This window comes from Undibacterium umbellatum, from assembly GCF_014284125.1.
Lineage (GTDB): Bacteria > Pseudomonadota > Gammaproteobacteria > Burkholderiales > Burkholderiaceae_D > Undibacterium > Undibacterium umbellatum.
In genome coordinates, this window is the sequence record NZ_JACOFX010000003.1 from 228,976 (window position 1) to 342,855 (window position 113,880).

The window sequence follows — 113,880 nt, forward strand, 5'->3', positions numbered from 1 at the left end:
GCACATAAGCCATGTTCTTTTCGAGAAAACCTCTCCTGGCTATGAGCTCTGTAAATTCCTTGAAATTATGAAACACTTGCTTGTTTGTTGAATTCGCATAAGCAGGTAGGTTAATCTCCTTGATCACACTCGCGTCAGACTTGAGCCAGATCTCAGCAGGGAAAATGATTCTGGGTGTTCCAGGCAATTCAAAATCGAACTGCAATATATAGGCGGGGACATTGCTCTCGTCATTTTTGGAATGTGCGTCTAACAACTGAGCACCGGAAAATTTCAAATGAGCGTATTGTGTTTCTCCAAGGCGTTTTTTAAGATGTACGTCAAGTCGTGCTACTACGGCTTGTGGGATATCTGCCAGGGATTTTGTTTGTTTCGTCTGGTAGCCACCGAACGAAACCAGGCCATGCCCAACTGACTCTGGAACAATTTCTGCAAATGCAGGGCAAGTTGGCGGAGTCAAAGCAGCGAGGAAAAGTAACCGTGCTATGTGAATATGTATCATCGTGAAGAGTTTTTAGTGTCTTTAATGTAGCAGATGATTGGTCAGATGGTAGCTACTTTGCTCTTCCAAAAGCATTATTCCAAAGTGAATCTCAGGTCCCGATTATCTTTCGCCACATTCCCCGCAAAGTCCGCCGCATGGATACGCAAGACATAGTTGCCAGGTGCTAACCTACTGACGTCCCAGCTACCTTTTTTAGCAATCCCATCCTTGACCGAATTGCTGGCCAAGTACAAAAAGCGGGTTTTCTTCGCTCCGTGTACCGTGATGCCGCTTTCTTCTGCATACAATAATTTGACCATTTCGCGGTCAGGTGGCAGGGCATTGAATTCCATGGTCATGCGCGGGTTTTCATAGCCCGGCACTGGGCTGCCATCGGTGTACAAGAGCTGATAACCCAATTGGTACAAGCCCAGACGGCGGCGTTTGGCATTACCGTCCACCTGGTCATAGGCATCAACGACAAGGCCGTAATCCTTGACCTGGCTGGACAATAGCAGGCGGCCTTGCTGTTTGTCCTTGATCTCTTTGCCGCTGCCATCGATGATCGTGATGTCTTCTATCTCAGGTGCGACGGTATCTACCAGGCCGGGGAAGTTCAGTTGCAGCGGATTGATTTTGAGGCCCGCGTGATTATGTTCCAGATGCACATGGAACATGCGGTTGATACTGCCCAGTGCTTCGCCTGTCTTGAAGCGGGTGCCGCGCCTGACACGCACTGCATAGGGTTTGCCATCTGCCAGCGTCTGCAGCTGGAATTTATCGTCATCGATCAGCGCATCTTTAGCTGTGCGCCCCACCTTCATGTGGATGTAAGCCATGCTGTCGAGCTTGATGCCTTCGCTGAGGCCACCGTAGCCCCAGCTACCGCTGGTGCCGCGCACTTTTTCACTGGCGATGGCGTACACAGTCGTGCCCATATTTGCCTGCACATCCAGACCGCCATGGAAATGATCGCGACTTTCGCCCTCATAATTGCCGCGCACTTCACCCATGGTGCCGACGACTTCATGTGGTGACTGTTGTGGCTTGATGGGCCAGGGGTAGGATTTGATTTCATCGTCCAGGCGGGTGTTCTTGATTTTGTGCACGGGTGCTGGTGCTGGAGGTTTCGTGTCAGTTGCGGTATCAGCAGCGCCGCGGGCGCGTATCCTCAGCAATTGCAGGCGTACTGAGTCGCTGACAAACAAAGCGCCGTTGTTGTTCAGCGCTATGCCTGTAGGGTGCTGGAAGCGTGGGGTTGTCTCATCTCCAGGTTCAAAATTAATACCGACACCTGTTACGCCACGCATTTCACCTGTGGGCGAAATTTGTATGATGCGGCCCTTGCCAGCCTCGCCTATATAAAGGTGATCGTCATGGGTGGCGACTATACTCAGAGGACGGCGCATCAGGGGTTTTTCTTCGTCATCCAGGGCACGCGCCACGGTTGTGACTTGCCCATCCATGCCCAGTCTGCGTACGGCGTCATTCTTGCTGTCGGCGATGAGTAGCTCCCCCTTGCTATTGATTGCCACACCTGTAGGTGTATCAAATAGGGCAGTCGCTGCCGGGCCATCCTGATAACCCGACCCATTGCCACCAGCAAGTGTGCTGACCTGGCCATCAGTGCTGATCTTGCGTATGCGGTCGTTGTAGGTATCCGCTACATAGACATTGCCCGCTACATCAACTGCAATTCCTATCGGGCCATTGAATTGTGTTTGCGTACCGATGCCATCGTGGTAACCGGGTTTGCCATTGCCTGCCAGGGTAGTCACCATGCCTTCAGGGCTGATACTGCGTATGGCATGATTGCCAGTATCTGCTACCAACAAATTGCCCTTGCCATCCAGCGCAATGCCAGACGGCGTATTGAACGCTGCCTGATCTGTCATGCCATCAGCAAAACCTTCGACAGAACCGGCATAGGGTGTAACCGCCCCATCATTGCCGATCTTTTTGATCTGGTTATGTTCGCCCGCATCGCTGACAAAAATATTGCCCTGCTTGTCTATCGCTACTGCATAGGGGTCAGAAAAATAACTGGCATCGACATCCGGCAGGCCAGCATACACATCCAGTTCGGCTTGCCATTCAAACGAAGTTCCGGATGGCTTTTTAATCACGCCGACTTTAGCCAGCATGTTTTCAGGCATGGTGGCTGGCATATCCTTGGGCAGATAGCGCAATAGCCCCAGTATGATGGCGAGCATGGCAATGACAAACAGCAGGCGGATGACGAGGGTTCGGTGCATGAGAAAAATTGGACCAAGCAAAATACAAGTCGTGCAGCTTAGCCCAAATAACAGAGACTTGCCATCGTGCGCAGAAATTTCCTAAATAGATTAGCATCACCATTTTATGCCCAAGGGCAAGTACACATTAGGAAGGAAACACCATGTCCAGCACCGTATTAAGCAATTTTTCCATCAATAAAAAATGGCCAGCACAACATCCTGAACGCCTGCAACTGTATTCACTGCCCACTCCAAATGGCGTGAAAGTTTCCATCATGCTCGAAGAAATTGGCCTGCCGTATGAACCACATCTGGTCAATTTTGAGACCAATGACCAGACCTCGCCAGAATTCTTGTCACTGAACCCAAACAATAAAATCCCCGCCATCATCGATCCGCAAGGCCCAGGTGATAAACCGCTGGCCTTGTTTGAATCCGGTGCCATCCTGCTGTATCTGGCAGACAAGACCGGGAAATGTATCCCCACCGATGCGGCAGAGCGTTATGAATGCATACAATGGCTGATGTTCCAGATGGGTGGCATAGGCCCCATGTTTGGCCAGCTTGGCTTCTTCAATAAGTTCGCTGGCAAAACCTATGAAGACAAACGCCCGCGTGACCGTTATGTGGCAGAATCCAAACGCCTGCTGGGCGTAGTCAACCAGCGCCTGGCAGACCGGAAATGGATCATGGGCGATACCTATACCATTGCCGATATCGCGATTTTTCCATGGATACGCAACCTGATCGGTTTTTACGAAGCCGGTGACCTGGTAGGTATCAATGACTTTCCGCATGTACAACGCGCCCTGGCCGAGTTTGTGGGGCGTCCGGCAGTGCAAAGGGGCTTGTTGATACCAGGGCGTTAATGTTGAACTAATAAGCGAAATCACTTATGTAAATGATCATTTTTATTCGACAGGAGTATGAATTCAATTTTCTGAGTTTGGTTCGTACCTCCTGAAAACTAAATGTTAAATGCTTGCTCTTTCAAATTAAGTATTCAGATCAGAATTGGAATGTGAGGATCCCTATAAATGCAGATATAGTATTAACAAACAAGAAAGCGCGATAGAGGTTAAAAGGCAGCGGCGTCGATGGCATCTGGTGCGGGACATTTGCTCTTCCTGCCAAGTTTGCGCCTGTACTATCTGGCGTATCGGAGTATTCCTGTAGACAGACAAGATAATCATCAAATTTAAACATGTAGGTAGTTGCATGAGACTTTTAAAAATCATACTGTTCTTTGCAAATCTTATTTTTGTGGCGTCAGTCAATGCCGAAAGTTCAAAAAGAGCTGCTGAAATCGATAAGATCTATCAGTCAGACCAAAAGACTCGTTCGCTTTTTAAACGAGGTGATGTTTATGACAGGGCGGCTGAGTTGAAGTCGGATGCTGCCCACCGGATGCGCCTGTTTGAGATGATGGTGGATGATTTGCCTTGGACAGCCAGGGAGTTAGCTTTGGTGTCGGTTATTTTGCAACATACCAATACTGGTTCTGAATCTGAAGAAAATGAGAGTTGGCGTTCTCAGGAAAATCATCTGCTAGGTTTCTTTTTTGCACGCAAGGCTGCCAGGTTAGGCTTATTTGAGCAGGCCGGAAGCATGGTTAGCCGGGTTGAACGCTATCTTAAGGCCAGCGGCATACCCAGGGATTATGGGCTGGAACTGGTGTCAAGAATGCCTCTTAAGGTTTGCCCCATCAACCCTCAGATTACAGACGAACAAAGGCTTGATGCCGGGCTTCCGTTGAGACTGACTGAAATCATGAAAGAATTTTGTCATCCTCTGATGTCAGAATAGTTTTCGCAATGCGCGCAAGCTATGAAATTAATTCGTACATGATCACGAATGACTTTTACTAGAAATGAGTGCAATATTATCAATGCCAATTTATTGCAAATATATTTCAAGATTTCACTGGGAAAAGATAATTTTAATGGCGACAAACGCCGCACCTGCGTCGATATTTTCAATATTTAAAATTTTTGCGGTACGTGACTTCGCATTTTATTTTGCACCATGCTTTTTTATTTTTAGCACTTTGTCGATTTGTCTGTATCCCAAACGTCATTGTCATGACGGCGCATCTTGCCCGTTACAATTGAAAAGGAGAAAATCATGCAATACATGTTATTGATTGCCGCAAATGAAGCCGAAGAGCAACAAATTCCGGATGCAGAGATGATGCAAGTTATAGCTGCCTACGGTGCCTATTCCGAAGCGTTAATGCAGGCTGGTGTGTTGGTATCTGGCGAGCGTTTGCGTGAGTCGACCAGCGCAACCACGGTGCGCGTGCGCGAAGGTAAGACGATGGTGCTGGATGGCCCTTATGCCGAAGCCAAGGAGCAACTCGGTGGTTTCTACATTATCGATGTGGCCGACCTGGATGCCGCCATGCACTGGGCAGCACGTTGCCCCGGTGCAGCCTATGGCTCTATCGAAGTCAGACCTGTCTGGCCTTCAGAAAATATGCCTGGTGACGAATGCACGGCAGCAGCCTAGTTGCAAGTTCCGAAGCAGCGAGGGTAGCAGAGGCCGCCGTCCGTAACAGCTATGGGCGGCTGCTTGCCATTTTGTCGGCACGTTCGCATGACGTGGCCTGGGCAGAAGATGCTTTGTCCACGGCTTTTGAAAGTGCCTTGCAGCACTGGCCGCAAACTGGCATACCGGCAAAGCCTGAAGCCTGGTTATTGACCGTGGCCAGGCGCACCATGATCGATGTCGTGCGCCAGCGGCAAACCCAGGCAGCAGCCCTGCCTGATTTGCTCTTGCTCAGCGATGAATTGATGGAGGAGGTAGACAGCGCTGCAATCCCGGACCAGCGTCTGGCACTGATGTTTGCCTGCGCCCATCCTGCCATAGATGCCAGCATGCGGGCACCGTTGATTTTACAAACTATCCTTGGCCTGGATGCGGCGGCAATAGCCTCCGCCTTTCTGGTTTCTCCAGCCACCATGGCGCAAAGGCTGGTACGGGCCAAGGCCAAGATACGTGATTCCGGCATTCCTTTGTTAGTGCCGGACCAGAGCGTCATCGGTGAAAGGCTGGATGCCATCACCGACGCCATCTATGCCATTTATACCGCAGGCTGGGCTGATGTTACTGGTGCAGAAGGGCAAGCTAATCTGACTGATGAAGCCATCTGGCTGGCAGATTTGTTGGCTGCCTTGAAACCTGATGAAGCAGAGTCGCTGGGTTTGCTGGCACTCATGCTGTACACAGAATCGCGCCGGCCAGCGCGCCGAGATGTTAGCGGTGAGTATGTGCCGCTGGCACAGCAAGACACCAGTTTGTGGGATGGTCGGCTTATCCATGCTGCTGAAAAAATCCTCAGACGCGCTAGTGCATTGCAACAAACCGGGCGCTATCAACTGGAAGCGGCCATACAATCTGCCCATGTAGCAAGGCGCATCAGCGGCCAGACTGACTGGCCAGCCATAGTGCAACTGTATGCGCAGTTGATGCACATTACCGATTCCCCCGTAGTCGCCATCAACCATGCTATTGCAGTGGCAGAAACCGCAGGCCCACAAGTGGCTTTGCATATGCTGCCTACTGTACAGGCACAGCCGCGCCTGCAAAATTACCAGGCTTACTGGGCAGCGCGGGCGCACTTATTGAGAAGTGCCGGTGAGTTGGTACTAGCACGCCAGGCTTATGATGTTGCCATAGGGCTGGAGCCGGATAAAACCGTGCGGCGTTTCTTGCAAAAGCAGCGCGTCAGTCTGGATTAATAATTTTTGAGTAACAAGATTTCCAGCTTGTTTGCCAGGACAGCATGTTTTTTATGCACATAGTGGTAGAGTTGAGTGGTGCTGATTGCAGGTTTCAACATATGCACGGTGCCTTCCAGTCCCATTTCTCTCACCAGTTGCAAGCCAGCCTGTTCATCAATGATGATCAGTTCTACGCGCCGGTGCAGCATTTGCCGGAAGGCTGCCTTGATATTTTGTTCGGCATGGCCGGTACTGAAACCCAGGGTATTTTGTTCTATGAGCTTGGTGCCCATTTCATATGAAAAAGTGTGCTTGCGCAAACTGTCCCAGCCTTTATCAACATCTATGTTTTTATCCAGGGCAAAAGCTACGGTATTGGTGCTTGCCAGAGGCACTGAAATTTGCAGGAGATTAGGATATTCCATACTCAGGCCTGCCTTACGCATGAGTTCACCGTCAAGGCGACCGCTATTGGATTCTTGCAAGGCGCGATTACCAGGCAGGTTGACAAACTCAATCTGCACGCCCAGATTTTTATAATGCTCAGTCAGATAGGCAGCAGCATTTTTTTCCATGGGACCACCCTGGCCGAACGTGGCAATGCGCAAGTTTTCTTGCTGCGCCTGGGCGGGCCCAGTGTTGCTGAGGAAAAAAAAGCCGAATGCATAAAGCCAAGTCGCTATTGTCTTGCCATGCTTGCCTGAGATCATGTCTGAACTCCATCTCCATCACTGGATGCGTGTTTTCCTCAAGAATTGCCAAGGCAGATACGCCTGGCAATTTTTTTGCCCATGTCAAATAGATCATGTCAGATGGACCATGGTAGATTAGCATGCCAGGATATATTATGCAGCCAAACGCCAATGCGGTTAGAATCTCGCCTGTCTAAAATAAATGGGCGAGAGCATGAACGCAACAAGCAACACTGGATTGACTCCACAGCAATTATTTGAAAACAACCGCAATTGGGCTGCTGCGATCACGGCAAAAGATGCTGATTTTTTTAAGAAGCTGGCAGCACAACAAAGCCCTGAATACTTATGGATAGGCTGCTCTGATAGCCGCGTTCCAGCGAATGAATTGCTGGGTCTTTTGCCTGGCGAATTATTCGTCCACCGCAATATTGCCAACGTCGTCGTCCATTCTGATTTGAATTGCCTGTCGGTACTGCAATTCGCGATTGACGTGCTTGGCGTCAAGCACATCATCATCTGCGGTCACTATGGTTGCTCAGGTGTGCATGCTGCATTGACCAAACGCCGTGTTGGCCTGGCAGACAACTGGTTGCGCCATGTGCAGGACGTGCATCAAAAGCATGAAAAATACCTGGGTGAGGCACTGTCTTTGCAGCAACAAAGCGAACGCCTGTGCGAATTGAATGTCATCGAACAAGTCGTCAACCTGTGCCAGACCACTATCGTGCAAGATGCATGGGACCGTGGCCAGCCATTAACCGTGCATGGTTGGGTGTACGGCTTGCGTGATGGCTTGCTCAGTGAGTTGGGGATGACCGTCAGCTCAGCCGATGAACTGGCCCCGCACCTCGAAGCCAGTTTGGCGCGTTATGATGAAGTGGCGAAATAAGTGGCTAAATCAGTGACAATTAAGTTGTAGACTGGATAGATGGCTGCATTAAGCAGCCATCGCTACATTTGCAACGACTATGCATCTTCGCAATGGAGTTATCCAAATGAAAATGCGAAAAAAATCAGATTTGCCCAGCAAACTTTGCCAGACTTGCGGTTTGCCATTTAACTGGCGCAAGAAATGGGAAAAAAACTGGGACGAAGTCAAATATTGTTCCCAGCGCTGTCGCAACAACAATCACGGCAATAGCAGTGGCAAGTCACAGGCTTGAGAGCCGTTATCAAATCGGAAAGCGCCATGCAAACTGCTGCACCCGCAACCACATTGCGCCTTATTCTGGGTGACCAGCTCAATCCTGTGCATAGCTGGTTTAGCCAAACTTCCGACGATGTCGTTTATGTCATGATGGAAATCCGGCAAGAAACGGATTACGTCCTGCACCACGCCCAAAAAATCATCGCCATCTTTGCTGCCATGCGCGATCTGGCTACGCAACTGCAAGCTGCCGGACATCGCCTGCACTATCTGACTATCGATGATGCAGACAATACACAATCACTGACAGCCAATCTTGACTGGCTGCAGGCGCATTATCAGTGCAGCCAGTTTGAATACCAGGAGCCTGATGAATTCAAGCTCGATGCGCAACTTGCTGCCTACAGCGACGCCAGCGAGATCAATTGCCGCATGTGCAGTAGCGAACATTTTTTTACCCGCCGTGATGAAGCCGCCATCCTGTTTGAAGGTCGCAAGAAATGGCTGATGGAAAATTTCTATCGCCACATGCGCGTCAAGCACCAGGTCTTGCTGGAAGAGGCGAACAAGCCAGTAGGCGGTCAGTGGAATTATGATCACGACAATCGCAAAGTCTGGCCAGGCATACCCTGGGAGCCGGCAGATTTCCGGCCACGGCATGATCATTCAGCTTTATGGGCAACCATACAGCAGGCAGGGATCAATAGCTTTGGCGACGCAAACGCAAGCAACTTCGCATGGCCACTGAACCGCGCAGAAGCACTGGCGCAACTCGACGCTTTTATCCAGCATGCCCTGCCGCATTTTGGTGAGTTTCAGGATGCCATGAGCAGCAAGTCATGGCGATTGTTCCATTCGCTGATTTCCTTTGCCCTGAATGTCAACATGCTGCATCCACAAGAAGTGGTCAGCAAGGTCGAAGCTGCTTTGTGGTCAGGTCATGCCGCCTTGCCTGCGGTAGAGGGGTATATACGACAGATACTGGGCTGGCGCGAATATGTGCGTGGTATCTACTGGGCGCAAATGCCCGGCTATGATGAGCATAATTTCTTTGCCCATGAAGCAGAATTACCATCATGGTTCTGGACTGGAAAAACAAAAATGCGTTGTCTCTCCAGCGCCATCAGCCAGTCGCTGGAACATGCCCACGCCCACCATATACAAAGACTGATGGTCATTGGTAATTTTGCCTTGCTGGCGGGCTTGCAGCCACAGCAGGTACATCGCTGGTATCTCGGTATTTATATTGATGCGTTTGAGTGGGTAGAGTTGCCCAATACTCTGGGCATGAGCCAGTTTGCTGATGGTGGTATGCTTGCTACCAAACCCTATGTGTCAGCCGCAGCCTATATTGACAAAATGAGTGATTATTGCAAGGGCTGTCATTATGATAAAAAGCAACGCACTGGTGAAAGTGCCTGCCCCTACAATGCCCTCTACTGGGATTTTTTTGCGCGTAACGAAGACAAGTTATCCAGCAACCCGCGCATAGGCATGGTGTACCCGCAACTCAGGAAAATGGATAAAGAAGTCTTGCAGGGGCTACGCGACAGGGCAACAGATATACGCGCCAGCCTCGACGATCTTTAAGTACATTGTTTGCAGCACCTCGCATTTGAAAGCCAGAAAATGAATCCCATACAGCCAAACAAGCTCATGCTCTCCAAATGGACTGCGGTAGAAGTCGTTGCCAAACAAAAGCACTTTCTGGTCAGTAAAGTCTATTTGCCTGAGCAACAAGAAGGGCAGCTTGTCATGAATACCCAGGTAGAATTTGTTGAGCTTGAAGCTGTCTATACCAAGGCCAAGCGTAAGATCGCCTGGCGGGAACTGACTGACACGACCATGTGGAAACAAGGATGGGTATGATGGCGGATAGTTTACTAAGCTCCTTCCCGCAGGGCTTCAGGGCGCTTGTGATTGGCGCTTCTGGTGGCATAGGTGCGGCATTTGTAGAATTATTGCGTGCGCAAGAACATTGCGGCCAGGTTGTAAGCCTGCATCGCCAAAGCCAGCCGCCACTGGACTTCGCCCTTGAAGAGAGCATCGCGCAAGCCGCTACTGTGATGAAAGAACACGGCCCTTTTCATCTCATCATCAATGCGACTGGCGTATTGCATACCGCTGACTTCATGCCTGAGAAAAAACTGGCCGATTTGCAGTATGCACAAATGCAGGCGACCTTCCTCGTCAATACCTTTGGCCCGGCCATGCTCCTGCGTCACTTCGCACCTCTGCTCGACAAGCAAAGAGGCGTCATGGCGATGCTCTCTGCCAAGGTTGGCAGCATAGAAGATAACCGGCTTGGCGGCTGGTATAGCTATCGCGCCTCCAAGGCCGCATTGAACATGATGATCAAGACCGCAGCCATAGAACTTAAACGCACCCAGCCAAACGCAGTTTTATTTGCCTTGCACCCCGGCACGGTCAACACTGCATTGTCACAACCCTTTCGCGGTGCCAGCATAGGCCGCCCTGTCACACAGGCAGCCAGTGAAATGCTGGCTTTGATCGACAGCATGCAGCCTGCACAATCGGGCGAGTTTTATACCTATGCTGGAGAGACGCTGCCCTGGTAAATTCTCAAAGCAGTTGCATAACTTCATGCAACTGCTTGCGTGGTTTTTGCGGCCAGTTGCCTGCCGCCGCATAACCCACAGTGATCAGCATGACCGGGATTTCTGTTTCATGCAAATCAAACTCACGCGTCACCGCATCTGTATCAAAGCCACTCAGGGCGCAAGATGCCAGCCCCTTGCCTTGTGCTGCCAGCATCAGCGTCATGGCCGCCAGTGAAGCTGAGCGCAAGGCCTCATCCCTTTGCAACATCGCATTATCAGTATGGCTTTGTGTTGCCATGCCCACCCATGTCGTCAACATCTGGTCGTCAATGATCCCCACATCAACAGCCGGGCGTAAGGCGGGTTCAAGCTGAGTGTGCGCATTCAGCGTGCCGCAGATGATGAAAGTCACTGCAGCATCGCTGACCTTTTGCTGATTAAAAGCTGCTGCCTGCAAACGCTGCTTGGCCACGTCGCTGACAACGGCCAGGAATTTCCAGTTCTGAAAATTATAGGCAGACGGCGCCAGGGTCGCCAGTCTTACCAGTTCGCTGATTTCGGCATGGCTGAGTTTGCGATTGCTGTCGTAGTTATTCGCAGAGACACGGGACTCGATAATTTCTTGTATGGATGCGTGCATTTTGTTTTCCTTGATGAAGGTGAAGATGAAAGTGACGGCGATAAAAATTTCAGGCCTGGTTGCGCATGCTTTTTTGCACGACGATGACACTGGTAAGAACGATCAATAAACCTGCCAGCGACATCCCCCGCATGCTTTGATCCAGCACGACCCAGCCCAGGATGACGGCGGTGATGGGGCTTAACAAACCGAGTGAAGACACGGCAACTGGTGACAAGCGCGCTATGCCGCGAAACCACAGGCTATACGCCAGTAGTGCACCCACAATGGACAGATAGGCATAACCCAATATCTGCGTCAGGTTCAGTGCAGGCAGTGGGGCATCCACTAGCAGGCTTAAAGGCAGCAGGATCAAGCCACCCAGTAACAGCTGCCAGCCAGTGAAAGCCAACACCGGCAAACTGCTTTGCCAGCGTCGCGACAAATATGTGCCACCCGCCATGCAAATCGCCCCTGTCGCAGCGGCAGCCAGGCCCACGGCATCCATCACTGCAGTCGCCGACAGCAATAAAGCTGCCATGCCCAGCACCGCAAAGATGCTGGCCGTGATTGCCACCACCGCTGGCCTGCGCTTGTCCAGCAACCAGGCCATCGCCATGATCAGTAAGGGTTGTATGGAGCCAATCACGGCTGCCATACCACCAGGCAGGCGATAAGCCGCAATGAACAGCAAAGCCTGGAAGAAACCTATGTTCAGCGCCGCCAGCACCAGCAAACGTCCCCATTCACGCGACAAAGGCAGGCGCTTGCAAAACAGCACCAGCAAAATCCCGCTGGGCAGACAGCGTAGCAAGGCAGCAGTAAATGGCCGGTCTGGTGGCAAGAATTGTGTCGTGACGATATAAGTCGAACCCCAGATGGCAGGTGCCAGCGCAGTCAACAAGGTATCGAGCCAGAAGTTAAGTCGGGAAGGCATATTTGCAGTTTTCATGATAATGTCTTGAGTTCAAGATAAATCATGGTAGCACAAACTATCTTGATATCAAGATAAAATCCCCGTGCTGCGTGTGGTCTTTCAAGGCATGGGCAAGGAGGCGCAGCAACCAGCGCATATAATGGACGCCTGCAAAGAATAAATAATCAGGGAGTAAGCAAGATGGGGGAAAAGACAATGGATGCAGTCGACAAGATACTGGAGCAGTGGCGCATTGCCAGACCAGACCTTGATTGCAGCCCCATGGAAAACATAGGCCGCCTGCGCCGTTGCAGTGACCTGCTGGGGCGCGAACTGGAAGCCACCTTCAGCAGCTTCGGCATGAGCGCCTGGGAGTTTGATATGCTGGCCACACTGCGACGCTCCAGCGCCACTTTCTGCATGAGCCCGACCGATCTGTTCTCGAAACTCATGGTCACCTCCGGCACCATGACCCACAGACTGCAAAAACTCGAAGCCAGCGGCTGGATACTACGCCTGCAAAACCCCGACGACGCCCGCAGCATGCTGGTGCAATTGACAGATACCGGCAAAGACCTGGTAGACCGCGCAGTGGCTGCTCATGTGGAAAATGAAAGGCGCATCATGTCTGGTTTGAGTGCTGCGGATTTGAAACGTTTGAATGAAGGGCTGAGGGCGATGCTGGCGGTGCTGGAGAAGGTGGAAGGGTGATGGCAAAAAATTTTTTGTGTGATGATCAGAACGTAGTCGCATGAATAAAAATTGCAACTGGATAATCGTAGGGCGCAATATATTGCGCCGTATGTGCGCATCGCACACGACATACATATTTATCCCGGAACCTTGACGCACCATGCGGCGCATTGCATTACGCCCTACGCCATTGAAAACGATCATTGAAGCAAAGTTGAGTCAGGCTGCACAAAAGAAAAACGATTTTATTTTATCGGAGGATATGTGGGAGATTGCAAGCGATGACAGTGCAACGACCTGAAGGATTTATTTGCAGGCATAAGGACGTCAAACTCGAAGGCTATTTTTTGGGTTTCGTCACGACAGGAAATCCAGTTATCCAGGGTGGATATTGTGTATATGAATTTTCAACCTTGCCAAAACCTGTAAAGATAGTATCTTCAGCACTTTGGCGTGGTTACGTATCGCATTATCTGCTGGATGAGCACGGTCATTTATATCTGCAGGGATTCGAATATCCTGGCCAGCGCGTTGAATTTTGCGATATCGCTCATGAGAAATTGACGGGGGATTTTTACCTTGCTTTTTCCAAAGGAATTTACATCGACAGGACCTATGTACCTTTTAAAGATGGCGTGGTGGTCACAGATGAATCATTGTGGATAAAGGAAAATACCGGCCGCACCAGAAACTCATGGATGCTGGAGGCAGAAGCAAAATTCCTTGAAGAAAATAATTGCTTTGTCAGCATAGATTTTGGTGTGAATGCACTGGCAATTCAGGAGCAATATACGGTTTACATTGATGGCAATATTGCCTCCACCCACAAGAAAGATATTGCACCAAAAAATTCTATTTTGATGCGTGTCAAGCAAGGTGATCATAGAATTGTTGTGCGCGAACTTGATTACAAGAAAAAAGACAGGAAGGAATCTGAGACGCTTTATTTTTCAGTTACTCCGGAACATGAGGTGCATTTTCGTTTTCGCGTCGTCAATGATGAGTTGCAGTTGAGTGTAGATTAATCCAGGATTTGGGAGGTGCTGGCCAGCGCGTAGATAAGATTTTTCACAACGTAATCGTACGCATAGTGTGCATCAAAATAAGTATCTCAGATCTTCGCGTTAAAGCTGTCAGAGAAATGCTTTTTTTAGTTTAATGTTTGGTACGTTCTTTTAACTGAGTTGTTAGCGGCGACTTGCATGCGTCCGCTTACGCAAGCTAATCGGACCTACCTGACATACCTGTGCTTATGCTCCGCAGTCCCAAAAAAGTTTTATCAATTCATTTATTCAGCCTTGGCCTATCGCCTCAATAAGTCCTGGTACCGGCAGCTTTAGCACGTTGCCCGCTGAATTGTCCTTTTCCAAAACCTGTCAAATTCCAGTGCCCGGATACTGCACCTGTCGCCAGATTGATCTTGCCATCGAAGCTGGCTGAACCGGCAAGGCCTTTTCCTGTCATTTGTACGACACCGTCGGTCGATACCTTGCCAGTAATGGTAAAGCTGCTGCGGGCGGTGTGCGAGTCGGCAGAACCGAGGATATTGCCTTTATGGTCAACGTGGATATAAAACGTACCTGTGTCGGCGCCTTGATAGCTACCGTAATATTCGCCAAGTATGCCTTGGTTGCCAGACTCACTGGCACCACTCTGTGCTGATTCTCTGGCCAGCAATCTTGCCTGTGAGCGCAGTTGCGCAATATTGATTGAATTTTTGGCAGACGAATTTGCTTCGACACCTGCTTCGATACCTGCTGTGATATCACTCCTTGATTTTTCTGTCGCCTGAGGTACGGGCAATTTATCGACTGCTGCAGGGCTTGTAGCTGCTGATTTCTTTGCTGGAAGCGGGGTTTCTTTTTGAGAAGTAAGCGGTGGCTTTTGTTGCGCGGGTTTTTCTTGTTCGGGTTTTGGTATCAATGGCGAGCTTTGCTTCGCCACAGAGGTCAGGAAAGTTACGTCTGTTCCTTGTGCCGTATTATCAGTCTGGCGAGTATTGTGTTGAGACAGTACCAGGAGCAGCAGTATGTGCATCGCCAGGATGGCAATCAGCGGCCATATACGGATAGCTGTGCCGCCATGCAATGATTGCTGTATTGATGTCATCCACATATCCCCTGACTTGACGTGGTTCCTGCATTGAGGGCACCAGGGGCATGATATGACAAATCAGTTTGATATGTTTCTGTCATTTTTGAGGCATGTGATGCGTCCGATTAAGTAGCGACTAATCTGGAGCTACGAGCTGACATGCGTACGATTACGCTGCGCTAATCGTACCTACAAGGCTTGCATGCGTCACACCGTAATACCCCAAAAACATTCCCGCCGTCAGTTCGATCAAGACCTTTTGCTGAGATTCTTCCAGCATGGGCTGTCCCATTGCCACCTGCGGCCAGAAGGCCAGGGACTTGAGCTGGCCTTGCAGCATGTCGCCCATGAAGTAGGGGTCGCCAGCTTTCAGCTTGCCATCGGCCTGCGCTGCCCTGATCCAGGCGACGATGCCTTCTTCGCGTTTGCTCATGCGCTCTACCATGTCGCGGGCGCGGTCCGGGGTGTGGATGGTGGCGGCGACCGCGACGCGTACCAGGTCGATGAAATTGGTGTCGCTCATCAGGCGCATCTTGTTACCAAGGAAAGTTTCCAGCTGTTCGCGCAGGTTTTTATCGGCCTGATAGCGAAAATCATCCTGAGAAACAGCGCTTTGCCACAATTTTAACAATATTGCGGCGAACAAATCGTCTTTACTAGGGAAGTGGTTGTACACCGTGCGTTTTGAGACGACAGCCGTGGCAGCGATCTTGTCCATGCTGGTTGCATCGAAACCATTGAGGCGAAATTCATGGATGGCTGCCTGCAGGATGGCTTCGCGTTTGCGGTCGGTCTGGCGTACGGGTTCGGACATGTTGTATTTAAGTAATCTTGACTGGTTTACAGCGAGAGGCTGCGGATAAAAAGAATTTTACACTAAGTAGTTTACTTTTCTAAATTTAGAAACTACACTGTGTAGTGTAATAATTCGATGCAGTAATTAATTTGTGAGCCAGTTTTTCATTTTATGCCCAAATTTTCGCGATTTGTATTCAGTCTCTTTATGACAGGAGTGTTGATCACCATGGCCTATGTTTCTTCTCCCAGTAATGCCCAGCAGTTACCCACTGTGCCACCGCAGCCTGCCAGTGCAGGTTTTGTCAACCAGGCACCTACCCGTGAACCCAGTTTGTTGGGCAACATGAAAATTATGTGGAAATTTTTCTTCGACAAACCCAAGGATACGGTGCCAGGTGGCAGTATCCCTGTGTTTGAATTGACGAAAGAACAGTTATTGGCTGCACCAGACTATAGTTTGTACCGTCTAGGTCATTCGACCATGCTGATGAAATTGCAGGGTGAATTCTGGCTGACTGACCCGGTGTTTTCTGAGCGGGCCTCACCTTTCCAGTGGATGGGGCCAAAGCGTTTTCACCAGCCACCGATCAGTATTGCTGACATGCCACCCATCAAGGGCATCATCTTGTCGCATGATCATTATGATCACCTGGATTATGCCGCTATCCTGCAACTGGCGAAAAAAACTGAGCACATCCTGACACCGACTGGTGTGGGTGATCGCCTCATCAAATGGGGTATAGATGCAAGCAAAGTGCAGCAACTGGGCTGGTGGCAAAGCACCTGGATCAATGGCACGCAGTTTGTCGCGACACCTGCCCAGCACTTTTCTGGCCGTGGCTTGCATGACCGTGACCAGACCCTGTGGTCATCCTGGAGCATACTCACGCCTGAGCTGAAAATTTTCTTTAGCGGTGACACTGGTTACTTCAAAGGCTTTAAAGAGATAGGCGACAAATACGGCCCCTTCGATCTGACCCTGATAGAAACCGGTGCCTATAACAAGATGTGGCCTGACGTGCACATGCAGCCAGAGCAATCGCTGCAAGCGCATATTGATTTGCGTGGCAAAACCATGCTGCCTATTCATAATGGTACTTTTGATTTATCCATGCATAGCTGGTTCGAACCTTTTGAGCGCATTGTCGCGCTGGCCAAGCAGCAGGGTGCAAGGATAAGCACACCGCAAATGGGGGAGGAAGTCGATATCGCCGAACCGCAAACCGGTAAGCGCTGGTGGCTGTTCCCGCTGGCGCAAGCTGGCAAGCCTGTATCTTTACAATCCGCTTTGGCGGAATAAAATCAGATAATGATGAGGACAGGAATTTCTTTGCTTGGCTTCTTGCGGGATGGCAGCCTGGGTGCTTTCATTCCGCGTAAACATTGTAGCCCGGTTGATGTGTTTGCCTGCCTGGGATCAGCGGATGAAGTATATATGCCAGATGACCTGGACTTGCCTTACCAGCCGGGTAGTGCGGCCTGCTTTCCCCTCGTAGTCGCCTATGGTGATCTGGAGTTTCATTTTGCTGGCGAAAAAGAATTGGCTACAGTGTTCGTCGATACATTTTCTGGTGTAGCGCAACAAGCTGATGGCGGGCCTCTGCTTTTGCAAGACCGGAAATTTTTGCGCCAAGGTTTGCCTTTGTCAGAATTTTTAAAAATGGCAAGGCAAGCCGGGTTGGAAATTACCGATGTGCGCGAGCACGCACCGCCGTATGCCATGATTGCCACTACTGCGGCGGGCATAGAAGTTGGATTCGAACATGATGATCCTGAATTACCAGATTCGCAGGCGACATTGCGCTGGTTTTGCTGGATGCATGCTTAGAAATTTTGGGCTGGGAAAGATCAGGTCAAATGCATTGATCAGCGAGAAGCTCGCCGACTGAGCAAGGCCCTGTCGACGAGCTTGCCAACTTTAGAAACTATGTTCCAGCGCCGGGAAAGACTTGTCTTTTACTGCTGCCACATAAGCCAAAACCGCAGCATCGATGCTGGTCTGGCCTTCCATGAAATTTTTCACGAAGCGGGCTTTGCGGCCAGGGAAGACGCCCAGCAAATCGTGCATGACCAATACCTGACCTGAGCAATCAACACCTGCACCTATGCCTATGGTGGGGATGTGCAAAGAGTCTGTGACTTCCTTTCCCAGGCTGGCGGGGATGGCTTCGAGTACCAACAGGGTGGCACCGGCTTCCTGTACTGCCAGGGCTTCGGTTTTGAGCAGGTTGGCGGAGACATCTGTCTTGCCTTGTACCTTGTAGCCGCCCAGTTGATGCACGGATTGGGGTGTCAGGCCCAGGTGGGCGCAGACGGGGATGGCGCGTTCAGTCAGGAACTTGATGGTGGGCAGCAGCCAGGTGCCACCTTCGAGTTTGACCATTTGCGCACCAGCTTGCACCAGTTGCACCGCATTGTTGAAAGCCGCTTCTGGTGTGGCATAGCTGCCAAAAGGCATGTCGGCAATAACCAGGGCTTTTTGATTTCCACGGGCGACAGCAGCTGTGTGGTAAGCCACGTCTTGCAGTGTTACTGGCAGGGTGGAATCATGTCCCTGGCATACCATGCCGAGGGAATCACCGATGAGCAAAATTTCTACGCCGCAACGGTCCATCAGGGATGCAAAGCTGGAATCATAGCAGGTGAGCATGGTGATTTTTTCACCTTTTTCACGCAGTGCGATCAAGCCAGGAATGCTTACTGCTTTACGGTCTTGCAAATATTCAGCCATTCTTTTTCTCCAAAGGTGATGCTGTCATTGGTTTTTGTTTGACAGCGATTTTGTCTCCACCAGCAGCCTCTTAAGATTCAAGGTATTAATCACTTGCCAATGAACAGGAACGCCACTGCCGCCATGATGCACGCAAATGCCGCGCCGTGTCGCCAGTGTAAAGGTTCACCTAGGACAATGACCATGAATACGCCAAATACAATCAGGGCAATGGCTTCTTGTGCGACCTTCAATTGTCCTGGGGACCAGCCACTGGCGAAACCAATCCGGTTGGCTGGAACAGCCAGGCAGTATTCCACAAATGCAATCGCCCAACTGAGCAAGATCACGCCAAACAAAGGCTTGTTCATCCCACCTTTGAGGTGCCAGTACCAGGCGATCGTCATGAAGATGTTGGAGAGCGAAAGCAGCAGGATAATTTTCATGTTGATTTTTTTTGCCATGCTTGTGTAGCATTTTACGCATATGTAAATACCACGGCGACATCATACATCAGCAAGTCGGAAACGTTCAGTGGGTGTTGTAGGAGCGGCTCTAGCTGCGAACTTGTGCTAGGCCCCTGTGTCATCTGCCTCGCCAATACATGCTGCAAATGCATGGACGCTTGACGCCACGATTGTATCTTCCTGGGTGCCGTGATCCCAGTATCTAACCGAGCCGTCGCAGTGGCGTAGAAAAAAATTACCGTGTTCTTCTACACCAATAATGCAAACCTGCTTCCCCCTCCACCATGGAGTATCGAGCGGCCTCCAGTCCTCCTCGCGCAGCAACACAACAATTGCCAGTTTCCGCCCGTTCGGGAGGATAATGCTCCGCCGCCAAAAAAATTTGGTTCGGACTTTCTCAAAGTGATCATCTTGATTCATTAATCAGCTGTCTGTAGTGATTTGTTGACGATTTATTCACCGATTTGATTTGAATTGGTAGCGTCAGTTATGGTCCGATTGGGTGATTCTGATAGAGAACGACCAACGGGAAAATACGCCGATACAATACTATAATGGTTTTCAAATTTTCAGCGGCACCTTGGTCCTGGATGTGATGTTGCTCAAATCATTGGTTTCGCGTTGTAGGAGCCTCTTTAGCCGGAAACATTTGAATTGTGATGATATTAATCATTCGCGGCCGAAGCCACTCCTATGGCGATAATTTCTGTAGTCGTTGTTCGGCCACAGCCGCGACATAATCTTGCGCAAGGCCTTTGCCAGGGATGCTGACATCTGCCGCCAGTTGCAGCAAGGGTAGCAAGACAAAGGCGCGTTCTGTCATGCGTGGATGTGGGACTTGCAGGTCAATGGTATTGATTTCTTCCATACCGTACATGAGCAAATCCAGGTCCAGGGTACGTGGGGCATTGCGGTAGGGGCGTTCGCGGCCATGCGCCAGTTCTATGGCTTGCAGGTGTTGCAGAATGTCGGTGGCGCTCAGGCTGCTTGCCAGTTCAGCCACTGCATTGACATAATCATCACCAGTCGAATCTATGGGCGCGCTGCCAAACATGGCGGACTGCGCCACGAGGGTAGTGTCCGGCAATTGCGCCAGCGCGTCTATGGCTTTGCCTACAGTGACTTTAGCGTCACCGAGGTTGGCACCTATGCCTACAAAAATTCGCATGCTCATTCTGCTGCAGCGGCTGCCTTGCGTGGGGCGCGGCGGCGGGGTTTGCGTTTTTTGGGGCCGGCTTCGGTTGCCTTGGGTTTGGTGTTGATGAGGCGGTCACGCTCTACACTGTCGCCTTCCATGAAGTCAGTCCACCATTCGCCGATTTCTTCATCGATTTCACCGGAGGCGCAACGCAGCAGCAAGAAGTCATAACCGGCACGCAGGCGTGGGTGCTCCAATACTTTGTACGGGGTTTTGCCTACGCGTTTTTCAAAGCGTGGCTGCATGGCCCAGATGTCGCGCATGTCCGAGCCGATCTTGCGCTGGATTGCCAGGGCGTCGGTTTGGGTATTTAAGACATCATCTGCTGCCAGGTGCAGGGCAGGGATGGGGAATTCGCCAGCGGCTTTATAGGCTTCCCATTTTTCCACAACCTGGTGCCACAGCAGAGATGCAAACAAAAAGCCTGGTGAGACTGGCTTGCCTTGCTGCACGCGTTCGTCGGTATTGGCCAGGGCCAGGGTCACGAATTTTTCGCCCAGGGGTTGCTCCAGCACCACGTCCAGCAGAGGCATCAGGCCATGGTGCAGGCCTTCTTTACGCAGTTGTTGCAGACAGGCCATGGCGTGGCCGCTGGTCAGCAGTTTCAGGGTTTCATCAAAGACGCGGGCGGCAGGCACATTGTTGATTAGCGGTGCCATCACGGCGATGGGGGCGCGGGTGGCGGCATCTATCGTGAAGTTCAGTTTTGCGGCAAAGCGTACCACGCGCAACATTCGCACAGGGTCTTCCCGGTAGCGGGCTTCTGGCACGCCGATGATGCGCAGGGTTTTCTTTTTGATGTCTTTCATGCCGCCGTGATAGTCGAGCACGATCTGGGATGCCGGGTCGTAGTACATGGCATTGACGGTGAAGTCGCGGCGGGCGGCATCTTCATATTGTTCGCCAAAGGTGTTGTCACGCAGCACGCGGCCATGCTCATCCTTGGGCGCGCCATCAGTGGCAGCGCCACGGAAGGTGGTGACTTCCAGCAAGTCCTGCCCAAACATGACGTGCACGATCTGGAAGCGGCGGCCTATGATAAAGGCGCGACGGAACAAACGCTTGACCTGTTCAGGCGTGGCATTGGTGGCAATGTCAAAGTCCTTGGGTTTGACACCAGTCAACAAGTCGCGCACAGCACCACCCACGACGAAGGCCTTGAAGCCATTTTCTTGCAGGGTCTGGGTGATGCGTATGGCATTCGCGGACACCAGTTGCGGGTCTATGCCGTGGTCTTTATGACTCAGCACAGTGGGCTTTTGGTTGGCGCTGGCGGCATCGCTCTTGTTTTTTACGCCCAGTATTTTGCGAATAAATTTCTTGATCATTGCTTGTCAAACAGGTGAAGTTGAGGCCAACCTTTTGCCAGTGCATGGGCACTTAATTTGGCATTGGGATTGGTTGCGACAGGATGGCTGACGCGTTCCAGCAGCGGTATATCGTTTTGCGAATCGCTATAAAAATAACTATGGGTAAAGTCGCTGAGTTGCAGGTCCTTCTTTACCAGCCAGTCTTGCAGATGCACGACCTTGCCAGCGCCAGAACTGGGCACGCCCAGCAGCTTGCCAGTGATATTGCCATTGGCATCGAGCTCAGGTTCTGCCGCCATCAAGTGTTCTACGCCCAGCGCGATGGCGATGGGGGCAGTCACAAAACGGTTAGTGGCGGTGATGATGGCGATCAGGTCGCCCTGGTCCTGATGCTTCCTGATTAAATCATAGGCAGCAGGCAACAGAGCAGGATTGATGACTTCCTGCATGAATTGTTGATGCAAGTCATCCAGTTTGCTACGCGGGAATTGCGCCAGTGTGCCGAGGGCAAATTCCAGGTACTCGACCGGGTCCAGTGTGCCAGCCTGGTATTGGGCAAAAAACTCGGCATTGCGGCGGGCAAATTCATCAGCATCGACAGCACCGACGCGGCACAGGAACTGGCCCCATTCAAAATCAGAATCGATGGGGATCAGGGTGTGGTCAAGATCAAAGAGGGCGATATTGCGCATGCTAGGTCTGCTAATCGTTCGTAGTGTCCAGGCCAGGCTGTTGCTGCAACATCAGTTCGCGCAGCAATGGCAGGGTGATGGGACGTTTGGTTTCCAGTGAATAATGGTCGAGCTGGTCCAGAACATCGGTCAGCGAACTCATGTCACGGCGGTAATGGGTTATCAGATAGGGTAACACGCCGGGTGACAGTTGTATGCCCCGCGCATGGGCGGCACGCTCTAAGGCATCGATCTTCTCTTCATCGGTCAGGCCATGTACCTGATAAATCAGGCCCCAGCCAAAACGGGTGCGCAAGTCGTCACGCACATTTAGAATCATGGGCGGGCGATTACCCGCACCGATCAAGAAACCGCCACGAGCGCGTGCCTCGTTAAACAGATTAAAGGCAGCGATCTGGTTCAACGGCGGCAACTGGTCGCAATCGTCCAGCAGGTAGAGGCTGACACCTTCGGTAAAGTCAAAGGCGCTTTCCGGCGCATCTGCCGGGATATAGCGGGCCGTAGCATCAGCCGCCAGGGCATGCAGCAAATGGGTCTTGCCAGCACCTGGCTCACCCCAGATATAGACCGAGCGTTCGCCATACTGGCTAGTGATACGCTGGTCAAACATGCCCAGCAATTGTGCCAGCTCAGCATTTTGCCCCACCACAAAGGTGGCAAGGGACGGCAGTTTTTGCGCGTCCAGGTCGAGTAATAATTGCCTCATGTCTGGCTATAAAATGGACTATTCAGGTAAGACACACGCAAATGCTTGACGGCAACCGAGATCACGGCAGAGGCTGGCAAGGCAATCAGAATGCCGATAAAGCCAAACAATTGTCCGAATGCCATCAAGGCAAAAATCACGGTCAAAGGATGCAGGCCTATGCGCTCACCCACCAGGCGTGGTGTCAGGTAAAACGATTCTACGACCTGGCCTATGCCATAGATGGCAGCTACCCACACCAGGCCACTAAAGCCATCAAATTGCAGGATAGCACCAATCACCGCCAATACCAGCCCCAGGCCATAGCCCAAGTAGGGAATGAACACCAGGAAGCCAGTGATAATGCCCACCGGCAAAGCCAGGTCAAAACGGGCAATGCTGAGCGCCACCGAGTAATACACCGCCAGCACGATCATGACAAGAATTTGCCCACGCAGGTATTGCGCCAGAATATCATCCACTTCCAGCACAGCGTTCGCGGTGACGCTGACATAGCGGCGCGGGATGAAATGACTCAGACGCCTGATCAGGGAATGCCAGTCCATCAACAGATAGAACAGCACGATAGGGATCAGCAGCAAGTTAGCCACCATGCCCAGCACAGCAGTGCCGCCAACCCGGATCGAATTCAGGACGGCCTTACCGATGACATCACCACTATTTGCCATTTGCTCAGTCAGTAAAGCCTTAATGCCAGTACTATCCAGACGCACCTTGATACCAAATTCAGACAGCATGGGTGCCAGCATTTCATCGAGCTTGTCAAAGAAGCGCGGGATCTGATCTTGCAATTGTGGTATTTCTTTTTGCAGAATGGGGATCATGACCAGCACCATGGCCAGCACTGCAGCAATCAAAATCACGATGACCAGGGTAGCCGCCACAGAGCGTGGCAAACCTATCTTGCGCACGCGCAGGGCGCACAGCTTGTCTACCCATGGCGTCAGTACGTAGGACAATATGCTGGCGACGATGAAGGGCATCAGCACTGGACCCAGCAAAGACAGCAGTAGCAACAAGGCAAATGCCAGGGCCAGCCACAGCATGGATTGTTTTTGCTCCGACGTAAAAGAAAATGGCATTTTTAGAGTTGGTTAGTAGTCATTTGTCATCAAAATTACCGTCTGTCCCAAAAATACGGGGTTTTCGCGGTCAATTTGTTAAAATAGCGCTTTTGCCGGACTTTTCTGGCAATTTCTCTATTTTACCGCCTCCTGCCCCTATTGCCGAATATCATGAGCACTTCTACCCCTGTTTCTCTCTCTTACGCCGACGCTGGTGTCGATATGGTTGCCGGCGACGCGCTGGTTGATGCCATCAAACCCTTTGCAAAACGCACCATGCGCGAAGGTGTCATGGCTGGCATAGGCGGTTTTGGCGCCATGTTTGAAGTCAGCAAAAAATACAAGGAACCTGTCCTGGTCTCCGGTACTGACGGCGTGGGCACCAAGCTGAAACTGGCTTTCCACCTCAACAAGCATGACACCGTTGGTATCGACCTGGTGGCCATGAGTGTCAATGACATCCTGGTACAAGGCGCCGAGCCACTGTTCTTCCTCGACTATTTTGCCTGCGGCAAGCTCGATGTGGCAACTGCCACCGACGTCATCAAGGGCGTGGCCTTTGGTTGCGAACAAGCCGGTTGCGCCCTGATCGGTGGTGAAACAGCTGAAATGCCATCCATGTACCCAAATGGCGAATACGATCTGGCTGGCTTTGCAGTTGGCGCTGTCGAAAAATCCAAGATCATCGATGGCAGCAAGATACAACCAGGCGACGTCATTCTGGGCCTGGCATCTTCCGGCATCCATTCAAACGGTTTCTCACTGGTGCGCAAGATCATTGAAGTCGCCAAGCCAGATCTGAATGCCGATTTCCATGGCCGCAGCCTCGGTGACGCCTTGATGGCACCAACCCGCATCTACGTCAAACCTTTGCTGGCATTGATGGAATCCCTGGAAGTCAAAGGCATGGCCCACATCACCGGTGGTGGCTTGGTAGAAAACGTCCCGCGCGTACTGGGCGACAAACTGACGGCTGTTCTGCATAAAGACGCTTGGACACTGCCACCCCTGTTCACCTGGCTGCAACAACACGGCGGTGTGGCTGACGCAGAAATGCACCGCGTCTTCAATTGCGGCATAGGCATGGTCGTTATTGTTGCTGCTGAACTGGCTGATGCAGCCCTGTCACAACTGACTGCGGCTGGTGAATCCGTCTACAAGATCGGCGAAATCCGCGCACGCGAAGATGATGAGCATCAGACGATTGTGGTGTGATGGCTTGATTGCCAGCTGGTATTAATTACGGGGCCGTTAAGGTCCCGTTTTTTTTGTCATCTTATAAAAGCGAAACCCGGAAAAGCTGACAATCCTGCCCTATAATGTAAATACAAATGTCCATACAAATATCAAGGCAAAGTAAGTGCAGTTTATATGTATAGGTGAACAATGCGCTTTGAATGGGATGAAAACAAAAATCAAACCAATATCCGCAAGCACGGCATAGATTTTAGTGATGCGGCCGATATTTTCAGGCATCCCATGCTAACGCTTTTGGATGATCGTGAAGATTATCGCGAAGATCGCTGGATTGGCCTGGGATGGATTCGGAGCGTAATAGGCGTTGTGGTCTATGTGGAAAGGGAGGGAGATGTTATCCGCATTATCTCTGCCCGTAAGGCAACAAAAAATGAGGTGAAACGTTATGAGCAACGTATCTAAAACAGATTGGAATCGCCTGGAAGCGATGAAGGATAAAGACATCGACACCAGCGATATTGTCGAGTTGGGTGACGATTTTTTCCAGCGCGCAGAAGTGCGCGCACCCGCCAAGCAGACCGTGACCATCCGCCTTGATAGTGATGTGCTGGAGTGGTTCAAGGAACAAGGCCAGGGTTATCAGACACGCATCAATCAGTTATTGCGTGTGTATATGGAAACCAAGCAGCAGAAGTCTCGTTGAGATTTTCTGTTGGGTGTGGACCGGCAAGTTGTGCGCTCAAATAGAAAAATTCTGAACGAGGTGGGTTCAAACTTACCGAATATGAATAGCTGAATCATATCTACACTTGAAACTGTCAGAAATAAAAATGAAGCAGACTGAATTTGAACTCTATGTAAAGTCAAACCTGGATGTCCTTCAGGGCGTGCATCCAGAGTTGGTTTCGGATCTTGATCAATACGAAAGTGATCTTGGATTCTCTCTACCCACTTCATTGAGATGGCTGCTGTCGGTTTATGGCTATTCTATGGCCTGTGGAATTGAAAATCTGGAAGGTTCGGTCAAGCAAACATTGGATTGCCGCAAAAGCATATCGTTACCACAAAATATCCTGCTTATTAATGATTGGGGTGATGGCGGGGTTGTTTTCGCCATTGCTGACAACAAACCAGATAATGAGTATGAGATTGTATGGGCAGACTCCTCGGATTTGTATCGGCTTATAGATGGCCAACAATTGCCGGAAGATATTTCTCGATTCGACAACTTCAGTGCATGGGTTGCTGACCGGGTTGAATTCGCAAGGGAGAATGCGTATTAAAAAAGATCTTCAATGAGCCAGCGAGTCAAAGTAATCGATGTAATGCACGGTCCAGTATCGTAGGTTGGGCCGGGCCTCGCTAGGCAACGCTTTATCTGCCCAACACTTAGCGTTAGAATTTTGAAGGGACAGCCATAGACAAATCATTCATATCCTTGCTAACTAAAACAGCTTCGCCCACGATTTTTTGGCTGTTAGAATTTACAGGCAGCCCAGGCGTGTTTCAGCGTTGCGTTAGCGGCGAATAAATGAGCTTTTCTGTCCGGGCTTGCACCTATTTCTTTTGCTTTTTCTTGTGCATAGCTTTAGCGTGCTTCAGGCAATATTGCACCTGGCAGCCATTTTTTATAAATGCGTTCAAAGCTGCCGTCGGCCTTCATATCGTCCAGGATTTTTTGCCAGCGGACGGCAACGCTGTCCGGTGTGTCACGTGAAAAGGCGATATATTGAACCGCCTGGGTAATTGTGGAGCCAGTCTCTATGTCATTGGCATTGAGGCCAACTGCCGATAGCGTATCAGCCAGCGTCACGTCGTCGAGAGCCATCAGGGGCGCACGTCCTGCCACCAGCATGCGCACGGCATCGGCTGGCGTTGGCACAGAATTGATATTGTTAAAGCCCATGCCGCGCAGCATTTGCTGTAAATACCATTCTCGCGGAATCAGGATGCGTTCGGCCCGTCTGGCCTGTTCCAGGTTATCAAGCCGCTGGCTGCCACGGCGGGTATAGAAATGCGCTGTGGTTGCCGACACCGGGCCTACCCATTTGAAGAGTTTTTCACGCTCAGGCGTACGCGTGGTGACAAATAATCCTGTATTGGGTGTGGTCGTTGCATAGGCATAGGCTCTGGCCCAGGGCACGACTTCAATAGGGGCCTTGATGCCAAGGCGATTCATGATCTCTTCCACCACTTCCGTACCAAGGCCGGTAGCTTTGCTTTTTTGCGAAAAGGTGATAGGGGGATATTCTTCAGTATAGAACTTGAGTTGCGTTTCTTCCGCCATCGTCTCCAGGCTTGCCAGCATACAGAACAGCAATGCGATCAGGCGACGAACTGGCTGAAAAGACATGATCTTCCCCTCTTTGCATATGTGGTTTCAATATATGCAGGCGACAAACAGAAGTCAATTTTGTGAACAGGGGTGTGCAAATTCGCAAAAGCAGGATCAGCACTGCAATGCTGAAAATGTGCCTATAGCAGCTACTGTCCAAATTGTCCAAATTGTCCAGATTGTCCAGATTGTCCGATCCCGGACATACATGCCAAGTCGTGCAAGGATAGTGGCATATAATAATCATTTATCTTTATTGCTACATAATAATCCTGTATATTTGCCTGCAAATCTCCTGTACGACCCGCCTCCAGAAAGGATACTTGTATGCATCATGCATTGCGTAGTTCTTTGATTCTGCTCGCTCTGATCGGTGGTAATGCTGCTGCGACGAGTCATTCACTGGGTATAGAGCGCAAGCAGTATGGCGAATCGATAGCCTATGACATGAATGCTGCGGGGCAGGTAGCAGCAGTCATTAAGGAAAAGGACGGTACGCCACATGCCGTGTTTGTTCAGAATGGCAAGCTGATCAAACTGGAAATGCCTGGCGAAACTGAAAGTGAAGCCAAGCGCATCAATGACAAGGGTGACATCGTCGGGTCTTCCAAAAAAGGCGATATCTGGAGGGCATTCATCCGCAATCGCGATCGTGAAGTAAAAGATCTCGGCACCCTGGGTGGCCCGCATAGCTATGGCGCTGCCATCAACAATGCTGGCATGGTCGCAGGGTTTTCTGACACACCTGATCGTGACTGGCATGCCTTTCTGTATCAGCCTGGCGAAGCACTGCAAGATCTGGGCACACTGGGCGGCAGGGTCAGTTATGCCAGCGGCATTAATAATGCTGGCGAGGTAACGGGTACCTCCATGATTACCGATGGTTCACGCCATGCTTTTTTATATAAAAAAGACACGGGCATGGTCGATCTTGGCACGCTGGGTGGCCGCTATAGCGCAGGCACGGCCATCAATGACCAGGGCGCTGTGGTTGGCACTTCGGAGATGAAGGACCGTCGCTTGCATGCCTTTGTCCATGATGGCAAACAGATGGTAGACCTCGGTGCCAAGATAGGTTTTGGCGATAGCTTCGCGACGGGCATCAATAACGACGGCCACGTCGTCGGCGTTGTTGATACCCAGGACCTGCGTTTATCCTTCGTCTGGCGCGACAATAAAATGACCTTGCATCCGGCTGGCAAAAGTTTGTACCTGACCAATGCCATCAATAACGTAGGCCAGGTCATAGGCGCAAGCTACGACCGCGGCCTGAACGCCGCCACCATGCCTTCCAATGCCATCCCCTTTGTTGATGTAGGGGGCCACAAGATACTTGGTTTTAATGTGCTCACTGTATTGGTTGCTGCAGCCATTGCCATCTTCCGTAAACGTATTAAGGGCTTGTTTTTCGAGAGCAGGCTGTTTTTCAGGACTTGATGCACTTTAATTGCTGAACCCAGGCAAGATATGCAATACAGTTATTGCAAGTATTTGTATTACCGCCTGGGCGATGCATAGCGGCAAAGAAATCGTAGCAAAGAAGTGTAAAAAGCCCGGCAAATTTTACGAACATCCTATCTATCCATAAACCATGCAAGCCAGATACAAACTCATCTTTATCTTGACCGCAGCTCTGAGCACAACCCTTTCATTACCCGCATATGGCAGGGCTGAACCAGCGCGCAGTGCCGAATATAACAAGTGCATGGACAAATCAGAGGGGGTTGACCCGGTCATGCTTGATTGCATTTCAGCTGAATACACCCGTGTCGACAAACGCCTGAATAATGCCTATAAAAAACTGATGGCTAAACTCAATGCAGAGCGGAAAAAGGAATTGCAGGAAGCGCAGCGTCTATGGCTGAAATTTACAGATGCCAATTGTCAATTTTATTATGATCCCGACGGCGGCACATCTGCCAGATTGAACGCGAATGAATGCAGCGTAACAGTCAGAATATTGAGAGCAGAAGAGCTTGAGTCTCTCACTCCACACCATTGAATTCAGTGAATTATTACATCCTGCCAGTGACGGACTAGCACAGACTGCAGAGTAAGCACAACAGACCGCCTGCTCTGATCATTATGGCGCGGATAGCATGTCAGATGACAGGCTTATCCCGCACCATGTCGATGTTTTTATTTGTCGATTGCCGGTTTAAAGGCTGCAACCTGTTTAAGCAGGCTTTCCAGCCCGCCATAGACACTGATCTTATCGATCTTCTCAGTCATTTTTTCCAGTGTCTCCAGTTCCTTGAGACGCAAGGCAACCGGATTATCTTCCATCACTCTTGAGGTATTCATGAGTGATCTGGTGGCTGCGGTTTCTTCGCGACGCCGTATCACATTCGCTTGCGCGGCTTTTTCTGCTTCTACTACCTTGCCCAGCATGGTTTTTATCTCACCCGGCAAGATCAGATCCTTGATACCCAGGCTGACTATTTCTATGCCCTGGACTTGCGCTTTTTGAGCAACATAGTGCAATATCTGTTCATCAGTTTCATTCTTGTTTTCCAGCAGACCATCGAGGGTCTTGCCACCTACTGCAGCCCTTAGTGCAAACTGGATTTCCTTGTAGATGAAGTCTTTGTAATCATTCAGGCTGGCCAGCATCAGGGGTGCGTCTGTGATTTTATATCCTGCCGTGACATTGACGCGTAAAGGCACCTTGTCTTGTGTCAGCATTTCCTGGCCGGTAATTTCCAGCGTTGTGAGACGCGTATCAATGACTGTCAGGCTCAAACGGTTTCCACCGTGCCAGTAGGCATAAAAACCTGGTTTTAAGCTGGCATGGAAAACGCCGTCAATGTACAACATGCCCACATGTTCTGAAGGCACTTCGTAACTTGTGATGTGTGGTGCCAGCAACTTCGCATTATTGGCGTTGCTGCGCATAGCCAGAACGATGTGGCTTTCAATTGCGCGTGGTGCCTGTGCCAGTGAAATCAATTCCAGCTTCAGGTCGCTACTGGCAAGCGCGGGTGTTGCCTGGCCAGTGACATGCACCAATTCATTCTTGTCCCACCAGACCGCCAGTTGCTGGTCACTGGTTTCTATCTTGTTCAGTTGTGCTGACAAAACTGGATGTTCGCTGGCGACGATGGCATGCACGACATCTTTGGCATCTATCACTTGAGATTGCCGGCAAATCGTCAACTTTGTCTTGGGCAAAACATCGAAATAAGCATGTCTGCCAGGCAGTAGAAAATCACTGAAGCTTTCTTCTGCAAACAACAAACCATACGCTCCTGCCGGTATGGTAGCCTGCTTGACGCAGCCAACTGACACGCCGATGGGAATTTGCTTTAGCCACTCCACAGGTACCTTCAAGTCAGGCGTTATATTTGCCCTGAATACTTTGATGCCCAGACCCTGCTTCCAGAAAGCGCGCAGGGAATTTGGTGTCACGCACAGAAATTGCTGGCCACTGCAAACGAGCGCCACTTCATCATGGCCCGTGCGGACAATTTCCAGATCTGTTGCCAGTGCAGCCCCATGATGTGAGCTGATCCACTCAAGGTCAGCAATGTTTGCCGGGAAATCAGTCAGATTGCCAAGCTCTACTCGCTTGGACCTGGGCAAAAAATAACTGCCCTTGACAAGAATTTTTTCAAAACCGCTACGGCCATATAAAAGACCAATCTGGTGGTCTTGAATTATTTTTCTGAGGAACATAGACATTCTCAATGAAGATAAATATTTCGTCGGACGAACTCAAGAAGCCGGGGCAAGAAAAAACTATGTAAGTCAGTCAGGCGAAAACACACTGACACACATCAGCTTTGAGCAGAACAGCCTCAAGAGAACTATCCCCGCAGCATGGCGGATGACCGTGCATGTAAGGTGCCGCAATCTTGCTTCTCGTACGCTCGCCAGAGAAACGGCAGCAAAAGCACTGCTTCCATTTTCCTGGCCTTGATAGTTTGAATTAAGAACCGGGACACATACATGGTAACAATCATGCGAAGCGATGCTGCGTTGTCCAGGCGCATACAAACTGAATACTTGAGTTTGCATGTTCAAGAACAGGAAAGCAGTTCCCTTGAGGATTACTACTGATGTATTACACATTTTTACTTCAATCAGATTATGAGTCTGAGGCTCATCTTTGAGCATGGTTGCGTAGTATAGGAATCGAACCTAATAACAGTTGTCTGGTGCGGTACACAAACGCATAAAATACGCTGTGCCAGCCTGAACCCATGAGTCAGAACCTCTGCAATCAGACAACTTAGTTCCCACCGAGGAAACGCAAAGTGAGTATAGCCTGAGTTGATTGTGTTGAGATTTGGAAAATCAAAAAAAATTTTGCCTGATGCACACCAAGGTTTTATATATTTGTTTCCCCGCCATTTTTGACCAGGCCCTTGTGATGGTTTATGCTGGATAATCGATCCGGCACACTTTAACGATAAAAACCATGACTACGCTTAACGAAGCCTGGGACGAACGACTGGCTGCCTTATGGGCAGCGCTCGATACTATGCCGGTACAGGATTTCATTGCAGGCATCGATGCAATGGCTGCCGAGCTACCGCAAGGTGCTGCCATTGGCCTGTTTGAGCGTGGTGCTGCGCGAGACTCTTGCGGTTTTCCTCAGCTTGCCATTCCTCTGTATCAGGCAGCACTGGACGCTGAACTGACGGGTTTGCGGCGTCGCCGGGCAAATATACAGATGGCCAGCTCCTTGCGTTATCTGGGTGATCCGCAAATTGCGGCGGATTTGCTGTTTGCAGAAATGCAGATGGGCAGTGATGAACTCGATGCTGCGGTACGCGGCTTTCTGGCCCTGGCGCTGGCTGACCTTGGGCGCGAACGCGAGGCGCTGGCGATCAGCCTGACAGCCTTGTCGACTTATCTGCCACGCTACAACCGTTCGCTGGCGAGGTACGCGCAAGGTTTGGTAGAAAAATCGACTGACTGAGGATGCGCACAATATTCTTAGGTAGGTGCGATTAGCTTTGCGTAATCGCACGTTTGTGATGACTGAAAAATTTCTGCAAATCCCCTTATACGCGAGAGGATTTTCCCCTGGAGTGTGTCCGATGAAGCGGTCACGCTTTTCATTGCGAGCTTTACTCGTTAATCACATACGTGCGATTACGCTGGGCTAATCGCACCTACAACTGGGGTAATTTACTCGCGCGGCTTCACAGCGGAAACATCTGTTTCGCAACCCGTTCCCAAGTGTCACGCTGCCCGATGGCAGGCACTTGCTGCATGCAAAACATGACATCAGAATCCGGCCTGATCAGCATATAAGCGGTCAACTGGCGTTGCAAATCTGTTGCGTTGATATCTCCAATCTCACCGTAAGCCTGTAACAGGGACTTGAGCAGCAAATGGTTACCTTGCGCCATGAATATCATGGGCGTCAAGATTTCCAGTCTGTCGCTATTGCCGACGATGGCATCACCAAAGTCGAGCAAGCCGCTTAACTTCCAAACGTCTTGTTCCTGCTTCGCCATTAAATTCCAGGGGTGTATGTCCATGTGGATAAAGCGCGGATCACCTGCGCTGGCAAAGTCTCCGGCAGCTTCTAGATACGGCATGACTTGTGCAAGCAAGCCTTCAGGCATTTTCCTGCGCTGGTGTCTGGCCATACAAGCTGCGATTAGCTCTTGTATATACGCTGGCCAGTCCACCCGGATGGCGATGTCTGCATCAAACTGTACGTGACGCAATTCACGCAAGAGCTGGCCGGTCTGGACCATGATGGATTGTTTCTGTTCCAGATCCAGTGACGGCCATATGTCGGCCAGCAAAGTACCTTGCAAACGGCTGAAGATCACGAATACCCAATGATCAATTTCACCGCTGGCGATCAGGCTGGGCGTCTGCACTGAGAGTTTGCCGTCAAGCAGTGGCGCAACCAGGATTTCCTTATCCCCCTGGCGACGCCAGTTGGGGGGCACGAGTTTGACGATCACTCCATCACCCAGCCCGAACAAGGCATTCGCACCCAGCGGTATCTTCTCCCAGGTGCCAGGCGGCAGGCCGAATGTCTGTTGAAGATGCTCCAGTACCTGCATCCAGTCTGCCAAAGGCGTATTTGCTATGAAGTCATTGCAGGCAGGATTATTGAGATTTTGCGGGAGGCAATTGAGGATTATTGTCATTGAAATTTGTGTACAGAAATAGTTTCTTGTCAAAGCCAAAACTAACTTAAAAGTAGCGGGGCCACCAAGGTCCCGCACCCATTCAAAATAGAAGCCAGCAAGCCCATCAAGGCAAACGCGCATTGTCCTGCTTGATTTTGAACACCTCTGTCCCTATCGCATAGCCGACAAAACCCTTGCCTGTTGGTAGCAGGCGTATCTTGTTGACGGCGCGGCCCATGGGAATGTGTTTCCAGCTCAGGCCGCCATCAGTGGTTTGATAGCCGCCGTCCATGGCACCTACCCAGCCAGTGTTGGCATCGATGAAGCCAACACCAAATTCTCTTACCTTGATGTCATTGACCAGGGGGATTTCTTTCCAGCTCAGGCCACCGTCTTCTGTCTTGGCAACATAGCGCTGGCTGGTGGCCGGGTCCGGGTTGTAGCTTTGTATCGTCACATAGCCGGTATCGCGGGTCGGGAAGCTGGCTTTCCAGGTTAGCTCATACGGGCGGCTGGATTCATAGACGGTCTTCCAGCTTGCACCACCATCTTTGGTCATGATGATGCGGGCACGGGATTTTTCCGTGTCGCTGCTGGATGCGCCAAACACAAAACCTGTCATCGCATCAAAGAATTTGACGTCGAGTATCATGCCTGTGTAAGGCGTCATGTCTATGCTTTTCCAACTGGAGCCGCCATCAAGCGAGCGCAGCAAAGTCGCCGGGCCACCGACGCGGCCACCAGCATGGATGATGGTGCGCTTATCGAGTACGCCAGAATTGATGAATTTATTGTGCAGTATGTCAATGGCGCACAGACCCTTGATCTGTATGCCTTCCTGCCCTTTGGCAACTTGCCAGCTGACACCGCCATCACGGGTTTCATACAGCGCCGTGGTATCGGTAACACCAGGAAAATAATCCGTACCGATGTTGCCAGCATAGCCGTGCATGGCATCGACAAAACCTACCGTGCGAAAAAATGTGCCGGGTCTGGATAATTGTTCCAGCCAGTTCTGGCCACCATCCGTGGTTTTGTAAATCTTGCCTGCACCATTCACATACCAGCCCAAGTCAGGCTGGACAAAGAAAATATCATCCTGCTTGCCCTTATAGGCAACAGTATTGAGTTTGCTCCAGGCCGCATCAGCGCTCAGTTGATAACGCGGTGTGGTGGCCTGTGGTGCCGTGCTGCATGCCGCCAGGCCCATGCACAACAAGCCAATGAGTATTGTCGCCGTCCAGATCTTTTGTGGTTTGGTTTTCATTTTTATTCTTGATGGAAGTGATGGAAACGCTTGGACATGTCGGGATGGCGGAAGTTTCTTGAACTGTTTAGTGCCTGGGGAAATGTTTGATGGGGTATTGCGTATGTGACGATGCAGCTTAAACAGCCTTTTGTCAGAGATGCGTCAATCAAAAATATAGTCTTGGGCTGTGCCTAACCTTACGAGGCATTGCCCAATTTTGATCTATCAGTTGTACCTTAGCTCAACCGCCTGTGCCTGACCAACACCTGCTCCTGCGCCTTGAAATGCGCAGCGAGTTTTTCCACCATGTAGACAGAGCGGTGCTGGCCGCCAGTGCAGCCTATCGCGACAGTGAGGTAGCTGCGGTTGTCGCGTTTGAAGGCGGGTAGCCATTTGCTGATGAACTGGCTGATGTCGCTATACATCTCGTCCACCATGGCTTGTTCCTTGAGGTACTGGATGACGGGCTCATCGCGGCCGGTCAGCGGGCGCAGCACGGGGTCGTAATGCGGGTTGGGCAGCATGCGGACGTCGAATACAAAGTCGGCATCCAGCGGCACACCTATCTTGAAAGCGAAGGATTCAAACATCAGGGTCAGTGGGGTATAGCCTACCTGTATGACATCCTTAACCCAGGCGCGCAGCTTGTTGGCGGACAGGTCGCTGGTGTCGATGACATGGGCCACGACTTGTATGCCTGAGAGTATCTCGCGTTCTTCCTGTATGCATTCAGTCAGGCTGAGCCTGTCGCCGGGTTCTTTGTCGAGGCCAAGGCGGTGCGACAGCGGGTGGCTGCGGCGGGTTTCTGAAAAGCGGGCGACCAGGGATTCTGTGCTGGCTGTCAGGAACAGGACTTTGACATGATGGCCTTCAGCGCGCAGGGTGTTGATGGAGTCAGGCAAGCCCGTCAGTAAGTTTGCGCTACGGGTATCAATGGCGATGGCGGCAGCGGGTATGCCTTCGCGCGTCAGGGTATTAATCAGCTCAGCCAGCAGGCTGGGTGGCAGATTGTCGACGCAATAATAACCAGCATCTTCAACTACATTCAGGGCTACCGATTTACCGGAGCCGGAGATACCGGAGATAAGCAGGATGTCCATATCAGGTGACGTAGATAATTAGAGGCTGTTGTAAAATTAAGATGGCTAGGCGTCGCCGACTCAGGCAGTACTCTAGTACCAGGTTTAAAATTGAGGAGGCGCAACAACGCCAGGTTAATTTTACAACAGCCTCTTAGTCGCCGTTTTCCATGGCGCGTCGTTGCCGCTCCATGAAATCTTCCAGAGTATTAATACCACGTAATTGTAATATGGTATTGCGCACCGCTGCTTCCAGCAAGACCGCGATATTGCGGCCAGCAGCCACCGGGATGACGACTTTTCTGATTTGCAGGCCCAGCACCTCTTCGGTTTGCGAATCTATCGGCAGACGTTCGTAATTTTCTTCGAGGGTACTGCGGCGTACCAAATGCACGATAAGTTTCAGGCGCATCTTACGGCGTACTGCGGTTTCACCAAAGATGGTCTTGATATCTAGCAGGCCCAGGCCGCGCACTTCCAGCAGGTTTTGTAGCAACTCGTGGCAGCGGCCTTCTATCATATTGGGGGCAATGCGTGAAAATTCGACGGCATCATCGGCCACCAGGCCATGGCTACGTGATATCAGTTCCAGCCCCAGTTCACTCTTGCCTAAACCGGATTCGCCGGTGATCAACACACCGACACCGAGCACGTCCATGAAGACACCATGCATGGTGATTTTTTGTGCGAGTTTTTTCGACAGATACACGCGCAGATAATCGATGACTTGCGCCGATGGATAGGGTGTGGAGAACAGCGGGATATTGTTGTCGTCGCAAGTCGTCAAAAATGCCGGTGGTGATTCCAGACCCTGTGCCACGATGAGGGCAGGTGGCGCACCAGCGACCAGTTCACGCATGAGGTTATTGCGCGAAGCATTCGACAGGCGGTTGTAATACGAGAGTTCCTGATGCCCCAGCACTTGTATGCGGCCAGGGTGGATCAGGTTCAAATGGCCGACCTGGTCGGCAGAAGAAGCTGCGTCGCCTGTGATTTGTTTGTCTGCACCAGCAAAACCGGCAAACCAGCCCAGTTGCATGGTGTCGCGGTTATCGTCGTAGATTTTTTGTACCGTGAGTTCTGTCAATGATGGCATGGCTAGTTGGGCTGAATCTGACGATATGCTACAGGGTGGCTGGAAGGAACTGCTGGTTGTGTCCAGGAGCCATGCTTTGACATGGCTGCACCGGACCGGTCATCAGGCATGACCCGGCAAATTGGGACGCCATGCCATGATTTTTTCATAAATCGCAGCGGCACTGGCTTCAGTGTTGAGGCTGTCGCGGAAAGTTTCATTCGACAGCATCTCGGCCACTTCAGACAGGATTTCCAGATGCTGTTGCGTGACATTGTCAGGCATGAGCAAGAAAATCAGCAGGCTGACAGGCTGGCTGTCTGGCGATTCAAAAGGGATAGCCTCTTTTAACCGGACCAGGGCAGCAATCGGAGCCTTCAAACCCTTGATGCGGCCATGCGGGATGGCGACGCCATGGCCAAGGCCAGTAGAGCCAAGGCGCTCACGGGCAAACAGGTTATCGGAGACAACTGAGCGCGCTATGCTGCAATTATTTTCGAATAACAGCCCGGCCTGTTCAAATGCTCTTTTTTTGCTGGAGACTTCCAGATCCAGAAGTACGTTGTTAAGAGGCAGGATTTTTGCAATATTCGTCATGGTGCAAGATCGTTTTACAGCGAAATGGTGCAATGCACAAAATTGGGTTTTGACAAATTATAGGCTTCTTTTGGCTGATATGCGCAAAACTTGACAACACTTTTAGCGAACGTTGTCTCTCAGTAATTTTTCAAATTTTTCTACAGGTAGTGGCTGGCTGAAATAAAAGCCCTGCATCTCCTGACAACCAGAGTCGGCCAGGAAGAACATTTGGTCGGCTTTTTCTACACCTTCGGCTGTGACGCTCATGCCCAGCGCCTTTGCCATGGCAATAATGGCGTGCGTCAGTACCACGGAATCCGGGTTGCCCGGGATGTCGCGGATGAAAGAGCGGTCTATCTTTAGATTGTCGATAGGAAAACGTTGCAAATACGATAAAGATGAGAAGCCTGTGCCGAAATCGTCCAGTGAAATACTGATGCCCAATTTCTTGATGGCATCAAAAACCGGTAACAGCAAGTCGGCGTCGCCCATCAACAAGCCTTCGGTAATCTCCAGTTGCAGGGCAGATGCCGGTAATCCGACTTCATGCAAGACTTGTTCTATGTACTTGGGCAAGCCGGGGTCCTGGAATTGCTTGGGCGAGATATTCACGCTGATGACCAGGTCGGGCGAATACTGTTCACGCCATAAATGGGTTTGCAGGCAAGCCTGGCGCAAAATCCAGCGGCCCAATGGCAGGATGAGGCCGATTTCTTCCGAGATAGGGATGAATTCATTGGGGGGCACCAGGCCCACATCCGGCATTTGCCAGCGTATCAGGGCTTCGGCACCGACGATACGTGAGGTGCTGAGGCAAATCTTGGGCTGGTAATACACCAGGAATTCATTGTCGGTCAGGGCGCGGCGCAGATTGGTTTCCAGCGCATAACGGTGCTGGGCGCGGACATTGAGTTCAGTCGTAAAGAACTGGTAATTATTGCGGCCAGATTCCTTGGCATGGTACATGGCAGAATCGGCACAGCGCATGAGCGTGGGGCCATCTTCACCGTCATGCGGGTAGACGCTGATACCAATGGACGTGCCGAGGTGATATTCATTGCCATCAATCACGAAAGGATCGCGCATACGTGCCAGCACGCGTTCAGCCAGGTCCTTGAGTTGCATGGCGTCTTCAAAGGCTTCGGCCACGATGACGAACTCATCACCTCCCAGGCGTGCCAGCATGTCGGTAGTACGTATGCAAGAGCTCAGGCGCGAAGACACATCCCGCAAGAGCGTATCACCAGCCGCATGGCCAGCCGTATCATTGACGTTCTTGAACCTGTCCAGGTCAAGGAACAGCAAGGCCAGGCGGTGCTGGGTGCGCTTGGCACCCGCCAGGGCTTTGGTCAGGCGCTGATTGAGCTGGTGGCGGTTAGGCAAGCCAGTCAGGGCATCATAAGATGCCATGAAATGCAATTGCCTTTGCGTTTCGCGTACTTCCGTCGTATCCGTAAATGAAATCAACACGGCAGATACAGAGGCGCTGCTTTTCTTGTTGATGGGCAGTACATTCACCAGCAACCAGACGATGGAGCCATCACGTAATTCCACACCCATGGATAAATTCAAAATGGGCGTCTTGCTGCGGAACACGACTGATGCCGGGTCATCGCCCATGCGTATGCATTGTCCTTCATCGCCGAGTATGTTCTTGAAATAGCGATGGCGTCTGCCGACAGCACTGATATCGTCGATTTTGAGGATGCGCTGGGCGCTGGGATTGCACGTCAGGATCTGGCCGCTGGGGCCTATCACCATGATGCCTTCGCTAAGATTGGTGACCACGGAGCGATAGCGTTCTTCGCTTTCCTCCAGGCTTTGCTCCATGTTCTTTTTGTCGATAGCCAGGCCGATAAGGTCACAGGCATCCATCATCATGGCTTGCTCGTCTTCATTCGGGCTGTGCACCATCTGGTGATACACATCAACCGTACCCAGCAGGGTATTGAAGGCCGTCGTGATAGGCAGTGACCAGCAAGAACGCAAGCCATAGCGCAAGGCCGGTTCACGCAGGTTTTTCCACAGCGGGCTGACGGCAATGTCCTGGACTATCGTGGTGCGCTGGTAATAGATCGCGGCCGAGGCAGAACCTGAGCTAGTATCTACCGGCATGTTGCCAAGCAGAGCGCAAAAGCCATCGGGCAGCGAAGGGCCTGCACCAAAACTCAGCTGCTGGGTGCTGGCATCATACAGAGTGATGGCACACAGGGCACCATTGTCGAGCAGCCTTTCCATGCGGTCACAAACGTCTTCCAGGATATCGCTCAAGGGTTTGTCGAGTGCGATCATCTCGAGAATTTCTTTCTCGTGATGCAGGGCTTCATGGACGCGGCTGGATTTGTAACGGACTTGATCGATGAGGGGCAGTGCGGTGACAGTAGCGCTGGAACGTGAACTGCTGCGGGGAGTGATTTCGCGCGCCGTCAGCAAAATGGCGGTTTGTTCATTAAAAGTGAATTGCGTGCCCCGGACCTCTATGTCAAGCAATTGCCCATCAAGCCGTATGCACTGGCAGGTATGTTTGCTTTGGGCACCATCCAGCCGCAGTTTTTGCAGTATGGTCTTGGCGCCTTCATGATGCCTGCCATGCAAAAAGGCTTCAGGTTTCAAGCCTATCAATTGCTGGGCGTCCCCGGCATGCATGAGTTCTACACCAGCTGGATTGGCATAGATCAGGTTGTCGTCGATCAGCACGTACATCGCGTCCGGGTTATGCTCCAGCAAGGCCATATGCCAGTCTTGACTGGCGACAGGCTCGTGTGTGCTAGTGCTTGAAAACGGGACCGGAATTATCACGACGACAATCTATAAAACGAATAAGTCTGTCTACTTTACATCATGCAAGTTCTTAGGACAATGATGGTAATTAGCTAGCATACTAAAAACATATGAATACAGTGCGGGGCAAATTTGCCTGAATTTTAAGTACAGACAACGGGCAAATAAGGTCATCAGACACTGATCTGCCCCGGGTTTTATTTCAGATCAAAACGCACGAACAGAAACAATACATCGCCATTGCCCTTGTTCTTGGAAAAACGTGGGACATAAGTTGCCATCAGTTTGCTATTGCGTGTGCCTATCGAGGCAATTGGCAATACGGCAGGGAAGGGGAAACCGCCAAAGTAGTCAGTACGGCTGATCATCACAGCCGTCAAACCACCACCAACTTCGACTTTCTCGCCCAGGGTTTTTGTCCATTGATAGGCATAGCCCACCATGGGTTGCGGGCGGAAGTGCGAATCCGAGATCACCATGGAGTACAGGGATTCTTCATTATCGTCCTTGGTGCGTATGGCTTTACTAAAGCCCATGCCCCAGGTGTGCTCATTCAGTTCGGCAATTCTTTCCTTGGTGTAAGTATTGCGGCCATGGTGAGTGTGGCCGGCAACCATCAGTGACAAATCGCCTTCATCAAGGATTTTATTGGCCTTGGCTTTGGCACTATCCCACCAGCCTATTTCTTGAGCCGGGGGAGTCGTGGTCTGCGCCTGGGACACGGTGCACAGCATGAAACTGGAGATGCACAAGGCAGCGCGCAGGGATAAATGAATGAACGTCGACATAATATTGGTTACAAATGGATACAAAAAATAGGAATAATGGGGATGCTGCCTGTCCTACTGGCGCGCATTCCGGCGGTTGTCCGGGCCCTGGCCCGTACTGAAATTGCTGCGCCAGGGGTTGATGTCCAGCCCGCCGCGACGGGTATACCGTGCATAGACTGACAATTTCTGCGGTTTGCAGTGGCGCATGATATCGACAAAAATGCGTTCCACACATTGCTCGTGGAATTCATTGTGGTCGCGGAAGCCTATCAAATACTGTAACAGGCTTTCCTGGTTGATTTGCGGGCCAACGTAATGGATTTGCACGCTTCCCCAGTCTGGCTGGCCGGTGACCAGGCAGTTGGACTTTAGCAAATGCGAGATCAGGGTTTCTTCTACTGGCGACTCATCAAAGTTGGCAGTCAGCAGTGCAGGATTAGGGGTGTAGCTATCGACTTCGATGTCCAGCCTGTCGAGCAACTGGCCTTGCAACTCATGCATGGCCAGTTTGTCGAACTGGTCTGGCGTAGTCAGCTTTACCTGTACAGGAGCACCAAAACCGGCAGACAAATCTGCCTGCAACAGGCTGATCAGGGCATCTGCCCCTGCCAGACGGGTTTGATTAAACGAGTTCAGATAAAGCTTGAAAGACTTGGATTCGATGATATTGGGTGAATCCGCCGGCACCGTAATGGCAGCTATTACCACTTGCGGTTTGCCGCGCATGTTCAGCCAGGAGATCTCATAGGCATTCCAGATATCCACACCAAAGAAGGGCAGGCTGCTTCCCAGGCCTATCTCTTCCCTTTTACCGCTACGGGAAATAGGGAACAGCAGGCTGGCATCGTATTCGGACTTGTAGGTCGCCGGTTTGCCCAGTAAGGAATGCTCAGGCGTATTTGGTGCGGAATCTGTCATGTTATTTGTATTACTTAATGTTTGTATTACTTAAGTCGATGGGCTGTATCAGCCCAAAAATAATTGATAAACGGGATTCTTGCTTTCATCCCAGTAACGGTAACCCAGGGTCGCCAAGAATTCGCGGAAAGCCTTCATTTCCTTCTTTGGAACCTGCAAACCAACTAAAGTTCTGCCGTAATCGGCTCCATGGTTACGATAGTGGAACAAACTGATGTTCCAGTTCGGTGCCATGCTGTTCAAGAAACGTCCCAATGCACCTGGGCGCTCAGGGAATTCAAAGCGATACAGTAATTCATCCTTGGCCAGGCTGCTCTTGCCGCCGACCAGATGACGGATATGCAATTTCGCCAGCTCATCATGTGTCAGGTCCAGCGTGGCAAAACCATGCTTTTCAAAATTCTTGGCAATTTTGCCAGATTCCAGCTTATCGTGTACTTGTATGCCCACAAAAATATGCGCCGCCTTTTCATCGCTGATGCGGTAATTGAATTCTGTGACATTGCGCGCGCCTATCAGTTCACAGAAACGGCGGAAGCTGCCGCGCTCTTCTGGTATGGTCACGGCGAAAACCGCCTCACGCGCCTCACCCACTTCGGCACGTTCGGCCACAAAGCGCAGACGGTCAAAATTCATGTTGGCACCGCAGGCGATCGTCACCAGAGCTTCATTCTTCAGCGGTTTCTTGTCGGCCTTGGCGCGTTCTATATAGGCTTTGCAACCGGCCACGGCCAGGGCGCCAGCAGGTTCCAAAATACTGCGGGTGTCCTGAAAGACATCCTTGATGGCGGCACAGACAGCGTCGGTATCAACGGTAATCACTTCATCCACATACAGCTTGGCCAGGCGGAAGGTTTCTTCACCCACCAGCTTGACAGCGGTGCCGTCGGAGAACAGGCCAACATCAGTCAGGGTAACGCGCTTGCCAGCCTTGAGGCTGCGCGCCATGGCATCAGAATCCGTGGTTTGGACGCCGATGATCTTGATATCAGGGCGCACCGCCTTGACATAAGCTGCCACGCCAGAGATCAGGCCACCGCCACCTATGGCAACGAAAATCGCATGTATAGGTTCAGAATGCTGGCGCAATATCTCCATGCCCACCGTACCCTGGCCTGCGATAACATCCGGGTCATCAAAGGGATGGACAAAGGTCAGCTTGCGTTTCTTTTCCAGTTCCAGCGCATGGCCATAGGCATCGGTATAGGAATCGCCGAACAGGATGATTTCAACCAGGTCGCCACCATGGGCACGCACTGCATCGATTTTGACGGGCGGCGTTGTCGTTGGCATGACGATGACGGCCTTGCAACCCTTCTTGCGGGCGCTCAGGGCCACGCCCTGGGCATGGTTGCCGGCAGAGGCGCAGATAACGCCACGCTTGAGTTGCGCAGGCGTCAGGTGTGCAATCTTGTTATAAGCACCGCGCAGCTTGAAGCTGAACACGCTTTGCATGTCTTCGCGTTTGAAATAAATTCGGTTATCCATGCGAGCCGACAGGCTGGTGGCGTATTCCAGCGGGGTTTCAAATGCGACGTCATAGACGCGCGCTGTCAGGATCTTTTTCAGATAATCGGTGCTCATGGATGTCTTATTGTTAGTTAAAAATGGCTGATCTACTAGTGATCTAGAGCTAATTTAGCTCTAAGTCACTGCATACTGATTTGAAATTGCAGGCGCCATTATAATGTATGCTTTTTACAGCCATATCAAACCACGATGATAGAAGCCGCAGTCCATTGGATATTAAGCATGCTGGCACTGCCTGAAATTGGTCTCAGTTCAGTCTTTATCATCAGTTTTATCTCCGCCACTCTGTTGCCCATGGGGTCTGAACCGGCAGTTTTTGCTGTCATCAAGAGCAATCCGGCGATTTTCTGGCAAGTCATCATCGTTGCTACCATAGGCAATACCCTGGGGGGCATGGTCGACTACGGTATGGGTTATGCCGCCAAGCAGGCTTTTGACCGCGAACGCGAGAGTTACTGGTATCGCTGGCTACAGCATTTTGGTGCCAAGACCATGCTGATGGCCTGGCTACCTGGCATCGGTGACCCCATCTGTACTCTGGCGGGCTGGTTACGCCTGCCGTTCTGGCCCAGCGTGTTCTACATGGCGATCGGTAAATTTTTACGCTATGTCCTCATTACCTGGTTATTGCTCAAAGTGCCAGAAGGTTTCTGGGCCAGGCTGGCCAACCTCATATTCTAGACCATGGGCAGAGGCAAGTATTATGGCAAGTGGCGACAAGCCGGCGAGGGGCTGGAAGCTGCTTTCTATAAAGAAAACTGGGCGGCGCGCATCGCCTATGCCATGCGACTGCAAGGCCAGCTCCATCAGGACAGGCGCGACCTCTATCTGCCTGTGCCCAAGGGCTACCAATGCAAGCTGGCCTTCATCTCAGACTTGCATGCAGGCCCGTTGACGGATGTACGCTTGCTGGAACAGGCATTCGCCGCCATTGCTGCTTTTGAGCAGGATGTCATCCTGTTTGGTGGAGATTATGTCTCCCTGCATGCCAGGCATATGCAGCATCTGATTAAACCGCTGCGCTTGCTTGATCCCGCTACGCCCAAGTTTGCCGTCATGGGGAATCATGACCTGTGGCTGGACGACGAGCACATTAGCAATTGCCTGCAGGATGCCGGGGTGCAAGTCCTGGTTAATCAAAACAGGCGCTTGCCCGCCCCCTTTGACGCCATTTCCATCTGTGGCATGGATGAACCTGGGGTTGGCATGCCAGATGCAGAACAGACCTTTGCCGGGGCCGGGGAGGTGCGCCTGCTACTCATGCATTCGCCATTGGGCCTCAAGCATGTGGCTGGGCATGATTTTCAGCTTGCTTTTTGCGGCCATACCCATGGCGGGCAAATTGCTGCGCCTGGCGGCACGCCGCTGGTCTTGCCGCCCGGTTCGGGTGAGCGCCGTTATGCCTGGGGTTTATTTGCCTTGCCAGGCGGTCGCACTTTGCTGACCAGTCGCGGCATAGGCATGAGTGATTTGCCCATACGCCTGTTTGCCACATCAGAAGTGCATTTATGCCATTTGCATTCTGCTCTTGATATAGTAGAACATGAGGGGCAGCATGTTGATGCGGGAATTAAGCCAGCTTAAAGGTATATACAAATCGCCCTGAATTTTTTATGCTTTACGCAGACATGCCAGAATGTTTGACTATAATGCTTGCTTACAAGCACGTATAACACGCATAGCACAGTTAGCCAGATAGCAGGATCAGCAAGAGTGGTACAAATAGCACTAACAAGGCTTGTTTTTTTACATGTTTTTTGACCAGAATACCCGCCCTCGCATGCGGCTCAGGCATGCGTATTACAAGGAAATTAAATGCAAGATAGCAAATCAATAAATAAACAACCACGTCGTGGATTTTTGCAAGGCCTGGTGGCCACTGCAGCTGGCGTCACTCTGGCCGCGCCAGCAATGGCAAAACCGGCAACAAGTGCAGCGACTGTGCATCTGGATGCTGCCAAATGGTCGCCACGCAACCGCGAGATGGTCGCTGCAATGATCGCCCGCAATGGTAGCGCCAGCAAAAATTATTCAGCCAAGCGCAAGCCTTACGCCGTGTTTGACTGGGACAACACCAGCATCATGAATGATTGCGAAGAAGCCTTGTTGATCTATCAAATCAACCACCTGGCGTTCAAACTGACCCCTGCAGAATTCTCTGCGGTTATCCGTCAAAACGTACCGGTTGGTAACTTCACTGCTGATTACAAAAATGCAGCTGGCAAGGTATTGGATCTGGAAAGCGTTTGTACCGACCTCGACAGCGACTATGCCTACCTGCATGCCAATTACAAAGGCATGGCCGGTAGCCGCAGCCTGGAAGAAATCATGGAAACGCCACAGTTCCAGGACTTCCGTGCCAAGCTTTACTTCCTGTATGAAGCCGTCAACGATACGCATGGCGTGAACGTTGGTTATCCTTGGGTGATCTACTTCTTTGCCAACATGACCGTGGCAGAAGTCAGCGCACTGGCTGAAGCATCCAACGATGCCAACCTGGGCATGGGCCTGAGCAAGATCAAATTCACCAGCCCGGCATCCTTGCCAGGCGTAGCTGGCGTGATCACGACTTCCCATTTCCAGGGCATACGCCTGTGTACAGAAGTGGCGACATTGATGGATACTTTCCGTCAGAACGGTATCGACGTTTATGTCAGCACCGCTTCGCTGGAAGATGTGGTTGCCGTATTCGCGACCAATCCTAAATACGGTTACCACGTCAAACGTGAAAACGTCCTGGGCCTGCGCCTGGAACAAAATGGCGATGTCTACAAAAACGCCTACCGCAAAGACTGGCCTTTGAACTGGGGCCCAGGCAAAACTGTCGTCATCAAACGCGAACTGGTTGCCAAAAAAGGCTACGGCCCGGTATTTGTTGCTGGTGACAGCGATGGTGACTACGACATGCTGCGCGATTTCAAAGAAACAGAAATCGGCCTGGTCGTGAACCGCCTGAAAAAAGGCAAGATCGGTGAATTGTCCAAAGCCGCTGCTGATGCCGCCAAAGAAGCCAACCCACGCTTCCTGCTGCAAGGCCGCCAGGAATCCACAGGTAACTGGTTGCCAGTGGAAACTACCCTGAAACTGGGCAAAACTGCGCCTGCTTTGCTGGGTTGATTGTCAGCCTGGTGCTTGATTAATACTGTGAGCGAGCGACTCCCTCACAGTATATAGTTGTAAGTGGCGGCATTCTTTGTCGCCACTTTTCCCTTCCTTTATCTGCTCAGTCCGGTATTGTCTCCGGCCACCATCTGCCGTTAGATTGGTGACGAGTAATCTCAAAAGTAAGCTATGCCTGCTGCCACAAATATAGCAGCCGACAAGTGTGCAAGTGCCGTAGGCATTTGGCGACTTGCGTGCCTGAATATGACAAGAGCGAAAATTTGCATGCAAAGAGTGGCAAAAAATATCAGGAAAAAAGTGCCTAAAGAATCAATGCCAAACCATGCACCTGCCATTGCAAAACACTTCAGGTCACCACCGCCAAGTAGCTCTTTTTTAGTGAGCAAGTAGAGCAAGCGCACCAGCGCATATGGCAAAGCATAAGCAAGGATTGCAGCGACGATAAATAAATATCCCTGATCCTGAAATATATGGCTAAGCACGCCACAAATCAGCGTGGGAAAAACGATCACATCTGGCAGTATGTCGTGTTGCAAATCAATAGCTGCGAGCAGCAACAAGGAAAGAAAGTAAGCACTAAGTGCGATTGAAGAGACCTTGAGTCCAAATTGGTGGATGATTAAAAATCCACTGACGGTAGCCGCAAAAATGAGTAACAGTTTATTGTTGAGCGAGAGTGAGTAATTCCTGTCCTCAGCAGTTGTGCTTTCATTGACTAAAAAAGTATCCTCATTTGCTTGCCATTGCGTGATTAATCGCTGGGGTACGATACGTGCCAGCGGAATGAGGATGAGCAAAGCGATTACTGCAGACAACAGGGCGCTTGCATAAGGGTAAAGATTTGTGGGCATAGGCTGATTTATTAAACAGGCAATAAATTGCCGTAGTGATCTTTATAAGTAAATATTGCCTGAAAGAACAATGAAATTCTTTGAGCTTTGATACAAGCTTAAGATGATTTTGAATGGTTTATGTGTACTTTTCGGCCATATACATTGTCAAGGCGGTGTAGAATGAAAGAAATAATGTAAATCAAATTTTCCTGCCCAACATTTGTCCAGCCGTAATTGAGATGAATTTGCAAGCTTGGCCACTTTTGCGTCATTTTTGACGACTTTTGCCAAATTCCATTTGGAAAATTGCCACAATCACCATTCATTACCGTATAAACTTCAAGGCTGTTGGCGCGTTGTGCATCGCAATAAGCTAGAATGGACTTTTATATATCCGTCCAACCACGTCACTGATGAATGCTCCAGCCCAGATCCAGGCCTTGCTCGCAGATGCACCCCAAGGCGCCACCCCGACCCGCGTGCGGGAAATTCCCTATAACTACACCTCGTTTTCTGACCGCGAAATCGTCATCCGCCTGTTAGGTGAAGATGCATGGCAATTGCTTGATCAATTGCGCGGCAAACGCCAGACCGGACGATCTGCGCGCATGCTGTATGAAGTGCTGGGTGATATCTGGGTCGTGCAGCGTAATCCCTATCTGCAAGACGACATGCTGGACAACCCCAAGCGTCGTCAGGATTTGATTGATGCGCTGAACCACAGGCTGGCTGAAGTCGAGAAGCGCCGCCTGAGCACGGTCAACGATGATGCAGAACGCAGCAATAGCGTAGAGACTTTGGTGCAGGCCGCCCGCAGGGCTGTGGCAGCATTTTCCAAGGATTTTCGCGATACCTATGATTTGCGCAAGAAAGCCAACAGGCTGCTGGCGCGTTTCACGGCAAAAGACAATATCAAGTTTGATGGCCTGAGCCGTGTATCGCATGTCACTGATGCGACTGACTGGCGTGTGGAATACCCATTCGTCGTGCTGACGCCAGACACAGAAGATGAAATGGCGGGCCTCGTCAAAAGCTGTATAGAACTGGGATTGACCATCATCCCGCGTGGCGGTGGCACGGGTTATACCGGCGGCGCTATCCCGCTGACACCTTTGTCGGCGGTCATCAATACAGAAAAACTCGAACAATTGGGCGAGGTCGAAATGACACGCCTGCCTGGCGTAGACCGCGACTATGCGGTCATCTACTCAGGCGCAGGTGTGGTCACCAAGCGCGTTTCTGATGCGGCTGAAAAAGCAGGTTTTGTATTTGCCGTAGACCCAACCTCGGCCGAAGCCTCATGCATAGGCGGCAATGTCGCCATGAATGCCGGTGGCAAGAAGGCGGTATTGTGGGGCACGGCGCTCGACAACCTGGCTTCATGGCGCATGGTTGATCCTAACGGTGACTGGCTTGAAGTGACACGCCTTGAGCATAATCTCGGCAAAATCCATGATGTGGAAGTAGCCAGGTTCAAGCTCGAATGGACACATCCGGGCGAGAAGCAGCCATTCAAGACCGAGCAGCTTGATATCAAGGGCCGCGTCTTCCGCAAAGAAGGTCTGGGCAAGGACGTGACCGACAAGTTCCTCGCGGGTTTGCCAGGTGTGCAAAAAGAAGGTTGCGATGGCCTGATCACCTCGGCCCGCTGGATCTTGCACAAGATGCCGAAGTTTGCCCGCACCGTTTGCCTGGAATTCTTCGGCCAGGCACGTGATGCCATACCGAGCATAGTCGAAATCAAGGATTACCTCGATAACGAAACCCGCAAGGGCGGCGCGATATTGGCTGGTCTGGAACATCTGGATGAACGCTATCTGCGCGCCGTTGGTTATACGACCAAATCCAAGCGCGGTGTCTTGCCCAAGATGGCCTTGTTCGGCGACATCGTCGGCGATGATGAAAACGCCGTGGCCCAGGCCGCGTCTGAAGTCATACGCATTGCCAATACCCGCGTCGGTGAAGGCTTTGTGGCCGTCAGTCCTGAAGCACGCAAGAAATTCTGGCTGGATCGCGCCAAGACGGCAGCGATTTCCAAACATACCAATGCCTTCAAGATCAATGAAGACGTGGTAATTCCGCTTAACCGCATGGGTGAATATACCGATGGCATAGAGCGTATCAACATAGAATTATCGATACAAAACAAGCTGGCCTTGCTGGATGGCCTGAAGGGCTTTTTCGCCAAGCGCAATCTGCCGCTGGGCAAAAGTGAAGATGCCGCTGGCGATGATATCCCTGCATCTGAATTGCTTGAAGACCGCGTCAATGAAGCCAATGCCTTGTTGCAGGCAGCAGAAGCACGCTGGACTTATTTGCTGAATAATCTCGACAAACCACTGAGTGAAGCAAAAACAGAATTGCTGGAACTGGGTCTGGACAAGCTGGAATTTGTCTTCGACGAAAGATTAAAAATACAGCCTGATGTGACGGTATTTTCCATCGTCCAGGACCGGACAGTACGGGTATCCTGGAAGACAGAAATCCGTGCGCAACTGCGCCAGATTTTCAATGGCTCTGCCTTCAAGCTGATACTCGATGAATGCGTGGCCATACATAAAAAAGTCTTGCGCAGCCGCGTCTTCGTGGCCCTGCACATGCATGCCGGTGACGGCAATGTGCATACCAACTTGCCTGTCAATTCTGACGATTATGAAATGCTGCAAGTGGCGCACCATGCTGTTGCCCGCATCATGGTGCTGGCCCGTTCACTGAATGGCGTCATCTCTGGCGAGCATGGCATAGGTATCACCAAGCTGGAGTTTTTGACTGAAGATGAAATCAAGGATTTCCGCTCGTATAAATTACGCATAGATCCAGAAGGCCGCTTCAACAAGGGCAAGCTGCTGAACCTGCCAGACTTTGCTGCCGACCTGCGCAATGCCTACACGCCTTCATTTGGCCTGATGGGGCATGAGTCGCTGATCATGCAGCAAAGCGATATCGGTGCGATTGCGAACAGCGTCAAGGACTGCCTGCGTTGCGGCAAGTGCAAACCTGTCTGCGCGACCCATGTGCCACGCGCCAATTTGCTGTATTCGCCACGTAACAAGATACTGGCAACCTCGCTGCTGGTCGAAGCCTTTTTGTATGAAGAACAAACGCGTCGTGGTATCTCCATCAAGCACTGGGAAGAATTCGAGGATGTGGCCGACCACTGTACGGTCTGCCATAAATGCGTGACGCCCTGTCCGGTCGATATCGACTTTGGTGATGTGTCGATGAACATGCGCAATCTCTTGCGCAAGATGGACAAGAAGTCGTTCAACCCTGGCACCGCATCCGCCATGTTCTTCTTGAATGCCAAAGACCCGGCCACCATCAAGGCCGCACGTCAGGTCATATTTGGCTGGGGTGTGGCGGCACAGCGCCTCGGTAATACCGTATTGAAAAAGCTCGCCAAGAAGCAGACCAAGGCACCACCGGCCAGCCTGGGCAAGCCTGTCATACGTGAGCAGGTGATTCACTTCATCAACAAGAAAATGCCAGGCAATCTGCCCAAGAAAACCGCGCGTGCCTTGCTCGATATTGAAGATGACAAGATGGTCCCCATCATCCGCAACCCGCAAACCACGACAGCTGATACTGAAGCCGTGTTTTACTTCCCCGGCTGCGGTTCAGAAAGGCTGTTCTCACAAGTTGGTCTGGCAACCCAGGCGATGCTGTGGAATGTCGGCGTGCAAACCGTGCTGCCACCAGGTTATCTGTGCTGCGGTTACCCGCAACGCAGTGCCGGTCAGTTCGACAAGGCCGAGAAAATGATCACCGATAACCGCGTGCTGTTCCATCGCATGGCGAATACCCTGAACTATCTGGATATCAAGACCGTCGTGGTTTCTTGCGGCACCTGCTACGACCAGATACAGGGCTATGAATTCGACAAGATTTTCCCAGGCTGCCGCATCATCGATATCCATGAGTTCCTGCTCGAAAAAGATGTCAAGCTGGCGGCAGTGAATGGCACGCGTTATATGTATCATGACCCCTGCCATACACCGATGAAATTGCAAGACCCGCTGAAAACGGTCAATGCACTGATCACTACGGTCGATGAAGTCAAGATAGAAAAGAATGACCGCTGCTGTGGCGAAGCAGGTACGCTGGCAGTATCGCGTCCTGATATCTCCACGCAAATACGCTTCCGTAAGGAAGAAGAAATGAACAAGGGCGCAGACAAACTGCGCGCTGATGGTTTTACCGGCGACGTCAAAATCCTGACATCCTGCCCGGCCTGTTTGCAAGGCTTGACGCGCTATGATGAAGATTCTGGCACGACCGCAGACTACATCGTCGTCGAGATGGCCAAGCATATCCTGGGGCCAAACTGGATGCCGGAATATGTCGCCAAAGCCAATAACGGTGGTATAGAAAGGGTGCTGGTGTAATGTCAGTTACTTGTGAATTATGTGATGCCAATGCTGGCGATGTCATCGTCAGCACCGATCAATTGCGTGTCATCCTGGTGGATGATGCGAATTACCCCGGCTTTTGCCGCGTCATCTGGAATGCGCACGTGAAGGAAATGACTGATCTGTCTGATTCAGACAAGAATACTTTCATGCAAGCCGTCTGGAAGGTAGAAGCAGCCATACGTGCAGTCATGCAACCGCACAAGATGAATGTCGCCAGCCTGGGTAATATGGTGCCGCATTTGCACTGGCATCTGATTCCACGTTATGCCGATGATGCGCATTTCCCGAATCCTATCTGGGCTGCTGCGCGTAGCGACGAGCAAGACCAGTTTGGTCTGGATATACGGCGTGCTCGCATTCCGCAATTACAGCAAACCATTATTTCGAATTTTTCATCATGAGCATAGGCAAACCACAACCAACTTCCTTGAACGCCCGCACGCAATCGCGCGTGCTGGAAGTCGCTTTTGATGATGGCAAGGAGTTTTCTCTGCCCTTTGAATTACTGCGCGTGTGTTCTCCATCTGCTGAAGTACGTGGTCATGGGCCGGGGCAGGAGACGCTGCAAACCGGCAAACGTGATGTTGGCATTGTTGGCATAGAGCCTGTGGGTAATTATGCGATCAAGCCTATTTTTTCTGACCAGCATAGTTCGGGGATTTTTACCTGGGATTATCTGTATTGGCTGGGTGAAAACCAGTCTCAGGTCTGGCAGGAATATCTGGAGAAATTGCAGGCGGCGGGGTTTGCGGGGGATACTGGGCGGGATGCGCCCATGCCTGTGAAGGGTGGGGGGAGTTGTGGGACTAAGCATTGAGCGCGTGTCGATCTAAGATTTCAGTTTTCAAATTTCACGTCTCAGGTGTAGACCAGCAATGCCATCTTTTGATAAACCTTACTCATATTAACGTCATTCCTGCGCAGGCAGGAATCCAGCGGCGTTCGTAGTATACCGTTTAGTTTATTAATGTTCGCTTGTAGGTTGGGCCGGGCCTCGCTAGGCTACGCTCCACCAACCCAACACTTGGCCTCCGAGCAACGCATTCTTAAAAACGAAGCGATATTTCTGAATTCGCTTTTAACTGCCTGCACACGTTATTTAAGATTGCAGGCCGGTGGTAGACCGGCGGCTACATTCTTTTCTTGTCTCGCCAAGAAAAGAACGCAAAAGAAGGCGACCCAGGCGTCGTCGCCCCTGCGGGGTTCCCGTTTGTGCAGTACAAAAAATGGGAAGATCCGAAACTCGCCTGCGGCTCAAACATCGGCTCTTCTGTTTCCATTTTCTGTACCGCACAAACGGCGTCGACACATGGGAAGTGCGGAAAGTCAAAAGCAACCCCAAAGTCAAACCCAACTTCAAAACCGACGCTAATATGTGCGCTGGTGAGTGACGCGTGTCCAGCTTGTCAGCTTACTCCAAATCCGCCCGATCAAGATAAATCCTCCCCTTAACACCAGCCCGTTTATCCACCTGACCCTGCAACACCCGCAAAAACTCCGCATCAGTCGCAGCCTGCAATCCCGTCTTCTTCACCATCACATCAGCCATCGCCGCAGCCGCAGGCACAGTGATCGCCAGCACATGATCAAAGTCGGGCCTGCTATCAATTTCCTTCAGCAGGAAACGATGCGAACCACTGCCTATCTGATGATAAACGGCCTGCTTGTTCTCGCGCATTTGCGGCGATAGCTGGCGGAAGATCAGGGTCTTTTCCACGATGACAGCCACATCCTTGTATTCGGTTTTGCCACCCTGTTCAAAATGCCCAAGCACGATATTGGCCTTGAATTGTTTCAAGGGCAGCTTGCTGTCTGCGGCCAGTCTGGCGATCTCGAATTGTTCTGGTTCCATGGTCCACAAGACCAGTTTTTGTTCTAGTCTGGCTTTGATGGCAGCATCCAGTTGTTGATCGAGGCAACGTATCTGCAAGACGACCTGGTAATCATGCGGTGCATGGAACATGGGCAGGTGGGATACGTACATGCCTTCGCTGTTGCCGAACAAAAGCATGCCGTGTACGCCCCAGGTGGGGCCGTGTTTGTTTTCGGCGTGGGTGTTGAAGATGAAGCAAAAGCTCAACAGAATGAATGAGAGCAAGCGTTTCATGTGCTTATACCTTCACCAGCAATTTGCCGCGATGTTCGCCGGTGAATAAAGAATTCAGGGCGTTCGGCAATTGTTCAAAGCCATCAATTATGGTCTCTTCAAACACCAGCTCACCAGCCTTGACCCAGGGCGAGACGATGGCCAGCATTTCATCCATGCGGTGGAGGTAATCGCGGGCCAGTATGCCCTGTATGATGGCGCGCTGGTAGAGCATGTGCTGCAGCAGACGGGGGCCCATTTCTGGCACATCAAGGCCGCCGTTGTACTGGCTGATCTGGCCGCAGATGATGATGCGGGCGCGGCGCTTGATGATGGGGATGATGGCGTCGGTGACCATGCCGCCTACATTGTCGAAATACACATCGACACCGCCTGTGAGCTTGAGTATCTCCTGGCTCAATGTTTCGTCATTGCTGTATGCCTTGTAATCAAGTGCCCAGTCTGCTCCCAGTTTGTCCTTCAGCCAGGCACATTTTTCTGCGCCACCGGCGATGCCCAGAACTTTTGCGCCATGGCGTTTGGCGAATTGCACCACCAGTGAGCCAACCGCACCTGCTGCGCCGGATACAACGACTACTTCACCGGCATGTGGCTTGCCTGCCTCCGTCAAACCAAACCAGGCGGTGCGGCCGGGCATGCCGAGTACGCCCAGCGCGGTGGATACTGGCGCAATCGTCGGGTCGATTTTGCTCAGTGCGCTGACATGCACGCGCGCATGGCTTTGCCAGCCTGTCATGCCAAATACCCAGTCACCGGCTTTGAGGCTGGTGGCATTCGAGGCCAGCACCTGGCCGACCACGCCTGCCGCCTGCACGGTATTGAGTGGGTGTGGTTCCGGGTTATAGGTAGGCTTGGCAGACTGGTTGATGCGCATGTAGGGGTCTACGCTGATAAAGCGGGCGGCAATCAATACCTCGTCGCGGTCGAGGGATGTATTCAGGGGCTGGCTGCGCAATTCATAGTGTTCATTGCTGACGATGCCAGTCGGATGGCGGCTGTATATCCATTGCTGGTGAATTACATTTTCAGTGTTGGTCATGGTCGGATCAGATCAAGGAGGGAGATGTTTGCATAGTAGGTCTGTTAAAATGTCTCGTAAAGCAATATAAATTCACTTTTAAAGTCCAGATTGGAAACTTAGTTGGGAAACTTAATTAAGAAACTTAAGCAATCATGAATTTGATAGACCTGAAAATCTTCGCCTGCGTGGCAAGGCAGCCATCATTGGGGGCAGCAGCGCAAGAATTGCATTTGACACCGTCGGCAGTATCCAAAGCTTTGCGCAGACTGGAAGGGGACCTGGATACGGTGCTGTTTGATCGTTCTGCCAAGCGACTCAGCCTGAATGCCAGTGGCCGGCGCATGCTGGAATTTGCCCGTAATATGCTGGCCATGGCTGAGCAGGCCAGAGCTGATGTGGGCGGTGAACAAGCCAGCTTCAGTTGTCGCGTGGCTGGCCCGGCGATTTTGCTGTGGCGGCATGCCGGGCAACTAGCCGGGGCCATGGCGGACTACCCGGCTGCTGACTTGCATATGAGCAGCATGTATGAAGAAGATGCCCTGGCTGCACTGTCCCGTGGCGAGGCCAATACGGCATTGGTCACGGCAGAAGTGCTGGATGGCCGGGCAGCATACTGGTCGCCAGAGTGGCAAAGCCTGTCGCTGGGGGCATTGAATTTGCAGTTGTTGGCTGGTTTGCAACATCCGCTGGTGTTGTCTACGCCTGAGCAGGCTGGTGCATTGCAAGTCAGCAGTAGCCAGGTGCTGGCACATGACTTTGTCAGTCCCACCCGCTCATTGTTTTGTGGCAAGCAGCGCGGCAAGCGTTCAGATGGCTGGCGGGATGACCAGTTGCCGCGCAAGATTGCTTACTGGATGGATGATTTGCAGTTACTGCTTTCCATGCTCAAATCAGGCAAGGCGCTGGCCTATCTGCCCGATTTTGCTCTGGCTGATACTGAACTGGTCCGGCTGGAAGTGGTAGATTGCGGTTTTAGCTGTAGCGAAGAAGTGCATCTGGTCTGGAATGCCAGGACGGCTGCGCAATGGCAACTGGAGCTGGTGGCCGCTCTCAAAGATCAGTCCAGCAAGGCCTGATTTTGGCGATAAGGCAAGGCTTTGGCCTGGGGATAGGCTACAATTCTCCCTGATGATACCAATAGCTATGCATGCATGAGGTTAAGAAAATGAGCAATACCACCCATTTTGGTTATACCACCGTAGAAGAAGATCAAAAAGTCCACAAGGTTGCGGAAGTTTTTCACTCCGTCGCCGCCAAATATGATGTCATGAATGACATGATGTCGGCTGGCTTGCACAGGGTATGGAAGATATTCACCGTCGCCCAGGCTGGCGTGCGCCCTGGCTTCAAGGTGCTCGATATTGCTGGTGGTACGGGTGACCTGACCAAGGAATTTGTGCGTCAGGCGGGCAAGACTGGTGAAGTCTGGCATACCGATATCAACGAATCCATGCTCAGGGTAGGGCGTGACCGCCTCTTGAATAAGGGCCTGATCACCCCCACTTTACTGTGTGACGCAGAAAAATTACCTTTTCAGGATAATTACTTTGACAGGGTCACTGTGGCATTTGGTTTGCGGAATATGACACACAAGGATCAGGCACTGGCAGAAATCCAGCGTGTCCTGAAGCCGGGTGGCAAATTGCTGGTGCTGGAATTCTCCAAAGTACCGGAAATTCTGCAAAAACCTTATGACCTGTATTCTTTCAAGGTCTTGCCCTGGATGGGGCAAAAGATCGCTGGCGATGCTGACAGCTATAAGTACCTTGCTGAATCGATACGCATGCATCCCGATCAGGAAACCCTGAAAACGATGATGGAAACAGCAGGTTTGGAAAGTGTGCAATATTTTAATTTGACGGCAGGTGTGGCTGCATTGCACACAGGTATCAAGTATTGAAGTAATAGATTTGAAGCAAATACGCTTTGAAATAATCTGGAAACAAACAGGAGTCGAATGATGAAAAAATTTCTGATCGCCATGCTGGTCGTTGCAAGCACGATGACTATGTCATCCTTTGACGCAGAAGCCAAGCGACTTGGTAGCGGCAGCTCGATAGGCAAGCAATCGAATAATGTGTCACGCCAGGCAACGCCGGCAGCGGCACCTACACATAATGCCGCTACGCCAGCGGCAACACCTGCTGCTACGCCTGCTGTAGCACCGCCCAAGCCTGGCATCCCATGGAAGGGTATTGCCGGTGGTTTGATCGGAGGCGCCTTGCTGGCTGCAGCCTTGTCTCATTTGGGTCTGGGTGGTGCGCTCGCCAGCATGCTGGGTAGTTTACTGACTTTCGCCCTGATTGGTCTGGCAATATTCTTTGTCGTGCGTTTCTTCCGCAATCGGAACCGCCAGGGTACGGGTAATGGCTTTAACCAGCCAGCTTTTGCCGGAGCCCCATCTATGCCGTCAGCGGCACCTGAACCTATGGCATTCCAAAACAATGCGCCAGGTTCTTCAGGCAGCAATCTGAGTGGTAACGCTAACTGGACTATCCCGGCAGACTTTGATGTGCCTGGCTTCCTGCGTAATGCCAAGACTTATTTCATCCGCCTGCAAGCGGCATGGGATAAGGCAGACATCAATGATTTGCGTGAATTCACCACGGCAGAAATGTATGCAGAACTGAAATTGCAAATCCAGGAACGTGGCGCATCTTCCAATGTGACGGATGTCGTCACCCTGAATGCAGATATGCTGGGCGTGGAAACCACGGCTACAGAGTATCTGGCCAGCGTCAAGTTCAGCGGCATGATCAAGGAATCTGCAAATGCACCTGCAGAAGCCTTTACTGAAGTCTGGAATTTGTCCAAGTCAGTCAATGGTCAGGGCGGCTGGGTATTAGCTGGTATTCAGCAAATGTAAGCAAGGACTCACGCAAAACCGCCCCAGCGGCGTTCAGCGCCTAGCCGTACTTATCGTACTGTCGTCGTCGCTGCAGTCTTGCTGGAATAATTTTGCGAGAGTCCTTGAAAGAGTTTGATGCTACGCAGCGATGCTCGCTGCGATTAGCTGTTAAACTGGAAGCCGCCCCGCAAATTGCCGGGCGGTTTTTTATTTGCACGATTTTTTTGCATGATATTTCCGGCTGAGCATTCCATGCTGGCCAGGTATTTTGTAATTGCCCTGATTTGAACATGATCACCATTGCACCCTTTATCAATCATCTTCTGGCACAAGAAAGCTGGGCCAGGAACAAGCTCTTGCCACACGCTGGCAAGATTGCCTGCATAGACTTGCAAACCATGCAATTACGCCTGAAAGTCGCGCCAGATGGCCTGCTGGAAAGCGCCGCTGCCGGTGAACAGGTGCAAGTGACCATCTACGTCAAACTCAGTGACTTGCCGCTGATAGCGCAAAACCGCGAGCGTGCTTTTTCTTATGTCAAAATTGAAGGTGATGCGGACTTTGCCAACACTATTTCCAATCTCAGCCAGAATTTGCGCTGGGAAGCGGAAGAAGATCTGAGCAAACTGTTTGGTGACGTGGCAGCAGTCCGCATGGTGGGCTTGGCCAAATCCCTGCACAAGACGGCGCTGGAAACCCATCAAAAATTCCAGGAAAACCTGGCAGAATATTTTTTGGAAGAAAACCCCATGCTGGTGCGGCCCCAGGCCGTGCAGGGCTTTAGTACCGAAGTCACCAAGACGCGGGATGATGTCGAGCGTCTTATCAAGCGCATCGAAAAACTGGAAAGGTTGCGCGGATGATATTGAAGTTTCTGAGGCTGGCAAAAATTATACGTATCGCCATCAAATATGGCATAGATGAAATCGCAATTTCCGGTTTATCGGTGCCACGCACCGCGCGCCTGATAGACATATTGATATTTTGGCGGGACATCTCGGCCCCGCGTGGCGAGCGCCTGCGCAAGGCTCTGGAAGAACTCGGCCCCATCTTCGTCAAATTTGGCCAGGTATTGTCAACCCGGCGTGACCTCATGCCATTTGATATTGCCGAAGAGCTGGCACACTTGCAAGACCGCGTACCCTCCTTTGACCCTGATCTGGCGATAGCGCAAATCAAAAAATCTTTGGGCGCGCATCCTGATCAGTTGTTCGCCAGTTTTGAGCGCGTTCCAGTGGCTTCTGCCTCCATCGCCCAGGTGCATTTCGCCGTGTTGAAAGATGGCCGCGAAGTGGCTGTTAAAGTCCTTCGCCCCGGCATGAAAGAAGTCATCGATGATGACGTCGCCCTCATGCAAATTGCTGCCGGCTGGCTGGAAGCTTTATGGGCCGATGGCAAGCGCCTGAAAGCCAAGGAAGTGGTCGGCGAGTTTGACAAATACCTGCACGATGAACTCGATCTCATGCGAGAGGCGGCCAATGGCAGCCAGTTGCGCCGCAATTTTGCCGACTCGGATTTGCTGATGGTACCAGAGATGCACTGGGATTATTGTTCGTCTTCCGTCATCGTCATGGAGCGCATGCAGGGCATACCGATTTCACAACTGGATAAATTGCGCGAAGCTGGTGTTGATCTGGGCAAACTCTCGCGTGATGGCGTCACCATCTTCTTTACCCAGGTGTTTCGCGATGGTTTTTTTCATGCAGATATGCATCCCGGTAATATCCTGGTATCGACGGCACCTGCTACCCTGGGCCGTTATATCGCCCTGGATTTTGGCATCGTTGGCACACTCAATGATTTCGACAAGGACTACCTGTCGCAAAATTTTTTGGCTTTTTTCCGCCGCGACTACAAACGCGTGGCAGAAGCACATATAGAGTCAGGCTGGGCACCCAAGGACACCCGCGTCGATGAGCTGGAAGCCGCAGTGCGCGCCTGTTGCGAACCCATTTTTGACCGCCCGCTGAAAGACATTTCTTTTGGCCAGGTCTTGTTGCGCCTGTTCCAGACTTCGCGCCGCTTCAATGTAGAAGTGCAACCGCAACTGGTGCTGCTGCAAAAAACCCTGCTCAATATTGAGGGCCTGGGGCGTCAGCTGGACCCTGACCTGGATTTATGGAAAACCGCCAAACCTTATCTGGAACGCTGGATGAGCGAACAGGTAGGCTGGCGCGGCCTGATAGAAAAACTCAAGGACGAAGCACCGCGCTATAGCCACATCTTCCCGCAATTGCCACGCCTGGCGCACCAGGCTCTGACACGTGCGGCCGAACCTGGGCATAGCGATGAAATGCTGATGGCTTTGTTGACAGAGCAAAGACGTACCAATCGCCTGTTGCGCACTATCGTGTATTTCGGTGCGGGCTTGTTTTCTGGCGTTGTGGTGGCGCAATTGCTGCTGCATTTCTATTTCAAAATTGGATAGATGCAGCATGGCTGATTTCCTGAACCGTGATCCACGTAACCCGCAATTCTGGGATGAACGTTTTGAAAAAAACTTCACGCCATGGGATAAAGGTAATGTTCCGGTGGATTTACAAGCCTTCATGCAGACTGCTGCCGGGCCAATGAATGTTCTGATCCCCGGTTGCGGCAATGGTTACGAAGCGGCTTTTCTGGCACAGGCAGGCTGGCCGGTGGTGGCTATCGATTTTTCCCCTGCTGCCGTGCGCAGCGCGCAAGCGGCGATAGGTGAGTGGGGCAAGCATGTCATCGAGGCAGATTTTTTTGCCTACACTCCCGCACAACCGCTGGACTTGATTTATGAACGCGCCTTCTTTTGCGCACTACCTCCTGCGATGCGGGCAGATATCGTCAAGCGCTGGGCGACACTTTTGTCCTCAGGTGCCTTGCTGGCAGGGTTTTTCTTTTTTGATGATGCTGAAGATGCGTCGCTGAAAGGGCCTCCGTTCACCATCCACAGCGCAGTATTTACGGAATTGATGTCGCCGTATTTTGCCTTGCTTGAAGAGCGGGCTGTCAGTGACTCCATACCCGTGTTTGCGGGCAGGGAGTGGTGGCAGGTGTGGAAACGCTTGTAACATCGTAGGTTGGGCTACGTTTCATCAGCCCAACACTCGGCCTATAAATTTCGTATACGTTTATCAAAGGCCCAGTGTTGGGCTGGTAAGCCGCAGCCCAACCTACGAAGTTAACGCACTTCATCCCCCACAGGCACATCACTTGCTTGCCATTCCCTCACACTGACCAGGCCATAAGCCGGTCACCTCCATGATTCACTCTCCCTCATGGCATACGCCTCTTGAAAGGGAATGGAATGAATAAGGCAGTCACACTGGCATTGCAAGGCGGCGGATCACATGGCGCACTGACTTGGGGCGTTCTGGACCGTTTGCTCGAAGATGGGCGCATCAGCATAGAGGCGATCAGCGGTTCCAGTGCGGGGGCCATGAATGCGGTGGCGCTGGCACATGGTTATCTGCAGGGCGGGGCAGATGGTGCCAGAGAGTCACTGAAAAATTTCTGGGATAGCGTCGCCAGCAGTTCCCCCTTTAGCTCAGTCATGGATGAACATGCGTTGACGGCTGATATTGCGACACAATCTGAATTGCCAGCCGCCATGAAGCATTTGTTTTCCTGGGCGCGTTTCTTTTCACCTAGCCAGCTCAATCCCTTCGACATCAACCCCTTGCGAGATATCCTGGCGGCGCAGATAGACTTTGAACGCTTGCGTCAGCAACCTGGCATTGAGCTGTTCATCGCCACGACACAGGTCAGTACTGGTAGCTTGAAACTGTTTCGCAACCGCCAGATGAGTCTGGATGTCTTGCTGGCTTCAGCCTGCCTGCCCATGATACACAGGGCGGTCGAGATAGACGGCGAGGCATACTGGGACGGCGGCCTGACTGCCAACCCTCCATTATTCCCGCTAGTACATAAATGCAAGGCGCCCGACATTATCGCTATTCTCCTACATGCCCAGCCCAGGGGGGAGGTGCCTTCCACAGTCAACGAAATCTGGCAGCGGCTGACTGAGATGAGTTTCAGTTCTACCTTTCACACTGAATCGCAGGGTTTGTTACTGGCAAAGCGCGAAGCAGATCGTGGCTGGCTGACCTGGGGCAGGCTGGAACGTCGTCTGCGCAAATTGAACCTGCATGTGATTGCTGCACCTGAACTCATGAGCCAGTTAAGTAGCCACAGCAAAATGAATGCACAGGCGGCTTTTTTGCACAGCCTGCATGCCGAGGGCAGGGCAAGGGCGCAAGTCTGGCTGGATCAGCATTTTCAGCAACTGGGGCAATATTCCAGCTTCAGGATGGCGCATCTGTTTCGCTAGCACCTGAGGCCGCGCTGGTGTTACCATCATCAGGTTTTCACTGGTATCCATAGATAGACATGCGCCTCTTCAAGTCCGCTTCCGACCTTACGCATTTAAACGGCATCCCGTTACAGGCAGATACCGTCCAGACGCTGCTTAGTGCAGCAGACTACCGCAACACTTTGCTGGCAAAAATTGCCGCTGCCAGGCACAGGATATATTTATGCAGCCTGTACCTGCAAAATGATGAAGCAGGCGCTGAGATCCTGCAGGCACTATATGCAGCCAAGGCTGCCCGCCCTGAGCTCGATATTGCTGTCCTGGTCGACTGGCACCGGGCGCAACGGGGTTTGATTGGTGCTGCAAAAAGTGGCGGCAATGCAGCCTGGTATCAAGAGGCCAGCAAGGCAAATGCCTATGCTGTGCCGCTGTATGGAATACCGGTACAAACCCGCGAATTATTTGGTGTGCTGCATTTGAAAGGCTTCGTCATTGATGATGAAGTCATCTATAGCGGTGCCAGCCTGAACAATGTGTATCTGCACAAACAAGACAAATACCGTCATGACCGTTACCTGCTGATCCATAACAAAGTGCTGGCCAACTGCATGGTGCAATTCATCCGTGAACACTTGTTATCTGCCGCTGCCGTGCACAGGCTGGATATGCCTGAGATACCCGCTACGCGTAGCATACGCCGCGAAATCAAGCAGTTCAGGAGTAAGCTGAAAAGCGCCCGTTATGACTGCAACATGGCCGAACAAGAATACGACAGACATCGCCTGAGTGTGACGCCGCTGGTGGGCGTCGGCAAAAATAATCCGCTCAACAAAGTCATTTGCCAGTTGCTGTCTGCCAGCAAGACGCAGATCACCATCTGCACGCCTTACTTCAATTTCCCGCTGGCGGTCACCCGTGAAATCAACCGCGCCCTGAAGCGCGGAGTGCGCATTTGCGTCATCGTTGGCGACAAGACAGCCAATGACTTCTTCATCCCGCCAGAGCAGCCTTTCAAGGTCATTGCGGCCTTGCCGTATCTGTATGAGGTCAATCTGCGCCGCTTTGCCAAGTCCCATCAGGCAGACATCAGCAGCGGGCAATTGCAACTGCGCCTGTGGAAGGATGATGATAATACCTACCATCTCAAAGGCATGTGGATAGACCAGGAGTATGCCCTCATGACCGGCAATAACCTCAATCCGCGTGCCTTTCGCCTGGACCTGGAAAACGCCTTGCTGATCCATGATCCGCAGCATGAATTGCGGCAGCAAAGACAAGATGAGTTGAACAGCATCATGGAAAAAACGGCGGTCATCACACACTATCGTGAGCTGGAAAAAAACATTGATTACCCTGATCCTGTACGCAAATTGCTGGGGCGGCTTAGTGGCACGCGGCTGGACCGACTGGCGTATCGGGTGTTGTAGCCTGAATTTTGCAATTTTCCTGCTAAAGTTAAATAGTCTTTAAGTTACTAAATATTCACCGCATCGCTGGCCCGAGGTTGTACTATCCTGTTGATACACTTCTTGGTATTTTCATAATTGTACATGGGGGCTGGCATGAAGCGCATCTTACTGACGGGATTTGATCCCTTTGGCGGCGAGCAAAGCAATCCCTCGTGGGAAGTCGTGCGCAGGCTGGATGGTTTGCTGATAGGCGACAGCCACCAGATCGTCAGCGCCCGCCTGCCTTGTGAATTCGTGAATTCATTGTTGATACTGGATGTTGCGCTCAGGCAGCATCAGCCAGCTATCGTGATTTGCCTGGGTCAGGCTGGGGGGCGGGCGGATATCAGCCTGGAGCGCATCGCCATCAATGTCGATGACGCCCGCATGTCTGACAATGCCGGTGCACAACCTGTCGATGTGCCGGTGGTGTCAGGTGGCCCGGCTGCCTATTTCAGCAGCTTGCCGATCAAGGCAATAGCACAGGAATTGCATCTGAGCGGGATACCGGCCTCCATATCACAAACCGCAGGCACTTTTGTCTGCAACCATGTGTTCTATGGCCTGATGCACATGGCAAGCAGCATGGATTCCATACAAAGGGCAGGTTTTATCCACATCCCTTATTTGCCGGAACAGGCGGTTGCTCATACTGGTGCGGCCAGCATGCCGCTGGAAATGTTGAAGACAGCAGTCTTGAAAGTGCTGGAAAGTGTATTAAAAACCGACAAAGACTTGCGCATTGCCGGTGGGGCTACTCACTAAAGTGCTGGATACTGGCTGATGCCGCCTGAATCTTTAGCGCAGCTTGGTCATGCCAGACTGCCTGCCTTGAAAACCTTCGGCGTCCAGATTTTTGTTTGCCTCAGTGTCTTCGCAAATCTGGGTGTCATTCACCGCTTTGCTTTTCTCTGCAGCCTTGGCTGCCGCTTCGATTTTTTCGGCAGGCAGGTTCTTTTCCACTTTTTTAACCAGCACTTCTGCCGCAGGGGCGTAAGGGCGGAAGTAGGAAATCAGCTGGGCATCCAGATTGGATACTGCCAAAGGCGCAGCATTGCCAACCAGCATGGCACCCAGCAGGGTGCTTGCAAGTCCCAGCTTCACCAGTAAATTCAGTCTCGTTTTCATTTTTATATTCCTTATTGTCTACCGCAGGGCTTTTGCAGAATGGCAGTCTTGCTATGATAAATGCAAAGAGCGTGCCAGACATGAAACTGAGCAAAAGCACATACTTAAGTATGTAGGCTGCTGCAAATTCAGCGGCAGACTGTCCGCTTATGCACATCTTTAGCGGACACTGCGGACAGGCCGGACACTTTTTAGTACCAGCATCTACTTGTCAGGATTTTACTCAGTAATACTATTTTGACACATAATTGAACTTCATGAGCAAACCTTTGGGGCCAACTGCCCAGCCAGTTTGTGAGTTGGCAAAAGCGACCGTATTCACTGGTGTTTTATCTAGCACTTGCCAGGTCTTGCCCGCATCACGCGAAATGCCGGAACCGGCCAGACCCGCCGCCACATAAGTCCTGGCTGCGCCCGGCACAGTGGTGATGACGGACATGAAGCCCTGCGGTGATACCGGGGCTGGCAACCAGGTCTTGCCGCCATCTTCCGTACGCGCCCCATTCAGGCTATCGAGTTGCGGGAGTTTGTAGTCACCACCGACCACCATGCCATCTTTTTCATCCAGAAAAGCGACCGAGAAAGCACCCTTGCTGGCAACAACAGCAGGTATAGGCAGGTTCGCGACAGACCAGCTCATACCTGCATCGGTACTGGCAAACACGCGCGCCCGTTCAGCACTGCCACTGACCAGCCAGGCTTGCTTGTTGCCATAAGTTGCGAGGCAAGTGCCACTGGCAGCAAACGCACCTTCATTGGTCAGTGCAGCCAAACCCGCATGGCGGCGTACTTGCCAGTTCTGGCCACCGTCAGACGTCAACAAGACCTGGAACTGGCCATCGACAGCATCACCAAATATCATCCCTTGCTTGCCATCAACAAAAGAGATCGCATCCCAGAACCCTGTACTGGCTTCATTGGTCTTCAGCAATTTCCAGCTGGCACCACCATCGCTGGTTTCGTAGAGACGTGACAAAGCGCCTGGCCCGGCACTCATGGCGATGGCATGCTGGGCATTAAAGCCATGGATGTCACGAAAATCCAGGCCATCTGCACCTCCTACCTGCATGCTCTGCCAGTGTTCACCATCAATGGTACGCAAGATGGTGGCCCTGGCACCGCTGGCCCAGGCGACTTTGTTGCTAACCACGGACAAGCCGCGCAACTCAACTTCGGTGCCGCTGTTTTGTGTTATCCAGGCTTCTGCGGCTGATGCAGAATACATCGTGCTGGACAAGGCTGCAAAAGCGATGACGGCGAGTTTCATGGGCTGATGGACTGGAAATAATCGTGGCGCTATTAGACCTCTTTATTTGGGTGCCAGCAAGCGTAAAAAATTCGCATTCATGGTGTTCAGGGTTTCTTGCAATAGAGACCGCAAACCCGAAGACGCATTGCCGGAGCTGATACTGGAACTAAAATTGGCTTGCTGCTCCAGTTGCTGCATTTGCCGTATGGTGGCGAGCGCTGCGGCGCTGATGCCATCGTCCGCTTGCAAGGCAGCGTGCTCGCCCTTGAGGGCAGTCAGTTCGCGTAATTGCGCGACTTCAATTTGCGCCTGGCGCACGCGGCTGTTGCTGGCTATGCCCAGTTTCAGCAGGTATTCGTCGGCATTCAACCTGGCATCGACATCGGTGTGGTTGGTGAACTTGACGATGATGGCGACCAGTTCTATCGTTAAAAACCACAACAGCCACCAGATGAATTGCAGGCGTCTGTGTACATCGTTTTGCAGCATGTCCCAGGTGGCGGCAAAGTCGGCGGCGAAACCGGCGTGCGATGCGGCCTGTATATGTGCTGAATGGGTTTTTTCCAGTGCCTGTGCATCGGACCTGGCTTTGTTGACTATCGTATTGGCTTGATGACGCTCTTCTGCCAGTTGCGCTTTCTCAGCCAGTTTTTCTTTGCGCCAGGCGATCAGGGTCTGGTTGATGTCCTGTTCTTGTCGCAGGCATCTGGCCCTGGCATTGTTGATGCGATTTTGTGCGGCGCTGATTTTTTGTTCCAGCAAGACAGCTTCTGCAGACAAGGCTACTGTCATGGCTTTGCGCCAGTTGGCGATCTGCCCATTGCTGCGGCGTTCTTCGGTTTTTGCCAGCTCACGCAGGGTCTGTAATTGCTGGCGCATTTCTGCCATTTGTGGCGGTTCGCCATACAGTTTTTCTTCTGCCTTTTTCAGCTTGTCATCCAGTGCTACTACATCTTGCTGCAGGGCTGGCAAGCCCGTTGCCTGTTGCGCACTTTGCAGGTTGTGTATCAGGCGGCTGCGTTCCAGTTCGCCGGTTTTTACTGTGATTTCAGCGCGGTTGCTGTCGACATAAAAAGGGTAGACCATGGTAATCGCCGACAGCAGGGCCAGCAGACTGCGCCAGAACAGGCCCATGCTCTTCGCACCCCAACTGGCATCTGACTGTATCGACATGATCATCTGCCGCTCCAGGCACCACTGGAATACCGCCCACAAGCAACCGGCAATGATGGCACCCGTGCTGCTGACATTCACCATGGTCGCCAGCATATGTGCCATGCCATAACCGGCAAACACGGCAAAGAAAATCACCAGTGCGCCTATGCCAAAATACTTGTGGCGGCCACGTGCATACAGGTAATTGCCATCGCTGTCCTGGGCATCCAGTACCTTGAGGCTGACCGCCGCCGACAGGGCCAGCAGGGACTTAGTGGAGTATAACAATGCCTGCATGCAGGCCCGACTATTGAAGTAACGCATCGTTTACATATTCCTGAACAAGACCATGAAGGGCTGGCTGACACTCAGCGTCTCTGGCCGTGTCTTTAGTTTGACCAGGCCTTTACCCGTATCGTCGCGGCTGACGGAGGCAATCGCGCGCAGGTTGACGATAGTCGATCTGTGTATCTGTTTGAACATGCTGTTATCCAGCACCTGCAACAAATCGCGTATGGGTTTGCGCAACAGGGATTCACCCTCGGCGGTCATGACCACGGTGTATTTGCTGTCAGCCTGGAAGTAGGCAATATCGTCGACCATGATGAGCCGGGTTTCCGCGCCTACGCTGGCGGTGATCCACACCAGCGGCGCAGGTTTGGGCACATCTGCTGGGCCGCCGCTAAGCTGGCGCACCAGGGCGCTGACAGCCTGCAAATCTATCGCGCCAGTCAGCGCACGCATTTGCAGGCGCTTGACGGTGGCCAGCAACCTGTCTTGGGTAATCGGTTTCAACAGATAATCGACGGCACCTTTTTCAAAGGCATCGATGGCATACTGGTTATAGGCAGTGACGAACACGATCTGGCTGCGCGGGCTGACTTCGGTCATGGCGGCTGCTACTTCCAGGCCACTCAAACCTGGCATGCGTATATCGAGGAACACCACATCCGGCTGATACATGGCGATGGCTTCCAGCGCGCTGCCGCCATCATCACAGGCTGCCGCTATTTCCAGCTCTGGCCAGACCAGGCTGAGTTGCTGCAACAAGGCTTCGCGCAATAGGCTTTCATCTTCGGCGATGACACATCTAGGCATGTTGCTCTCCCTTCGCTTTAATGACAGGGACTGTGATAGTGGCTGCAACCCCGCTGGGGAAATTACCAACCAGCACAAAACCTGCCGCATTGCCATGCGCCAGACGCAAGCGTTCACGCACATTCTTCAAGCCTATGCCAGTACCGCCAATTTCTGTCCCCAGACCATTGCCATCGTCAGCCACAGTGACGGCGACATTGCCTTCATGCTGCCGCGCGATGATCCAGATCGTGCCGCCACCGGTCTTGGGTTCCAGCCCATGCTTGATGGCGTTTTCTACCAGGGTTTGCAACATCATCATGGGGAAGGGCAGGGTTTTCAATTCTGATGGTACTTGTATTTGTATATTCAGCCGTGCGCCCATGCGTATCTTCATGATGTCGAGATAGGCGATGGAGCGTTCCAGTTCTTCACCTATGGTGGAAGCTGTATCTTCAGTGCGTGGCAGGGAGTGGCGCAAGTAAGTAATCAGGTTGCCCAGCATCTGGTCAGCCGCGGCCGGATCAGCCCGCGTCAGCAACTGCGCACTGGCCAGGGTGTTGTACAGGAAGTGCGGTTCTACCTGTGCGTGTAGTAAATTCAGCTTGGCGACCGTCAATTCTTTTTCAGTGACGGATTGCGCAGCGCTGGCTTTTTCCTTGCGCCTGCGTTCTGCTATACGTCGGGTAATCGCGCGGGTAATCGCTTCGGCATTTTCCAGGTTTGTCCCATTGTCGACCAGGAATAAATCTGTCCAGGCTGGCCGTTCTGGTTCGCAAATCAGGGTCAGGCTGCCTATGCCGTCGCCCGGTGTGATGGTCGCCAAGATTTGATTACGCTTGGTCGTCAAAAAATCCAGTACTTTTAATTCATCAATGAAATTGGACTGATAAGGATCTATGCGCTTGATCTTGGCGCGAATTTGGAGGCTGTCCCTGGCACTCTCGGCATCTTCTGCACCAGGCAATTCGCGTATCGCAGCGTCGACCAGTTCAAAGGCTTCACTGGCTTCCAGAGGGATTTCTATCTGGCGTCGCTGCCGGTTAGCCAGCGTCAAGGCCGTCACATTGCTGGAAATCAGTCTAACCCTGCGCACATGCGAAAAACTGATACCCATGACCAGTGCCACCAGGCTGAAAGGCAGGAGGATGAACTCACCCGGCAGGTGGTTTCTGAATATCCCGTTAACTATAAAAATAGTGACAAACAGGATCAGTGCGCTCCAGGCAAAACTGGCACGTAAGATAAACCAGATAGTCGTGAACATTGTTATTTCCTTCGTATTTGCGATTGCTGCCAAGAATAATTGCCTGCACGGCTTTCGTCTCGCATTTTCCGACGAAAGCAAAAAAAATCTGATGAATTCAGGAAATAAGGGATCAAAGGCTGTCGGACTGTTTTCGCATGCCAGTAAAAAAACACCTTGTATTTTTACTGTGCGCCGCATAGTATTATGCTGTGCACGACACAGTATTATTGAAAAGAAGGAATCAAAGACATGTCAGAAGACCGGTTGGACAAAATGCGTCTGGAGCTAAGGCGCGGTGCCCTGGTGCTGGCCGTGCTCGGCTCCTTGCGACAGGCGCAGTATGGCTATTCCCTGCGCAAAGCCTTGCTCGATCATGGACTGGATATCGATGAAGGCACTTTGTATCCCCTGGTCAGGCGGCTGGCTGACCAGGGTTTGCTCGACAGTGAATGGCAACAGGGTGAAGGCCGTGAAAGACGCTATTACACCCTGTCGCAAGAAGGTCTGGAACTACTGGAAAAACTCACGCAGGAATGGCAAGCCTTGAATGGCACGCTGACTACTATTTTGGAGACTGGGCGATGAATCTGCTGCAAAAATACATACATGCGGTCAAGCTGGAATTGCCGCAGGCGCAAAGAGAAGACATAGGCCGTGAACTGCAGGCCAATATCCTGGATCAACTCGATGCCATCCATGAACAAACCGGCAGGGAAGCCAGCCAGGATGACGTGGTTGCCGTGCTGGAAAAACATGGACACCCGGCCCAGGTAGCAGCCCGCTATGCACCTGTCATCCCGCTGGTCAGCAGTGAATTGATGCCCGCCTACAAGCTGGTCATGAGCTATGCCCTCGGTATTACCCTGTTGTTACAGACACTGAAAAGTGGCACCGTGTTTTTGGCAGCAACCCATTACAAGGTATGGCAGGCCCTGATGCAATTGCTGGCTGGCTTTATAGAGCAGGGGGCACTGGTGTTTACCTCGGTGACGCTGGTGTTTTATCTGGCGGCCAAAAGCGGGATGTTGCCCAACTGGGCCAGCAACAAGGGCTGGCGGGTGCAAGACTTGCCTGAGCAGGAACATGACTGGCAACGGATACGCGGTAGCGACATCATCACTGATTTATCAGGCTGCGGTTTTATCCTGCTGCTAATCTGGCATAAATTTTGGATGTCAGAAGCCAGCCTGCAACAATTGCGGGTGGATTTTTCGCCTGCCATCACAGCGTATTTGCCATGGATGAGTTTGCTGCTGATCGCTTCAGTCGTGTTTGGTATCTGGTGTGCCAGCCAGCCGGTCTGGAGCAAGTTGAAGCTGCAACTGAACATCCTGCAAAACAGCTTGTACGTGATCTTGTTTCTTATCTTTAGTCAGCTGGATGCTCTCATCGTCAGCACGGGTACGCCGACGATTGTGGATTTGCAAGGCCTGGGCCAGGGCATACAGTTAGGCTGCCTGGCTTATGCACTGTATCTCGTGTACGAGTGCTGGCGCGATGCTCGGCGCTACAGACTGCTCAGCCAGCAACAGGTGGGCAAGAAAATACCCGCCTGAGTTGCTGGTCCTCTATTGATGATAGTTGAAAATATGTTATCTTTATCGTGCGTCGCCGGACTTGCATTTGGCATGGATGTGCAGTCCAAAAGTATTTATTTCATCCACGAAATGAGTCACCCATTACAGAAAGTAAAGGCTGCATATGGATATCAAGCTTAACCTCATCAACCGATCGAATGATAGCAATAACTCCAGCGTAGTGATTTTTCAAAAAAATGCCGCGAGCAATTTCAATGAATTGGCGGTTGCCTGGAAGGTGATACAAAATCTCGGCGTTGGTGATAGTCACCCCTTTAGCTTTCCAGTGGCCACCTATGTCTCTGCCAGTGATTCCTGGGGCAATTACACGCCTCAACTTGCTGCAAAAAAAGGCGCGTTATTGCAGATGGAGCAAACAAACTCGGGTGCGCAACTAACTCAGGCTGGTTGCGCAACAAATCCGGTACAGATACATGTCGCCAATGCCTTGCCGCAAGGTGCAGTGAATGCCTCTGTTTTTCGGGATGGCACCCTGCTGGCAACCCTGACTTCGATTGCACCGGGACAAAAAGCGGTATTCGAGTTCAAGCCCACCATCTGGATAGGTGTGGAAAGCCAGGTAGAACAGGGGCAAGTCATGAACTCGGCTATCCTATCGAATGTTAATACTGAACTTTCTCTGTTGGGCGTAGCCAGTGCAGACATCATCATGACCGGCGGTGGCCCAGGTGCCAACTCCACACCTTTTTCTTTTGTTCTGGATAATATTCAACATGCCTGAAGTCATGCTCGTGGTTTGTCTTTCACGATAACTGATATTTACGCCAAAACCTTACCTTAAATTCAAAGGGCCTGACATGGATGTTCAACTGAACTTCATCAATAATTCGAATGACGTCAATAATTCTGATGTCATCATCTTCCAAAAAAATGAGGCAACAGATTTTGACGAATTGTCCGTTGCCTGGATGGTCATCAAATACTGTGGTTTTGGCGACAACCACCCCTTTACTTTTCCCATGAGCATGACTGTCGGCGCGAGTGATTCCTATGGTAACCCTACCCCGCAATTAGAGGCGGAATTTGGAAAACTATATAGTATGCAGCTAACGACTTCCGGTGACAGGCTGGTTGCTGCTGGCAATGGCACCAGTGCCAAGGCAGTACAAGTCCGTAATGATTTGATGAAAGGTGTTATCAATGCATCCATTTATAAAAGTGGGAAATTGCTGGCAACCAAAACTTCCATCACTCGGGATCGGCCAGCCGTGTTTGAATTCAAGCCAACAATCTGGATAGGCGTAGCTTCTCAGATCATGCAAGGTGAAGTCATGAACTCGGCCATTACGTACAATATCAACACCGAATTGTCACTGCTGGGTATAGCGAGTGCAGATATCGTCATGACCGGTGGTGGCCCTGGCCCTAACTCCACGCCTTTTTCTTTTACTCTGGACAATGTCGTCATGGCCTGAGGCCATATTCAGGGCTTGCCAGGCGGGTCCAGCCTGATCACTGCCATTGGTGGCGGCTCGTTTGGTAGCCATTTTTGATGGATGCGAGTAAAGTGACCTTCTTTCTTCAGCCAGCGCAAGGCTTCTTCCCAGACCTTGATGGTGGCTGGTGGCGTGGAGGTGGAAAAAGCCAGGTACAGTTCCAGGCTGTCGAGGACTTTAACCTTTTCCACATCATCGGCAGAATGACCAATTTCCTTGAGCACAGAAGAAACTACCAGGCTGCCTTCCACCCATAAATCAAAACGTTTAGCCAGCAACATGTTGGCAATGATTTGTGGCGTTGGTGCCTGTTCTATATTTTGAAAACCCTTTTTGCGTGCCGTGTCTGCAAAGATGCTGGAACGGTAAGCACCGACCTTGAGTTTTTGTATCTCCTCCCCCATGCTGTGTATGCGAAGGGCATTGCCCTTGCGCGTGTACAGTGAAGTGGTGGAGATGGCGATGGGACCTAGCAAGACCATGAGTTTTTCCCGCTCCTCGGACCTGCCGACGGTGAATAGCAGGGTATTCGGTTCGTCCAGCAAGGCCTTGTAGCCGCGTGCCCAGGGCACGACTTGTATGGGTTGATTGCTACCTATATGTGCCTGCATGGCTTGCACCACTTCGACTGCCATGCCCTCGGCTTTGGTACCGTTGCCAAAACTGATGGGTGGCCAGTCTTCTGTGAAGATTTGCAATTCTTGTGCTTGCGCATGCGTATGCGCAAGCACAACCAACAGAGTCAATACGCAAACCACAACCCTGGTCAGCAAGTTTCTCAGCAATATATGTATATTGAATAAGAGGGATTTGTACGCTTGCATCTTGACTCACTATCCTGTTGTGCAAAGTGTATTGCCTGGGTGCTGGAAGTTCATTGTGAGGTAATTGCGAGGTATTGCTTTACTGAAATTTACAATAATTGCTGCAGGAGCGATAGCAGTATACGCAAACTGCGTTGCATATGAAGCGCGCAGACACAGTTTTCTACAAATTGGAGGACGCAGGTCCTCCCGGTTTTATTTTGCTACGCGCCTCAATGCCAGTGCCTTTTGAAATTCTTGCAAGCTACCGCTACGGCCATGCACACCTACCAGTTGCTGTACCTGAAGTTGTTGCTGTTTCATCAGGTTATCCAGTTCCAGCCCCCCATCAAAAACCGGCGGGATGGGGCCGACTTCAGGCAGATAAAACAGGTCGCCCTGAAACAGGGTCTGGCTGGCTTTATCATATGCCACCAGCATGTCGGAAGCGTGGCTGCTGGCCAGCGGATAAATGTGTATGTTGCGGTCACCCAGGTCCAGCTCTTGCCGGGCTGTGATTTCCCGCACCTTGCTTGCAACGTCCTGGCCTAGCTGCCGCTCCACCGCCAGTTTGCCATCCTTGCCCGTCAAAACCTGCACTCCGTCCTGCACATAGGAGGGTGTACCGGCAATATGATCGCGATGGGTATGTGAGAGCACGATGTAGGCCAGTTTGCGACCAGGCGCAGTTTTTTCTATGAGCGCCCTGACTTTGGCAGCTTCTGCCGGGCTGATGGGGGCATCATAGATCGCCACACTATGCGTACCGACAGAGAAACCGGTGTGATAACCGGATTCGCTGCCATCTACCCTATAGGTGCCAGGGGCGATCAAGGTGGCGCGCAAGATGCCCTTGTCTTGCAGTTCAATGTAGCCAGCAGGCAGGTCAAAGCTATGGGCATCGATATGCTCAGCCACTTGTGCCTTGAGATGCCATTGCAGTACCTGCTTGCCGCCACTTTTTACGGTGATTTGTCGGGGTTGTAGAAAATTGCCTTGCATGCTGTAATCGGCATATTCATAGGTCGCGCTTGCAGTTTTTGCGCTTTGCACCTGACCGCTGATGCGCTCGATGATCATGCTGGCAGGGCGGCCTGCGGCATCGTCGAAACTCACTTCCTGGTATTTATCATTTTCAGTACCTGGCCCATTCAGCGGCGTGCGTTTGCTGGCTTGCTCAAGCAACAGTGCCGGGCTCAAAAATAGAAAATCGGCATAAGCGTTACGGGCGTCCTTGGCAGGTCGCCTGTCAATTTCCAGTCCTTGTCGCCATTGCAGCAAATCGACAGTGGCAAACCCATCCTTGTTACCAGTGGACAGGAAGTGAAACTTGATATTGCCCGGCCAGACAGATTCACTGACAGAGCGGAACTGTCCATCTTGTTGCAAGATTAATTGCTGCTGGAGTTTGATTTCCTGCACGGCGTTTTGTGGCGTGGCCGCCTGGTGCGATACCAGGCGTATGCCTTGCATCTCAAGTGTGACGGCAAAGACAGGCGGCATGGTCTGCGCCTTTGCATTGCCACCGGCAAAAAAAATACAGATGCTGGCAAGGATAGCTGACATTGATAATCCTGAGCATTGCGGGCTTTGCCTCAGTGGCGGTAAAGCGTCTGATGTAACCATCCTGGTCTTCCTTGTCGTTGAGCGAAGTGAACTTGCATGCCGTGAATGGCATGCCTGTTTGGGCAAGGGACTTGTGATGCAGTTCAAAAAATTCAAACCTCTGCAGCATGTATTCGTCACAACGCAAACCGCGATGCATCAGATCCTCAAGCTACTGATTGACAGGAGCAGGTCGCAAAAGGTAGCGAGGGCAAGGCAGGGAAGATAGAGTGGCCGCTAATGAAAAAGCCAGCCCAAGGGCTGGCTGGCGATATAAATTTACGTTCACTTAATTGTGATCACTTATTTGTGTTCACATTTTAGCGTTCACTCAAGCCACGCATTTTTGCATTGCGTGCATCATCCTTTTCTTTCGATCTTTCTGCGGGCGCTGGTGCAGGCGCAGGTGTCGGTGCCGGCATGGCTCTCGGGACTGGCGCTGCTGCAGGCATGGGCATAGGCGCAGGGGCTGGCATTGCCCGTGGCGCAGGCGCTGGCATCGAAGATGGCATGGGCATGGGTGCCGGCCTGCTTTCCATGCGGGCAGGTTGCTGGATCTGCGGTGCTTGCTGTATAGGCTGCGGCTGAGGTGGAGGTTGTATCAATGGCGCTTGTTGTACGGGTCTTTCCATCTGAGTAATGGAAGGACGGCGTTCTATGGACCTGTCATTGCCACGGTCGACATTGCGCTCTGGCTGTCTTTCCCCACGCAATTCTTGCTGGCCATTATTATTCCAGGTGCTGCCAGGACGGTTTCCCCTGTCATTGTTTTCTACCGGTCTGCCGGGGTTTGGTGTCCCCATGATGGCATTGTTGACTGGCGTATTCGTTGATGGTGTATGCTGCGGCTGCTGGTTCACTGGTGGATTTACATGCTGAGTTGCCGGTTGATTCACAGCTGGCACCACATTGATTGTGGCAGGCTGCGCCGTGCGTGGATTGTAGACATTGGCATTGCCCGGCATGGTATTGCCATTGTTTGGCATGCCATTACCATACTGGCGAGGCTGGTTATTCGCAGGGTTGTTGGCAGGCTCATTGTTCCAGTTGCTGCCTGGGCGTGGTGCTCTCTCGCCATTCTCCACAGGCCTGATCTGGTTAGGCGCTGCCGCATTGTTATTTGTTGGCGCATTCACCGCAGGCGCAATATTGATGCTGGCAGCATTGCCTGGCTGTGGCGCGATATTCGCTGGTTGGCGAGGCGCATACACATTATTGCTTTGTACGCCAGTATTCGGCGTGACCAGGCCCGCGCCAACTGGACGCATGCCTTGTGTAGGATTGCTGTTGACTTCCGCCGGACGTGAGACAGGCAGGCCTTCATTTGGACTCAAATTGTTTATCCCATTCAGGCGTTGCTCAGTGCGGGTGGCAGGCAGCACCAGGTTTCTCTGGCGGTACTGGTCACCATCACGCCAGTTTTGCTGTCTTGCCTCACCAAAACGATTATTGCTGCCTGGCGCGATACTCGGTGCCTCAGTCAGCGCAACCGGGGTTTGCCTGCCAGATGTCACCAGCCTGCTGCTCGAGACTGGCATGACATGTTCACCACGCGTGAAGGTGGTAGTTGGCACAACAGTGATGGCATGTTGCACACCCTGATTGACGTAACGGCCGCTGGTCGCGCTATTGTTGACGACCAGGCTTTGGTTCAGGCGTTGTATGTACTGGGTGTTGCGGGTATAGCCTGGCCGGTAGACCTCTCCTGGCCCCAGGGGGAACCAGGCGACCGAAGGCTTGGAGCCGTGTTTGTGAGGGATATAATGAGCGCCACCTACAAAGGCCACCAGGGCAGGTGCATAGACAGGGCGGTGATGGTGATGTCGCGGACCCGGCACCCAGGCCCAGCGAGTACCAACATACGCCCAGCGGCCATAGTGGTAAGGCGCAAAACCCCAGGGCGCACGGTCTACCCAGGTCCATCCCCATGGCGCGACGTAGACCCAGTTGCCATCACGGTAAGGTGCCCAACTGGCACTGACCTGGCGCGGATACCAGACTGCGCCATAATTGGTGGTTGTTTCCCATACTCCGTATTGATCAAGCTGTTCGTAGCCTATCACTTCACGCGAGACATAGCGCACGGTTTCCAGGTTTTCTTCAGCGCGGTCACGGTCAGCCGCCCACAGATCAAAAGCATCGTGTGGCGAGACTGTGCCTATGGAATTGTGTTGCAGATTGCTACCCATGAAGCGGGTTTGCTCTCCCTGCCTGATGGTGATGGTATCGCGTTCACCGTGAGCAATCGCGGTGCCGCGTCTTACCTGTACCGTGGTGCTGTTGTCAGGGTTGACAGTGATCTTGTATTCGCCAGGCTCTTGCAGCGAGAACACCATGTTTGGTGTACGTATATCAAAATTTTCTTTGCTGCTGAGCTCGCGCACACGTACCACCATGCCACCCTGATTCAAGTCGATTTGCGTATTGTCATCGTCCAGCAGGTTGAAGCTGATGCGGGTGTTTTCCTGCATGCGCAAGACATTCGGACCCACACGCAATTCTGCCTTGCCAGCGTAGGGCACTTGCAAGCTGTCACCAGTAGAAATGGGACGATTGAGCATCAGCGCAGTCCAGTCATTGCTGCCCGCATCGGCAAAGCTGATATTGCCGTGGGAGTAACTGACCCTGGCAACGCGGCCCGGTGGCTCATCCTGGGCATGCACGGGGGTAAGTACAAACAGGCTGGCCACGGCCAGCGCCGCGAATTTCAACAAGGGAGCACGGCGTACTCTGGCGAGCAGGGTGGGGCGATGTAAGACAGGCATGAATTTCTTCCCGGCATTGGGTTAAACAAAATGACTAGTAACATGGCTAGTTCTATCCTTAACGCACGAGCTGCTCATTTGGATGTCAGGATATTTGACAATGTTTGTATATTTTTGTAGCAACTTGCTTAGCCCGGCGTTACAGATGATGGCATGACTTCATCTTCAACAGATAAATTCAAGCATTGCACCTGTGCCAGCTCGGGCCCGCTTTGCTGCACGAACTCCTGCGCCTGGCTGATGAGCCAGTCGTGCACGCATTTGACTGCGGTGATGTTCAAGCCCTGCCTGGTGGAAAGTAAATAGTAATGCTTCTGGCTATGCAAGCCACTGTCAAAAACTCTTTGCAAATACCCTTGCCTGATCCTGCCACAGACATGGCTGTGACGTTCAAAGGCAATGCCATGGCCATGTTCGGCAGCTTGCAAAACCAGATTGCCATCATCAAAGCTGATACTGCGCAAAACCTGTTGTGCGGGCAAACCCAGGGCCTTGAAATAGGCTGACCAGGACGAACCTGCACCTATGGTATTGGCATGCACCAACAAGGGCAAGGTCAGCAAATCTTCGACCAGTGCAGGCTGATGTCTGGCGATGAAGTCTGGTGATGCTACCGGGTAATAATAATCGTCCAGCAGTTTGTGCACCTGCACATTGGCTGCGTTGCCAGCACCAGGATTTTTACCAAGAAAACGCAGGGCCAGGTCAACCCCGTTTTCACCCAGCTCGGCCAGCTCTATGCTAGCCTGTATTTGTAGGGAGATATCGGGATGAGTGAGATAAAAGTCATGTAGCCTGGGGAGCAGCCAGTATGCAGCAAAAGCGGGCAGGCTGGCAATCCGCACCACCTGGCGCGGGCTACGATGATGCTGGCTGATGCGGTCGATTGCCGCGCCCAGTTGATCCAGCGAGAGCGTGACTGCCGCATGCAATTCACGCCCGGCATCGGTCAGCCTGACACCATTTTGGCGCTCGAATAATTCCAGCCTCAGTTGCTCTTCCAGTGAGCGTATGCGATGGCTGACCGCACTATGCGTGAGACTGAGCTCTTGTCCCGCAAGGCGGAAATTCTGCAGGCGACCCGCTGCTTCAAAAATACGTAAATCATTCAAACCTGGAATTTTTTGCATGACGATGTTTTTTACCTGACTAGTTTTTCTCTATACCCTGGTGCATATTTGTCGCTAGTGGCAAATATGCAGGTACTGGATACTGGCGCTTCTTTGAAAAGGAGTTTGTATGCAAGCGCAATTTACCATCCCCGCCAGCTCAACTGGCAAACAGATACTGGTGATTTTATTGGCCAGCCTGATGCTGTTGATCACTGTATTTCCAATGCGAGCTGATGCTGCCGCCGCAGTGGCACCAGCAACAACCTATCCGCTGGCGGCAGATGTCAGCAGTATCGATGGCATTATGCACGCCTATTATGAGGTTGTCTCCGGTCCGCCCAATACGCCGCGCAATATTGCCAGGGATATCTCATTACATCATCCCCGTGCACAAATTTTCCCCACAGTACATGAAAAGAATGGCGATCCGCGCCTGCTGGTTTTTTCTGTCCAAGAATTCCATGTCTGGAGCAAGCCTGTCTATGACACTGGTTTTTATGAGCGCGAAATCGCACGCGAAGTGAAAAGCTTTGGCAGCTCCACCCACATCTGGAGCACCTATGAAACACGGCAGACACCTGATGGCGAAGTGACGAGTCGCGGCATCAATAATATCCAGTTGTACTTCGATGGCCAGCGCTACTGGATATTGTCAGAAACCTGGGACAGCGAAAGCCCGCGCAATCCCCTGCCAACAAAAAACGGGGTGAGCAAATGAAGATAGACCATATCAGCTTGCTGGTGAGTTCACTGGAAACCAGTATGCCCTATTATGAATGCCTGCTGCCGCAACTGGGTTTTGTCGAGAGCAAGCCGCAGGTCTGGACTGATGGTGAGGGCTTCTTTTTCCAGTTCTTGCAGGCACATCCTGATACCCGCCCCTACGAGCGCTATGGTGCAGGCATGAATCACCTGGGCTTTGGCGCAACATCGGCAGAACAGGTCATGCAAATCCGGCACTCCATGCATGCAGCCGGGTTTGCCGTGCCGGACCTGAAAAACCTGGGTGGTTCACTTGCCTTGTTCATGAAAGATGCAGATGGTATCCGTTTTGAAGTCACCTACTATGCGCCAGGTGCGGCAGTGGTGGGATAGCTGTTTTATTTGGCTATCGTATCCAACAATTGTTTTCCCAGAGATTTCTGTGGAACACAGATAAAAAATATGGAGCTTTGTTAGCAGCTTGTAGGCAGCAAGAGCTGAAAGGCTGGCAATTCGTACGACCGCGGCTGGCTACGAAGATGCTGGCAGATGCGGTCGATTGCCCTGCCCAGTTGATCCAGCGAGAGCGTGACCGCTGTATGCAATTCCCACTCGCCGTCAGCCATACTGTCACAGATTTTGCGCTGACATTGCCTCAGTGCCAGCCACCAACCTGGGCAAATTTTTTGATGACATACTCAAATGTTCTTGCATTGCTGGCTTCTTCAAAGTCTCTTTGAGGAAGTTTATCTCCGATAAAGGGCATGGTGACATATACGGCACCCTCCATGGACGCAGGGAGATCAAATACAATGTTGACAGTAGGTGGAACTGTTGTTGATACCGAATAATCGCCTATGGTTTTTACGCTGTCACCATCACACTGCATGGAATAGGGGGCATTTTTTGCTTCTGTCGTCATCTTGGTGGGAAAATACAGTTTTCCTTGATACTGGATACTTGCTGTGCCGCAATGCACTTGAGTGCGATAGTTTTCGGTGTATCTGCGATATATGCTTAGATCGGCAGTTACTGAAATGACTGCTTTTCCAGTTTTGGGCCAGATATGCGCTGCATAGCCAGGATATTCGTTCTTGATAAGTATCACTGTCGCGTTATTATCGCTCGTTTTTTCTCTCAGTATTTCCACATTGCTGCCTGGCGCAAGATCGTATAGTTGTTCGCGATTATCAGCGCAGCCCGCGCAGGCAACGATAGCAAAAAACATAGAGAGACTGAACGTCAGTTTTCGACTCATTTTAATCATGCATGTATTGTACAACTCATGCATGCAAATCCTAGTTTTGGGAAGTCAAATACTGTATTTGCTGTTAAACGGCCCTCGTTACCTTGCTAATCCATTGTTGGCCTAGAACTATCAGTTCAGCATTGAACTGTGGAAGCAAGGAGAAGTGTCCCCAGTCAATTTCCACATAGTCTTTTTGACCTGACAGACGTTGGTAACATTCCAGCGTCAGTCGTGGCTGGACCATCTTGTCGCGCTTCTGGTTGATGACCAGCACAGGTACATCAGTATTGGCTTCCAGCGGTATCGCAAAAGCAGTATTGAGCATGCTGGCGAAATAACGTGCCGTGACCGTACGCAAGGTAAGCGGATCAGCTTGCCATTTGGCGTAAAAGCCCATCGCAAGATCACGCTCATCCATCATGTTTTCAAAACGCGCCAGTGGACGATAGGGCAGGCGCAGTCGCGGTGCCAGTTTTGTCAGCAAGCCGCTGATTGTCCTGCACGCCCTGGCCAGGCCAGGGATTTTTGCCAGCGCAGCAAAACGGGTAAAGGCCAGGCCGGTGACCGGGTCGCCAAAGTCATACAGATTAAGGCAGACAGCGGCAAGGGGCGGTTTGCCCTGGCTCGCCATTACGGCTGCTGCTGCATAAGTCAGGCCGCCACCTATGCTGCCACCGCACAGATACAAGGGGCCAGCGAATTCCTGCATGGCCCAGGCGGCTACGTCGACGACGTTTTGCACGGCCTCAGCCACCGTAAAATCGCCCATCGCACCGCCAGAGCGACCCTGGCCTTTCTGGTCCGGCACGATCACGGTATAGCCCTGTTCATAAAACGCCAGTGCCAGGCCGACAAACAAACCGCCATAGCCACCGCCGCCATGGTTCAGGATCAGTACCGGCGCTGCCGGGTCAGTTTGCTGATACAGGTCTATATGCAACTCCACCCCTGTGGATTGCAGATGGCGGGTTTGCACCACAGCCAGCACGCGTGCCAGCAAGGAAGGGTCATGGTAGCAATGCCAGTAAGTCTGGTCTGAATGTGCTTTGTCTATATTCATGGTGAAGTCCTGTAATCGTGCCGGACTATAATATGAATAATCATTCATATTGTCTATTCGCATTCGGGAGCTGGGTTTTGTCATGAAAAAATCAAGCGGCCAGCCTTTAAAACAGCCATCGCAGCAGCGTTCCAGGATCACGGTACAGGCCATCCTGGAAGCAGCTATTCATATTTTCGACGAATTTGGCTATGCAGCAGGCACGACCTCACGTATCGCCAGCCGCGCTGGCGTCTCGATAGGTTCACTCTACCAATGCTTTCCCAACAAGGATTCCATCTTGACGGCTCTGGCCGAGCAGCACCTGGCCGAGGGCCTGGCACTCAGCGTGCGTTTGCTGGAAACCCTGCGCACGAGCACTCAAGCGCTTGAACCTGTATTGCATGACATCGTTGGCCACATGATTGTCCTGCATGAGAACAATCCCGGCTTGCACAGGTTGCTATATGAAGAAGGCTTGCTGCCTGCACAGTTGCGGCAAACCGCCAAACAGGCAGAACAGTTTTTGATCGAAGAAGGGGCCCGCTGCCTGAGCCAGCGCCATGACGTTGCCGATGTTGCTGACCGTCAGATGCAGGCTTATTTTGTGGTACACGCGATAGAACATTTCACCCACAGGCTGGTAATAGACCAGGCACCGGTGGAGTTTCAGTTGCGTGGAAAAAATGAATTGGTCAGTATGTTGTTGCGGTATTTGCAGGCATAGACCTTAAAGGGGATCGTAGGTTGGGCTACGTTTCATCAGCCCAACACTGGGCCTCTGCCAACGTATACGTTATTTAAACGCCGAGTGTTGGGCTGATAAAGCGTAGCCCAACCTACAATACAACTACATCATCACATTGATAATGGCATTCCCTATACCCAGGATAGCAGCACCCGAGATCAAACCAGCACTGATGGCTTCACAGCCCTCTACCCAGAAGGTATGGCCCTTAGTGCCTTTTTCAGAATTTTTCTTGCCCATATACCAGAATATCAAGGCACCTATCCACATGGCGAAGCATGATTCTGGTGGCAAGACTACGCCCAGACCGATGGAGACAGCAGACAGCGGCAAGCGGCCACGAGTGATGACATTGGTCACTTCGATGAACACTGCACACAGGCCAGCTACCGCCATGGCGATGATGGCAGAAGTCGGCAAGCCGCTCACGCCCTTGGCAATGATCTCAGCCACGCCTTTCCACTGCAAGGCAGACGGGAAGGCGAATTGTTCGCTGACGATAGTCGCCGTGCTGCGCAAGCCGTTGGCATCTGGTGGCAAGAACAACAGGAAGAACAGCGGTACGCAAGCCAGTGCACCAGAGACAATGCCGATGATATGGCCGATCACCTGATGACGCGGCTTACCACCCAGCATATAGCCAGGCTTGATATCAGACAGCAATGATGATGCATTGAAGGCGATATCTGCCGTCATGCCGGCTGGCAACAGGTTATTGGCCGGATTGCTGCGGTCTATCGCACCCATGCTGAATTGCGTGATCTTGGCCAGTGCACCGATAGGTGCCCAGGATGTCAGCGCCATCGCATTGATACAGATAATGGTCAATACAAAAATCAGCGGGAAGGCGATCAGCGCCATGATGTAAGGCACACCAAACAGGGTATTGACCAGCCAGGCAGCAATCGCACACAGGATAGGCACGCCAACATAAGAAATCCACAGTGGCACTTCTATGTCTTTCAGCGGGTCCGGGCCTATATCTTTTTCTTTCTTGCTGCCACCCGTCATGGATTTGAAGGCTGCCTTGAACAACTCAGGTTTGGCCAGCAAGCCCACCATGGAGCCAACCACCATCATGGTCACTGCCCACCACAAGCCCCACTGATTGACAATCTCGGTACGGGAAATTGCCACCACCGTGCCATTTGGCAGGGTACGCGCAGCGATATCACCGTTTTGTATCATCCATGGTGCCAGGATAACGAAGTTGATGAAGGCACCCAGCATGACGCTGCTGGCAACCCTTATGCCCATCAGGCCGCCAACACCGAGCATGGCAACGTCGGCAGTCAGGCGCAAGCCCAGTTGACGGATATCCGTCCCCATGATCTTGGGTATCCACCAGTTGAGCTTGATTGCAGCGTTGTAGTAATAAGTGTCCAGGCGTTCGTGCAGATACCAAGGTTCTACCATGCCTGCCCATTTATCCATGCGCAAAATCTTGAACTGGATCAGACGCATCCAGCCATCGCTGACTATCATCTGGTACAAGCCAGCGAACAGACTGGTATAGCCCAACAGCTTGGCCTTGTACATACCGCCGCCAGCGCCATCAGTATACAAAGAATCGAGCACTACGCCGCAGGCGCGGCCCTCGGGGAAAGGGAGCTGGTCTTCATTGACAAAACGGCGTTTCAGTGGGAAAGCCACCAGCACGCCTATCAAGGCGACCACCATGACCCACACCAGCATCTGCCACCAGGGGATAATCTTGCCGGTGATCAGCATATACGCTGCCAGGCTGGAAATCATGGGGTTGATCATATAACCGGCAGCAGTGGCGATGGATTGCGTGCAATTGTTTTCCAGGATGCTGTAGTCGGCTGTGACGCCCAGGCTATGCAAAATCTTGAAAATTGCAAACGACAAAATCACCGAAGTCAGACCAACACCAATACCAATACCCGTCTTGGCACCGATATACAGTGCAGTGGCGGCCAGTATGCCCCCCAGCAAGAAGCCCGTCACCGCCGAGCGCAAGGTCAGTTGTGCCATGTCCTTACGATAGACATTATCAAACCACCATTGATCCTTTTCCCTTCTGGTCCAGGTGCGTATCTGTTCATCATCCAGCTGTTGTAAAGCCATGTATCCTCCATTTTTATAATGAGGATCTACGCAAAACCGCCCCAAAGCATAGCAAGGGCTAGCAATAACAGTTTTGCGTAAATCCCGATAGTGAGTGCATCCTTGTGGGCTGCAAATTTTTCGCAATATCACGCCCTGCTTCGGTTTTTGTAAATATATGAGCTTGGGCGGTAGCGCAATATAGTGTTAGCTGAACGGCATGTCAATTTTTGTGCACTGCACTGACCAAAGCAGCCTGAATTTGAGCAAGCTTCAGGCGTCCAACAGCAGTAAAATGCTGGCGACAATACTTCTATCAATACATGCGGAGAACGCTGATGACACTGAACCAGATTGCAGTAGCCTATGTCAAACTCGTCCTGGCGGTAGGCCAGCATGACCCCGGCTATGTCGATGCCTATTATGGCCCGCCGGAATGGCAGGCAGCATCCCAAAAACTGCCCCTGGCAGACTTGTTGCAGCAAGCGCAAGAATTGACGAAACAGGCACAGTCCCTGCCAGCAGCAGAGGCCGGACAAGAACTGCGCCAGGATTTTCTGCGCCTGCATGTCGCCGCCGTACGCACCTACATCGCCCATCTGGCAGGCCATAAACTCTCTTTCGATGATGAGTCAGTCGCCTTGTACGATGCCCGCTCACCCGATTTAAGCCCGGCAGATTTCGACCCCATCCTTGCCGAACTGAGTGAGCTCTTGCCCGGCGCAGGTGATTTGAATACTCGTTTGAGTGCCTACGCCAAACAATTTGAAATCCCGCAAGACAAGCTCGATGTCGTGTTCAAGGCCGCCATCAATGAATCCCGCGCACGCACCAGAAAATACATCAGCCTGCCGGAAGAAGAAAATTTTGAGATTGAATATGTCAAGGACCAGGTCTGGAGTGCCTACAACTGGTACAAGGGTAATAGCTATAGCCTGATACAGGTCAATACCGACTTCCCCATGTTCATCAGCCGCGCCATCGACCTGGCCAGCCATGAAGGCTACCCCGGCCACCATGTCTTCAATCTGCTCATAGAAAAACACCTGGTCAATGAAAATGCCTGGGTGGAATACAGCGTCTACCCCCTGTATTCACCGATGTCTTTCCTGGCCGAGGGCAGTGCCAACTACGGCATAGAAGTCGCCTTCCCGCATGCCGAGCGCATGGCCTTTGAAAAAGAAGTCCTGTTCCCGCTGGCAGGCATAGACCCTGCCAAAGTGGAGCATTACTATCAGATGCAGTCAGTCCTGCAAAAACTGACTTATGCAGGCAATATGGTCGCCAAGCTCTACCTCGATGGCGACATAGCTACCGAAGCTGCCGTCGCCATGCTGATGAAATACGCCTTGTCTGATGAAGCCAGATCCAGGCAACGCCTGCGCTTCATGGAAAAGCATAGATCCTACGTCATCAACTACAACCTTGGCCAGGATATGACCAAGGCCTATGTAGAAAAACTTGCCAAGCCGGGTGATGAACAAAGCCGCTGGCAAGTCTTTGCCGAGCTTTTGTCCAAGCCCAGGACCGCTTCCATGATGAAAGTCTAAGCTTCCAGTTTGGCTATCTGGCGCGCCTTGTCGACATCCGGACTGCGGTAAGCTTTTTCCGGTATTGTCGATAAGGTCGATGCATGGACTTGTTGGTTATCCAGACCATAAAATTTCTGGAAACTCATGATCAGCGGCTTCCACTTGTCCGGGTCTATTCGGTCAGGATTACCATCTTGCAGTAGCGATGCATCTACATGCAGGCGTTGTATCCTCAACTCGAATGTCAGTATGCCACCCTTCAGCATGGCTTCATCATCTGCAATGCCATGCATGGCAGCGACCGTGCATTCTTGTTGCACCAGGCATTCCTGCACCCGCGCTGCGGCCACGGTTTCTGATGTTTGTGGCGTCAGTCCTGCCAGCTCAAATTTATTTCTCTCCACGCGGTAACCGCGTGCCACCTTCCATGGCGACATGGCATCCGAGCCGGTCGTCAGTGCCAGTTTGTTGACTGCTGCTACTTCATTGACTGATGCCAGGTTGAGTACGCACTGGCCGTTTCTTTTCAGGTTGCGGGCGGTTTGTGAACTCGACCCTACACCGATGACGGCGCGCCAGCCCAGCCAGAAAATGGATGAGATAGGGGCCAGGTTGAAACTGCCATCTTCATTGACAGTGCTGACCAGGATGACGGGGGTGCCGAAATAGAGTATGGCGGATTCGCTGCTGATGTGCATGGTGTCCTCGCTTATTGGTTATTTGATGTTTGGTTTGATGGAGGAAGTATGCGGGGTGTTAATTGTTTGGGCTGGCTGGAAACGGACAGGGGATTTTGGGAGGCGGGATTTGAAGGCATTAACCAAGCTGACTATGCGTCGATAAACAGTAATTCTAAATACGTCATTCCAGCGTGCTTTTAGCTGGAATCCAGTGGCGTCCGTGGCATGCTGCGAAGTTTATTAATGCTAGAATCGTATAGTTTGCGAGCTGGATTTTGAAATGCCGTCAGACGTGTTTTAGGATTGCAGGCCGGTGGTAGACCGGCAGCTACCCACCTTTTTGTCTCGCCAAAAAAGGTGGGCCAAAAAGGCGACCCAGGCGTCGCCACCCCCTAAAGGGGGTTCCCGTTTATGAAGTACAAAAAATGGGAAGGCCCGAAACTCGCCTGCGGCCTTGCTTTTAGGAACATGCGCTTGCAAGCGCATGTCGTTACGCAGGCGGCAGCATGCTGCCCGAAACCCCTGCTACACCTCAAACAGCGGTCCTTCTTTTTTCATTTTCTGTACTGCACAAACGGCGTCGACACATGGGGAACTGCGGAAAGTCAAAAGCAAAGTCAAAACCAAAACCAAAACCAAAACCAAAACCAACAGCAACGTCAATACAACCAGCATCAGTCTTGCTATCAGTTCACACCATTCACTTAACCTCCACCGGCATCAAAGCCCGCAAAGGTATCGGTGCCGACATGATGATGGACGTTCGCGTCTCGCCATAATGATTAATATTTCCAACAAAGCTTTCCAGGTGACGCAAATCTCTAGTGGCAACGCGCAAAAGAAAAGAATCCTGGCCTGTGACGTGCAGGCATTCCAGCACTTCATGCAAGGATTTGAGGTGAGCGATGAGGCTGGCTTTTTGCGGTTGGGGGACGGTGATGCCGACTACCGCCTGGACTTGCAGGCCGATTGCTTCGGCATGCACTTCAGCGCGATAACCCTTGATGACACCGGCTTCTTCCAGGCGTTTGACTCTTTCGGATGTGGCAGGCAGTGACAGGCCGGTTTCGTCGGCGAGCGCCTTTAACGAGATGCGGGCGTCGCGTTGCAGGGCTGCCAGGATTTTCCAGGCTTTGGCGTCGATATCCATGATATTTAGTTTACAGGTAGATACACAAGAATAGTGAAGGCAATGTAGCAGTTTTACCTTAATTTTTCCATGTTAATGCCTGCTGCAACTCTTCATACTGGATGCATGTTCTTTTTGATGTGGGTGTATTCATGGAAACTGGTTTATTTTTCAAAGCCATGCTGATCGGTCTGTCGATAGCCGCACCGGTCGGCCCCATAGGTTTGTTGTGCATACAGCGCACCCTGGCGCATGGCATGCGTACTGGTTTTGTCAGTGGCATGGGGGCAGCCTGTGCTGACGCGGTGTACGGTGCGATAGGGGCATTTGGCATGGTGGCAGTGACGGATTATTTTGTGTCCTTGAGTACACCACTGGCAATAGGCGGGGCCTTGTTCCTGGGCTGGATGGGCGTGAAGCTGCTGCTGGCAAGCAGCCAGGCAGGGCAGGCGGCCAGCGTGAGTCAGCAACGCTCAGGCAAGGCATTTGTCTCAGTGTTTGCATTGACCCTGGCCAACCCCATGACCATCATCTCGTTCATCGCTGTGTTTGCCACTGTCGCCGGGCCCAAGGTACTTGATACCGCAGCGGCAGGCCTGATGGTGCTGGGTGTATTCCTGGGGTCGGCAATCTGGTGGCTCATGCTCAGTGCCGGTGTTGCCTTGCTGAGCAGGCAAGTCGGGCCAGATTTGCTGGGTACCATCAATCGGGTTGGCGGCTTGCTGCTTTTGGGTTTCGCACTCTGGCAGTTATGGCAAGTCTTTTGAGCCAGGCGCAAGGAGGCAGCACTTTCGGTTAGAATTCTGCCTTCACTTCATTAATATATTAAGTTTCATGCGCCCATTTCCACGTCTATTGTCCGTCCTGGCTGTTGCCAGTGTGCTTGGCATAAGCACGCCTGCTTTTGCCGACGCGCCAGCACCCGCGCCCGCCAGTTTCAGCCAGGATTTTGAAATCTTTTGGCAGTACGTCGATGAAAACTATGCCTATTTTGACGCCAGGAAAACCGACTGGAAAGCCGTGCATGAAAAATATGGCAAGCAAGTCAAATCCATCACCAGCAAGCGGGATTTTGTCGCCATGATGGAAGCGGCGGTGGCTGAGTTATACGATTCCCACGCGCACCTGGCCACCAGCCTGCCAGCCACGCCGCGCTTGGTGCCGACTGGCACAGACCTGTGGGCAGAATGGCAGGGCAAGGATGCCGTCATCACCGATGTCAGGGCAAATTCGGCAGCAGAGCGTGCGGGCGTGCGGGTGGGTATGAAAGTGCTGGAAGTGCACGGGCAGCCGGTGGCACAAGCCGTCACCCAATTTGGCCCGTCCAGTTTGGCAACTGCCGACCCGGTAGCGCGTGACTGGGCCTTGCGCGTAGCACTCGCAGGTCCGCGCAACCAGGCTGTGAAAATCAAGGTTGCCAGCGCGCAGGGGCAGGTACAGGAAATGACGTTCACTCCCGGTGTAGAGCGCCCCGCCACGCCATTATCGAGCCGCAGTTTGGGTGAGATAGGCTATATCCGCATCAATAACAGCCTCGGCGATAGTGCCCTGATTGCAGCCTTTGATGAAGCAATGGACAAGCTGGAAAACAGCAAGGCGCTGATACTGGATTTGCGTGACACGCCCAGTGGTGGCAATACCACGGTTGCACGTGGCATGATGGGTCGCTTGATCAGCCAGGATATGCCTTACCAAAAGCATGAACTGGTGGCAGAAATGCGCGCATCCGGTGTCAGGCGCAGTTGGGTAGAATACGTCAGCCCGCGTGGAAAATTCATCTACAAACAACCCATAGTCGTGCTGGCAGGCCACTGGACTGGCAGCATGGGTGAGGGCATGACCATCGCTCTGGATGGCATGCAAAGAGCCAAAATTGTCGGCACCCGCATGGCCGGATTGCTGGGTGCCTTGGGTGAAGTGAAGTTGCCACACGCAGGTTTCATCGTCCGCATCCCGAATGAAAAATTATTCCATCTGAACGGAACACCGCGTGAGAACTTTGTCCCCAGTATAGTCGTGGACCCCGGCAAGCAAGAGCCTGGCAATGATGCGGCTCTTGATGTCGCTGTTGATTTACTGCACAAGCAATTGGCAGTAAAGAACAAATAGGCGCATTCGATATGCAATATACACATCAGTGAGCAGAAAAAGATTGTGGCAGGCATCTGCTTGCCTGATTCTTTGTTACACCATCACTGGCTATCTTGTTCTGGTGACTAATCAACAATTAACGATAGCTGTGCGAGCTGGTTCGCGTAGCGAGAAAATTTCAGGGCAGCATATTGTGCGCCTCACGCGCCCCCACATATTTGCGGTAGATTTTGAGTAGAGTGCCGTCCAGCTGTATTGCCTTGATCAGCATGCCCCATTCATGCGCTTCGGCCTCGCTGAAGCTCGCCTTGCTGATCCCGAAATTTCCCAGGACTTGCAAATTACCCTTGTCCCAATCCACCATGCGTACAGAGTTAGGATTGACTTTGGCATTAATGTAAAACTGAAAGACTCCAGGATATGAGGTGACAGCGGCAACTTCGCCCTGTATCAACGCATTGATCAGATGCGCCTCATCCGGATACACCCTGACCCTGTCTTCCTGCATCCAGGCCGCGATGAGTGGGTCATAAAAGGCGCTGTGCGCGAAACCTCTGATGACACCAAATTTAAGCGAACTGGCTTTCTGGAATTGTGCCAGGGTATGCAGAGTGCTTGGTGCAGACGGACCCAGCAAAATGATATGGTGGGCACGTACGTAAGGAAATAACCAGAGAAATTCTTCGCGCTCAGGTGTGCTGAGAGTTGCCGTCATCATGTCGATGCGACCAGCTTTTATTTCTATCCAGGTTCGGGCGCGTGGCTGCACTTTGGCATCGAAAGCACAACCGCTGCGTTTGCTGAGTTCATCGACCAGATCCCGGTCTATGCCATTGCCGGCAGCTTTGCCTCGCTCGGATTTGAAGAAAATACCCAGTTCAAGAAGATCCAGCTTGATTGGTTGCGACGGGCACTTGGGTGCTGCAGACGCAATATTATACGCAAAACAAAATGGCAGCAGGCAAGCAGGGAAGTAGCGATTCAACATTTTTCACCATCAGAAATACCTGTCAGCACTGGCAGCAAAAATGAATTGTGGGTCTGTCACAGTGTATTTTCAGCATACCACTTGCGTGTGAAGCTCAAGCTTTTGAAATGTCAAGATTTGAAAAAAATGGCTGGAAAAAATACACTTCCATGCATTTGCTGGGATGGCGGCTGCTTGACATTGTCTAAAAATATCCTGGAACGTGCATCAATGACACACCATATGCTGCTAGGATTGCAACAAGCAGTCGCAACAAACCACCGCCACATGAAAGTAGAATGATGAGTAAATTGTTTTCCGCCGCCTGCGAAAGAAACAGCACACCTATCCTGCAAACAATAGAGCCTCTCCTGGTTGATTGTCACAGTCTGCTTGAGATAGGTAGCGGCACCGGTCAGCATGCTGTGAGCTTCGCCAGGCAACTGACCCATCTGCAATGGCAGACCAGCGACAGGCAGGAATATCATCCCAGCATCATTGCCTGGATGGCAGAGGCCGCACTGCTCAATCTCTTGCCACCATTTGAATTGAATATCGGGATCAGCTCCTGGCCGCAAGCGCAGTTTGATGCTGTGTACACCGCCAATACCTGCCACATCATGGCGTGGCAGGAAGTAGAGCTCATGTTTGCCGGTGTCGCAGCCTTGCTGAGTAACAGAGGCTTGTTTCTCATTTATGGCCCCTTCAATTACGCTGGTGAATTTACCAGTGCCAGCAACCAACACTTCGACGCGTCACTCAAACAACAAGCCGCACATATGGGCATACGCGATATAGAAAACATTCTGATCCTGGCAAGCCAGCATGGCATGCACTTGCAGGATGATATCGCCATGCCAGCCAATAACCGCTTGCTGGTGTTGAGCAAGGGTGGACAGGAATAGAGAATTTTTTTGCGCGAGCCAAACCCTGAAAGTTTTTGAATAGGGCGTAGAGGAGGGGCTGGCGGTCTGGGATTCATTTTGTAACCGTGTCCCGCACAATCTTAATGCATCTGTGCTTGATTTTCGAGAGCACTTAGCGCCAGTTGATATTTGGCCAGGCTTATCAATTCATCTGAGGGTTCTCCAGCACCACGCATTTCAAACATGGCTTTCAGGTTGCCAATCAAAGCTGCGATAGTATAGATGGGCCCCGATGGAATACTCCACCAGCCAGCAAAAAAACTGACTAACATGCCTTGGCGATTTTCTTTCCTGCCACACTGGACACAGCATAAGCGCGTCCTGGTATTGTATGTGCTCTTGATGATGTACGAAATCGCAGTGTACGAATAGCGCATCTCGACGGGGCTGGCCATGCTGCTGCACATGGGGCATGCGCCAGAACGAATTTTTCCAGCGCCTTGCAATATCATTGCTTCGGTAAGATCAACCGCAGCCTCGCTGACCCTGGCACGGTGCAGGCAGTTCTTCGAGCAAAACCGCTGGCCTTCGTTCAGCACTGGATGATGGCGGGCAGAGTTGCCGCAAAAATCGCACTCTATCGTCCTGCGCGCTAGCCGATATTGCGCCTTGTGGACTTTCTTGCTGATGCTGTCTATCTCGGTCACGGACATGCCGCGCGCCGTCAAAATATCGCGGATCGCATCGCTGGCATTGTCGGCCAGGTCTTCACTCGATAGCTTGACGAGTAAATGCTCGCTGTCCATCTCTGAAAACTGCTCGATAAAAAATTTTTTTGTGTACATATGAGAAAAGTAAATACAGCGATGGCCGAGTTTTCTGAATTATAAATGCCTTCGGGTCATTAAATTGCATTGAATGTTTTTTGCAAATTAAAACTAAGATAGTTGCAAATTTAAACTAAGATGGTTATTCTCTAAGTATTACAGAAAAATGACTGACCATATTGGTCGCTAAAGAAGGAAAAAGACATGCAAATCTCATTGCGGAAACGCTATCTTGGCGCATTGGCAGGCCTGGCCTGTGGTGATGCTGTCGGTACGACTGTGGAATTTTCTGCGCGTGGCAGTTTCATGCCAGTCACCGACATGGTGGGTCGCGGGCCGTTTGGATTATTGCCTGGAGAATGGACGGACGACACTTCCATGGCCCTGTGTCTGGCAGAGAGTCTGCTCACTAAAGATGGCTTCGATGCCAAAGACCAGATGGGGCGTTATCTGAATTGGTGGAAATGGGGCTATCTGAGCTCTACCGGCCTGTGTTTTGACATAGGCAATACTGTACGTGCAGCCTTGTCGCGCTATGCCAGCAGTGGCGAGCCGTATTGCGGCCTGGATGATCCCCATACCGCAGGCAATGGTTCGCTCATGCGCCTGGCACCAGTGGCCATGTTTGGCTATCCTGATGTTGCTGCCGCCGTTCACTACGCCGCAGAAAGTTCACGTACCACCCATGCCGCGCCCGAAGCAATGCAATGCTGCCAGTTATTGTCGGCGTTGTTGTGCCGCCTGTTTGCCGGTTGCAGCAAGGCAGAGTTGTTTGTTGATGTGCCATTTACACCAACTGAACCCAAGGTGCTGGCCATCAGCCAGGCCGGCTTCATCACCAAAAACAGGGACGAGATACGCGGCAGCGGCTATTCAGTGGAATCGCTGGAAGCCTCATTATGGTGCTTCCTGCATACCGACAATTTCAGGGACGCCATCCTGACTGCCACCAACCTGGGCGACGATGCTGATACCACGGCCGCCATCACCGGCCAGCTTGCCGGTGCTTACTACGGCGTGGAAGGCATACCTCCCGAGTGGCTGGAACGGCTTGCCATGCGCGAAGATATTTTACGCATAGCAGAAGACTTGTATACGCGCTTTGGTAGCAGGCAATTGACAGAGAGTTGAGACAATGAAAGAGATAACAGGGGATTTACTGGCACTGGCCTTGCAAGGTCAGTTCGATGTCATCGTCCACGGCTGCAATTGCTTTTGCACCATGGGTGCTGGCATCGCCAAGACCATCAAAAAGCAATTTCCAGAAGCTTATGCAGCCGACCAGGAAACCCTGCCTGCAGATCATGCCAAGCTGGGCAGTTACAGCTACGCCAGCATAGTCAGAGGCGACACACGCTTTGTCATCGTCAATGCCTATACCCAGTATGACTGGCGTGGCAAAGGTGTCAAGGCAGAGTATGCAGCTATTCGTACTGTGTTTGCCCGCCTGCGGCAGGAATTTTCTGGCCTGCGAATCGCTTATCCCTTGATAGGAGCAGGGCTGGCCAGAGGTGACTGGAATCAGATTGCCGCTATCATCGAAGAAGAGCTGGCGGGTACGGATCATATGCTGGTGCGGTTTGGTGCGTGAATAAGGGAACTGGACATTTACTGATGATAAAAAAACCAACAAAAATAGAACGCATCGAAGGTGCATTGATAGGCTTGCTGATTGGTGATGCGCTTGGTGTTCCCTACGAGTTTCGTGATGCATCAGCAATTCCTGCAGCGGAGCTGATAGAGTTCCAGCCGCCTTCTGGGTTTGACCGTTCACATCGACTTGTACCACCCGGAACATGGTCGGATGATGGCGCACAAGCACTTTGCCTGCTGGCCTCGTTACTGGAATGTGGGCAATTTGATGCAGATGACTTAGGTCGCAAGCTAGTTCTCTGGTATGACCAGGGCTATATGGCGGTTGATGGAATTGTCTTTGATATAGGTATCACGACAGGCAAAGCAATTCGTGCGCTGCGACAGAATTCCCCTGCGCTGGAAGCAGGTGCGCGCGGTGATCACGATAATGGCAATGGTTCATTGATGCGCGTATTGCCACTGGTTTTATTTCATCGTGGCTCAGATTCTGATTTGGTCAGCATCGCACAATTGCAATCGCAACTTACCCATGCGCATCTGCGTTCACAAGTTTGTTGTGCACTCTATTGCCTTTGGGCACGCAGAGTATTGAATGATGTTGTTGATCCTTGGAATGAGGCTGCGCGAGTACTGCGGACGATTTATACCAATAAGCCCCAGGAGCTTGAGGAGCTGGAATGGTCGATACGGCCGGATGATGAGCCAATAGGTTATGGTTCCGGCTACGTGGTCGATAGCTTGCGCTCTGCCCGTATGGTGCTGCAAGCCGGAAACTACGAAGCAGCAGTTCGTGCTGCAATTCGCCTGGGCAATGATACCGATACGACAGCTTGTATTGCTGGTGGCATAGCTGGCATCCGCGACGGCATAGGGGGCATTCCATCGCGTTGGAAAGAGCAACTTCGTGGACAGGCAATCCTGCGGCCATTGTTGAAGCAATTGTTGACGCTACATCAGGCATAAATGCGTAACTTGGCTGGAGGAGCAACTTCAACCCCGAATTGGTGGCGGCATGAATATGCGAAAATTTGAGTTTTGTATCGTCTGTTCTTGGCTATATCTGCTCCGCCGCTGATTGTATTGATGACGAACACTGCAAGCAAAAAAATATCAGACCGCGATCAGGCAGACTATTGCAATCACCGCTAGAATGAGAGCATTCTTTCAAGATTTTTTATCATGAAGTTCCACTCTCATTCCAGGAGTTGTTGCAAATGAAAACCAAGTATTCCGGCGCGCAGCGCAATGAGCGCGATACTTTTGGCGAAATTGCCGTCCCCGCAGATGCATTATGGGGCGCGCAGACCCAGCGTTCCTTGCATCACTTTGCCATTTCCACAGAAACCATGCCTCCAGAACTGGTATTGGCACTGGCCCGCGTCAAACGCAGTTGCGCGCAGGTGAATAGTGATCTGGGCCTGCTGGATGGCAAAGTGGCAGGGGCGATAGCCCAGGCGGTGGAGGAAGTGTTGGCAGGTACACATGCTGCTGAATTCCCACTGTCGGTCTGGCAAACTGGCTCTGGCACGCAAAGCAATATGAACATGAATGAAGTGTTGGCCAACCGCGCTTCTGAATTTTTAGGTGGCACACGCGGCATGAGCCGGGTAGTGCATCCGAATGACCATGTGAATATGGGCCAGTCATCGAATGATGTCTTCCCCACAGCCATGCATGTCGCTGCTGCTGCGGCGGTCATTGAACAAGTTTTGCCATCTTTGAAAAAACTACGCACTAGTCTCGATATCAAAGCTAAGGAGTTTGCCGATATCATCAAGATAGGCCGTACCCATTTGCAAGATGCCACACCACTGACCCTGGGCCAGGAAATTTCAGGCTGGGTGGCACAACTCGATTATGCCGACAAAGCCCTGCGCCACACCCTGCCAGCCTTGCAGGAACTGGCGATAGGTGGCACGGCAGTTGGTACTGGTCTCAATACCCATGCAGATTTTGGTGAGCTGGTTGCCGCTAGTCTGACACTGGATACTGGCGTCGCCTTTAGCGCGGCCCCGAATCGTTTTGCGGCACTGGCTGGCCATGATGCCATGGTCAGCAGCCATGGCGCACTTAAGACCCTGGCCACTTCCCTGATGAAAATCGCCAACGACATACGCTGGCTGGCATCCGGCCCGCGTTCTGGCCTGGGCGAATTGCAGATACCTGAAAATGAACCTGGTTCCTCCATCATGCCTGGCAAGGTCAATCCTACCCAGTGCGAAGCCGTGACCATGCTATGTTGCCAGGTGATGGGCAATGATGTGGCACTCAGCATAGGCGGCGCGTCCGGCAATTTTGAATTGAATGTCTTCAAACCCCTGATCGTCCACAACTTCCTGCAAAGCTGCCGCCTGCTGGCGGATGGCATGGCCAGCCTGGACGAGCATTGCGTTCAGGGCATGCAAGCCAACCGGGCACGCATCAAGGAATTGCTAGCCAATTCCCTCATGCTGGTGACCGCACTCAACCCCTATATCGGTTATGACCGCGCCGCCGCGATTGCCAAGCAAGCGCACAGCAAGGGCACGACCCTGCGTGAAGCAGCGTTGGCCCTGGGTTATGTCACCGCAGAAGAGTTTGATGGCTGGGTCAGGCCTGAAGACATGGTTTGATTTGTTGTACTCCATAGCACAGGCAGAGTGCGCTTCGCGCACTCTGCAAATCGCTTGCGTAAGCTTGCATCTCAATATCACCTGGATTTATTTTTATGTCAGAAGCATTCATGATGGTCATCCTGATACAGACCAAACCTGGCCAAAGCAATGAGCAAATCGCTGTATACACCAGGCTGGCGCCGCTGGTGCGAGCTGAAGCAGGCTGCCTGCAATACGATATGCATGCCGTTGACGATGATGAAGATAAATTTGTACTGGTAGAAAAATGGACATCCAAAGCTGCCCTGGCTGCACACGATGCCATGCCATATATGGTAGAGGCAGATGCACTCAGCCCCAGCTTTCGCACGGGGCCTGCCACGGTACTGTTTTTGGGGCCAGTGATCGCGTAATGGCATACACAGCCTTGTAATATGTTTGCGGTAGGCTGTGTTGTAAACTGCGATTAACGTACCAACCACGATTCAAACACAGCACACCATGAAAAAATTTTACCTGAAAGCGTTTGCGTATAGCCTGCTAGTCCTGGGCATGGCTGGTTGCGCCGGTCTACCTGAACAGCCAACGGTTGTTCCCAAAGCGAGTGGCAATTACCAGCCCACCATCCTGGTTTCCATTGATGGCTTCAAACCAGAATACCTGCAGCGTGGCGTGACTCCTACGCTCAACGCCTTGGCAACTGATGGTGTGCGTGCCGAGGCCATGCGTCCCTCCTATCCATCGATTACTTTTCCCAATCACTACACCCTGGTAACGGGTCTGCGGCCAGACCGGCATGGAATTGTTGGTAACACCATGGAAGATCAGCAAATTCCAGGTGTGCGGTTCAGGCTCGGTAACAAGGAAGCCGTGTTGGACAGGCGTTGGTGGGATCAGGCCGAGCCGGTATGGGTGACCGCAGAAAAACATAAGGTCAACACAGCTATCATGTTCTGGCCGGGATCCGAAGCCGCCATCCATGGCGTGCGTCCCTCAGAATATCGCACCTTTGATGGCAAGCTGGCACCCGCAGTGCGGGTTGACACCATGCTTAGTTGGCTGGACAAGCCCGCTGGCGAGCGTCCACAATTCCTGACTGTGTATTTTGATCAGGTCGATCATGCAGGCCATGATTTTGGCCCGGATACCGCAGAGGTGACCGAAGCCGTGGCCAGTGCTGACGTTGCCATCGCCCGCCTGATGGATGGCTTGCGAGTACGTCAGATCAAGGCCAATGTTGTCATTGTCTCTGATCATGGCATGGCCGCGACCAGCTCTGAACGCAGCATACAACTGGACCAGATCGCCAATCCTGCCACGTACGAAGTTGTGACGTATGGCAGCTATGCAGGCATAGAACCTAAAGCCGGACAAGAAAAACTAGTAGCCACCGCGCTGCTGAAATCCCATGAACATATGCAATGCTGGAAAAAAGAAAACATACCAGCACGTTTGCAGTTTGGAAAAAATCCACGAGTGCCAAGCATCATATGCTCGGCAGATGTAGGCTGGCTGGTGATGCCAGATGCCAAGGCTGTCAGCAAGGCGAACAAGGGTTCGCATGGTTACGATAATCTCTCCAAAGAAATGCAGGCCCTGTTCATTGCTAATGGCCCGGCCTTCAAGAAAGCCTCGGTCTTGCCAGCCTTTGATAATGTCGACGTGTATCCGCTATTGATGAAACTGATAGGTGTGCCAGCCCTGCCATCGGACGGCAAGATTGACGCTATTCAACCGGCTCTGGTGCAGTGATTCTTGATGTCTGATCTATAAAAGATCAGGCATTCTCGGTACTGGCAGGGTGCGCCACGCGCACCCTGCCAACTGAGCCAGATATCAAACCGCCTCAGTCACTGAGCCCGCAGCAAACGCCTGCAAGCCTTCACCTGCCAGGCGGTAGCGTACCCATTCATCCTGCGGCCTGGCACCAATGGACTGGTAAAACTGTATTGCAGGTTCATTCCAGTCCAGCACACTCCATTCCAGCCTGCCACAGCCACTTTTGACGGCGACTTGCGCCAGATGCCTTAACAAGGCTTTGCCCGCACCGCTGCCACGGTGGCTGGGTGAGATATACAAGTCTTCCAGGTACATCCCCTTGCGACCCAGCCAGGTTGAATAACTGAGGAAGTAAATCGCATAGCCAACTGGCTGGCCATCGATGGCGCAGATCAGGCCGCGCGCCGGGCTGTCGGCGGCGAACAGGCTTTGCCTGACATCATCGACGCTGGCAATGACTTCATGCTCGGCTCGTTCATAGATTGCCAGCTCTGTGATATAGGCGTGAATCAGCGCTGCATCATCTGGCAGGGCGGGGCGGATGTCGATAGTCATGGAATTCCTTAAAAACACTTTACTTGCCACATCCTAACAAGCCTGCCTACAATGCGGCAAGTGCAATTACTTCACACTATCATGCAGCATATGCATCTTGATCTGCGCAGGCTTGATCTCAATCTCTTGTTGGTATTCAATGCCCTGTATCACCAGCGTTCAGTCACTGCTGCTGCACATGAACTGGCGCTAAGCCCGTCTGCCCTTAGCCACGCACTGGCAAGACTGCGCCAGGCACTGGGCGATGAATTGTTCGTGCGCTTGGACAACCAGATGCAGCCAACCTTGCGGGCAGAGCAAATTGCCAGCACAGTCAGCACGGCACTGGCGCAATTGTCTGCTGGGTTGAGTCTGAACCAGCGTTTCGATCCCGCAAGCAGTAAGCGCAATTTTGTCATCTCAGCCAGTGACTATACCGCCTTTGCCATTCTGCCGCGCCTCATCAGCAGGCTGCAACAAGTCTCGCCACAAATCACCCTGCGCATTATCAACACCAGCCAAAAACTGGCACTCGATGAACTGGCGGCGGGTCATATCGACTTTGCCCTGGGCTACGATGAAGAACGCACGCCACTGCCTGCAGGCATGGAAGAATTTGACTGGCTGCAAGATGACTATGTCGCCATCGCCTGCCAGCACCATCCACAGATCAAGCGCAAGCTGACACTCAAGACTTATCTGCAAGCCCGCCATGTCGTCGTCACCCCCTGGAACGAGAGCCGTGGCGTCATCGACTATGTACTTGATGGCATGTCACTGCAAAGACAGGTGGCCGTACAATTACCCAGTGTGCTGGTAGCACCCTTCATCATCGCCAGCAGCGAACTCATCATGACACTGCCACGCCATGCTGCTACGACGCTGGCACAGGCAGCAGGTATAGCAATTTATCCTGCACCTTTTGCCATACCACCCTACACCCTGAAAGTGTATAGCCATAGCAAGTATGCGCGTAGCGATGCGCATTTGTGGTTGCGTAGATTGATGATGGAGGTGGCAGAAGATGCGAGTGCTTAGTGCCTCTGGATTGGCCGTGTGTAGGGTGCGTTACAACGCACCATTCAGACAGACGTGGCTGAGTCTAGCCCAGCATAGTCGCGAGTGCGCCATGCTTTTAAAAGAGAAAAAATCTCAATCCCATCTCTATACATGGACGTGCAGTTTTACCAGGGCGGAGGTATTTTTCAGGAGAAATTCAATCAATGCCGTTTCGCCATTTTACAAACCAGATTGCGGGCGCATGATAGATATGCTGGCAAGTAGGCTTTGCACCTATCAGCAGCTAATCGTTACTATGTTCACTTTCAGGAAAGAACTTGGTTCTCATTGCTTTCAGCCCATGTAAATTTTCTTCAGTTCCGGCGATGCTACGATCGAGCATCCAGTCTGGAGGTGTCTTTGCTTTCAATTCATTGAGTTCAGGCAAACGATCTTCACATGTTTGAATAATGGTATTGAGTATGAGGCTTAATGTTTTTTGATCCCAAATTCCGGCAGAGGTTCCAATAGATATCACGTCTATCGCAATCCCAGGCACCTTCACCAGTTGATCCAATTCAGGCTTAAGTATATGTATTTGTTCTGTTGCCAGTCTTGCCACGACATAGTCAAGGACTCCACCTATCCATATGTAATCGTTCGAGCACAATATTTTCTTGAGATGCGGGATGAGTGGGTCTCCAACCGTGATCAGGAAGTCCGCAACTGGAATGGCGATGGGATAATTCATATCCTGCAGCCAAATAAACAGGCCTTCGAGTACGGGTTCTGCTGCCACTGGTCCGGCAACAATTACAGCCTGTAATCGTTCATGGTCGTGTCTGTTTCTCGGGCATAGATTTTCAGTAGTCATGGTAACGGCTTTCTTGAAACTTGCAATGTCTGGAGCTCGGTTTGGCATTCCTATATCTTCAAACTAGCGGGCGACTACGCAAAGTTGGTCGCCAAGCTTCACTTTTCTCGCCTAACCAACACCCCCAAAGCTTGTTGCCAGGCCGCCGCGTATCCTGGTACTGTTTGCGACACTCCAGCTCGCACGCTGGAATTCGTTGCCGCCAACTCAAGTTCCTGCTGACTATCTTTATCCTGCAACACAGGCTGGGCAGCAGCCAGTGCCGTCAGCAGCTCTATCGTAAGTCTATCCAGCGCTGGGCGTATTTGCGTTTTGAGATCAGGCGGATCACTAAACGGCGCTTGCGATTTACTCGTCCATTCCTTAAACAAGGCCGTCTGTATCATCTTGCCTGCGATAATCTGCGCAGCAAAAAAATCCTGAGCCAGTTTGGGCTCAAGACCATATTGTGGAGCCTGTTTCGCAAGAGCATCCAGTATCTGTTGCTCGCGCACAGGATCATCAATGGCGGCTTTGGCATTCCATTTGTACATGGCCACATCTTGTGCCACATCCAGGCGTTGCTGCATCAATCCAAGCAGGCGCAACAGTCTTGGATCAATGGCATTTTGTGCTTGTGCCGGAGATGCCAGCATCAAGGCAGCACACAGAAAAACCAAATAGATCAGCCATGGCGGTAAGGTTTTGCGGGCTGGGTGCAGAGGTGCGGGATTGCATGAATTGGAGGACATCTGTGTAGCGGCTCTATGAGTGAAGGGATATGTCGGCATTCTATTGTGCCATACGTTTTTGAGGCGGATAGGCAAATTTCAGATGGGTTTTGCACAGCCGCGCCTTATTGGTTCAACTAAAAAAGTTGCTCCACGCCCGTATCGCCCGTCGCCGTGTCAGCTTGCTGGAACCTGGCAATCACAAGACGCCGTTAGCCTTCTTCCATTTGCGCAAGCGCACTCGGGCATTTGCATAGGGAGACGAGGTATTGAACTGTATCATCCTGCCGTGGGTGTATTGTTCGTACCACGGCAAACCGTAAAGAGATGCATCGCTTTCACGTTCGACCAGGGCCAGGATCTGGTCGTACACCTTGGCAAACAGCCGCAGCAGTTCGGCGTAGTCCAAGCCTGCATGGTCGGCATAGAATTTTTGCGCCAGGCGGCCCAGTTCGTTCCATTTAAATCCAGTTTCCGGAAAGTCCACTGGCATGCCGCATGACCTGGCTTCGGACCACTTCAGCACTAGCAGGTTCCAGCCTATCAGGTAAGCCAGCAGATTGGCAACGCTCATATGCGTACCTTGTGCATGGCCTTCCAGCGTCATTTCGTTGGCACGCTCTGCCGGCACGCTGGCAAGGTCGGCAGCGAGCTTTTCATAGGTGATGCTGATAGCGTCCAGTAATTCCCGTCGGTTTTTCGGTACGGCCATAGTCGAGTTATTCCCAAGTTGCTGCCAATTGGCAGCGTAAATCGTGCATTATCCTTGTCCTTGGCATCTTGAGGGAGCTAGTCCTGGAATGTGCCTGCCAGCTTCGCTACCAAGGATGATACTGATAACGAAAGTGCGGCGTCCAGCTATTGACGCAACTCCCTGATACGCAAGTAAATACGTATCATGGAATACCCCAGGTAGATGGTGATGGGCATGGCTATCCCATAAACGATCATATATGCCAGCTTGCCATCACCCAAAGTATGCAAGCTGGATTGGGGGAGACTGAGATGAACTGTCAAAATGCAAAACCAAAATAGCAAACCCGGCATGCGTCGCTTGTATTTCATCTGTTTCGATGCGTCGTCGGAATAAATTTCTGCTTTTCCTGCGTGACAGGTATCCGTCACTGGCATGCGCCAGTATTGCCAGCCATTTGCCTTGAGTACATGCTCCCAGCCCGCATCTATCAGTAACTGTTGATAGCTGTCATCCGGCTCAATGACATTGGCGACATTCCATTTTGCGTTCGGCACGTAGTCGAGGCGATAGGCAATTTGTGCAGGTGTGCCTTGAGCGAAGGTATAGACACCGAGGACATTGCGTGTCTTTAAATGCAAACCCTGGCTTGCCATTTGCTGCAACCAAAGCTGTTCTTGCTCATCCTCCCACGAGTGGAAACATTTGAATTTCTTGACCAATATCTCACTGACTTTTGTACCTGGATTTGCACTCACTTGGCCTCCTCCATTTTTAATTTTGGTAATGCCAATTTAGCGTTACGAAACATGATTTCCATGCGCCGTATATGTTCGGCGAGCACAAGTCTGCCTTTGTCGCTGAGTTCATAGTATTTGCGCCGCTCTTCTTCCTTGACCTTGGCGATCAAGCCCTGTTTTTCCAGCGTGGCAAATGCGCCATACAGAGTGCCAGGGCCGATGACGACATTGCCTTCGCTGATGTCTTCCACTTTTTGCATGATGGCATAACCATGCAAAGGCTCGGTCAGCACCACCAGCACATAGAAAGTGGCTTCTGAAAGAGGCAGATACTTTGAATAGTTGATGTCGCTCATTGATGCCCTGGGTTTGTTGGTGCTTATATCGAGAGATGATATATCGGTTGTCGATATAGTGTCAAAGAACTTATGATGACAATGCAACATCTCAGATTAAAAAAGGCCGATTGAGATGTATCCTCAATCGGCCTTGCTCTGACAAGTTTGGCTCTGGCGAGCCTGGCTTTTTGTTTTATCAAGCCTCGTCTGCTGGCACTTTCCAGTATCTTACAGCCAGCGCTGCCAGTGCCGTGACTGTCGCCATGCCAGTCACGCCTGTCCAGCCCCATTGCGCCAGCAGGGCGCTACCCAGGGTGGCACCGGCTGCCATGCCGATGAACATGCCGACAAACAGCACGGCATTGAGGCGGCTACGGGCGCCATTGTTTATGCCATAGACGATAGTCTGGTGGGCGATCAGCGTGCTTTGTACACCCAGGTCAAAACCTAGCGTGCCTATGCCCAGTAACCACAATTGTGCTGTTGGCGGGAGCAGGGGGCTGAGGTTCATGATGGCAAACGAAGCAGCTGTCAGTCCGGCGCCCAGTTTGGTGACCAGCTCTGGCCCGCGTTTATCGGCCAGGTGGCCAGCCAGGGGGGCCGCCAGTGCGCCCACTGCACCAGCCAGACCAAAGGCTCCGGCAGCAGCGCTACCCATGTGGAAAGGCTCAGCGTGCAACATCACAGCTAGAGTAGACCAAAAGCCGCTAAACCCCATCGCCAGCAGACCCTGTGCCAGTGCCGCCCGGCGCAGTGTGCCATGGCGGCGCATAAGGTCCAGCAGCGATACCAGCAAGGCGCGGTAACTCATGGTGGTGGTCGGCACAAAATGGGGCAGGCCACGCCAGATGGCAACGGCTATCAGCGATACACCTACCGCCGCCAGCATGAACATGCTGCGCCAGCCAAAGTGTTCCGCCACAAAGCCACTGACCACGCGTGACAGCAAGATGCCCATCAACAAGCCTGTCATGACCGTGCCCACCACTTTGCCACGGCGTGATTCATGCGCCAGCGTGGCAGCAGCAGGGACAATGTCTTGCGCCATGGTGGCCGTCAAACCTATCGCCAGGCTGGCTATCAGTAAAATGCTCAGGCTGTTTGCCAGACCCGCAGCAATCAGGGCAGCGACCATCAAACCTGCCTTGATGAGGATGATATTGCGGCGGTCATGCCTGTCGCCCAGCGGGGCCAGCAACAAGATACCCAGGGCATAGCCAAGTTGCGTCAGCGTAGGGATAAAGCCTGCGTCCAGGTTGCTGACGCCTATATCGGCGGCCAGTATGCCGAGCATGGGCTGACTGTAATACAGCGATGCCACCGACAAGCCAGCCCCGCTGGCCAGCAATAACACCAGTGGTGGTGAGGGTAGTTGATGGACGGGCGCGAGATTGATGGCCGCCAGTTCGGGCTGCAAAGCAGCGCTTAGGTCATGCGATTGGTGAATGGATGACATGCTTGGCTTCCTCTTCTGATTCGTCTTATACATTGCTGCACAGTCTATTGCTTGACGGGGACAGGTGGTAGTAGCAGACAACGCAGATTTGTTATACATTAAACGTATGACCAAGCCAAAACTCATGCATCCTGACCAAGCTGCCACCGCATCCCTGATGGCGGGCGCAGGTGACCGTATAGAGCTCATGCAAACCTTTGTGCGCATCGTCGAGGCGGGTAATTTGTCAGCCGCAGCAGTGCAACTGGGGACGACCCAGCCGACAGTCAGCCGTCGTCTACAATCGCTGGAACAGTTCCTGGGTGTGCGGCTATTGAACCGCTCCACCCACAGTATGCGCCTGACTGCCGATGGCGAGCGCTGTTATGAACATGCCAGGAACTTGCTGGTCAACTGGGCTGCCTTTGAGTCCGACTTGCGCGGCGTGACAGAAGAGCCGGAAGGCTTGCTGCGTGTCGTCGCTCCCCATGCGTTTGGCCAGCAAAGACTGGTCAAGCCACTGGCCGACTATCTCAGGCTATATCCGCGCGTGAATGTAGAGTGGCTGCTGCATGATGAAACCACGCTGCAGGATTTTATTTCTGCCGGCATAGACTGCGCGATACAGATAGGTGAGCTGACCGACACCAACCTGGTTGCCATCAAACTGGCCGAAGTGCCGCGCATCGTCGTTGCCGCACCATCGATACTGGCGAGCAGGCCCATGCCGCAGCAAGCCATAGACCTGGCAGGCTTCCCCTGGCTGTCGCTGCGCACTTTTTACCGCAACGAAGTATTCCTGCGCCAGATGCACACCGGCGAAATCCAGCGCCTGGCCTTTACCCCGCGCATCAGTACCGACAACCTCTACGCCCTGCGCACTGCCACGCTGGAAGGCCTGGGCGTAGCCATAGGTTCAGGCTGGATACTGAAAGACGACATCGCCAGCGGGCGGATGGTACAACTGGTACCGCAATGGCAGGCCACCCCCTTGCCTGTGCATCTGGTATATCCATATGCGCGCTTTTATCCGGCCAGGTTGCGCAAGTTCATCGAAGTGATCAGGGCTGCGGTGCCGACAACTTTGCATGGTTGATGGCTAGTCATTGTGAGAGATAAAGGTTTCGGGAACTTAAAAAAATGCAATACAATTTCATCATTGAAGAGCTCAATTTTATCCCGCTTGCGCTGCCCATTTTTTACCCTGATTGAAGATACGAATACCTATAAAAAAAATCACTCCACTTATTTCTGCACTGGCTTTCTTGCTGTCCGGCTGTGCTGGTGCACCCAAAGTTGATTTTGCCAACATAGACAGTGCCTGTGCACAGCAATGGTCAGCTAACCATACCAGTTGCATGAGTGGTTTCAAATTGTTTACCCTGGCGAATGAGTCAGCATGCAAGACAGCAATGGAAACTTGTGCGCAGTCATGTCCAAGCCAGTCCGAAGCAGCAAGTCTTGTAAAAGCCAAGCCAGCGCAAGGGGCCGCAGCTGACAGGCTGAAAGAACTCGACGCTCTTCTCAAAGACGGCTTGATCAGCAAGCCTGAACATGAGGCAAAGAGACAGAAAATTCTCAAGTCCATGTAAGTAGAATACGACAGGGTGCCTTTACTGTCTCTGTACAGGCAGATTTAGAGGAGGGCACGCTTCGTCATCTGTTTTTTTCAGGTATCCGGCTACCGCCCACCAGAGGCGGTGCGCAATGGCAGGCCTACCAGAATTCGTCTGATCCGAATTAGGCTTGGCGCCTTTGTGCAAGCTGTGTTGCACGCATCTTGCACAGTGAACTTCCCGACAATTCGCTCATCCTGTCAGCAGTTTTGACATGCAGGGCGCGCTGGGGGGAGCTTTCAGCAAAACACTATGGCAGTCTTGTGTGTCAGGCTCAGACGGGCGCTTTCAAATAAGATTATCCATGAGTCCAGTTCTCGATAACAACTGGCTTGCTGCGCTGCCTCTTCGCAGATGCGTGTGGCTTCGGCATCTGATAATTGTCCATTGTTGAGCTGGATGCCGAGTGCAGGTGCCACCAGTATCAATTCTTCCATCAGGCGATAGGAAGAACCCAGCATGCCGCCTGGCAGGCCAATATCCTCGTTTTTGGCGAACAAGACTTCTTCAAAGTCCACTGGCACATAATAACCTTCGGCGTCTGAATGGCAGATCAAATGACTGCTCAGGTAGTCATATTCCACCTGCAGTACTTCATCCTGGCTTGGGTCCTCTCCTTCTGGCAAGGGCGTTGCAAGCCATGTCGGGTCTGCCCTGCGGTGGGCATAAGCACGGCGCAAATAGTGTATAAAGGAATAGGGGCAGCTATCAAGTTCAGAGCGTGAATCCAGTTGCGGAAGCGAGCGTGGCTCTGCATGCGCAGGCAAGCCAGCTGCATTGAGTACGTAGTTGATGGCGGTCCAGCCAGGGTCCAGCCCTTCATCACGATCTGCATCATTATTGTCCGCTCCTGACAGTATGCCTACACTGATACCCAAACCCATTTTTCTCTCCCGAATATATGCTGCATACGGGGTATGTGTACACAGCGTTAAAAAAGTGATGGTATCGCTTCAACTGAAGTGATGCAAATCAGATTGAGTAAGCACATCATGCACCTTGCATATTGGTCAGCTTTCGCTCACGCCAAAGACGCTCGGTTATAATCCATAGCGGGAACGATGGTGTAATGGAAGCACACCTCAACCAAGAGGAGATGGTGTCGGTTCAAACCCGACTCGTTCCCAATTTATTCGAGCTATACAGCACGGATATTCTCTTAGACCAGAGTGCCTTGCGTCACAACCCACATCGCTGAATGTACCTCATGTCATCCGCGCCCGGCTATAATCAGTATCGGGAACGATGATGTAATGGAAGCATAGCTCCACAGCAAGGGAGAAGGCGTTGGTTCAAACCCAACTCGTTCCCAGCCAATTCGATAGCTTGTATATCCTCGAAATGATATTCGAAATATTTTTTAGCTTTCCAAATTACTCCGCTATAATCCGCGCCGGGAAAGATGGTGTAATGGAAGCACATCTGCATTGCATGCAGAAGGCGTTGGTTCAAACCCAATTCTTTCCCTTCAATTCAAGGTGAACGCCTCATGCCGTAATGAGGATGTAGTCGAGAAATTTTGACCTTTGCAAACCTGCTCCGCTATAATCGTCGCCGGGAACGGTAGCGTAATGGAAGCGCGTCAACATATGCATGAGGGAGGTGTTGGTTCAAGCCCAACCCGTTCCCACCACTCAGCGCACACACCTGCGTGTACTAATGGACAGACGAGGATATCCGCGGTGGCATTTACCGATGAAGAACTGGACATTGCCTTGAAGGTGCTGCAGTTGATTGCAGATGAACCTTCACAGATGGATGATCATCCGCGTTTCAAGACCCTGATTGCCAAGATACAAAAAGGCGCCAAGCGCGGACACAGGCAGACACGTGCTGATGCCGCAAAAGAGCAATTGCGTAATGCACGCTTGCAAACCGGGCTGGTGCGCGCGCAACAAACTGCAGCCTTGCCTTTGCTTGCCAATGAGGTAAATGGCGGGACACTATGGTCACAACGCTGCTATGTCTGCAAACAGGGATTTCAGCAACTCCATCATTTCTACCATTCCCTGTGCCCGCTTTGTGCTGAGAAGAACTGGGGCAAGCGTCATCAGCGTGCCGATTTGCGCGGGCGTTATGCGCTGGTCACTGGTGGGCGCATCAAGATAGGTTTCGAAACGGCATTGCGTCTCTTGCGTGATGGTGCGCATGTCATCGTGACGACCCGCTTCCCGCAAGATGCCGAACGCCGCTTTCTGGAATTGCCGGATTCTGGTGTATGGGCAGAGCGCCTGAGCATCAGGGCGCTGGACCTGCGCTGCATTCCCGATGCAGAAGAGTTCGCTGACAAGCTGTGTCAGGAATTGCCTCACCTCGACATACTCATCAACAATGCAGCGCAAACCATCAAGCGCCCACGCGAATTCTATGCGGCCTTGATGGCTGCCGAACCAACACCCTGGTTGCTGGAAGCGAAGACGCAATACCTGGGGCAATTACCCAGCTATGCAGATTATTTTCCGCAGCAGGAGATAGACATCTATGGCCAGGCGCTGGACAAGCGCCCCAGCAATTCATGGTCGCAGCAACTGCATGAAGTGTCCACGATGGAGCTGCTGGAAGTGCAACTGGTGAATGCGGTCGCGCCGTTTTTATTGACGGCCCGTCTTAAACCGGCACTGTTGCGCTCGCCACATCTGCGTCGCTTTGTCATCCAGGCTTCTGCCATGGAAGGACAATTCAATCGCAGTAGCAAAACAGAATTTCATCCTCATACCAATATGGCCAAGGCTGCACTCAATATGATGGTGCGCACCAGCGCCCAGGAATGGGCGCGCGATGGTATTTATATGAATGCGGTGGATACCGGCTGGATCACCGATGAAAAACCTTATCCGCAAGCCATGCACGTGCGGCAAACGCAAGACTTTTATACGCCACTCGATATCATCGATGGCATGGCACGCCTGATAGACCCGATAGTGCGTGGTGTCAATGAAGCAGAGACACCCCTGTTTGGTCATTTTCTCAAAGACTATGAACCCTATGCCTGGTGACCTATTACAACTTGCAGCCATGGAAGAGCACAGCAATGTGCAATGCCCGGTGCATCGCGTCAGCATCACGCCATGCGATGCGGCTGAGCTTGAGCCTTTGCTTGAGCATCTCAGCGACAACCTCGGTATCAAGCATAATGCGCCAGGTAGTCAGCAATTTCCACGCGGGACTCTGACCGACGATGGTCGTCTCGATCTGTGCAAACAAAGCTTGGGTACAGATCATTGTCTGAGCGTTGCCAAAGCGCTGGAACACAATACCCAGGTGCGCAGCCTCATGCTGGGGACAGATGCAATAGGTGATACCGGAGCCGCCGCGGTAGCCGGGCTGGCCAGCATCAATCCCCATCTTGAAGTGCTTTATCTGGGCTGCAATAACATCGGGCCTGCAGGTGCGCTGGCGCTGGGCAATACCCTGGCGGCTAGCGCGCCAAACATCACCGGGCTGTGGCTGAAACGTAATCCGCTAGGCCCTGAAGGTGCAGCGACTATCGCCTACATGCTGCGCAGCAATCAGCATTTGCGCGTGCTGGATCTGGTGAATACTGATTTGCGCGCATCAGGTGTGCAAGCCATCGTCGATGCCCTGTGCAGTGACAACCATAGCCTGCAAAGTCTTTACCTCAGTGGCAATGGCCTGGAAGTAGCCAGTGCCGTTGACATGGCACGCCTGCTGCGTGAAGCACCGCATATCAAGGCGCTCTACCTGAGCGTCAATCGTCTGGGAGATGAAGGCGCTGTGCTGCTGGCAGATGCCTTGCGCCACAACCGCACATTGCATACCCTGGAACTGGCCAGCAATGGTATCAGCCAGCAAGGAGCCAGTGCCCTGTTCGATGCAGCCAGGTATTCTTCATTGCATAGCCTCAATCTTGGCTATGCACCCTCGACCATAGTGCTGGGCGCACAAGCCAATTGCATGGGCGATGACGGTGCTGTGCAAGCTGCACACCTGATTGACGCATCTTCCACATTACGCAAACTTAATGTCACACGCAATAACATCGGTAGACATGGTCACACGATATTGTTTGATGCCGCACTGCGCAGCACGCAATTGACGCATTTGAATACGGATAGTCGCTTGCCGGATGAACTAAGCGAACATTTGCAACGTAATCTATCCCTATGTGGGGAAGTTGTTTCGCAGGATCAGGCTATGATCAGGAGTGTTTATCGTTAGTTTGCCGCGTCAGGATTTGCGCGCATCTATATTTTATGGAATTTTGATGGACCCTAAACTCAACATGCTGACTGAAATTCTGAAAAGAAATAGTGATGATCCAGATTCTGTCGATATGCTCAATGAAGTTGATCACTATTTTTTCTTTCAGTCGATTTCAAACGCAGATGATCTTGAAGCGGCGTGGTCACTCTTTGATGAGCATAAAGAAATTCGTAGCAGACTGCTAAACCTGGAAATCGATGCCAGGGAAATTCCGGGCTGGGGCTATCTCGTTCCTCAGCTTGATCAGGTAAGGTGCAGCGAAAATGAGCTCCTGGCCTTGGTTTCCTCACACATTTCCATGCTTAGGCCATTGCTTTTGGAAGAGGACTACAATGAAGAAATTATTTCTTTTATAGACCGCGGATTTGCGATAGAGATAGCGCCAGCCCCAGTTGAAATTCCTGATGTTTCGGAAAATGAACTATTTGGTGTTCTGTATGAAGCGATAAGTGAATATCGGATTGAGCATTATCCTTACGATATACCTCATTATGAAGTATTGCGAAATTGGGCAATTTATCTGACCAAGTGCGACGAAGTCGCCTGCTATCTTTTATGGCCCTGTTTAAAGCATAAGTTGACACTACCGGATTCGTGCATGGATGCAGGCGCCAAACTGTGGAAGCTGGGTTGCCGAGATCGTTATTGGGTAAAGGATTTGGACTTCGAATCGAAAACCGTGTATGTCAAACCAGCCTGGCTGGACAAGCACAATTGAGTTGCCCGTCAACTGGTAAGCACGATTAGTTTGCGCTGATGCGATTGCATAGTGCCTGCATGTTAAAAAAATGAATGTATCCTTAACATAAATCATTGAAATAAAAAAATTGGAGCTTTTATGTTTAGCTTTCTCCAGTCAACTATCTACGTACAGATTTCCCCTGATCGTCTGAGCATGCGGGATGTGAAGTCTGGCCAGTCGATTTCAGAAATACCTGAGCTGACAATCAGTGCGCCACCAAACCAGAAATTGCTGGGTGTCGGTGCAGCTGCACGTGCGGCTGCTGCAAGCCAGCATGGTGCTATCGTGGTCAACCCTTTCGCTCACCCGCGCTCCCTGGTTTCTGACTTTACCGTGGCAGAACAACTCATCAAGGCATTTCTGTCCAGGCTGGTGGGGGGAGCAACTTTCAAGATGTCACCCGTGCTCATTATCCATCCCCAGGGTAATCCTGAAGGAGGTTTTACCCAGGTCGAAAACCGCGCATTTCGTGAACTTGGTTTTGGTGCTGGGGCAGCAAAAGTCATACTTTGGCAAGGTAATGACCTGACAGATCAGGAGATATTGTCAGGCCAGTTTTCGTCGCATGGGCAAGTGTGTGAGTGAATAAGAAATTCAATTTTCAGTGAGCAGGCTGGTGACTCGCATTTTTCTGCATTGTTTCCGACAATGCAGAATCTTGTTTTCTTGCTGGTAGCGCATGGAAAAAAACCTAATGCCGTGCTGATCAGTTTTTGATTTTTTTGATGCAGAATGATGTCCTTGATTCTGTCAGAAATGTCATCAAGATCATTCATATCCGCTATCACCTCAAATGTAGTCTGTCCTGTAACGCCTGACAAATATCAGGCCGGATAAGATTCAGTATTCCTCACTCTTGATATCTGCTCCCAAGCCTACAAATCCAGTTTCTGCATCAGGCGCTTCATATCCACAGCATAAAATTGAGGTAACTTGAAGGCCCCCTTGCACGGCACGGCTATCGATTCTCCGTTTTTTAAACCCAGGCTGACTTTGCCGCTAGCCTTGCAGGCTCTTACCATGTCATCGACGAGCAGAGAAGATCCGAATATTTTTTTTCCGTCCATTTCATGGACACTCATACCGGACTTAAACAGACCACAGCCTTTTATTTCTCCTACAACAAAGGCATCTTTTTCAGTGTAAAAGCTGATGTTGCGATTGCAGTCTTCTTCCATCAAAGTCGCAAATGCCATGCGCTGGATCTTGGCATACTGTGTTGTAGGTAATGGAGCTGGTTTTGCCAGTTGCGTGCTGGCGAGAAATTCTGGCCAGACTGTTGACATGGGTTGCTCACCCATGAGTTTTGGCAACCATTGTGGCGTGCACTCTTTCTTTTTACCGCATTCGATGGCTTGTTCAAAGCTGTTGGTATTTCCTGTTTCAAACGCTCGATAGTAGTCATTCATTTGTTGCAGAGGGCTGCCATCATTCTGGCGTACAGCCAGGCCCATGACATGCAAGGCCAGACCACAGTCGTAGGGGACAGAGCCGCTGGCTGCCAGATTCTGGGGCAATGTTTTCCAGCTATATTCTCCCGCCACGAAGATGCAATTGGAAATGGCAGTGCCCAGTTCTGATGCAGCATCTTCAGGGCTGACCCATCTCGTTTTCAGGCTTGCTGTCCAGCGCAGGTATTCTGCACCTCCTTCCACAATATAGGGTGCGTGCTGCTCACGTTCTTTTGCTGAAGGTGGTTGAAAACGATGGGCAAATTCATGCCAGACAAATTTCCTCAATCGTCCGTCACTATCAGGATTGGGATGCTCCGGCCAGTTATAAAGCGCCAGCCTCAAGACGTCACCGGCATCTCCCCAAAAACTTGGGCCACCATCATTTTGCGCCACAGTTGCGGCAAGTATTGGCTTGCGAAAACCGACATCGGGTAATGCCTGGTAATAAAAATCTACCGCTTGATCAGCGATGTTTTGCAGTAACTGGATATTCTTTTCGCCTAGAGCGGGATTGAAATAGCTGATGACACCAGCTTTTGATGAAATCTGCTTCTTCAGTAACAGCACGGCCATGTATTGCCCATCATATGCATCGTAAGATGCTGTCTCTTGAAAGAGCTGGCCTTTGAAAGCAATACTGCCCGGCGCTGAGAATTGGTAACCTACTGAG

General features: G+C 51.7%; 113 protein-coding genes and 4 tRNA genes (2 of these 117 cut by a window edge). 64 read left to right on the top strand and 53 right to left on the bottom strand.

Going from position 1 to position 113,880, the window contains the following annotated elements; genetic code table 11:
- Both H8L47_RS09245 and H8L47_RS09250 read right to left on the bottom strand, forming a co-directional pair.
- Positions 1-502, bottom strand: the 5' portion of a protein-coding gene (locus H8L47_RS09245) for a hypothetical protein (RefSeq protein ID WP_186953298.1). The gene continues 215 nt to the left of window position 1, outside the view; the window shows 502 of its 717 coding nt (coding positions 1-502); its start codon is at positions 500-502; the stop codon falls past the left edge of the window.
- A 74-nt stretch (positions 503-576) separates the two neighbouring features.
- A complete protein-coding gene (locus tag H8L47_RS09250; RefSeq protein ID WP_186953299.1) occupies positions 577-2,739 on the bottom strand; it encodes a gluconolaconase in 2,163 nt (720 codons plus the stop codon).
- 143 nt (positions 2,740-2,882) lie between these two features.
- Between H8L47_RS09250 and H8L47_RS09255 the strand changes: the two genes are divergently transcribed.
- The 4 genes from H8L47_RS09255 to H8L47_RS09270 all read left to right on the top strand — a co-directional run bounded on the left by H8L47_RS09255 (position 2,883) and on the right by H8L47_RS09270 (position 6,461).
- Positions 2,883-3,590 carry a glutathione S-transferase N-terminal domain-containing protein gene (locus H8L47_RS09255; protein ID WP_186953300.1) on the top strand — a complete coding sequence of 236 codons (708 nt, stop codon included), beginning with the start codon at positions 2,883-2,885 and terminating at the stop codon, positions 3,588-3,590.
- 349 nt (positions 3,591-3,939) lie between these two features.
- Complete coding sequence (locus H8L47_RS09260) at positions 3,940-4,527, top strand: hypothetical protein (protein ID WP_186953301.1); 588 nt, start codon at positions 3,940-3,942, stop codon at positions 4,525-4,527.
- Between the two features lie 318 nt (positions 4,528-4,845).
- Complete coding sequence (locus H8L47_RS09265) at positions 4,846-5,229, top strand: YciI family protein (RefSeq protein ID WP_186953302.1); 384 nt, start codon at positions 4,846-4,848, stop codon at positions 5,227-5,229.
- Entirely contained in the window at positions 5,211-6,461 is a 1,251-nt protein-coding gene (locus tag H8L47_RS09270) for an RNA polymerase sigma factor (RefSeq protein ID WP_186953303.1), read from the top strand. Before H8L47_RS09265 ends, H8L47_RS09270 begins: the two co-directional genes overlap by 19 nt.
- Here the strand turns inward: H8L47_RS09270 and H8L47_RS09275 are convergent.
- The gene (locus tag H8L47_RS09275; RefSeq protein ID WP_186953304.1) at positions 6,458-7,153 is read right to left on the bottom strand and encodes a type 2 periplasmic-binding domain-containing protein; all 696 of its coding nucleotides are present in this window, start codon (positions 7,151-7,153) and stop codon (positions 6,458-6,460) included. The two genes, H8L47_RS09270 and H8L47_RS09275, sit on opposite strands and share 4 nt — an antisense overlap.
- Positions 7,154-7,349: 196 nt before the next feature.
- On the opposite strand from H8L47_RS09275, the gene can reads away from it, so the two are divergent.
- The 5 genes from can to H8L47_RS09300 all read left to right on the top strand — a co-directional run bounded on the left by can (position 7,350) and on the right by H8L47_RS09300 (position 10,864).
- Positions 7,350-8,027 (top strand): carbonate dehydratase, encoded by a 678-nt coding sequence (gene can, locus H8L47_RS09280; RefSeq protein WP_186953305.1) that lies wholly within the window; start codon positions 7,350-7,352, stop codon positions 8,025-8,027.
- Positions 8,028-8,133: 106 nt separating this feature from the next.
- Positions 8,134-8,301: a DUF2256 domain-containing protein gene (locus H8L47_RS09285; protein WP_186953306.1), complete on the top strand. Its 168-nt coding sequence runs from the start codon at positions 8,134-8,136 to the stop codon at positions 8,299-8,301.
- A 26-nt stretch (positions 8,302-8,327) separates the two neighbouring features.
- Complete coding sequence (locus tag H8L47_RS09290) at positions 8,328-9,875, top strand: cryptochrome/photolyase family protein (RefSeq protein ID WP_186953307.1); 1,548 nt, start codon at positions 8,328-8,330, stop codon at positions 9,873-9,875.
- A gap of 39 nt (positions 9,876-9,914) precedes the next feature.
- Complete coding sequence (locus H8L47_RS09295) at positions 9,915-10,154, top strand: TIGR02450 family Trp-rich protein (RefSeq protein WP_186953308.1); 240 nt, start codon at positions 9,915-9,917, stop codon at positions 10,152-10,154.
- Positions 10,151-10,864, top strand: a complete 714-nt coding sequence (locus tag H8L47_RS09300; RefSeq protein ID WP_186953309.1) for an SDR family NAD(P)-dependent oxidoreductase — start codon at positions 10,151-10,153, stop codon at positions 10,862-10,864. The genes H8L47_RS09295 and H8L47_RS09300 overlap by 4 nt, the downstream gene beginning before the upstream one ends.
- Positions 10,865-10,868: 4 nt before the next feature.
- On the opposite strand, the gene H8L47_RS09305 is transcribed toward H8L47_RS09300, so the two are convergent.
- Together H8L47_RS09305 and H8L47_RS09310 are read right to left on the bottom strand one after the other, a co-directional pair.
- Positions 10,869-11,486, bottom strand: a complete 618-nt coding sequence (locus H8L47_RS09305; protein ID WP_186953310.1) for a nitroreductase family protein — start codon at positions 11,484-11,486, stop codon at positions 10,869-10,871.
- A gap of 49 nt (positions 11,487-11,535) precedes the next feature.
- On the bottom strand, positions 11,536-12,417 hold the full coding sequence (locus H8L47_RS09310) for an EamA family transporter (protein ID WP_230413667.1): 882 nt from the start codon (positions 12,415-12,417) through the stop codon (positions 11,536-11,538).
- A gap of 165 nt (positions 12,418-12,582) precedes the next feature.
- Here H8L47_RS09310 and H8L47_RS09315 point away from each other — a divergent pair, with 165 nt between their 5' ends.
- On the top strand, positions 12,583-13,092 hold the full coding sequence (locus H8L47_RS09315) for a MarR family winged helix-turn-helix transcriptional regulator (RefSeq protein WP_186953311.1): 510 nt from the start codon (positions 12,583-12,585) through the stop codon (positions 13,090-13,092).
- 254 nt (positions 13,093-13,346) lie between these two features.
- Positions 13,347-14,099: a hypothetical protein gene (locus tag H8L47_RS09320; RefSeq protein ID WP_186953312.1), complete on the top strand. Its 753-nt coding sequence runs from the start codon at positions 13,347-13,349 to the stop codon at positions 14,097-14,099.
- A 286-nt stretch (positions 14,100-14,385) separates the two neighbouring features.
- Here the strand turns inward: H8L47_RS09320 and H8L47_RS09325 are convergent, their stop codons facing one another.
- Positions 14,386-15,183 carry a hypothetical protein gene (locus H8L47_RS09325; protein ID WP_186953313.1) on the bottom strand — a complete coding sequence of 266 codons (798 nt, stop codon included), beginning with the start codon at positions 15,181-15,183 and terminating at the stop codon, positions 14,386-14,388.
- A 154-nt stretch (positions 15,184-15,337) separates the two neighbouring features.
- Positions 15,338-15,982: a TetR/AcrR family transcriptional regulator gene (locus H8L47_RS09330; RefSeq protein ID WP_186953314.1), complete on the bottom strand. Its 645-nt coding sequence runs from the start codon at positions 15,980-15,982 to the stop codon at positions 15,338-15,340.
- A 189-nt stretch (positions 15,983-16,171) separates the two neighbouring features.
- On the opposite strand from H8L47_RS09330, the gene H8L47_RS09335 reads away from it, so the two are divergent.
- Both H8L47_RS09335 and H8L47_RS09340 read left to right on the top strand, forming a co-directional pair.
- Positions 16,172-17,266: an MBL fold metallo-hydrolase gene (locus H8L47_RS09335; protein ID WP_186953315.1), complete on the top strand. Its 1,095-nt coding sequence runs from the start codon at positions 16,172-16,174 to the stop codon at positions 17,264-17,266.
- Between the two features lie 9 nt (positions 17,267-17,275).
- Positions 17,276-17,794 carry a hypothetical protein gene (locus H8L47_RS09340; RefSeq protein WP_222616469.1) on the top strand — a complete coding sequence of 173 codons (519 nt, stop codon included), beginning with the start codon at positions 17,276-17,278 and terminating at the stop codon, positions 17,792-17,794.
- Between the two features lie 90 nt (positions 17,795-17,884).
- On the opposite strand, the gene panB is transcribed toward H8L47_RS09340, so the two are convergent.
- The 7 genes from panB to H8L47_RS09375 all read right to left on the bottom strand — a co-directional run bounded on the left by panB (position 17,885) and on the right by H8L47_RS09375 (position 24,131).
- A complete protein-coding gene (gene panB, locus H8L47_RS09345; protein WP_186953316.1) occupies positions 17,885-18,697 on the bottom strand; it encodes a 3-methyl-2-oxobutanoate hydroxymethyltransferase in 813 nt (270 codons plus the stop codon).
- Between the two features lie 89 nt (positions 18,698-18,786).
- A complete protein-coding gene (locus H8L47_RS09350; RefSeq protein WP_222616470.1) occupies positions 18,787-19,140 on the bottom strand; it encodes a DMT family protein in 354 nt (117 codons plus the stop codon).
- A gap of 694 nt (positions 19,141-19,834) precedes the next feature.
- Positions 19,835-20,311 (bottom strand): 2-amino-4-hydroxy-6-hydroxymethyldihydropteridine diphosphokinase, encoded by a 477-nt coding sequence (gene folK / locus H8L47_RS09355; RefSeq protein WP_186953317.1) that lies wholly within the window; start codon positions 20,309-20,311, stop codon positions 19,835-19,837.
- A 2-nt stretch (positions 20,312-20,313) separates the two neighbouring features.
- The gene (pcnB, locus tag H8L47_RS09360; RefSeq protein ID WP_186953318.1) at positions 20,314-21,669 is read right to left on the bottom strand and encodes a polynucleotide adenylyltransferase PcnB; all 1,356 of its coding nucleotides are present in this window, start codon (positions 21,667-21,669) and stop codon (positions 20,314-20,316) included.
- On the bottom strand, positions 21,666-22,343 hold the full coding sequence (locus H8L47_RS09365) for a histidinol-phosphatase (RefSeq protein ID WP_186953319.1): 678 nt from the start codon (positions 22,341-22,343) through the stop codon (positions 21,666-21,668). The genes pcnB and H8L47_RS09365 overlap by 4 nt, the downstream gene beginning before the upstream one ends.
- Before the next feature lie 10 nt (positions 22,344-22,353).
- Entirely contained in the window at positions 22,354-23,049 is a 696-nt protein-coding gene (gene hda / locus H8L47_RS09370; RefSeq protein WP_186953320.1) for a DnaA regulatory inactivator Hda, read from the bottom strand.
- A complete protein-coding gene (locus H8L47_RS09375) occupies positions 23,046-24,131 on the bottom strand; it encodes an AI-2E family transporter (protein WP_186953321.1) in 1,086 nt (361 codons plus the stop codon). The genes hda and H8L47_RS09375 overlap by 4 nt, the downstream gene beginning before the upstream one ends.
- A gap of 153 nt (positions 24,132-24,284) precedes the next feature.
- On the opposite strand from H8L47_RS09375, the gene purM reads away from it, so the two are divergent.
- The 4 genes from purM to H8L47_RS09395 all read left to right on the top strand — a co-directional run bounded on the left by purM (position 24,285) and on the right by H8L47_RS09395 (position 26,593).
- Positions 24,285-25,328 (top strand): phosphoribosylformylglycinamidine cyclo-ligase, encoded by a 1,044-nt coding sequence (purM, locus tag H8L47_RS09380; protein ID WP_186953322.1) that lies wholly within the window; start codon positions 24,285-24,287, stop codon positions 25,326-25,328.
- A gap of 171 nt (positions 25,329-25,499) precedes the next feature.
- On the top strand, positions 25,500-25,772 hold the full coding sequence (locus H8L47_RS09385; protein WP_186953323.1) for a BrnT family toxin: 273 nt from the start codon (positions 25,500-25,502) through the stop codon (positions 25,770-25,772).
- The gene (locus tag H8L47_RS09390) at positions 25,756-26,013 is read left to right on the top strand and encodes a BrnA antitoxin family protein (RefSeq protein WP_186953324.1); all 258 of its coding nucleotides are present in this window, start codon (positions 25,756-25,758) and stop codon (positions 26,011-26,013) included. The genes H8L47_RS09385 and H8L47_RS09390 overlap by 17 nt, the downstream gene beginning before the upstream one ends.
- A 127-nt stretch (positions 26,014-26,140) precedes the next feature.
- On the top strand, positions 26,141-26,593 hold the full coding sequence (locus H8L47_RS09395) for an SMI1/KNR4 family protein (protein WP_186953325.1): 453 nt from the start codon (positions 26,141-26,143) through the stop codon (positions 26,591-26,593).
- A gap of 305 nt (positions 26,594-26,898) precedes the next feature.
- On the opposite strand, the gene H8L47_RS09400 is transcribed toward H8L47_RS09395, so the two are convergent.
- Complete coding sequence (locus H8L47_RS09400; protein WP_186953326.1) at positions 26,899-27,663, bottom strand: substrate-binding periplasmic protein; 765 nt, start codon at positions 27,661-27,663, stop codon at positions 26,899-26,901.
- 309 nt (positions 27,664-27,972) lie between these two features.
- Between H8L47_RS09400 and H8L47_RS09405 the strand changes: the two genes are divergently transcribed.
- Together H8L47_RS09405 and H8L47_RS09410 are read left to right on the top strand one after the other, a co-directional pair.
- Entirely contained in the window at positions 27,973-29,082 is a 1,110-nt protein-coding gene (locus H8L47_RS09405) for an HAF repeat-containing protein (RefSeq protein WP_186953327.1), read from the top strand.
- Positions 29,083-29,236: 154 nt separating this feature from the next.
- Complete coding sequence (locus tag H8L47_RS09410; protein WP_222616471.1) at positions 29,237-29,647, top strand: lysozyme inhibitor LprI family protein; 411 nt, start codon at positions 29,237-29,239, stop codon at positions 29,645-29,647.
- Positions 29,648-29,784: 137 nt separating this feature from the next.
- Here the strand turns inward: H8L47_RS09410 and H8L47_RS09415 are convergent, their stop codons facing one another.
- Entirely contained in the window at positions 29,785-31,320 is a 1,536-nt protein-coding gene (locus H8L47_RS09415; protein WP_186953328.1) for a slipin family protein, read from the bottom strand.
- Between the two features lie 745 nt (positions 31,321-32,065).
- Between H8L47_RS09415 and H8L47_RS09420 the strand changes: the two genes are divergently transcribed.
- Complete coding sequence (locus H8L47_RS09420) at positions 32,066-32,569, top strand: tetratricopeptide repeat protein (protein ID WP_186953329.1); 504 nt, start codon at positions 32,066-32,068, stop codon at positions 32,567-32,569.
- Between the two features lie 226 nt (positions 32,570-32,795).
- Here the strand turns inward: H8L47_RS09420 and H8L47_RS09425 are convergent, their stop codons facing one another.
- The 9 genes from H8L47_RS09425 to ilvA form a co-directional block, all read right to left on the bottom strand.
- On the bottom strand, positions 32,796-33,764 hold the full coding sequence (locus H8L47_RS09425) for a phosphotransferase family protein (RefSeq protein WP_186953330.1): 969 nt from the start codon (positions 33,762-33,764) through the stop codon (positions 32,796-32,798).
- Between the two features lie 106 nt (positions 33,765-33,870).
- Complete coding sequence (locus H8L47_RS09430; RefSeq protein WP_186953331.1) at positions 33,871-35,013, bottom strand: WD40/YVTN/BNR-like repeat-containing protein; 1,143 nt, start codon at positions 35,011-35,013, stop codon at positions 33,871-33,873.
- Positions 35,014-35,231: 218 nt separating this feature from the next.
- Positions 35,232-36,095, bottom strand: a complete 864-nt coding sequence (gene rapZ, locus H8L47_RS09435; RefSeq protein WP_186953332.1) for an RNase adapter RapZ — start codon at positions 36,093-36,095, stop codon at positions 35,232-35,234.
- Positions 36,096-36,228: 133 nt separating this feature from the next.
- On the bottom strand, positions 36,229-37,170 hold the full coding sequence (gene hprK / locus H8L47_RS09440; protein ID WP_110256126.1) for an HPr(Ser) kinase/phosphatase: 942 nt from the start codon (positions 37,168-37,170) through the stop codon (positions 36,229-36,231).
- Between the two features lie 102 nt (positions 37,171-37,272).
- On the bottom strand, positions 37,273-37,746 hold the full coding sequence (locus H8L47_RS09445; protein WP_186953333.1) for a PTS sugar transporter subunit IIA: 474 nt from the start codon (positions 37,744-37,746) through the stop codon (positions 37,273-37,275).
- A gap of 102 nt (positions 37,747-37,848) precedes the next feature.
- Positions 37,849-40,527 (bottom strand): sensor domain-containing phosphodiesterase, encoded by a 2,679-nt coding sequence (locus tag H8L47_RS09450; RefSeq protein ID WP_186953334.1) that lies wholly within the window; start codon positions 40,525-40,527, stop codon positions 37,849-37,851.
- A gap of 179 nt (positions 40,528-40,706) precedes the next feature.
- Entirely contained in the window at positions 40,707-41,297 is a 591-nt protein-coding gene (locus tag H8L47_RS09455; protein ID WP_230413668.1) for a hypothetical protein, read from the bottom strand.
- Between the two features lie 54 nt (positions 41,298-41,351).
- A complete protein-coding gene (gene queF, locus H8L47_RS09460; RefSeq protein ID WP_186953335.1) occupies positions 41,352-42,197 on the bottom strand; it encodes an NADPH-dependent 7-cyano-7-deazaguanine reductase QueF in 846 nt (281 codons plus the stop codon).
- Positions 42,198-42,245: 48 nt separating this feature from the next.
- Positions 42,246-43,835: a threonine ammonia-lyase, biosynthetic gene (gene ilvA, locus H8L47_RS09465; RefSeq protein WP_305261729.1), complete on the bottom strand. Its 1,590-nt coding sequence runs from the start codon at positions 43,833-43,835 to the stop codon at positions 42,246-42,248.
- Positions 43,836-43,916: 81 nt separating this feature from the next.
- Between ilvA and H8L47_RS09470 the strand changes: the two genes are divergently transcribed.
- From H8L47_RS09470 to H8L47_RS09480, 3 genes are all read left to right on the top strand, one after another.
- Positions 43,917-44,408 (top strand): YqaA family protein, encoded by a 492-nt coding sequence (locus H8L47_RS09470; RefSeq protein ID WP_186953337.1) that lies wholly within the window; start codon positions 43,917-43,919, stop codon positions 44,406-44,408.
- A gap of 3 nt (positions 44,409-44,411) precedes the next feature.
- The gene (locus tag H8L47_RS09475; protein WP_186953338.1) at positions 44,412-45,311 is read left to right on the top strand and encodes a metallophosphoesterase; all 900 of its coding nucleotides are present in this window, start codon (positions 44,412-44,414) and stop codon (positions 45,309-45,311) included.
- A 231-nt stretch (positions 45,312-45,542) separates the two neighbouring features.
- The gene (locus H8L47_RS09480) at positions 45,543-46,844 is read left to right on the top strand and encodes an HAD family hydrolase (RefSeq protein ID WP_186953339.1); all 1,302 of its coding nucleotides are present in this window, start codon (positions 45,543-45,545) and stop codon (positions 46,842-46,844) included.
- A gap of 161 nt (positions 46,845-47,005) precedes the next feature.
- Here H8L47_RS09480 and H8L47_RS09485 read toward each other — a convergent pair whose 3' ends face one another.
- A complete protein-coding gene (locus tag H8L47_RS09485; protein WP_186953340.1) occupies positions 47,006-47,701 on the bottom strand; it encodes a prepilin peptidase in 696 nt (231 codons plus the stop codon).
- Between the two features lie 395 nt (positions 47,702-48,096).
- Between H8L47_RS09485 and H8L47_RS09490 the strand changes: the two genes are divergently transcribed.
- From H8L47_RS09490 to H8L47_RS09500, 3 genes are read left to right on the top strand one after another with little or no spacing between them, the layout of a single operon-like run.
- On the top strand, positions 48,097-52,068 hold the full coding sequence (locus H8L47_RS09490; RefSeq protein WP_186953341.1) for a DUF3683 domain-containing protein: 3,972 nt from the start codon (positions 48,097-48,099) through the stop codon (positions 52,066-52,068).
- Complete coding sequence (locus H8L47_RS09495) at positions 52,068-52,496, top strand: HIT family protein (protein ID WP_186953342.1); 429 nt, start codon at positions 52,068-52,070, stop codon at positions 52,494-52,496. The genes H8L47_RS09490 and H8L47_RS09495 overlap by 1 nt, the downstream gene beginning before the upstream one ends.
- Positions 52,493-52,912, top strand: coding sequence for a gamma-butyrobetaine hydroxylase-like domain-containing protein (locus H8L47_RS09500; RefSeq protein WP_186953343.1), 420 nt, complete (start codon positions 52,493-52,495; stop codon positions 52,910-52,912). The genes H8L47_RS09495 and H8L47_RS09500 overlap by 4 nt, the downstream gene beginning before the upstream one ends.
- 594 nt (positions 52,913-53,506) lie before the next feature.
- Here H8L47_RS09500 and H8L47_RS09505 read toward each other — a convergent pair.
- Positions 53,507-54,202, bottom strand: a complete 696-nt coding sequence (locus tag H8L47_RS09505) for a hypothetical protein (protein ID WP_186953344.1) — start codon at positions 54,200-54,202, stop codon at positions 53,507-53,509.
- Between the two features lie 4 nt (positions 54,203-54,206).
- A complete protein-coding gene (locus H8L47_RS09510; protein ID WP_186953345.1) occupies positions 54,207-55,241 on the bottom strand; it encodes an NADP-dependent oxidoreductase in 1,035 nt (344 codons plus the stop codon).
- A 134-nt stretch (positions 55,242-55,375) separates the two neighbouring features.
- Here H8L47_RS09510 and H8L47_RS09515 point away from each other — a divergent pair, with 134 nt between their 5' ends.
- The 9 genes from H8L47_RS09515 to pcp all read left to right on the top strand — a co-directional run bounded on the left by H8L47_RS09515 (position 55,376) and on the right by pcp (position 64,569).
- Positions 55,376-56,299: a LysR family transcriptional regulator gene (locus H8L47_RS09515; RefSeq protein ID WP_186953346.1), complete on the top strand. Its 924-nt coding sequence runs from the start codon at positions 55,376-55,378 to the stop codon at positions 56,297-56,299.
- Positions 56,300-56,388: 89 nt separating this feature from the next.
- Complete coding sequence (gene ubiE, locus H8L47_RS09520; RefSeq protein ID WP_186953347.1) at positions 56,389-57,123, top strand: bifunctional demethylmenaquinone methyltransferase/2-methoxy-6-polyprenyl-1,4-benzoquinol methylase UbiE; 735 nt, start codon at positions 56,389-56,391, stop codon at positions 57,121-57,123.
- A 60-nt stretch (positions 57,124-57,183) separates the two neighbouring features.
- Positions 57,184-58,089: a Tim44 domain-containing protein gene (locus tag H8L47_RS09525; protein ID WP_186953348.1), complete on the top strand. Its 906-nt coding sequence runs from the start codon at positions 57,184-57,186 to the stop codon at positions 58,087-58,089.
- Positions 58,090-58,361: 272 nt separating this feature from the next.
- Positions 58,362-58,934, top strand: a complete 573-nt coding sequence (locus H8L47_RS09530) for a ubiquinone biosynthesis accessory factor UbiJ (protein WP_186953349.1) — start codon at positions 58,362-58,364, stop codon at positions 58,932-58,934.
- Positions 58,931-60,499, top strand: coding sequence for a ubiquinone biosynthesis regulatory protein kinase UbiB (gene ubiB / locus H8L47_RS09535; RefSeq protein WP_186953350.1), 1,569 nt, complete (start codon positions 58,931-58,933; stop codon positions 60,497-60,499). The genes H8L47_RS09530 and ubiB overlap by 4 nt, the downstream gene beginning before the upstream one ends.
- 7 nt (positions 60,500-60,506) lie before the next feature.
- Complete coding sequence (locus tag H8L47_RS09540) at positions 60,507-61,115, top strand: methyltransferase (protein WP_186953351.1); 609 nt, start codon at positions 60,507-60,509, stop codon at positions 61,113-61,115.
- Between the two features lie 236 nt (positions 61,116-61,351).
- Positions 61,352-62,374, top strand: a complete 1,023-nt coding sequence (locus H8L47_RS09545; RefSeq protein WP_186953352.1) for a patatin-like phospholipase family protein — start codon at positions 61,352-61,354, stop codon at positions 62,372-62,374.
- Positions 62,375-62,433: 59 nt separating this feature from the next.
- On the top strand, positions 62,434-63,783 hold the full coding sequence (pssA, locus tag H8L47_RS09550) for a CDP-diacylglycerol--serine O-phosphatidyltransferase (protein WP_186953353.1): 1,350 nt from the start codon (positions 62,434-62,436) through the stop codon (positions 63,781-63,783).
- 135 nt (positions 63,784-63,918) lie between these two features.
- Entirely contained in the window at positions 63,919-64,569 is a 651-nt protein-coding gene (pcp, locus tag H8L47_RS09555; RefSeq protein ID WP_186953354.1) for a pyroglutamyl-peptidase I, read from the top strand.
- A 33-nt stretch (positions 64,570-64,602) separates the two neighbouring features.
- On the opposite strand, the gene H8L47_RS09560 is transcribed toward pcp, so the two are convergent.
- From H8L47_RS09560 to H8L47_RS09580, 5 genes are all read right to left on the bottom strand, one after another.
- The gene (locus H8L47_RS09560; protein ID WP_186953355.1) at positions 64,603-64,932 is read right to left on the bottom strand and encodes a hypothetical protein; all 330 of its coding nucleotides are present in this window, start codon (positions 64,930-64,932) and stop codon (positions 64,603-64,605) included.
- A gap of 232 nt (positions 64,933-65,164) precedes the next feature.
- Positions 65,165-66,199, bottom strand: coding sequence for a WD40/YVTN/BNR-like repeat-containing protein (locus H8L47_RS09565; protein ID WP_186953356.1), 1,035 nt, complete (start codon positions 66,197-66,199; stop codon positions 65,165-65,167).
- 42 nt (positions 66,200-66,241) lie between these two features.
- The gene (locus H8L47_RS09570; RefSeq protein ID WP_186953357.1) at positions 66,242-67,660 is read right to left on the bottom strand and encodes a DUF4407 domain-containing protein; all 1,419 of its coding nucleotides are present in this window, start codon (positions 67,658-67,660) and stop codon (positions 66,242-66,244) included.
- 3 nt (positions 67,661-67,663) lie between these two features.
- Positions 67,664-68,434: a LytR/AlgR family response regulator transcription factor gene (locus tag H8L47_RS09575; protein ID WP_186953358.1), complete on the bottom strand. Its 771-nt coding sequence runs from the start codon at positions 68,432-68,434 to the stop codon at positions 67,664-67,666.
- Positions 68,427-69,680 carry a sensor histidine kinase gene (locus H8L47_RS09580; RefSeq protein ID WP_186953359.1) on the bottom strand — a complete coding sequence of 418 codons (1,254 nt, stop codon included), beginning with the start codon at positions 69,678-69,680 and terminating at the stop codon, positions 68,427-68,429. The genes H8L47_RS09575 and H8L47_RS09580 overlap by 8 nt, the downstream gene beginning before the upstream one ends.
- 231 nt (positions 69,681-69,911) lie before the next feature.
- Between H8L47_RS09580 and H8L47_RS09585 the strand changes: the two genes are divergently transcribed.
- The 4 genes from H8L47_RS09585 (at position 69,912) to H8L47_RS09600 (ending at position 72,675) form a co-directional block, all read left to right on the top strand.
- Entirely contained in the window at positions 69,912-70,247 is a 336-nt protein-coding gene (locus H8L47_RS09585; protein ID WP_186953360.1) for a PadR family transcriptional regulator, read from the top strand.
- Positions 70,244-71,218: a hypothetical protein gene (locus tag H8L47_RS09590; protein WP_186953361.1), complete on the top strand. Its 975-nt coding sequence runs from the start codon at positions 70,244-70,246 to the stop codon at positions 71,216-71,218. The genes H8L47_RS09585 and H8L47_RS09590 overlap by 4 nt, the downstream gene beginning before the upstream one ends.
- A 145-nt stretch (positions 71,219-71,363) precedes the next feature.
- The gene (locus tag H8L47_RS09595) at positions 71,364-71,981 is read left to right on the top strand and encodes a hypothetical protein (protein WP_186953362.1); all 618 of its coding nucleotides are present in this window, start codon (positions 71,364-71,366) and stop codon (positions 71,979-71,981) included.
- 76 nt (positions 71,982-72,057) lie between these two features.
- Positions 72,058-72,675, top strand: coding sequence for a hypothetical protein (locus tag H8L47_RS09600; RefSeq protein WP_186953363.1), 618 nt, complete (start codon positions 72,058-72,060; stop codon positions 72,673-72,675).
- Positions 72,676-72,683: 8 nt separating this feature from the next.
- Here H8L47_RS09600 and H8L47_RS09605 read toward each other — a convergent pair whose 3' ends face one another.
- The 4 genes from H8L47_RS09605 to H8L47_RS09620 all read right to left on the bottom strand — a co-directional run bounded on the left by H8L47_RS09605 (position 72,684) and on the right by H8L47_RS09620 (position 78,999).
- Positions 72,684-73,520: a substrate-binding periplasmic protein gene (locus H8L47_RS09605; protein WP_186953364.1), complete on the bottom strand. Its 837-nt coding sequence runs from the start codon at positions 73,518-73,520 to the stop codon at positions 72,684-72,686.
- Positions 73,521-73,715: 195 nt separating this feature from the next.
- Positions 73,716-75,065 carry an MBL fold metallo-hydrolase gene (locus H8L47_RS09610; RefSeq protein WP_186953365.1) on the bottom strand — a complete coding sequence of 450 codons (1,350 nt, stop codon included), beginning with the start codon at positions 75,063-75,065 and terminating at the stop codon, positions 73,716-73,718.
- Positions 75,066-75,424: 359 nt separating this feature from the next.
- A complete protein-coding gene (locus H8L47_RS09615; RefSeq protein WP_186953366.1) occupies positions 75,425-77,869 on the bottom strand; it encodes a DUF6600 domain-containing protein in 2,445 nt (814 codons plus the stop codon).
- A gap of 128 nt (positions 77,870-77,997) precedes the next feature.
- Entirely contained in the window at positions 77,998-78,999 is a 1,002-nt protein-coding gene (locus H8L47_RS09620) for a LysR substrate-binding domain-containing protein (protein WP_186953367.1), read from the bottom strand.
- Positions 79,000-79,108: 109 nt separating this feature from the next.
- On the opposite strand from H8L47_RS09620, the gene H8L47_RS09625 reads away from it, so the two are divergent.
- Together H8L47_RS09625 and H8L47_RS09630 are read left to right on the top strand one after the other, a co-directional pair.
- The gene (locus H8L47_RS09625) at positions 79,109-79,699 is read left to right on the top strand and encodes a hypothetical protein (RefSeq protein ID WP_186953368.1); all 591 of its coding nucleotides are present in this window, start codon (positions 79,109-79,111) and stop codon (positions 79,697-79,699) included.
- On the top strand, positions 79,696-80,076 hold the full coding sequence (locus tag H8L47_RS09630) for a VOC family protein (protein WP_186953369.1): 381 nt from the start codon (positions 79,696-79,698) through the stop codon (positions 80,074-80,076). The genes H8L47_RS09625 and H8L47_RS09630 overlap by 4 nt, the downstream gene beginning before the upstream one ends.
- Positions 80,077-80,338: 262 nt before the next feature.
- Here the strand turns inward: H8L47_RS09630 and H8L47_RS09635 are convergent, their stop codons facing one another.
- Together H8L47_RS09635 and H8L47_RS09640 are read right to left on the bottom strand one after the other, a co-directional pair.
- The gene (locus H8L47_RS09635) at positions 80,339-80,974 is read right to left on the bottom strand and encodes a hypothetical protein (protein ID WP_186953370.1); all 636 of its coding nucleotides are present in this window, start codon (positions 80,972-80,974) and stop codon (positions 80,339-80,341) included.
- A 40-nt stretch (positions 80,975-81,014) separates the two neighbouring features.
- Positions 81,015-81,992 (bottom strand): alpha/beta fold hydrolase, encoded by a 978-nt coding sequence (locus H8L47_RS09640; protein WP_186953371.1) that lies wholly within the window; start codon positions 81,990-81,992, stop codon positions 81,015-81,017.
- Positions 81,993-82,074: 82 nt separating this feature from the next.
- Between H8L47_RS09640 and H8L47_RS09645 the strand changes: the two genes are divergently transcribed.
- A complete protein-coding gene (locus H8L47_RS09645) occupies positions 82,075-82,698 on the top strand; it encodes a TetR/AcrR family transcriptional regulator (RefSeq protein ID WP_186953372.1) in 624 nt (207 codons plus the stop codon).
- A 123-nt stretch (positions 82,699-82,821) separates the two neighbouring features.
- On the opposite strand, the gene H8L47_RS09650 is transcribed toward H8L47_RS09645, so the two are convergent.
- Positions 82,822-84,810 (bottom strand): OPT family oligopeptide transporter, encoded by a 1,989-nt coding sequence (locus tag H8L47_RS09650; RefSeq protein ID WP_186953373.1) that lies wholly within the window; start codon positions 84,808-84,810, stop codon positions 82,822-82,824.
- A gap of 317 nt (positions 84,811-85,127) precedes the next feature.
- Between H8L47_RS09650 and H8L47_RS09655 the strand changes: the two genes are divergently transcribed.
- The gene (locus tag H8L47_RS09655; RefSeq protein WP_186953374.1) at positions 85,128-86,339 is read left to right on the top strand and encodes a hypothetical protein; all 1,212 of its coding nucleotides are present in this window, start codon (positions 85,128-85,130) and stop codon (positions 86,337-86,339) included.
- Here H8L47_RS09655 and H8L47_RS09660 read toward each other — a convergent pair.
- Positions 86,336-87,019, bottom strand: coding sequence for a flavin reductase family protein (locus H8L47_RS09660; RefSeq protein ID WP_186953375.1), 684 nt, complete (start codon positions 87,017-87,019; stop codon positions 86,336-86,338). The genes H8L47_RS09655 and H8L47_RS09660 overlap by 4 nt on opposite strands.
- 393 nt (positions 87,020-87,412) lie before the next feature.
- Here H8L47_RS09660 and H8L47_RS09665 point away from each other — a divergent pair, with 393 nt between their 5' ends.
- Entirely contained in the window at positions 87,413-87,709 is a 297-nt protein-coding gene (locus H8L47_RS09665) for a hypothetical protein (protein WP_186953376.1), read from the top strand.
- Here H8L47_RS09665 and H8L47_RS09670 read toward each other — a convergent pair.
- Complete coding sequence (locus H8L47_RS09670) at positions 87,702-88,151, bottom strand: Lrp/AsnC family transcriptional regulator (RefSeq protein WP_186953377.1); 450 nt, start codon at positions 88,149-88,151, stop codon at positions 87,702-87,704. The genes H8L47_RS09665 and H8L47_RS09670 overlap by 8 nt on opposite strands.
- A gap of 131 nt (positions 88,152-88,282) precedes the next feature.
- Here H8L47_RS09670 and H8L47_RS09675 point away from each other — a divergent pair, with 131 nt between their 5' ends.
- Positions 88,283-88,897: a LysE family translocator gene (locus H8L47_RS09675; RefSeq protein WP_186953378.1), complete on the top strand. Its 615-nt coding sequence runs from the start codon at positions 88,283-88,285 to the stop codon at positions 88,895-88,897.
- Between the two features lie 67 nt (positions 88,898-88,964).
- Entirely contained in the window at positions 88,965-90,239 is a 1,275-nt protein-coding gene (locus H8L47_RS09680) for a S41 family peptidase (RefSeq protein ID WP_186953379.1), read from the top strand.
- A gap of 160 nt (positions 90,240-90,399) precedes the next feature.
- Here H8L47_RS09680 and H8L47_RS09685 read toward each other — a convergent pair whose 3' ends face one another.
- Positions 90,400-91,209 (bottom strand): substrate-binding periplasmic protein, encoded by an 810-nt coding sequence (locus tag H8L47_RS09685; RefSeq protein ID WP_186953380.1) that lies wholly within the window; start codon positions 91,207-91,209, stop codon positions 90,400-90,402.
- A gap of 281 nt (positions 91,210-91,490) precedes the next feature.
- Between H8L47_RS09685 and H8L47_RS09690 the strand changes: the two genes are divergently transcribed.
- Positions 91,491-92,093, top strand: coding sequence for a DUF938 domain-containing protein (locus H8L47_RS09690; protein WP_222616472.1), 603 nt, complete (start codon positions 91,491-91,493; stop codon positions 92,091-92,093).
- Between the two features lie 101 nt (positions 92,094-92,194).
- On the opposite strand, the gene H8L47_RS09695 is transcribed toward H8L47_RS09690, so the two are convergent.
- Positions 92,195-92,899 (bottom strand): hypothetical protein, encoded by a 705-nt coding sequence (locus H8L47_RS09695; protein ID WP_186953382.1) that lies wholly within the window; start codon positions 92,897-92,899, stop codon positions 92,195-92,197.
- A gap of 186 nt (positions 92,900-93,085) precedes the next feature.
- Here H8L47_RS09695 and H8L47_RS09700 point away from each other — a divergent pair, with 186 nt between their 5' ends.
- The 6 genes from H8L47_RS09700 to H8L47_RS09725 all read left to right on the top strand — a co-directional run bounded on the left by H8L47_RS09700 (position 93,086) and on the right by H8L47_RS09725 (position 98,823).
- Positions 93,086-94,012 (top strand): ADP-ribosylglycohydrolase family protein, encoded by a 927-nt coding sequence (locus H8L47_RS09700; protein WP_186953383.1) that lies wholly within the window; start codon positions 93,086-93,088, stop codon positions 94,010-94,012.
- Between the two features lie 4 nt (positions 94,013-94,016).
- Positions 94,017-94,472 (top strand): macro domain-containing protein, encoded by a 456-nt coding sequence (locus H8L47_RS09705; protein WP_186953384.1) that lies wholly within the window; start codon positions 94,017-94,019, stop codon positions 94,470-94,472.
- Between the two features lie 23 nt (positions 94,473-94,495).
- The gene (locus H8L47_RS09710) at positions 94,496-95,440 is read left to right on the top strand and encodes an ADP-ribosylglycohydrolase family protein (RefSeq protein WP_186953385.1); all 945 of its coding nucleotides are present in this window, start codon (positions 94,496-94,498) and stop codon (positions 95,438-95,440) included.
- Positions 95,441-95,691: 251 nt separating this feature from the next.
- Positions 95,692-97,089, top strand: a complete 1,398-nt coding sequence (gene fumC / locus H8L47_RS09715) for a class II fumarate hydratase (RefSeq protein ID WP_186953386.1) — start codon at positions 95,692-95,694, stop codon at positions 97,087-97,089.
- Between the two features lie 95 nt (positions 97,090-97,184).
- Complete coding sequence (locus H8L47_RS09720) at positions 97,185-97,484, top strand: putative quinol monooxygenase (protein WP_186953387.1); 300 nt, start codon at positions 97,185-97,187, stop codon at positions 97,482-97,484.
- A gap of 88 nt (positions 97,485-97,572) precedes the next feature.
- Entirely contained in the window at positions 97,573-98,823 is a 1,251-nt protein-coding gene (locus H8L47_RS09725; RefSeq protein ID WP_186953388.1) for an alkaline phosphatase family protein, read from the top strand.
- Between the two features lie 84 nt (positions 98,824-98,907).
- On the opposite strand, the gene H8L47_RS09730 is transcribed toward H8L47_RS09725, so the two are convergent.
- Positions 98,908-99,405: a GNAT family N-acetyltransferase gene (locus H8L47_RS09730; RefSeq protein WP_186953389.1), complete on the bottom strand. Its 498-nt coding sequence runs from the start codon at positions 99,403-99,405 to the stop codon at positions 98,908-98,910.
- Between the two features lie 90 nt (positions 99,406-99,495).
- Here H8L47_RS09730 and H8L47_RS09735 point away from each other — a divergent pair, with 90 nt between their 5' ends.
- Positions 99,496-100,422: a LysR family transcriptional regulator gene (locus tag H8L47_RS09735; protein WP_186953454.1), complete on the top strand. Its 927-nt coding sequence runs from the start codon at positions 99,496-99,498 to the stop codon at positions 100,420-100,422.
- 265 nt (positions 100,423-100,687) lie between these two features.
- Here H8L47_RS09735 and H8L47_RS09740 read toward each other — a convergent pair whose 3' ends face one another.
- From H8L47_RS09740 to H8L47_RS09765, 6 genes are all read right to left on the bottom strand, one after another.
- Complete coding sequence (locus H8L47_RS09740; protein ID WP_186953390.1) at positions 100,688-101,257, bottom strand: DUF5071 domain-containing protein; 570 nt, start codon at positions 101,255-101,257, stop codon at positions 100,688-100,690.
- Positions 101,258-101,355: 98 nt separating this feature from the next.
- A complete protein-coding gene (gene aroQ / locus H8L47_RS09745) occupies positions 101,356-101,988 on the bottom strand; it encodes a gamma subclass chorismate mutase AroQ (RefSeq protein ID WP_186953391.1) in 633 nt (210 codons plus the stop codon).
- 178 nt (positions 101,989-102,166) lie between these two features.
- Positions 102,167-102,679, bottom strand: a complete 513-nt coding sequence (locus tag H8L47_RS09750; RefSeq protein ID WP_186953392.1) for a ClbS/DfsB family four-helix bundle protein — start codon at positions 102,677-102,679, stop codon at positions 102,167-102,169.
- A 146-nt stretch (positions 102,680-102,825) separates the two neighbouring features.
- On the bottom strand, positions 102,826-103,419 hold the full coding sequence (locus tag H8L47_RS09755; protein WP_186953393.1) for a DUF2812 domain-containing protein: 594 nt from the start codon (positions 103,417-103,419) through the stop codon (positions 102,826-102,828).
- Positions 103,416-103,757: a PadR family transcriptional regulator gene (locus H8L47_RS09760; RefSeq protein WP_186953394.1), complete on the bottom strand. Its 342-nt coding sequence runs from the start codon at positions 103,755-103,757 to the stop codon at positions 103,416-103,418. Before H8L47_RS09760 ends, H8L47_RS09755 begins: the two co-directional genes overlap by 4 nt.
- Before the next feature lie 178 nt (positions 103,758-103,935).
- The gene (locus H8L47_RS09765; RefSeq protein WP_329605441.1) at positions 103,936-105,195 is read right to left on the bottom strand and encodes an MFS transporter; all 1,260 of its coding nucleotides are present in this window, start codon (positions 105,193-105,195) and stop codon (positions 103,936-103,938) included.
- 106 nt (positions 105,196-105,301) lie between these two features.
- Here H8L47_RS09765 and H8L47_RS09770 point away from each other — a divergent pair, with 106 nt between their 5' ends.
- A complete protein-coding gene (locus H8L47_RS09770) occupies positions 105,302-106,270 on the top strand; it encodes a LysR family transcriptional regulator (RefSeq protein WP_186953396.1) in 969 nt (322 codons plus the stop codon).
- Between the two features lie 112 nt (positions 106,271-106,382).
- Positions 106,383-106,766, top strand: a complete 384-nt coding sequence (locus H8L47_RS09775) for an SHOCT domain-containing protein (protein WP_186953397.1) — start codon at positions 106,383-106,385, stop codon at positions 106,764-106,766.
- Positions 106,767-107,029: 263 nt separating this feature from the next.
- Here the strand turns inward: H8L47_RS09775 and H8L47_RS09780 are convergent, their stop codons facing one another.
- Positions 107,030-107,674 carry a hypothetical protein gene (locus H8L47_RS09780; protein WP_186953398.1) on the bottom strand — a complete coding sequence of 215 codons (645 nt, stop codon included), beginning with the start codon at positions 107,672-107,674 and terminating at the stop codon, positions 107,030-107,032.
- A gap of 171 nt (positions 107,675-107,845) precedes the next feature.
- Between H8L47_RS09780 and H8L47_RS09785 the strand changes: the two genes are divergently transcribed.
- From H8L47_RS09785 to H8L47_RS09820, 8 genes are all read left to right on the top strand, one after another.
- A tRNA-Leu gene (locus H8L47_RS09785) sits at positions 107,846-107,916 on the top strand.
- 113 nt (positions 107,917-108,029) lie between these two features.
- Positions 108,030-108,101: transfer RNA gene (locus tag H8L47_RS09790), tRNA-Ala, on the top strand.
- An 85-nt stretch (positions 108,102-108,186) separates the two neighbouring features.
- A tRNA-Ala gene (locus H8L47_RS09795) sits at positions 108,187-108,257 on the top strand.
- 90 nt (positions 108,258-108,347) lie between these two features.
- A tRNA-OTHER gene (locus tag H8L47_RS09800) sits at positions 108,348-108,419 on the top strand.
- A gap of 53 nt (positions 108,420-108,472) precedes the next feature.
- Positions 108,473-109,786, top strand: coding sequence for an SDR family NAD(P)-dependent oxidoreductase (locus H8L47_RS09805; protein ID WP_222616473.1), 1,314 nt, complete (start codon positions 108,473-108,475; stop codon positions 109,784-109,786).
- Positions 109,767-110,969, top strand: a complete 1,203-nt coding sequence (locus tag H8L47_RS09810; protein WP_186953399.1) for a leucine-rich repeat domain-containing protein — start codon at positions 109,767-109,769, stop codon at positions 110,967-110,969. Before H8L47_RS09805 ends, H8L47_RS09810 begins: the two co-directional genes overlap by 20 nt.
- 46 nt (positions 110,970-111,015) lie before the next feature.
- Positions 111,016-111,732, top strand: coding sequence for a hypothetical protein (locus tag H8L47_RS09815; protein ID WP_186953400.1), 717 nt, complete (start codon positions 111,016-111,018; stop codon positions 111,730-111,732).
- Between the two features lie 120 nt (positions 111,733-111,852).
- On the top strand, positions 111,853-112,341 hold the full coding sequence (locus tag H8L47_RS09820; RefSeq protein WP_186953401.1) for a rod shape-determining protein: 489 nt from the start codon (positions 111,853-111,855) through the stop codon (positions 112,339-112,341).
- Between the two features lie 290 nt (positions 112,342-112,631).
- Here the strand turns inward: H8L47_RS09820 and H8L47_RS09825 are convergent, their stop codons facing one another.
- On the bottom strand, positions 112,632-113,880 hold the 3' portion of the coding sequence (locus H8L47_RS09825; RefSeq protein WP_186953402.1) for a hypothetical protein. It continues 392 nt past the right edge of the window; only the last 1,249 of its 1,641 coding nucleotides appear in the window; the start codon falls outside the window, past its right edge; it ends in the stop codon at positions 112,632-112,634.

Bases quoted from the DNA above. Each gene is read 5' to 3' on its own strand.
- H8L47_RS09405 (WP_186953327.1), top strand. From the start codon at position 27,973: ATGCATCATGCATTGCGTAGTTCTTTGATTCTGCTCGCTCTGATCGGT.
- H8L47_RS09270 (WP_186953303.1), top strand. From the start codon at position 5,211: ATGCACGGCAGCAGCCTAGTTGCAAGTTCCGAAGCAGCGAGGGTAGCA.
- purM (WP_186953322.1), top strand. From the start codon at position 24,285: ATGAGCACTTCTACCCCTGTTTCTCTCTCTTACGCCGACGCTGGTGTC.
- H8L47_RS09290 (WP_186953307.1), top strand. From the start codon at position 8,328: ATGCAAACTGCTGCACCCGCAACCACATTGCGCCTTATTCTGGGTGAC.
- H8L47_RS09735 (WP_186953454.1), top strand. From the start codon at position 99,496: ATGCATCTTGATCTGCGCAGGCTTGATCTCAATCTCTTGTTGGTATTC.
- H8L47_RS09295 (WP_186953308.1), top strand. From the start codon at position 9,915: ATGAATCCCATACAGCCAAACAAGCTCATGCTCTCCAAATGGACTGCG.
- H8L47_RS09400 (WP_186953326.1), bottom strand. From the start codon at position 27,663: ATGTCTTTTCAGCCAGTTCGTCGCCTGATCGCATTGCTGTTCTGTATG.
- H8L47_RS09500 (WP_186953343.1), top strand. From the start codon at position 52,493: ATGAGCATAGGCAAACCACAACCAACTTCCTTGAACGCCCGCACGCAA.
- H8L47_RS09565 (WP_186953356.1), bottom strand. From the start codon at position 66,199: ATGAAACTCGCCGTCATCGCTTTTGCAGCCTTGTCCAGCACGATGTAT.
- H8L47_RS09505 (WP_186953344.1), bottom strand. From the start codon at position 54,202: ATGAAACGCTTGCTCTCATTCATTCTGTTGAGCTTTTGCTTCATCTTC.
- H8L47_RS09545 (WP_186953352.1), top strand. From the start codon at position 61,352: ATGAATAAGGCAGTCACACTGGCATTGCAAGGCGGCGGATCACATGGC.
- H8L47_RS09810 (WP_186953399.1), top strand. From the start codon at position 109,767: ATGAACCCTATGCCTGGTGACCTATTACAACTTGCAGCCATGGAAGAG.
- H8L47_RS09265 (WP_186953302.1), top strand. From the start codon at position 4,846: ATGCAATACATGTTATTGATTGCCGCAAATGAAGCCGAAGAGCAACAA.
- H8L47_RS09630 (WP_186953369.1), top strand. From the start codon at position 79,696: ATGAAGATAGACCATATCAGCTTGCTGGTGAGTTCACTGGAAACCAGT.
- H8L47_RS09585 (WP_186953360.1), top strand. From the start codon at position 69,912: ATGTCAGAAGACCGGTTGGACAAAATGCGTCTGGAGCTAAGGCGCGGT.
- H8L47_RS09455 (WP_230413668.1), bottom strand. From the start codon at position 41,297: ATGTCGACGTTCATTCATTTATCCCTGCGCGCTGCCTTGTGCATCTCC.
- H8L47_RS09690 (WP_222616472.1), top strand. From the start codon at position 91,491: ATGAGTAAATTGTTTTCCGCCGCCTGCGAAAGAAACAGCACACCTATC.
- H8L47_RS09575 (WP_186953358.1), bottom strand. From the start codon at position 68,434: ATGCCTAGATGTGTCATCGCCGAAGATGAAAGCCTATTGCGCGAAGCC.
- H8L47_RS09275 (WP_186953304.1), bottom strand. From the start codon at position 7,153: ATGATCTCAGGCAAGCATGGCAAGACAATAGCGACTTGGCTTTATGCA.
- H8L47_RS09570 (WP_186953357.1), bottom strand. From the start codon at position 67,660: ATGCGTTACTTCAATAGTCGGGCCTGCATGCAGGCATTGTTATACTCC.
- H8L47_RS09480 (WP_186953339.1), top strand. From the start codon at position 45,543: ATGCAAGATAGCAAATCAATAAATAAACAACCACGTCGTGGATTTTTG.
- H8L47_RS09670 (WP_186953377.1), bottom strand. From the start codon at position 88,151: ATGGATATCGACGCCAAAGCCTGGAAAATCCTGGCAGCCCTGCAACGC.
- pcnB (WP_186953318.1), bottom strand. From the start codon at position 21,669: ATGATCAAGAAATTTATTCGCAAAATACTGGGCGTAAAAAACAAGAGC.
- H8L47_RS09540 (WP_186953351.1), top strand. From the start codon at position 60,507: ATGGCTGATTTCCTGAACCGTGATCCACGTAACCCGCAATTCTGGGAT.
- H8L47_RS09510 (WP_186953345.1), bottom strand. From the start codon at position 55,241: ATGACCAACACTGAAAATGTAATTCACCAGCAATGGATATACAGCCGC.
- H8L47_RS09390 (WP_186953324.1), top strand. From the start codon at position 25,756: ATGAGCAACGTATCTAAAACAGATTGGAATCGCCTGGAAGCGATGAAG.
- H8L47_RS09495 (WP_186953342.1), top strand. From the start codon at position 52,068: ATGTCAGTTACTTGTGAATTATGTGATGCCAATGCTGGCGATGTCATC.
- can (WP_186953305.1), top strand. From the start codon at position 7,350: ATGAACGCAACAAGCAACACTGGATTGACTCCACAGCAATTATTTGAA.
- H8L47_RS09340 (WP_222616469.1), top strand. From the start codon at position 17,276: ATGATGAGGACAGGAATTTCTTTGCTTGGCTTCTTGCGGGATGGCAGC.
- H8L47_RS09665 (WP_186953376.1), top strand. From the start codon at position 87,413: ATGAAGTACAAAAAATGGGAAGGCCCGAAACTCGCCTGCGGCCTTGCT.
- H8L47_RS09475 (WP_186953338.1), top strand. From the start codon at position 44,412: ATGGGCAGAGGCAAGTATTATGGCAAGTGGCGACAAGCCGGCGAGGGG.
- H8L47_RS09315 (WP_186953311.1), top strand. From the start codon at position 12,583: ATGGGGGAAAAGACAATGGATGCAGTCGACAAGATACTGGAGCAGTGG.
- queF (WP_186953335.1), bottom strand. From the start codon at position 42,197: ATGACAGATTCCGCACCAAATACGCCTGAGCATTCCTTACTGGGCAAA.
- H8L47_RS09310 (WP_230413667.1), bottom strand. From the start codon at position 12,417: ATGAAAACTGCAAATATGCCTTCCCGACTTAACTTCTGGCTCGATACC.
- H8L47_RS09675 (WP_186953378.1), top strand. From the start codon at position 88,283: ATGGAAACTGGTTTATTTTTCAAAGCCATGCTGATCGGTCTGTCGATA.
- H8L47_RS09525 (WP_186953348.1), top strand. From the start codon at position 57,184: ATGAAAAAATTTCTGATCGCCATGCTGGTCGTTGCAAGCACGATGACT.
- ubiE (WP_186953347.1), top strand. From the start codon at position 56,389: ATGAGCAATACCACCCATTTTGGTTATACCACCGTAGAAGAAGATCAA.
- H8L47_RS09410 (WP_222616471.1), top strand. From the start codon at position 29,237: ATGCAAGCCAGATACAAACTCATCTTTATCTTGACCGCAGCTCTGAGC.
- H8L47_RS09620 (WP_186953367.1), bottom strand. From the start codon at position 78,999: ATGCAAAAAATTCCAGGTTTGAATGATTTACGTATTTTTGAAGCAGCG.
- H8L47_RS09605 (WP_186953364.1), bottom strand. From the start codon at position 73,520: ATGCAAGCGTACAAATCCCTCTTATTCAATATACATATATTGCTGAGA.
- H8L47_RS09640 (WP_186953371.1), bottom strand. From the start codon at position 81,992: ATGAATATAGACAAAGCACATTCAGACCAGACTTACTGGCATTGCTAC.
- H8L47_RS09485 (WP_186953340.1), bottom strand. From the start codon at position 47,701: ATGCCCACAAATCTTTACCCTTATGCAAGCGCCCTGTTGTCTGCAGTA.
- H8L47_RS09815 (WP_186953400.1), top strand. From the start codon at position 111,016: ATGGACCCTAAACTCAACATGCTGACTGAAATTCTGAAAAGAAATAGT.
- H8L47_RS09730 (WP_186953389.1), bottom strand. From the start codon at position 99,405: ATGACTATCGACATCCGCCCCGCCCTGCCAGATGATGCAGCGCTGATT.
- H8L47_RS09615 (WP_186953366.1), bottom strand. From the start codon at position 77,869: ATGCCTGTCTTACATCGCCCCACCCTGCTCGCCAGAGTACGCCGTGCT.
- H8L47_RS09490 (WP_186953341.1), top strand. From the start codon at position 48,097: ATGAATGCTCCAGCCCAGATCCAGGCCTTGCTCGCAGATGCACCCCAA.
- H8L47_RS09365 (WP_186953319.1), bottom strand. From the start codon at position 22,343: ATGCGCAATATCGCCCTCTTTGATCTTGACCACACCCTGATCCCCATC.
- H8L47_RS09725 (WP_186953388.1), top strand. From the start codon at position 97,573: ATGAAAAAATTTTACCTGAAAGCGTTTGCGTATAGCCTGCTAGTCCTG.
- H8L47_RS09765 (WP_329605441.1), bottom strand. From the start codon at position 105,195: ATGTCATCCATTCACCAATCGCATGACCTAAGCGCTGCTTTGCAGCCC.
- H8L47_RS09385 (WP_186953323.1), top strand. From the start codon at position 25,500: ATGCGCTTTGAATGGGATGAAAACAAAAATCAAACCAATATCCGCAAG.
- H8L47_RS09760 (WP_186953394.1), bottom strand. From the start codon at position 103,757: ATGAGCGACATCAACTATTCAAAGTATCTGCCTCTTTCAGAAGCCACT.
- H8L47_RS09655 (WP_186953374.1), top strand. From the start codon at position 85,128: ATGACACTGAACCAGATTGCAGTAGCCTATGTCAAACTCGTCCTGGCG.
- H8L47_RS09395 (WP_186953325.1), top strand. From the start codon at position 26,141: ATGAAGCAGACTGAATTTGAACTCTATGTAAAGTCAAACCTGGATGTC.
- H8L47_RS09705 (WP_186953384.1), top strand. From the start codon at position 94,017: ATGAAAGAGATAACAGGGGATTTACTGGCACTGGCCTTGCAAGGTCAG.
- H8L47_RS09350 (WP_222616470.1), bottom strand. From the start codon at position 19,140: ATGGCAAAAAAAATCAACATGAAAATTATCCTGCTGCTTTCGCTCTCC.
- H8L47_RS09420 (WP_186953329.1), top strand. From the start codon at position 32,066: ATGACTACGCTTAACGAAGCCTGGGACGAACGACTGGCTGCCTTATGG.
- H8L47_RS09415 (WP_186953328.1), bottom strand. From the start codon at position 31,320: ATGTTCCTCAGAAAAATAATTCAAGACCACCAGATTGGTCTTTTATAT.
- H8L47_RS09285 (WP_186953306.1), top strand. From the start codon at position 8,134: ATGAAAATGCGAAAAAAATCAGATTTGCCCAGCAAACTTTGCCAGACT.
- H8L47_RS09635 (WP_186953370.1), bottom strand. From the start codon at position 80,974: ATGCATGAGTTGTACAATACATGCATGATTAAAATGAGTCGAAAACTG.
- H8L47_RS09770 (WP_186953396.1), top strand. From the start codon at position 105,302: ATGACCAAGCCAAAACTCATGCATCCTGACCAAGCTGCCACCGCATCC.
- H8L47_RS09515 (WP_186953346.1), top strand. From the start codon at position 55,376: ATGAATTTGATAGACCTGAAAATCTTCGCCTGCGTGGCAAGGCAGCCA.
- H8L47_RS09610 (WP_186953365.1), bottom strand. From the start codon at position 75,065: ATGTCAGCTATCCTTGCCAGCATCTGTATTTTTTTTGCCGGTGGCAAT.
- H8L47_RS09595 (WP_186953362.1), top strand. From the start codon at position 71,364: ATGGATATCAAGCTTAACCTCATCAACCGATCGAATGATAGCAATAAC.
- H8L47_RS09375 (WP_186953321.1), bottom strand. From the start codon at position 24,131: ATGCCATTTTCTTTTACGTCGGAGCAAAAACAATCCATGCTGTGGCTG.
- H8L47_RS09430 (WP_186953331.1), bottom strand. From the start codon at position 35,013: ATGAAAACCAAACCACAAAAGATCTGGACGGCGACAATACTCATTGGC.
- pssA (WP_186953353.1), top strand. From the start codon at position 62,434: ATGCGCCTCTTCAAGTCCGCTTCCGACCTTACGCATTTAAACGGCATC.
- H8L47_RS09740 (WP_186953390.1), bottom strand. From the start codon at position 101,257: ATGACTACTGAAAATCTATGCCCGAGAAACAGACACGACCATGAACGA.
- H8L47_RS09300 (WP_186953309.1), top strand. From the start codon at position 10,151: ATGATGGCGGATAGTTTACTAAGCTCCTTCCCGCAGGGCTTCAGGGCG.
- H8L47_RS09710 (WP_186953385.1), top strand. From the start codon at position 94,496: ATGATAAAAAAACCAACAAAAATAGAACGCATCGAAGGTGCATTGATA.
- H8L47_RS09425 (WP_186953330.1), bottom strand. From the start codon at position 33,764: ATGACAATAATCCTCAATTGCCTCCCGCAAAATCTCAATAATCCTGCC.
- H8L47_RS09470 (WP_186953337.1), top strand. From the start codon at position 43,917: ATGATAGAAGCCGCAGTCCATTGGATATTAAGCATGCTGGCACTGCCT.
- H8L47_RS09560 (WP_186953355.1), bottom strand. From the start codon at position 64,932: ATGAAAACGAGACTGAATTTACTGGTGAAGCTGGGACTTGCAAGCACC.
- H8L47_RS09600 (WP_186953363.1), top strand. From the start codon at position 72,058: ATGGATGTTCAACTGAACTTCATCAATAATTCGAATGACGTCAATAAT.
- H8L47_RS09260 (WP_186953301.1), top strand. From the start codon at position 3,940: ATGAGACTTTTAAAAATCATACTGTTCTTTGCAAATCTTATTTTTGTG.
- H8L47_RS09325 (WP_186953313.1), bottom strand. From the start codon at position 15,183: ATGACATCAATACAGCAATCATTGCATGGCGGCACAGCTATCCGTATA.
- panB (WP_186953316.1), bottom strand. From the start codon at position 18,697: ATGGCTGAATATTTGCAAGACCGTAAAGCAGTAAGCATTCCTGGCTTG.
- H8L47_RS09780 (WP_186953398.1), bottom strand. From the start codon at position 107,674: ATGGGTTTGGGTATCAGTGTAGGCATACTGTCAGGAGCGGACAATAAT.
- H8L47_RS09305 (WP_186953310.1), bottom strand. From the start codon at position 11,486: ATGCACGCATCCATACAAGAAATTATCGAGTCCCGTGTCTCTGCGAAT.
- H8L47_RS09720 (WP_186953387.1), top strand. From the start codon at position 97,185: ATGTCAGAAGCATTCATGATGGTCATCCTGATACAGACCAAACCTGGC.
- H8L47_RS09645 (WP_186953372.1), top strand. From the start codon at position 82,075: ATGAAAAAATCAAGCGGCCAGCCTTTAAAACAGCCATCGCAGCAGCGT.
- hprK (WP_110256126.1), bottom strand. From the start codon at position 37,170: ATGCCATCATTGACAGAACTCACGGTACAAAAAATCTACGACGATAAC.
- H8L47_RS09250 (WP_186953299.1), bottom strand. From the start codon at position 2,739: ATGCACCGAACCCTCGTCATCCGCCTGCTGTTTGTCATTGCCATGCTC.
- H8L47_RS09530 (WP_186953349.1), top strand. From the start codon at position 58,362: ATGATCACCATTGCACCCTTTATCAATCATCTTCTGGCACAAGAAAGC.
- H8L47_RS09820 (WP_186953401.1), top strand. From the start codon at position 111,853: ATGTTTAGCTTTCTCCAGTCAACTATCTACGTACAGATTTCCCCTGAT.
- H8L47_RS09685 (WP_186953380.1), bottom strand. From the start codon at position 91,209: ATGTTGAATCGCTACTTCCCTGCTTGCCTGCTGCCATTTTGTTTTGCG.
- rapZ (WP_186953332.1), bottom strand. From the start codon at position 36,095: ATGGACATCCTGCTTATCTCCGGTATCTCCGGCTCCGGTAAATCGGTA.
- H8L47_RS09445 (WP_186953333.1), bottom strand. From the start codon at position 37,746: ATGACGAATATTGCAAAAATCCTGCCTCTTAACAACGTACTTCTGGAT.
- folK (WP_186953317.1), bottom strand. From the start codon at position 20,311: ATGCGAATTTTTGTAGGCATAGGTGCCAACCTCGGTGACGCTAAAGTC.
- H8L47_RS09695 (WP_186953382.1), bottom strand. From the start codon at position 92,899: ATGTACACAAAAAAATTTTTTATCGAGCAGTTTTCAGAGATGGACAGC.
- H8L47_RS09625 (WP_186953368.1), top strand. From the start codon at position 79,109: ATGCAAGCGCAATTTACCATCCCCGCCAGCTCAACTGGCAAACAGATA.
- hda (WP_186953320.1), bottom strand. From the start codon at position 23,049: ATGAGGCAATTATTACTCGACCTGGACGCGCAAAAACTGCCGTCCCTT.
- H8L47_RS09330 (WP_186953314.1), bottom strand. From the start codon at position 15,982: ATGTCCGAACCCGTACGCCAGACCGACCGCAAACGCGAAGCCATCCTG.
- H8L47_RS09590 (WP_186953361.1), top strand. From the start codon at position 70,244: ATGAATCTGCTGCAAAAATACATACATGCGGTCAAGCTGGAATTGCCG.
- H8L47_RS09255 (WP_186953300.1), top strand. From the start codon at position 2,883: ATGTCCAGCACCGTATTAAGCAATTTTTCCATCAATAAAAAATGGCCA.
- H8L47_RS09660 (WP_186953375.1), bottom strand. From the start codon at position 87,019: ATGCACATCAGCAGCGAATCCGCCATACTCTATTTCGGCACCCCCGTC.
- H8L47_RS09335 (WP_186953315.1), top strand. From the start codon at position 16,172: ATGACAGGAGTGTTGATCACCATGGCCTATGTTTCTTCTCCCAGTAAT.
- H8L47_RS09700 (WP_186953383.1), top strand. From the start codon at position 93,086: ATGCAAATCTCATTGCGGAAACGCTATCTTGGCGCATTGGCAGGCCTG.
- H8L47_RS09580 (WP_186953359.1), bottom strand. From the start codon at position 69,680: ATGTTCACGACTATCTGGTTTATCTTACGTGCCAGTTTTGCCTGGAGC.
- fumC (WP_186953386.1), top strand. From the start codon at position 95,692: ATGAAAACCAAGTATTCCGGCGCGCAGCGCAATGAGCGCGATACTTTT.
- ubiB (WP_186953350.1), top strand. From the start codon at position 58,931: ATGATATTGAAGTTTCTGAGGCTGGCAAAAATTATACGTATCGCCATC.
- aroQ (WP_186953391.1), bottom strand. From the start codon at position 101,988: ATGTCCTCCAATTCATGCAATCCCGCACCTCTGCACCCAGCCCGCAAA.
- H8L47_RS09650 (WP_186953373.1), bottom strand. From the start codon at position 84,810: ATGGCTTTACAACAGCTGGATGATGAACAGATACGCACCTGGACCAGA.
- H8L47_RS09750 (WP_186953392.1), bottom strand. From the start codon at position 102,679: ATGGCCGTACCGAAAAACCGACGGGAATTACTGGACGCTATCAGCATC.
- pcp (WP_186953354.1), top strand. From the start codon at position 63,919: ATGAAGCGCATCTTACTGACGGGATTTGATCCCTTTGGCGGCGAGCAA.
- H8L47_RS09680 (WP_186953379.1), top strand. From the start codon at position 88,965: ATGCGCCCATTTCCACGTCTATTGTCCGTCCTGGCTGTTGCCAGTGTG.